Annotated in this window: 102 protein-coding genes, 2 tRNA genes and 2 pseudogenes (1 of these 106 only partly in view); 56 read left to right on the top strand and 50 right to left on the bottom strand. The window is 74.0% G+C overall.

Annotation, left to right across the window (positions count from 1 at the left end; all coding sequences use genetic code 11):
- The first annotated feature begins 13 nt into the window (after positions 1 to 13).
- Genes AQJ66_RS33005 through AQJ66_RS33015 form a run of 3 tightly spaced genes read left to right on the top strand, consistent with a single transcriptional unit; the run spans position 14 to position 3,498 of the window.
- Complete coding sequence (locus tag AQJ66_RS33005; RefSeq protein WP_061929582.1) at positions 14 to 1,381, top strand: cytochrome P450 family protein; 1,368 nt, start codon at positions 14 to 16, stop codon at positions 1,379 to 1,381.
- Positions 1,382 to 1,441: 60 nt separating this feature from the next.
- A complete protein-coding gene (locus AQJ66_RS33010) occupies positions 1,442 to 2,725 on the top strand; it encodes a cytochrome P450 (RefSeq protein WP_061929330.1) in 1,284 nt (427 codons plus the stop codon).
- Complete coding sequence (locus AQJ66_RS33015) at positions 2,722 to 3,498, top strand: enoyl-CoA hydratase/isomerase family protein (protein ID WP_061929332.1); 777 nt, start codon at positions 2,722 to 2,724, stop codon at positions 3,496 to 3,498. The genes AQJ66_RS33010 and AQJ66_RS33015 overlap by 4 nt, the downstream gene beginning before the upstream one ends.
- A 28-nt stretch (positions 3,499 to 3,526) precedes the next feature.
- On the opposite strand, the gene AQJ66_RS33020 is transcribed toward AQJ66_RS33015, so the two are convergent.
- Entirely contained in the window at positions 3,527 to 5,089 is a 1,563-nt protein-coding gene (locus AQJ66_RS33020; protein WP_061929334.1) for a hypothetical protein, read from the bottom strand.
- A 226-nt stretch (positions 5,090 to 5,315) separates the two neighbouring features.
- Here AQJ66_RS33020 and AQJ66_RS33025 point away from each other — a divergent pair, with 226 nt between their 5' ends.
- From AQJ66_RS33025 to hypA, 10 genes are all read left to right on the top strand, one after another.
- Entirely contained in the window at positions 5,316 to 5,969 is a 654-nt protein-coding gene (locus tag AQJ66_RS33025; RefSeq protein WP_061929337.1) for a DedA family protein, read from the top strand.
- Between the two features lie 585 nt (positions 5,970 to 6,554).
- Complete coding sequence (locus AQJ66_RS33030; RefSeq protein WP_425264324.1) at positions 6,555 to 8,105, top strand: hypothetical protein; 1,551 nt, start codon at positions 6,555 to 6,557, stop codon at positions 8,103 to 8,105.
- Positions 8,092 to 8,637 carry a hemerythrin domain-containing protein gene (locus tag AQJ66_RS33035; RefSeq protein WP_061929343.1) on the top strand — a complete coding sequence of 182 codons (546 nt, stop codon included), beginning with the start codon at positions 8,092 to 8,094 and terminating at the stop codon, positions 8,635 to 8,637. Before AQJ66_RS33030 ends, AQJ66_RS33035 begins: the two co-directional genes overlap by 14 nt.
- Positions 8,634 to 9,722 carry an NADH-quinone oxidoreductase subunit B family protein gene (locus AQJ66_RS33040; RefSeq protein ID WP_061929346.1) on the top strand — a complete coding sequence of 363 codons (1,089 nt, stop codon included), beginning with the start codon at positions 8,634 to 8,636 and terminating at the stop codon, positions 9,720 to 9,722. The genes AQJ66_RS33035 and AQJ66_RS33040 overlap by 4 nt, the downstream gene beginning before the upstream one ends.
- 63 nt (positions 9,723 to 9,785) lie before the next feature.
- Complete coding sequence (locus tag AQJ66_RS33045) at positions 9,786 to 11,579, top strand: nickel-dependent hydrogenase large subunit (RefSeq protein ID WP_061929349.1); 1,794 nt, start codon at positions 9,786 to 9,788, stop codon at positions 11,577 to 11,579.
- Positions 11,572 to 12,135 carry a NifU family protein gene (locus tag AQJ66_RS33050; RefSeq protein ID WP_061929352.1) on the top strand — a complete coding sequence of 188 codons (564 nt, stop codon included), beginning with the start codon at positions 11,572 to 11,574 and terminating at the stop codon, positions 12,133 to 12,135. The genes AQJ66_RS33045 and AQJ66_RS33050 overlap by 8 nt, the downstream gene beginning before the upstream one ends.
- Positions 12,132 to 12,728 (top strand): DUF5947 family protein, encoded by a 597-nt coding sequence (locus AQJ66_RS33055; protein WP_061929356.1) that lies wholly within the window; start codon positions 12,132 to 12,134, stop codon positions 12,726 to 12,728. Before AQJ66_RS33050 ends, AQJ66_RS33055 begins: the two co-directional genes overlap by 4 nt.
- 21 nt (positions 12,729 to 12,749) lie before the next feature.
- Positions 12,750 to 12,956, top strand: a complete 207-nt coding sequence (locus AQJ66_RS33060) for a hypothetical protein (RefSeq protein ID WP_061929359.1) — start codon at positions 12,750 to 12,752, stop codon at positions 12,954 to 12,956.
- A gap of 69 nt (positions 12,957 to 13,025) precedes the next feature.
- Entirely contained in the window at positions 13,026 to 13,175 is a 150-nt protein-coding gene (locus AQJ66_RS39575; RefSeq protein WP_167359207.1) for a hypothetical protein, read from the top strand.
- A gap of 5 nt (positions 13,176 to 13,180) precedes the next feature.
- Positions 13,181 to 13,528 (top strand): hydrogenase maturation nickel metallochaperone HypA, encoded by a 348-nt coding sequence (gene hypA / locus AQJ66_RS33065; protein ID WP_061929362.1) that lies wholly within the window; start codon positions 13,181 to 13,183, stop codon positions 13,526 to 13,528.
- A 55-nt stretch (positions 13,529 to 13,583) separates the two neighbouring features.
- Here the strand turns inward: hypA and hypE are convergent, their stop codons facing one another.
- The 9 genes from hypE to AQJ66_RS33110 form a co-directional block, all read right to left on the bottom strand.
- The gene (gene hypE, locus AQJ66_RS33070) at positions 13,584 to 14,672 is read right to left on the bottom strand and encodes a hydrogenase expression/formation protein HypE (RefSeq protein ID WP_061929365.1); all 1,089 of its coding nucleotides are present in this window, start codon (positions 14,670 to 14,672) and stop codon (positions 13,584 to 13,586) included.
- Positions 14,665 to 15,807, bottom strand: coding sequence for a hydrogenase formation protein HypD (gene hypD, locus AQJ66_RS33075; RefSeq protein WP_061929368.1), 1,143 nt, complete (start codon positions 15,805 to 15,807; stop codon positions 14,665 to 14,667). The genes hypE and hypD overlap by 8 nt, the downstream gene beginning before the upstream one ends.
- Positions 15,804 to 16,094: a HypC/HybG/HupF family hydrogenase formation chaperone gene (locus tag AQJ66_RS33080; protein WP_061929371.1), complete on the bottom strand. Its 291-nt coding sequence runs from the start codon at positions 16,092 to 16,094 to the stop codon at positions 15,804 to 15,806. The genes hypD and AQJ66_RS33080 overlap by 4 nt, the downstream gene beginning before the upstream one ends.
- 3 nt (positions 16,095 to 16,097) lie before the next feature.
- The gene (hypF, locus tag AQJ66_RS33085) at positions 16,098 to 18,452 is read right to left on the bottom strand and encodes a carbamoyltransferase HypF (protein WP_061929374.1); all 2,355 of its coding nucleotides are present in this window, start codon (positions 18,450 to 18,452) and stop codon (positions 16,098 to 16,100) included.
- Positions 18,449 to 19,174: a hydrogenase nickel incorporation protein HypB gene (gene hypB, locus AQJ66_RS33090; RefSeq protein WP_061929378.1), complete on the bottom strand. Its 726-nt coding sequence runs from the start codon at positions 19,172 to 19,174 to the stop codon at positions 18,449 to 18,451. The genes hypF and hypB overlap by 4 nt, the downstream gene beginning before the upstream one ends.
- 62 nt (positions 19,175 to 19,236) lie before the next feature.
- The gene (locus tag AQJ66_RS33095) at positions 19,237 to 19,827 is read right to left on the bottom strand and encodes a hydrogenase maturation protease (RefSeq protein WP_061929380.1); all 591 of its coding nucleotides are present in this window, start codon (positions 19,825 to 19,827) and stop codon (positions 19,237 to 19,239) included.
- Positions 19,824 to 21,527: a hydrogenase maturation protein gene (locus AQJ66_RS33100; protein WP_061929383.1), complete on the bottom strand. Its 1,704-nt coding sequence runs from the start codon at positions 21,525 to 21,527 to the stop codon at positions 19,824 to 19,826. The genes AQJ66_RS33095 and AQJ66_RS33100 overlap by 4 nt, the downstream gene beginning before the upstream one ends.
- A 66-nt stretch (positions 21,528 to 21,593) precedes the next feature.
- Positions 21,594 to 21,962, bottom strand: a complete 369-nt coding sequence (locus AQJ66_RS33105; protein WP_061929386.1) for a hypothetical protein — start codon at positions 21,960 to 21,962, stop codon at positions 21,594 to 21,596.
- A gap of 134 nt (positions 21,963 to 22,096) precedes the next feature.
- A complete protein-coding gene (locus tag AQJ66_RS33110; protein ID WP_061929388.1) occupies positions 22,097 to 22,621 on the bottom strand; it encodes a hypothetical protein in 525 nt (174 codons plus the stop codon).
- Between the two features lie 214 nt (positions 22,622 to 22,835).
- On the opposite strand from AQJ66_RS33110, the gene AQJ66_RS33115 reads away from it, so the two are divergent.
- The 3 genes from AQJ66_RS33115 (at position 22,836) to AQJ66_RS33125 (ending at position 24,327) form a co-directional block, all read left to right on the top strand.
- Positions 22,836 to 23,342, top strand: coding sequence for a DUF1360 domain-containing protein (locus tag AQJ66_RS33115; protein ID WP_061929391.1), 507 nt, complete (start codon positions 22,836 to 22,838; stop codon positions 23,340 to 23,342).
- An 89-nt stretch (positions 23,343 to 23,431) separates the two neighbouring features.
- Positions 23,432 to 23,863 carry a DUF2267 domain-containing protein gene (locus AQJ66_RS33120; RefSeq protein WP_061929394.1) on the top strand — a complete coding sequence of 144 codons (432 nt, stop codon included), beginning with the start codon at positions 23,432 to 23,434 and terminating at the stop codon, positions 23,861 to 23,863.
- 116 nt (positions 23,864 to 23,979) lie between these two features.
- Complete coding sequence (locus tag AQJ66_RS33125; protein ID WP_061929397.1) at positions 23,980 to 24,327, top strand: ANTAR domain-containing protein; 348 nt, start codon at positions 23,980 to 23,982, stop codon at positions 24,325 to 24,327.
- Here the strand turns inward: AQJ66_RS33125 and AQJ66_RS39145 are convergent.
- Positions 24,321 to 24,458, bottom strand: coding sequence for a hypothetical protein (locus tag AQJ66_RS39145; protein ID WP_159052678.1), 138 nt, complete (start codon positions 24,456 to 24,458; stop codon positions 24,321 to 24,323). The two genes, AQJ66_RS33125 and AQJ66_RS39145, sit on opposite strands and share 7 nt — an antisense overlap.
- A gap of 277 nt (positions 24,459 to 24,735) precedes the next feature.
- On the opposite strand from AQJ66_RS39145, the gene AQJ66_RS33130 reads away from it, so the two are divergent.
- Both AQJ66_RS33130 and AQJ66_RS33135 read left to right on the top strand, forming a co-directional pair.
- Positions 24,736 to 25,869, top strand: coding sequence for an AI-2E family transporter (locus tag AQJ66_RS33130; RefSeq protein WP_244163006.1), 1,134 nt, complete (start codon positions 24,736 to 24,738; stop codon positions 25,867 to 25,869).
- Between the two features lie 122 nt (positions 25,870 to 25,991).
- On the top strand, positions 25,992 to 27,128 hold the full coding sequence (locus tag AQJ66_RS33135; protein ID WP_244163007.1) for an FUSC family protein: 1,137 nt from the start codon (positions 25,992 to 25,994) through the stop codon (positions 27,126 to 27,128).
- Here AQJ66_RS33135 and AQJ66_RS33140 read toward each other — a convergent pair.
- The 5 genes from AQJ66_RS33140 to AQJ66_RS33160 all read right to left on the bottom strand — a co-directional run bounded on the left by AQJ66_RS33140 (position 27,112) and on the right by AQJ66_RS33160 (position 32,166).
- The gene (locus AQJ66_RS33140; protein WP_061929403.1) at positions 27,112 to 27,627 is read right to left on the bottom strand and encodes a hypothetical protein; all 516 of its coding nucleotides are present in this window, start codon (positions 27,625 to 27,627) and stop codon (positions 27,112 to 27,114) included. The genes AQJ66_RS33135 and AQJ66_RS33140 overlap by 17 nt on opposite strands.
- A 47-nt stretch (positions 27,628 to 27,674) precedes the next feature.
- Positions 27,675 to 28,520, bottom strand: coding sequence for a lysozyme (locus AQJ66_RS33145; protein WP_208611505.1), 846 nt, complete (start codon positions 28,518 to 28,520; stop codon positions 27,675 to 27,677).
- Positions 28,521 to 28,664: 144 nt separating this feature from the next.
- The gene (locus tag AQJ66_RS33150) at positions 28,665 to 30,527 is read right to left on the bottom strand and encodes a M1 family metallopeptidase (protein WP_061929406.1); all 1,863 of its coding nucleotides are present in this window, start codon (positions 30,525 to 30,527) and stop codon (positions 28,665 to 28,667) included.
- A 265-nt stretch (positions 30,528 to 30,792) separates the two neighbouring features.
- On the bottom strand, positions 30,793 to 31,437 hold the full coding sequence (locus AQJ66_RS33155) for a maltokinase N-terminal cap-like domain-containing protein (RefSeq protein WP_061929409.1): 645 nt from the start codon (positions 31,435 to 31,437) through the stop codon (positions 30,793 to 30,795).
- Between the two features lie 117 nt (positions 31,438 to 31,554).
- Positions 31,555 to 32,166 (bottom strand): DUF6417 family protein, encoded by a 612-nt coding sequence (locus AQJ66_RS33160; protein ID WP_244163008.1) that lies wholly within the window; start codon positions 32,164 to 32,166, stop codon positions 31,555 to 31,557.
- A gap of 227 nt (positions 32,167 to 32,393) precedes the next feature.
- On the opposite strand from AQJ66_RS33160, the gene AQJ66_RS39150 reads away from it, so the two are divergent.
- The 3 genes from AQJ66_RS39150 (at position 32,394) to AQJ66_RS33170 (ending at position 33,941) form a co-directional block, all read left to right on the top strand.
- Positions 32,394 to 32,490, top strand: a tRNA-Arg gene (locus AQJ66_RS39150).
- A gap of 128 nt (positions 32,491 to 32,618) precedes the next feature.
- Complete coding sequence (locus AQJ66_RS33165) at positions 32,619 to 32,849, top strand: DUF5133 domain-containing protein (RefSeq protein WP_061929412.1); 231 nt, start codon at positions 32,619 to 32,621, stop codon at positions 32,847 to 32,849.
- Positions 32,850 to 33,017: 168 nt separating this feature from the next.
- Positions 33,018 to 33,941, top strand: coding sequence for an SGNH/GDSL hydrolase family protein (locus tag AQJ66_RS33170; protein ID WP_061929414.1), 924 nt, complete (start codon positions 33,018 to 33,020; stop codon positions 33,939 to 33,941).
- Between the two features lie 58 nt (positions 33,942 to 33,999).
- Here AQJ66_RS33170 and pgm read toward each other — a convergent pair whose 3' ends face one another.
- A complete protein-coding gene (pgm, locus tag AQJ66_RS33175) occupies positions 34,000 to 35,640 on the bottom strand; it encodes a phosphoglucomutase (alpha-D-glucose-1,6-bisphosphate-dependent) (protein WP_061929417.1) in 1,641 nt (546 codons plus the stop codon).
- 342 nt (positions 35,641 to 35,982) lie between these two features.
- Here pgm and AQJ66_RS39155 point away from each other — a divergent pair, with 342 nt between their 5' ends.
- On the top strand, positions 35,983 to 36,120 hold the full coding sequence (locus tag AQJ66_RS39155) for a hypothetical protein (RefSeq protein WP_159052679.1): 138 nt from the start codon (positions 35,983 to 35,985) through the stop codon (positions 36,118 to 36,120).
- Positions 36,121 to 36,130: 10 nt separating this feature from the next.
- On the opposite strand, the gene AQJ66_RS33180 is transcribed toward AQJ66_RS39155, so the two are convergent.
- On the bottom strand, positions 36,131 to 36,970 hold the full coding sequence (locus AQJ66_RS33180) for a chitosanase (RefSeq protein ID WP_061929421.1): 840 nt from the start codon (positions 36,968 to 36,970) through the stop codon (positions 36,131 to 36,133).
- A 255-nt stretch (positions 36,971 to 37,225) separates the two neighbouring features.
- Here AQJ66_RS33180 and mgrA point away from each other — a divergent pair, with 255 nt between their 5' ends.
- The 3 genes from mgrA to AQJ66_RS33190 all read left to right on the top strand — a co-directional run bounded on the left by mgrA (position 37,226) and on the right by AQJ66_RS33190 (position 39,212).
- Positions 37,226 to 38,269 carry an L-glyceraldehyde 3-phosphate reductase gene (gene mgrA / locus AQJ66_RS33185; RefSeq protein WP_061929424.1) on the top strand — a complete coding sequence of 348 codons (1,044 nt, stop codon included), beginning with the start codon at positions 37,226 to 37,228 and terminating at the stop codon, positions 38,267 to 38,269.
- Between the two features lie 115 nt (positions 38,270 to 38,384).
- Positions 38,385 to 38,552, top strand: a complete 168-nt coding sequence (locus AQJ66_RS39580; RefSeq protein ID WP_167359208.1) for a hypothetical protein — start codon at positions 38,385 to 38,387, stop codon at positions 38,550 to 38,552.
- A 36-nt stretch (positions 38,553 to 38,588) separates the two neighbouring features.
- Positions 38,589 to 39,212 (top strand): DedA family protein, encoded by a 624-nt coding sequence (locus AQJ66_RS33190; protein ID WP_061929427.1) that lies wholly within the window; start codon positions 38,589 to 38,591, stop codon positions 39,210 to 39,212.
- A gap of 14 nt (positions 39,213 to 39,226) precedes the next feature.
- Here the strand turns inward: AQJ66_RS33190 and AQJ66_RS33195 are convergent, their stop codons facing one another.
- Positions 39,227 to 39,640, bottom strand: coding sequence for a MarR family winged helix-turn-helix transcriptional regulator (locus AQJ66_RS33195; RefSeq protein WP_061929430.1), 414 nt, complete (start codon positions 39,638 to 39,640; stop codon positions 39,227 to 39,229).
- 171 nt (positions 39,641 to 39,811) lie between these two features.
- Here AQJ66_RS33195 and AQJ66_RS37965 point away from each other — a divergent pair, with 171 nt between their 5' ends.
- The gene (locus tag AQJ66_RS37965) at positions 39,812 to 39,985 is read left to right on the top strand and encodes a CsbD family protein (RefSeq protein ID WP_079060563.1); all 174 of its coding nucleotides are present in this window, start codon (positions 39,812 to 39,814) and stop codon (positions 39,983 to 39,985) included.
- Positions 39,986 to 40,230: 245 nt separating this feature from the next.
- Positions 40,231 to 40,671, top strand: coding sequence for an ATP-binding protein (locus AQJ66_RS33200; protein WP_061929433.1), 441 nt, complete (start codon positions 40,231 to 40,233; stop codon positions 40,669 to 40,671).
- A gap of 107 nt (positions 40,672 to 40,778) precedes the next feature.
- Here the strand turns inward: AQJ66_RS33200 and AQJ66_RS33205 are convergent, their stop codons facing one another.
- Both AQJ66_RS33205 and AQJ66_RS33210 read right to left on the bottom strand, forming a co-directional pair.
- Positions 40,779 to 43,373, bottom strand: coding sequence for a SpoIIE family protein phosphatase (locus AQJ66_RS33205; RefSeq protein ID WP_244163012.1), 2,595 nt, complete (start codon positions 43,371 to 43,373; stop codon positions 40,779 to 40,781).
- A gap of 166 nt (positions 43,374 to 43,539) precedes the next feature.
- Positions 43,540 to 47,799, bottom strand: coding sequence for a HAMP domain-containing protein (locus AQJ66_RS33210; protein ID WP_061929436.1), 4,260 nt, complete (start codon positions 47,797 to 47,799; stop codon positions 43,540 to 43,542).
- Positions 47,800 to 48,191: 392 nt separating this feature from the next.
- Here AQJ66_RS33210 and AQJ66_RS40890 point away from each other — a divergent pair, with 392 nt between their 5' ends.
- From AQJ66_RS40890 to fdh, 4 genes are all read left to right on the top strand, one after another.
- Positions 48,192 to 48,770 (top strand): cytochrome b N-terminal domain-containing protein, encoded by a 579-nt coding sequence (locus tag AQJ66_RS40890; protein WP_341849434.1) that lies wholly within the window; start codon positions 48,192 to 48,194, stop codon positions 48,768 to 48,770.
- 89 nt (positions 48,771 to 48,859) lie between these two features.
- Positions 48,860 to 49,897 carry a 4Fe-4S dicluster domain-containing protein gene (locus tag AQJ66_RS33220; RefSeq protein ID WP_061929442.1) on the top strand — a complete coding sequence of 346 codons (1,038 nt, stop codon included), beginning with the start codon at positions 48,860 to 48,862 and terminating at the stop codon, positions 49,895 to 49,897.
- The gene (gene nrfD / locus AQJ66_RS33225; RefSeq protein ID WP_208611506.1) at positions 49,894 to 50,913 is read left to right on the top strand and encodes an NrfD/PsrC family molybdoenzyme membrane anchor subunit; all 1,020 of its coding nucleotides are present in this window, start codon (positions 49,894 to 49,896) and stop codon (positions 50,911 to 50,913) included. Before AQJ66_RS33220 ends, nrfD begins: the two co-directional genes overlap by 4 nt.
- A 152-nt stretch (positions 50,914 to 51,065) precedes the next feature.
- Positions 51,066 to 54,326 (top strand): formate dehydrogenase, encoded by a 3,261-nt coding sequence (fdh, locus tag AQJ66_RS33235; protein WP_244163009.1) that lies wholly within the window; start codon positions 51,066 to 51,068, stop codon positions 54,324 to 54,326.
- A gap of 69 nt (positions 54,327 to 54,395) precedes the next feature.
- Here fdh and selD read toward each other — a convergent pair whose 3' ends face one another.
- Positions 54,396 to 55,406 carry a selenide, water dikinase SelD gene (selD, locus tag AQJ66_RS33240; protein ID WP_061929448.1) on the bottom strand — a complete coding sequence of 337 codons (1,011 nt, stop codon included), beginning with the start codon at positions 55,404 to 55,406 and terminating at the stop codon, positions 54,396 to 54,398.
- Between the two features lie 35 nt (positions 55,407 to 55,441).
- On the opposite strand from selD, the gene AQJ66_RS39160 reads away from it, so the two are divergent.
- Positions 55,442 to 55,534 (top strand) — tRNA-Sec (locus AQJ66_RS39160).
- A 35-nt stretch (positions 55,535 to 55,569) separates the two neighbouring features.
- Here the strand turns inward: AQJ66_RS39160 and AQJ66_RS33245 are convergent.
- The 6 genes and pseudogenes from AQJ66_RS33245 to AQJ66_RS33270 form a co-directional block, all read right to left on the bottom strand.
- Positions 55,570 to 57,315: pseudogene (locus AQJ66_RS33245) on the bottom strand (SelB domain-containing protein); the annotation flags it as partial.
- Positions 57,316 to 57,318: 3 nt separating this feature from the next.
- A complete protein-coding gene (gene selA, locus AQJ66_RS33250) occupies positions 57,319 to 58,725 on the bottom strand; it encodes an L-seryl-tRNA(Sec) selenium transferase (protein WP_079060567.1) in 1,407 nt (468 codons plus the stop codon).
- 487 nt (positions 58,726 to 59,212) lie between these two features.
- Positions 59,213 to 60,229 carry an MASE1 domain-containing protein gene (locus AQJ66_RS33255; protein WP_107119115.1) on the bottom strand — a complete coding sequence of 339 codons (1,017 nt, stop codon included), beginning with the start codon at positions 60,227 to 60,229 and terminating at the stop codon, positions 59,213 to 59,215.
- A gap of 50 nt (positions 60,230 to 60,279) precedes the next feature.
- Positions 60,280 to 61,134: a PP2C family protein-serine/threonine phosphatase gene (locus AQJ66_RS33260; RefSeq protein ID WP_061929458.1), complete on the bottom strand. Its 855-nt coding sequence runs from the start codon at positions 61,132 to 61,134 to the stop codon at positions 60,280 to 60,282.
- A gap of 103 nt (positions 61,135 to 61,237) precedes the next feature.
- Positions 61,238 to 61,558 (bottom strand): hypothetical protein, encoded by a 321-nt coding sequence (locus AQJ66_RS33265; protein ID WP_061929461.1) that lies wholly within the window; start codon positions 61,556 to 61,558, stop codon positions 61,238 to 61,240.
- A 78-nt stretch (positions 61,559 to 61,636) separates the two neighbouring features.
- Complete coding sequence (locus tag AQJ66_RS33270) at positions 61,637 to 62,848, bottom strand: hypothetical protein (protein WP_061929464.1); 1,212 nt, start codon at positions 62,846 to 62,848, stop codon at positions 61,637 to 61,639.
- Between the two features lie 228 nt (positions 62,849 to 63,076).
- Here AQJ66_RS33270 and AQJ66_RS33275 point away from each other — a divergent pair, with 228 nt between their 5' ends.
- Positions 63,077 to 64,522 carry a glyceraldehyde-3-phosphate dehydrogenase gene (locus AQJ66_RS33275; protein ID WP_061929467.1) on the top strand — a complete coding sequence of 482 codons (1,446 nt, stop codon included), beginning with the start codon at positions 63,077 to 63,079 and terminating at the stop codon, positions 64,520 to 64,522.
- An 89-nt stretch (positions 64,523 to 64,611) separates the two neighbouring features.
- On the opposite strand, the gene AQJ66_RS33280 is transcribed toward AQJ66_RS33275, so the two are convergent.
- Positions 64,612 to 65,568, bottom strand: coding sequence for a LysR family transcriptional regulator (locus AQJ66_RS33280; RefSeq protein WP_061929470.1), 957 nt, complete (start codon positions 65,566 to 65,568; stop codon positions 64,612 to 64,614).
- A 185-nt stretch (positions 65,569 to 65,753) separates the two neighbouring features.
- Between AQJ66_RS33280 and AQJ66_RS33285 the strand changes: the two genes are divergently transcribed.
- The 4 genes from AQJ66_RS33285 (at position 65,754) to AQJ66_RS33300 (ending at position 70,287) form a co-directional block, all read left to right on the top strand.
- On the top strand, positions 65,754 to 67,280 hold the full coding sequence (locus AQJ66_RS33285; protein ID WP_061929473.1) for an alpha-N-arabinofuranosidase: 1,527 nt from the start codon (positions 65,754 to 65,756) through the stop codon (positions 67,278 to 67,280).
- Between the two features lie 90 nt (positions 67,281 to 67,370).
- Complete coding sequence (locus tag AQJ66_RS33290) at positions 67,371 to 68,375, top strand: LacI family DNA-binding transcriptional regulator (RefSeq protein ID WP_079060573.1); 1,005 nt, start codon at positions 67,371 to 67,373, stop codon at positions 68,373 to 68,375.
- Between the two features lie 110 nt (positions 68,376 to 68,485).
- Complete coding sequence (locus tag AQJ66_RS33295; protein WP_061929477.1) at positions 68,486 to 69,055, top strand: TetR/AcrR family transcriptional regulator; 570 nt, start codon at positions 68,486 to 68,488, stop codon at positions 69,053 to 69,055.
- A gap of 26 nt (positions 69,056 to 69,081) precedes the next feature.
- A complete protein-coding gene (locus AQJ66_RS33300) occupies positions 69,082 to 70,287 on the top strand; it encodes a GDSL-type esterase/lipase family protein (protein WP_061929482.1) in 1,206 nt (401 codons plus the stop codon).
- 40 nt (positions 70,288 to 70,327) lie between these two features.
- Here AQJ66_RS33300 and AQJ66_RS33305 read toward each other — a convergent pair whose 3' ends face one another.
- Both AQJ66_RS33305 and AQJ66_RS33310 read right to left on the bottom strand, forming a co-directional pair.
- Entirely contained in the window at positions 70,328 to 70,999 is a 672-nt protein-coding gene (locus AQJ66_RS33305) for a class F sortase (protein WP_061929485.1), read from the bottom strand.
- Between the two features lie 126 nt (positions 71,000 to 71,125).
- Positions 71,126 to 71,761: a hypothetical protein gene (locus AQJ66_RS33310; protein WP_061929487.1), complete on the bottom strand. Its 636-nt coding sequence runs from the start codon at positions 71,759 to 71,761 to the stop codon at positions 71,126 to 71,128.
- Between the two features lie 298 nt (positions 71,762 to 72,059).
- On the opposite strand from AQJ66_RS33310, the gene AQJ66_RS33315 reads away from it, so the two are divergent.
- The 6 genes from AQJ66_RS33315 (at position 72,060) to AQJ66_RS33340 (ending at position 77,386) form a co-directional block, all read left to right on the top strand.
- Entirely contained in the window at positions 72,060 to 72,935 is an 876-nt protein-coding gene (locus AQJ66_RS33315; protein ID WP_107119116.1) for an SCO6745 family protein, read from the top strand.
- Positions 72,936 to 73,082: 147 nt separating this feature from the next.
- Positions 73,083 to 73,919 carry a fructosamine kinase family protein gene (locus AQJ66_RS33320; protein WP_061929612.1) on the top strand — a complete coding sequence of 279 codons (837 nt, stop codon included), beginning with the start codon at positions 73,083 to 73,085 and terminating at the stop codon, positions 73,917 to 73,919.
- 180 nt (positions 73,920 to 74,099) lie between these two features.
- Complete coding sequence (gene tgmA, locus AQJ66_RS33325) at positions 74,100 to 74,291, top strand: putative ATP-grasp-modified RiPP (RefSeq protein ID WP_020938095.1); 192 nt, start codon at positions 74,100 to 74,102, stop codon at positions 74,289 to 74,291.
- Between the two features lie 17 nt (positions 74,292 to 74,308).
- The gene (tgmB, locus tag AQJ66_RS33330) at positions 74,309 to 75,289 is read left to right on the top strand and encodes an ATP-grasp ribosomal peptide maturase (RefSeq protein WP_061929494.1); all 981 of its coding nucleotides are present in this window, start codon (positions 74,309 to 74,311) and stop codon (positions 75,287 to 75,289) included.
- A gap of 35 nt (positions 75,290 to 75,324) precedes the next feature.
- Positions 75,325 to 76,215 (top strand): Gfo/Idh/MocA family protein, encoded by an 891-nt coding sequence (locus AQJ66_RS33335; protein ID WP_061929497.1) that lies wholly within the window; start codon positions 75,325 to 75,327, stop codon positions 76,213 to 76,215.
- Between the two features lie 64 nt (positions 76,216 to 76,279).
- Positions 76,280 to 77,386, top strand: coding sequence for a PP2C family protein-serine/threonine phosphatase (locus tag AQJ66_RS33340; RefSeq protein WP_061929498.1), 1,107 nt, complete (start codon positions 76,280 to 76,282; stop codon positions 77,384 to 77,386).
- Positions 77,387 to 77,389: 3 nt separating this feature from the next.
- On the opposite strand, the gene AQJ66_RS33345 is transcribed toward AQJ66_RS33340, so the two are convergent.
- Entirely contained in the window at positions 77,390 to 77,830 is a 441-nt protein-coding gene (locus AQJ66_RS33345; RefSeq protein ID WP_061929615.1) for an Lrp/AsnC family transcriptional regulator, read from the bottom strand.
- 16 nt (positions 77,831 to 77,846) lie between these two features.
- Positions 77,847 to 79,196 carry a transaminase gene (locus AQJ66_RS33350; protein ID WP_079060568.1) on the bottom strand — a complete coding sequence of 450 codons (1,350 nt, stop codon included), beginning with the start codon at positions 79,194 to 79,196 and terminating at the stop codon, positions 77,847 to 77,849.
- A 279-nt stretch (positions 79,197 to 79,475) separates the two neighbouring features.
- On the opposite strand from AQJ66_RS33350, the gene AQJ66_RS33355 reads away from it, so the two are divergent.
- Together AQJ66_RS33355 and AQJ66_RS33365 are read left to right on the top strand one after the other, a co-directional pair.
- Complete coding sequence (locus tag AQJ66_RS33355; RefSeq protein ID WP_061929501.1) at positions 79,476 to 79,943, top strand: hypothetical protein; 468 nt, start codon at positions 79,476 to 79,478, stop codon at positions 79,941 to 79,943.
- A 433-nt stretch (positions 79,944 to 80,376) separates the two neighbouring features.
- A complete protein-coding gene (locus AQJ66_RS33365) occupies positions 80,377 to 81,624 on the top strand; it encodes a serine hydrolase domain-containing protein (RefSeq protein ID WP_061929504.1) in 1,248 nt (415 codons plus the stop codon).
- Positions 81,625 to 81,754: 130 nt separating this feature from the next.
- On the opposite strand, the gene AQJ66_RS33370 is transcribed toward AQJ66_RS33365, so the two are convergent.
- Entirely contained in the window at positions 81,755 to 83,299 is a 1,545-nt protein-coding gene (locus tag AQJ66_RS33370) for a helix-turn-helix domain-containing protein (protein WP_061929507.1), read from the bottom strand.
- Positions 83,300 to 83,610: 311 nt separating this feature from the next.
- On the opposite strand from AQJ66_RS33370, the gene AQJ66_RS33375 reads away from it, so the two are divergent.
- The 3 genes from AQJ66_RS33375 (at position 83,611) to AQJ66_RS33385 (ending at position 86,456) form a co-directional block, all read left to right on the top strand.
- Positions 83,611 to 84,231, top strand: coding sequence for an L-threonylcarbamoyladenylate synthase (locus AQJ66_RS33375; RefSeq protein ID WP_061929510.1), 621 nt, complete (start codon positions 83,611 to 83,613; stop codon positions 84,229 to 84,231).
- A gap of 118 nt (positions 84,232 to 84,349) precedes the next feature.
- Complete coding sequence (locus AQJ66_RS33380) at positions 84,350 to 85,105, top strand: dienelactone hydrolase family protein (RefSeq protein ID WP_061929512.1); 756 nt, start codon at positions 84,350 to 84,352, stop codon at positions 85,103 to 85,105.
- Positions 85,106 to 85,256: 151 nt separating this feature from the next.
- Entirely contained in the window at positions 85,257 to 86,456 is a 1,200-nt protein-coding gene (locus tag AQJ66_RS33385; RefSeq protein ID WP_061929516.1) for a glycoside hydrolase family 64 protein, read from the top strand.
- Positions 86,457 to 86,532: 76 nt separating this feature from the next.
- Here the strand turns inward: AQJ66_RS33385 and AQJ66_RS33390 are convergent, their stop codons facing one another.
- On the bottom strand, positions 86,533 to 88,851 hold the full coding sequence (locus AQJ66_RS33390; protein ID WP_208611509.1) for a M4 family metallopeptidase: 2,319 nt from the start codon (positions 88,849 to 88,851) through the stop codon (positions 86,533 to 86,535).
- 361 nt (positions 88,852 to 89,212) lie between these two features.
- Between AQJ66_RS33390 and AQJ66_RS33395 the strand changes: the two genes are divergently transcribed.
- Positions 89,213 to 90,715 carry a metallophosphoesterase family protein gene (locus tag AQJ66_RS33395; RefSeq protein WP_107119117.1) on the top strand — a complete coding sequence of 501 codons (1,503 nt, stop codon included), beginning with the start codon at positions 89,213 to 89,215 and terminating at the stop codon, positions 90,713 to 90,715.
- A gap of 451 nt (positions 90,716 to 91,166) precedes the next feature.
- Here AQJ66_RS33395 and AQJ66_RS33400 read toward each other — a convergent pair whose 3' ends face one another.
- Positions 91,167 to 92,141 (bottom strand): TauD/TfdA dioxygenase family protein, encoded by a 975-nt coding sequence (locus tag AQJ66_RS33400; RefSeq protein ID WP_061929525.1) that lies wholly within the window; start codon positions 92,139 to 92,141, stop codon positions 91,167 to 91,169.
- A gap of 247 nt (positions 92,142 to 92,388) precedes the next feature.
- Here AQJ66_RS33400 and AQJ66_RS33405 point away from each other — a divergent pair.
- Positions 92,389 to 92,985, top strand: a pseudogene (locus AQJ66_RS33405) (DNA polymerase ligase N-terminal domain-containing protein); the annotation flags it as partial.
- A gap of 34 nt (positions 92,986 to 93,019) precedes the next feature.
- On the opposite strand, the gene AQJ66_RS33410 reads toward AQJ66_RS33405, so the two are convergent.
- From AQJ66_RS33410 to AQJ66_RS33420, 3 genes are read right to left on the bottom strand one after another with little or no spacing between them, the layout of a single operon-like run.
- A complete protein-coding gene (locus AQJ66_RS33410; protein ID WP_061929527.1) occupies positions 93,020 to 95,359 on the bottom strand; it encodes an ATP-binding SpoIIE family protein phosphatase in 2,340 nt (779 codons plus the stop codon).
- Positions 95,360 to 95,412: 53 nt separating this feature from the next.
- Positions 95,413 to 95,880 (bottom strand): peroxiredoxin, encoded by a 468-nt coding sequence (locus tag AQJ66_RS33415; protein WP_061929530.1) that lies wholly within the window; start codon positions 95,878 to 95,880, stop codon positions 95,413 to 95,415.
- Complete coding sequence (locus tag AQJ66_RS33420; protein ID WP_061929533.1) at positions 95,877 to 96,257, bottom strand: DoxX family protein; 381 nt, start codon at positions 96,255 to 96,257, stop codon at positions 95,877 to 95,879. The genes AQJ66_RS33415 and AQJ66_RS33420 overlap by 4 nt, the downstream gene beginning before the upstream one ends.
- A 268-nt stretch (positions 96,258 to 96,525) precedes the next feature.
- Between AQJ66_RS33420 and AQJ66_RS33425 the strand changes: the two genes are divergently transcribed.
- Together AQJ66_RS33425 and AQJ66_RS39165 are read left to right on the top strand one after the other, a co-directional pair.
- Complete coding sequence (locus AQJ66_RS33425) at positions 96,526 to 96,906, top strand: SH3 domain-containing protein (protein WP_061929536.1); 381 nt, start codon at positions 96,526 to 96,528, stop codon at positions 96,904 to 96,906.
- A gap of 188 nt (positions 96,907 to 97,094) precedes the next feature.
- The gene (locus AQJ66_RS39165) at positions 97,095 to 97,859 is read left to right on the top strand and encodes an XRE family transcriptional regulator (RefSeq protein WP_159052680.1); all 765 of its coding nucleotides are present in this window, start codon (positions 97,095 to 97,097) and stop codon (positions 97,857 to 97,859) included.
- Between the two features lie 67 nt (positions 97,860 to 97,926).
- On the opposite strand, the gene AQJ66_RS33435 is transcribed toward AQJ66_RS39165, so the two are convergent.
- The 6 genes from AQJ66_RS33435 to AQJ66_RS33460 all read right to left on the bottom strand — a co-directional run bounded on the left by AQJ66_RS33435 (position 97,927) and on the right by AQJ66_RS33460 (position 103,659).
- Positions 97,927 to 99,291: an MFS transporter gene (locus AQJ66_RS33435; protein WP_061929542.1), complete on the bottom strand. Its 1,365-nt coding sequence runs from the start codon at positions 99,289 to 99,291 to the stop codon at positions 97,927 to 97,929.
- A 117-nt stretch (positions 99,292 to 99,408) separates the two neighbouring features.
- Positions 99,409 to 100,359 (bottom strand): VOC family protein, encoded by a 951-nt coding sequence (locus tag AQJ66_RS33440; protein WP_061929545.1) that lies wholly within the window; start codon positions 100,357 to 100,359, stop codon positions 99,409 to 99,411.
- Positions 100,340 to 101,449 (bottom strand): 4-oxalomesaconate tautomerase, encoded by a 1,110-nt coding sequence (locus AQJ66_RS33445; protein ID WP_061929547.1) that lies wholly within the window; start codon positions 101,447 to 101,449, stop codon positions 100,340 to 100,342. The genes AQJ66_RS33440 and AQJ66_RS33445 overlap by 20 nt, the downstream gene beginning before the upstream one ends.
- Positions 101,446 to 102,156 (bottom strand): 4-carboxy-4-hydroxy-2-oxoadipate aldolase/oxaloacetate decarboxylase, encoded by a 711-nt coding sequence (locus AQJ66_RS33450; protein ID WP_061929550.1) that lies wholly within the window; start codon positions 102,154 to 102,156, stop codon positions 101,446 to 101,448. Before AQJ66_RS33450 ends, AQJ66_RS33445 begins: the two co-directional genes overlap by 4 nt.
- Positions 102,153 to 102,905, bottom strand: coding sequence for a PIG-L deacetylase family protein (locus tag AQJ66_RS33455; protein ID WP_061929553.1), 753 nt, complete (start codon positions 102,903 to 102,905; stop codon positions 102,153 to 102,155). The genes AQJ66_RS33450 and AQJ66_RS33455 overlap by 4 nt, the downstream gene beginning before the upstream one ends.
- A gap of 103 nt (positions 102,906 to 103,008) precedes the next feature.
- A complete protein-coding gene (locus tag AQJ66_RS33460) occupies positions 103,009 to 103,659 on the bottom strand; it encodes a GntR family transcriptional regulator (protein ID WP_061929555.1) in 651 nt (216 codons plus the stop codon).
- A 210-nt stretch (positions 103,660 to 103,869) separates the two neighbouring features.
- Here AQJ66_RS33460 and AQJ66_RS33465 point away from each other — a divergent pair, with 210 nt between their 5' ends.
- Positions 103,870 to 104,823 (top strand): ATP-dependent DNA ligase, encoded by a 954-nt coding sequence (locus tag AQJ66_RS33465; RefSeq protein ID WP_079060575.1) that lies wholly within the window; start codon positions 103,870 to 103,872, stop codon positions 104,821 to 104,823.
- Between the two features lie 87 nt (positions 104,824 to 104,910).
- The gene (gene hemC / locus AQJ66_RS33470; protein WP_061929561.1) at positions 104,911 to 105,846 is read left to right on the top strand and encodes a hydroxymethylbilane synthase; all 936 of its coding nucleotides are present in this window, start codon (positions 104,911 to 104,913) and stop codon (positions 105,844 to 105,846) included.
- Positions 105,847 to 105,865: 19 nt separating this feature from the next.
- Here hemC and AQJ66_RS33475 read toward each other — a convergent pair whose 3' ends face one another.
- From AQJ66_RS33475 to AQJ66_RS33480, 3 genes are all read right to left on the bottom strand, one after another.
- On the bottom strand, positions 105,866 to 106,390 hold the full coding sequence (locus AQJ66_RS33475; protein ID WP_061929563.1) for a hypothetical protein: 525 nt from the start codon (positions 106,388 to 106,390) through the stop codon (positions 105,866 to 105,868).
- A gap of 191 nt (positions 106,391 to 106,581) precedes the next feature.
- Positions 106,582 to 106,737 (bottom strand): hypothetical protein, encoded by a 156-nt coding sequence (locus AQJ66_RS39170; protein ID WP_159052681.1) that lies wholly within the window; start codon positions 106,735 to 106,737, stop codon positions 106,582 to 106,584.
- Positions 106,734 to 107,192, bottom strand: a complete 459-nt coding sequence (locus AQJ66_RS33480; protein WP_061929566.1) for a MarR family winged helix-turn-helix transcriptional regulator — start codon at positions 107,190 to 107,192, stop codon at positions 106,734 to 106,736. The genes AQJ66_RS39170 and AQJ66_RS33480 overlap by 4 nt, the downstream gene beginning before the upstream one ends.
- Positions 107,193 to 107,476: 284 nt before the next feature.
- On the opposite strand from AQJ66_RS33480, the gene AQJ66_RS33485 reads away from it, so the two are divergent.
- Positions 107,477 to 108,268, top strand: coding sequence for an RNA polymerase sigma factor SigF (locus tag AQJ66_RS33485; RefSeq protein ID WP_107119118.1), 792 nt, complete (start codon positions 107,477 to 107,479; stop codon positions 108,266 to 108,268).
- 4 nt (positions 108,269 to 108,272) lie between these two features.
- On the opposite strand, the gene AQJ66_RS33490 is transcribed toward AQJ66_RS33485, so the two are convergent.
- Positions 108,273 to 108,611, bottom strand: a complete 339-nt coding sequence (locus AQJ66_RS33490; protein WP_061929624.1) for an ANTAR domain-containing protein — start codon at positions 108,609 to 108,611, stop codon at positions 108,273 to 108,275.
- A gap of 128 nt (positions 108,612 to 108,739) precedes the next feature.
- On the opposite strand from AQJ66_RS33490, the gene AQJ66_RS33495 reads away from it, so the two are divergent.
- On the top strand, positions 108,740 to 109,549 hold the full coding sequence (locus tag AQJ66_RS33495; protein WP_061929572.1) for a VOC family protein: 810 nt from the start codon (positions 108,740 to 108,742) through the stop codon (positions 109,547 to 109,549).
- Positions 109,550 to 109,765: 216 nt separating this feature from the next.
- Here the strand turns inward: AQJ66_RS33495 and glgX are convergent, their stop codons facing one another.
- A protein-coding gene (gene glgX, locus AQJ66_RS33500; protein ID WP_107119119.1) for a glycogen debranching protein GlgX crosses the window boundary here: on the bottom strand, positions 109,766 to 111,336 show its 3' portion. Its footprint extends 574 nt past the window's final position; the window shows 1,571 of its 2,145 coding nt (coding positions 575-2,145); the start codon falls outside the window, past its right edge; it ends in the stop codon at positions 109,766 to 109,768.

A 111,336-nucleotide genomic window follows, 5' to 3' on the forward strand; every position in this document is an offset into this window, starting at 1 on the left:
AGTCCCGACCCGCATGCAGCAGCGTCCCGGCATAGCAGGGCCTCCGCCCGGCTGCCCCGCCCACGGCAACGTCCAGCTCTACGGCCAGCAGTTCGGCTCCGATCCCGACGCCCACTACGCGCACCTGCGCAGTCTCGGACCGAGCGCGCCGGTGGACATCGCCCCCGGGGTGGAGGTCGAGCTGGTCACCAGCTACGACGCCGCCCTGTACATCCTGCAGAACCCCGCCTCGTTCGTCCGGGACTCGCGGCGCTGGCGCGCGCTGAACGAGGGACGCGTCCCGGAGGACAGCCCCGCGCTGCCGATGATGGGCTACCGGCCCAACGCGCTGTTCAGCGACGGGGCGGCGCACGCCCGCCTGCGCCAGGCGGTCACCGACAGTCTGGCGACCGTCAACGAGCTGCAGCTCGTCCGGCAGACCCAGCAGTCCGCCGACTACCTGATCAGCCGGTTCAGTTCGGACCGGCTCGGGCAGGCCGAGCTGATGGCCGAGTACGCCCAGCCGCTGCCGCTGCTGGTCTTCAGCGACCTGTTCGGCTGCCCGCCGGAGATCGGTGACCGGGTCATCGTCGGCATCAGCGGCATCTTCGACGGCACGGCCGGCGCGGACCAGGTGCTGGGCGAGGCGCTCGGCGAGCTGATCGCGCTCAAGCGGCGCCGCCCCGGCGACGACCTGACGACCCGTCTGATGGAGCACTCGGCGCGGCTGTCCGACGAGGAGGTGCTGCACCAGCTCGTGACCCTGCTCTCGGGCGGCACCGCGCCGCTGTCGGCGACGATCGGCACCACCAGCGCACTGATCCTCGACGAGGACTGGCAGGCCGGACTGCCGGTCGAGGACGCGGTCACGCAGGCGCTGTGGAACTACGCGCCGATCGCGAACTACGCGGCCCACTACCCCACCCACGACGTGGACCTGGGCGGCCGGACGCTGCGGGCGAACGACCCGGTGGTGATCTCCTTCGCGGCCGCCAACACCGATCCCCGGCTGGCCGAACACCGCGAGCAGCTCAGCGCCAAGGCCCATCTGGCCTTCGGTGCCGGGCCGCACGCCTGCCCCGCCAAGGACCCGGCGTTCGTGATCGCCGTCACCGCGGTCGAGACCCTGCTCAACCGGCTGCCGGACGTCGAGGTGCGGCTGCCGTTCAAGGACCTGAGCTGGGTGCCGGCCCCGTGGAGCCGTTCCCTGGTGGCGCTGCCGGTCCGGTTCACGCCCCGCACGGTGACGCCGGCGCACGCACCGGCACCCGCACCGGAGCCGCAGCCCGCCGCGGCGGCCGCACAGCACCACCGCGCACCGGGTCACGCGGCGCAGCCGGGCGCGCACAAGGCCAAACCGGGACTGTTCAGCCGGTTCCTGGCGTGGACGAGGGGAGAGTGACGTAGGCAACTCCCGCGACGCATAGTCATCTTGTATGTGTCAGCCGTGGGTGGGGTATGCATGGCGGCTGACACGGAAGATCAAAAAGGAGACGTCGTGGAGACTGCGATAACCCCGCCCTCGGACAGGCGATTCGCCGTCTCGCTCTTCGCACGGCTGCGAACGGCGCAGGGCCAGGCCAATCCCTTTCCGATCTACGCGGAGCTCCGGGCGCGGGGCGCGGTCGTCGCAGCACCCTGGGGAGGGCATCTCGTCACCGGCTTCGACCTGTGCGACCGGGTGCTGCGCAGCCGCGACTGGCTGGAACCGGACGCCCGCTGGCGGGAGCGGCAGGGGGACGGCACCCGCTGGACGGCGCCCTCGTCGCGGGAGATGAGCAGGACGCTCCCGGCGCTCAACCCGCCGGACCACACGCTGGTGCGGCGGTCGGCGGGCATGTTCGACCGCGCGTCGCTGGAGGAGCTGCGCGGCACGCTGAGCCGCGTCACGAGCCGGCTCCTCGACACGCTCGCCGAGCGGCTGCACGACGGCGAGGCGGACTTCAACGCCCTGGTCGGCGAGGAGCTGCCGGTCGCCGCGATCGGCCACTGGCTCGGGCTGCCGGCCGCCGATTTCCCGCGCCTGCGCGATCTCACCCACGACCAGGTCTTCACCCAGGAACTGCTGCCGTCGGCGAGCCAGTTGGCGCTGTCGGACGCGGCCACCGCGGAACTGCGCGGCTACTTCACCGACCTCGTGCGCCACCGGCGGGCCCATCCCGGGGACGACCCCGTCTCGCGGTGGATCACCGTGTGGGACGGCCTGGAGAGCGACCGCGACAAGGCGGACGAGGCCGTCTACTTCCTGACGCTGTTCGTCCTGCTGGCGGCGCTGGAGACGACGTCCACCCTGCTGTCGACCATGACGCTGCTGCTGCTGGAGCACCCGCGGCAGTGGGAGTGGCTCAGCGTCCATCCCGACCTCGTGCCCGCGGCGGTCGAAGAAACGTTGCGCTACGACCCGCCCACCCACGTGATCAGCCGCGTCGCCTCCCGGGACTGCGTGCTGGGCGGTGCCGAGGTCCGCAAGGACGAGATGGTCCACCTCATGGTGGGCGCGGCCAACCGCGACCCGGCCCGGCACGAGGACCCCGAACTGTTCAACCTGCACCGCAGACCGGCCCACCTCGCCTTCAGCGGGGGCATCCACTACTGCCTCGGCGCGCCGCTGGCCCGCCTGGAGGCGCAGACCCTGCTCCACCAGCTGGTCCGGCGCTTCCCCCGCCTCACCCTCGTACGCCGGCCCACGTGGGCGCCCCGCGTGGCCTTCCGGCGCCTGCTGAACCTGGACGTCACCCTGTCATGACCGACCTCGTCACCACCTCCCCCCACTTCCCGTACAAGGCGCTGCACGTCGAGCACGACGGGCCGGTGCTCCGGGTACGGCTCAGCCCCCCGGCGCAGGACGCCACGCTGGGCGTCGCCGCCCTCGACGACCTCGCCGCCCTGCTGCACAGCCTCCACGACCGCCCCGACATCCGGGTCCTGCTGCTGTCGGCCGACGGCGAGGACTTCTGCCTGGGCGCCGACCGGGGCGAGTACCAGGCCGCGCTGGCCGAGGACCCGACCGGTGCCGCGATGCGCCGGATCGCCGACAAGGCGTACCGCGTGTGTGACGCGCTGGAGAACACGCACGCGGTCACCATCGCCCGGCTGCACGGCAGGGTCATCGGCGCCGGTCTCGCGCTGGCCTCCTTCTGCGACCTGCGCGCGGGAGCCGACACCTGCCGCTTCCGCATGCCCGAGATCGGCATCGGCCTGCCCCCCGCCTGGGGCGGTGCCATGGGCCGGCTGATCGTGGAGGGCGGCGCCGCCCGGATCCGCGAACTCATGCTGACGTGCGAGACGTTCGACGCGGCCACCGCCCACCGCATCGGGCTGCTGCACAAGGTCGCGCCCCTCGACCGGCTCGACGCGACCGTGGCCGCCTGGGTCCGGCCCCTGGTCCGCCGCTCCCCCGAGGCCCTGACCCTCACCAAGCGCATGTTCGCGGGCCATTCCCGGGCCGCCCGCACCGCCGACGTGGCCATGCTCGACGCCCACCTGCTGACCGCGCAGCTCGGCCGGTCCCGCCCGTAGCGGTGGCCGAGCGTCCGCGGGTGCGCGGTCAGTAGCTGGAACCCAGTGTCCGCGTCGTGTAGGCGCACTCGGTGTAGACGTAGCCCGGCCGGAGTTTCGCCGTGTCCGACGCGGGCGTGGCGGTGCTGTCCCCGTGCGGCTTGTGCAGGAAGTACGTGGTGCCGACCGGGAGGCTGAGCGTGCGGTGCGGGTAGTCCCTGCTGCCGGAGGAGCAGGGCTTGAAGCCGGGTCGGAGCGTGTCCACGAGCGCGTACGACCTGCAGCCGCCGCAGCCCTTGAGGGTGAAGCTGCCGGTGACCGGGCCGGTGTAGAGGACGGTCACGTCGTGCGGGCTGTCGTTCTTGACGGTGACCGTGATGCTGCCGCCGGAGGCGGTGGTGGGCAGCTTCTTCCCGGCGGCCGGCAGGGTCTGGGCGACCTCGGCGGCTATCGCGATCTTCTTGGCGCGGGCCCGGTCGCCGCCGTGCGCGCCGGAGGAGAGGTAGCCCTCCAGGGTCTTCTGGGCGGCCGCGAAGTCGCCGTCCCCGTACTGGGCGACGCCGCAGGCGTACTCCCCCGCGTCGCCGCTGCGGCCGGCCCGGTCGGCGGACACGGTCAGGTCGTCCGCCGCGTCGCCCGCCTTCCCGGACAGGTCGCGGATGCTGCCGCTCAGGTCGCGCAGCCGCGCGACGGCGCCGCACGGGTCGCCGCCGTGCACCGCCTTCTCGGCGTTCTTCACCCGGGCGTCGACGGCCGGTGCCACCTCGGCGGCGGGCGCGGACCGCGGGAAGGTGCCGAGCAGGTCGCCGAAGCGCGTGGGCCAGTCGTCGCCGCCCGCGTCCAGCGCGGCCGATCCGCACTCGTACAGCGAGGTGGCCAGGCGGTCGTCGGGCCACCGTGTCAGTGCGCCGAGGTCCTTCCCGGGCATGGTGCCCGGGACCGTGCGCAGGTACTTCAGCGGCTCTATGGCGTCGCAGTACCGCCGGTGCCCGTAGGCGACGCCGACCGTGGCGTAGTAGGTCCGCATGCGGTCGGGGACCCGGCCGGCCGCGCGGGAGCCGGCGTGGTGGACGGCGAGGTCCCGGTAGACCTCCAGGGCGTCGCGGTAGTCGGACCGCGCGGTGGCGAACGGCTGCCGGCCGGCCTCGGCGACCAGGCGGTCGGCGCGCTCGAGGCGGTCCAGGAGGGCCTGCTGCACGGCCTCCTCGTGCGCGTCGTCGTACCAGAGCGCCCCGCTCGCCGGGACGGCCAGCAGCAGGACGCCCAGCAGCAGGGCGAGGGGCGCCCGGCCCGGCCAGGTGAGCCGGGTGCGCAGGGCGACGGCCGCGCCGTGCACGGCCGCGAGCAGCAGCAGGACGGCGTAGCCGGCGAGCGCGGCTCCCGGGACGCCGTCGGCGTCGGCGGGCAGGGCGACCAGCAGCAGGACGGCGGTGGCCGCCCAGCAGACCGCCATCGGGAGCCATCTGCGGACGAGCGCGTACCCGAGCCCGAGACCGCTCAGGTTCAGCACCGCGACCGCGGCCGCGCGCACACCGTCCGGCGGTGCGGGCGGCGGGGCCGACGGCATCGGCGGCACGAAGGCCGGGCTCGGACCGTACGGAAAACCGGACATGACAGGCTCCCCCCGTTTCAACTGCGCCTGTACATCTGCGGATCGGACAGTGTAGGGCTCACCGGCAGGGGCCCGACAGGGGGTTTTGACGCCGGCCGCCGGCGGGTGCCGGTCACCGGCCGGGTCGGACGGGATGCTCCGGCTTGCGCCGGTGGCAGGGCGCCCGGGGCGGGGGCACGGGACACTTGAGGGACAGCGCCGGCGAGCGGGGCGGGAGGCGAGGGCGGTGATCGCTGTCGATCCGACGGACAGCGCCTCGCTGCTCGCTGCCTTCGGTGCGCTGGCCGTCCTGACGGTGATCTTCGCCGAGTCGGGTTTGCTGGTCGTCGGCTTCTTCCTGCCCGGGGACACGCTGCTGTTCCCGGCGGGCGTGCTGTGCGCCGCCGGCGCGGACCATCCCCCGCGGCTCCAGCTGTGGCAGGTGCTGCTGTGCGCGGCCGTGGGCGCGGTGGCCGGCGGGCAGGTGGGGTACGTGCTCGGTCGGCACGGCGGGCGGGCCCTGCTCGGGCGCACCTCCAGCCGGCGCGTGAAGGAGGGGGCGGCGCGGGCCGAGCGGCTCCTGGCCCGCTACGGCTACGGCAAGGCGCTGGTCCTCGGCCGCTTCATCCCGATGGTGCGGACGGTTCTGCATCCGGCGGCCGGTGCGCTGGGCGTGCCCGCGCGGCCCTTCACCGTCTGGCAGACCGTCGGCGGCCTGCTCTGGTCGCAGAGCCTCGTGCTCGCCGGGTACCTCCTCGGATCCTCGGTCTCCCACGTCGACGACTACCTGCTGCCGCTGGTCGCCGTGGTCGTCGCGCTCTCCCTGCTGCCCCTGCTGGCGGAGGCCCGCCGGACACGGCACGCCTCCCGCCGGGAGCGCTCCGGCCCCGACGGCGGCTGACAGGACGGCTGCCCGAGGCCGCCGCACCCGCAGGAAGGCCCGCCCGGCCGCCGAAGCCACGCAGTCGCCGCTGACGACGGCCGCCCTGCGGGTGGGGGCGCGTCGCCGCCGGGCACGGCCTGGGCGTACCGCCCGTGGACGGATGGCGACACGCTCCCCCCGGCTTCCCCCATCGGCGGAAGGCCCGCCGCCCACGGCACGCCTCCCTCCGGGACCGCACCGGCCCCGACGGCCACACCTGCCGGAAGGCCCCGAGCACTCCACCCGTACGGAACCGGGGCCTGCCCGGCTCGCACCGTCCCGGGACCACGCAGTCACCGCTGACGGCGACGGCCGACCTGCGGATGGACGCGCTCGTCGACGGCACGGCCTCGGCTGCTGCCCGGGGGCGGACGGCGACACGCTGTCCCTCCCGGCGGAGGCCCCCCGAGGCGGCGCGCCCCCGGCGGCCCCGTCATCCGGAGCCCATCGCCTCCTCGCGTCCCCTGACCGGCCCAATGCCGGTCCGCCGGAGGGGCGAGCGGGCGTGATGGGTGTGACCGTGGGGGAAGGGATGCCGCGGTGCACCGGTGGTGAGGAGGCGCAATGGCTCGGACGGGCGGCGAGAGCGGCACGGCATGCGTGGCCGAGGCGGGCGGCGCGTCGGCGGACGAGGAGTCCGGCGACGTCTTCGCGCAGATGAGCGGCGTGGCCGACGCGGTCCTGTACGAGGGGTACCTGCTGTACCCGTACCGCCGGTCCTCGGCCAAGAACCGCGTCCGCTGGCAGTTCGGGGTGCTGCTGCCCCGGGACTGGGTGGAGGCGGACGGGCCCGTCGTCCCGGGGGTGTCCGGCTCCGCCGACTCCTGGTACCAGCAGACCGAGTGCCTGGTGCGGGTGCGGCCGGGCGCGGTCGTCCGGGTGCGCGTGCGGTACCTGCAGCTCCAGCACAAGCAGGTGGAGGCGGCCGGTGCGGACGGCCGGTACGCGCCGGTGGAGTCGCTGCGGACGGACGACGGCACGACCCACCTGACCTTCGACGAGGCGGTGCCGCACGAGATCGGCATCGAGTGGCCCCTGGAGCAACTGCTGGGCGGTGCCTGCGGCGCCGCCTGCGGAGCGCCCGAGGGGATCCGGACGGAGCCGCTGCCCGGGGGCGCCGGGCGCGTCGTACGGCGGCGCGAGGAGGCCCGGGCGCGTACGACGGTCAGCGCCGAGCGGCTCACCGGCGACGTGTGCCGGCTGCGCGTGCGCACCGAGCACACCGGGCCCGCCCGGGACACCGGATGTACCCGCGCCGAGGCGCTGCGCCAGTCGCTGCTGGCCGCCCACACGCTGATCGGCGGCGACGGCGTGGAGTTCGTCTCGCTGATCGATCCGCCCACGGGCCTGCGCGAGCAGGTGCGCGGCTGCCGCAACGACTTCACGTTCCCGGTGCTCGGCGGCGGGCCGGAGGAGACCGGCGGGACCGGCCGGGTGGTGCTCTCCGCCCCGATCATCCTCCCGGACCGCCCCCAGGTGGCGCCGGAGAGCCCGGGCGATCTGCACGACGCGGCGGAGATCGACGAGATCCTGACGCTGCGCACGATGCTGCTGACGGACGAGGAGAAGGCCGAGGCCCGCTCCACCGACCCGCGGGCCGCACGGATCATCGACCGGGTCGACACCATGCCCCCGGAGGTCTTCGCCCGGCTGCACGGCGCCATCCGCTCGATCGGCCCCGCGTCCCGGCGGCCGGCGCCCTCGCCGGAGCGGCCCGCGTGGTGGCGGGAGGGCGGCGACGACGGGCTGTCCCCGGCGACCGACACGGTGCTCGTCGGCGAGGTGGCCGTCGGCCGCGGCAGCCGGGTCCGGCTGCGCCCGCGCGCCCGCGGCGCCGACGCCCAGGACATGTTCCTGGCCGGACGGCCGGCCGAGGTGGCCGGGGTCTTCCACGACGTGGACGGCAGCGTGCACCTCGCGGTGACCGTGGACGACGACCCGGCCGCCGAACTGCACGGCTGGTACGGCCGCTTCCACTACTTCCGGCCCGACGAGCTCGAACCGCTGCCCCACGCGGACGGGCCGGGCCCGGCGCACGAACCCCGGCCGCAGTCCCCGCGGCCCCGACGTCCGGCCGGCCGGCCGGAGGAGGGACGGCCCTATGGACGCCCTTGAGGTGCTGGCGCACGACCACCGGATGGTCGAGCAGCTGTTCCGCGACTACGACGCCGCCGCCTCCGACCGGCAGCGGCGCGGGGTGGTGGAGCTGCTGGTGCGCGAGCTGTCCCGGCACGCCGCCCTGGAGGAGATGCTCCTGTACCCGCTGGCCCGCAGGGTGCTCCCGGACGGTGAGCGGGAGATCGACGAGCACCTGAGCGAGCACATGGGCGTGAAGAGGACGCTCGCCGAACTCGACGGGCTGGGCGAGGGCGACCGGCGTGCCGACGACCTCGTGGCCGAGCTGCGGCGCGAACTGACGGAGCACATCCAGGAGGAGGAGGTCGTCCTCATGCCCCTGCTGCGGGAGGCCGTCTCCCCCGAGGACCTGGACGAGCTGGGCGGGCTGATCGGCCGGGCCAGGCGGACGGCGCCGACGCGCCCCCACCCGCACGCCCCGGACCAGCCGCCCGCGCTGACCCTCGCGGCCCCCGTGGCCGCGGCCTACGACCGACTCCGAGACCGAATGCAGCGGAGGCCGACGACATGACCACCCAGAGCGGTACCACCGAGGTGCGCGGCGAGACGAGCCGGGCCGACGAGCGCAAGGGCTTCGACGAGATCACCATCCTCTGGATCTCCGAGGGGATGAGCTGCGACGGCGACACCGTGTCGCTGACCGCCGCCGGCCAGCCCTCCATCGAGGACGTGGTGCTCGGTCTCATCCCGGGCCTGCCGAAGGTCAACCTGGTCAACAAGGTGCTCTCGCCGAGCCTGGGCGGCGAGGACTTCCTCGCCCCCTACCGGGCGGCCGCCCGCGGTGAACTGGCCCCGTTCATCCTCGTCATCGAGGGCTCGATCCCCAACCAGAACATCATCGAGGGCGACGGCTACTGGACGTCGTTCGGCAACGACCCGGACACCGGCGAACCGCAGACCCTGAACTGGTGGATCGACCAGCTGGCGCCGAAGGCGTGGGCGGTGGTGGCCGCCGGCACCTGCGCCACCTTCGGCGGCATCCACGCGATGGCCGGCAACCCGACCGGCTGCATGGGGCTCGCGGACTACCTGGGCTGGGACTTCAAGTCGCAGGCCGCGCTGCCGGTGGTGAACGTGCCCGGCTGTCCCATCCAGCCCGAGAACTTCATGGAGACCCTGGTCTGGCTGCTCCAGCACGCGGCGGGCGCCGCTCCCCCGCCGCCGCTGGACCACATGCTGCGTCCGCAGTGGCTGTTCGGCAAGACCGTGCACGAGGGCTGCGACCGGGCCGCGTACTACGAGCAGGCCGACTTCGCGAAGGACTACAACTCCCCCAAGTGCCAGGTGAAAGTGGGCTGCTGGGGCCCGGTCGTGAACTGCAACGTACCCAAGCGCGGCTGGATGAACGGCATCGGCGGCTGCCCCAACGTCGGCGGCATCTGCATCGGCTGCACGATGCCCAGCTTCCCCGACGCCTTCATGCCGTTCATGGACGAACCCCCGGGCGGCACGCTGTCGTCGATGGTGATCCGGCCGTACGGGGCGGTCATCCGCCGGCTGCGCGGGCTGACCAACGACATGGTGAACCACGAGCCCAAGTGGCGGCACAACAAGCAGAAGCTGACCAGCGGTTACGACCCGCACTGGCGCGCCTGACGCCGTCCGTCCCCGTCCCGCCACCGATCCGCCCGACCCGAACAGCGAGGGGCAGAACCGCAGATGACCACCACCCAATCCCGGCCCACCGAGCGCAAACCCGCGCAGATCGTCGACATGTCCTGGGATCCCATCACCCGGATCATCGGGAACCTGGGTATCTACACCAAGATCGACTTCGCCAACCAGGAAGTCGTGGAGTGCCACAGCACGTCGTCGCTGTTCCGCGGCTACTCGGTGTTCATGAAGGGCAAGGACCCGCGGGACGCCGGATTCATCACCTCGCGGATCTGCGGCATCTGCGGCGACAACCACACCACCTGCTCCAACTACGCGCAGCAGATGGCCTACGGCGTCAAGCCGCCGAAGCTCGCCGAGCACATCACCAACCTGGGCGAGGCGGCGGAGTACATCTTCGACCACACGATCTTCCAGGACAACCTGGTCTTCGTGGACTTCTGCGAGGCGATGGTCAAGGCCACCAACCCCGGTGTCCTGGCCCGTGCCGAACGCACCGACGCGCCCCGCGGGGACGTCCACGGCTACCGCACCATCGCCGACATCATGAAGGCCTTCAACCCCTTCGAGGGCGAGGTCTACAAGGAGGCGCTGAAGGTCAGCCGGATCACCCGGGAGATGTTCTGCCTGATGGAGGGGCGGCACGTGCACCCCTCCACGCTGTACCCGGGCGGGGTCGGCACGATGCCGCAGCCGAGCACCTTCACCGACTACCTCAGCCGCCTGATGCGCGTCATCGACTTCATCAAGAAGGCGGTGGCGATGAACGACGACGTCTTCGACTTCTTCTACGAGGCGCTGCCCGGCTACGAGGAGGTCGGCAAGCGCCGCATCCTGCTGGGCTGCTGGGGCGCCTTCCAGAACCCGGACGTCGTCGACTACCGCTACGCGACGATGAACGAGTGGGGCCGGGCGATGTACGTCACGCCGGGCGTCATCGTGGACGGCAAGCTGGTCACCAACAACCTGATCGACATCAACCTCGGGCTGCGCATCATGCTGGGCAGCTCCTTCTACGAGGACTGGGTGAACGAGGACCCGTTCGTCACCCACGACCCGCTCGGCAACCCCGTCGACATGCGCCACCCGTGGAACCAGACCACCGTGCCGGTGCCGCAGAAGCGGGACTTCGACGGCAACTACAGCTGGGTGATGAGCCCGCGCTGGTACCACCAGGACAGCGGCGAGCACCTCGCCCTCGACACGGGCGGCGGTCCGCTCGCCCGGCTGTGGTCGACCGCGCTCAGCGGCCTGGTCGACACGCCGTACGTCAAGGCGGCCGGCGGCGCCGTCCGCATCACCCTGCCCAAGGGCGAGAAGCTGCCGGAGACGACCCTGGAGTGGCGCATCCCGAAGTGGAGCAACACCCTGGAACGGGACCGCGCCCGGCCGTACTTCATCGCCTACGCCGCCGCCATGGCCCTGCAGTTCCTGGAGGAGGCCATGGGGATGCTCCGCAGCGGGGACACCAAGGTCTACGAGAACTTCGAGGTGCCGGACGAGTCGATCGGCTGCGGCTTCCACGAGGCGGTGCGCGGTGTCCTCTCCCATCACCTGGTGATCCGCGACAAGAAGATCGCCAACTACCACCCGTACCCGCCGACCCCGTGGAACGCCAGCCCCCGCGACATCTACGGCACCCCCGGGCCGTACGAGGACGCCGTGCAGGGCCAGCCGATCTTCGAGGAGAACGGGCCGGACGACTTCAAGGGCGTCGACATCATGCGGACCGTGCGCAGCTTCGACCCCTGCCTGCCGTGCGGCGTCCACATGTACATGGGCAAGGGCAGGACCCTGACCACGGTGCACTCGCCGACGTACGGCGCGAACCATGGCTGACGCCGGCGCGGCGCGGCTGGCGGACCCGGCGGTGGAGGCGCGGCTCGCCCGCCTCGACGAGGTGCTGGCCGGGCTGGAACCGGCTCCCGGCCCGGCCCTGGAGGCGGTGCGGCTGCTGACCGAGGTCTACGGCGAGGCCCTCGCGCGGGTCCTGGACCACGCGGACACCCGGCTCGGGGAGCTGCTCGCCGGCGACGAACTGGTGGGACACCTGATGGTGCTGCACGACATCCACCCGGAGTCCCCGGAGGACCGTGCCGCCCGTGCGGTCGAGCGGCTGCGGCCCGCGGTGCGCGAGCGCGGCGGCGACCTGGAGTGGGCGGGGACCGACGGCACGGTGGCGCGGGTGCGGCTGAGCACCGGCGGCGGGTGCGGTTCCGGGTGCGGCGGCGGCTCCTCGGACGTCGAGGAGGCGGTCCGGGCGGCGGTGCTGGCGGTCGCCCCGGAACTGACCTCGGTGGAGACGGTGCGGGAGGACGCCGCACGCACGGCGGCCCCGGCGTTCGTACCGCTGGCGACCGTCAAGCGCCGGGCCGCGCCGCAGGAGGCGCGGTGAGCGTGGACGGGGCACTCGCCCGGGTCATCCGGTCCGCCGCCGACCGCGCGGCGGCGGCCGGGGCGGAGACCTGCGAGCTGTGCGCCGCGCGCGTGGCCGGCGAGCACCCCCATCTGTACGACACCGGGGCCGACGAGGTGCGGTGCGTGTGCGGCCCCTGCTCGGTGCTGTTCGCCGACGACGGCAGCGGACAGGGCCGCTACCGGCTGGTGCCCCGGCGCCGGCTGCGGCTGCCGCCGGTCGACACGGCGGTGCTGGGCGTCCCGGTGGGGCTGGTGTTCTTCGTGCCGCGCTCCGACGGCACGGTCACCGCCCAGGGGCCGAGCCCGGCCGGGGCCATGCGGTGGGAGGTGGACGCGGCGGCCTGGCAGCGGCTGGCCGCCACCGTTCCGCGGCTCGCCGCCATGACCCCCGATGTCGAGGCGCTGCTGGTGAACACCGTGCGCGGCCTCGACGAGCACTGGATCGTGCCGGTCGACGACTGCTACCGGATGATCGCCCTGATCCGCCGCGAGTGGCGGGGCCTGTCCGGTGGCGGCCGGGTCTGGCCGGCCGTAGAACAGTTCTTCAGGGAGCTGACCGAGCGGTCGTAAGGACCCGGAAGGAGATCCGACATGGGCAGCATCCGAGTGGGCCGCCCCCAGGCGAAGCCCGACACCCCCACCCACGTGCGCGGGCTGCACCAGGGCAACAAGGGCCCCTATCAGCACCAGCCCGGACACCACGAGGACGGCAGCTCCGACGCGCGCCGTTCCACCGGGGTCCACTGGAAGCGGCATGACGCCCTGGTGAAGGCCATGCCGAACATCTCGCCCGGATGAGAGAGCAGATGAGAGAGCAGGAGTGACGCCATGAAGTTCGGCAGGAGAAGGCGAACCGCGCGAGCGGGGATGTCGGGACGTCAGCTGCTGGTGGCGCAGGCCGCGCTGGCCGGCGGCCTGGTCGCGGCCCTGTTCGTCAGGGAACTCCCCGGCGTGCTGCGCGAGTTGCGCATCTACCGGATGACGGGTGGCCTGCGCGCGGGCCGCCGGTACCCCTGAGCGCCGTGCACGAGCTGTCGATCGCGACCGCGATCGTGGAACAGGCCGGCGAGATCGCCCGTGCGGACGGCTCGGACCGGGTGTCGTCGGTGACGGTCCGCGTCGGCGAGCTGGCCGGTGTCGTCCCGGACGCGCTGCACTTCGCGTTCGAGGTCGCCCGGGAGGGCACGCCGCTCGCCGGGGCGCGGCTCGTCGTGGAACCGGTGACCGCGCGGGCCTGGTGCGGCGGGTGTGCCGAGGAGTTCACGCTCGGCATGCCGCCGTTCTTCTGGTGCCCGCACTGCGACCGGCCCTCGCAGGAGCTGCGCAGCGGCCGGGAGCTGGAGATCACGGGCGTCGAAGCGGTGCTCTGACCGCGGCCGGCCCCCGCCCTTCGAGGGCGGGGGCCGGCCGTCGTCCCGGGGCGGGTCAGCAGATGCGCGGCAGCTGCTCCCCGAGCGGCAGGTCCACCACCCGGGTGCCGCCGAGACCGGTGGCGACGGTGACCATGCCGGGGTGGTCCGCCACGCACTCGCCGATGACGGCGGCGCCGCTCCCCTGCGGGTGGGCGTGCATCGCCGCCAGCACGGCCTCGGCGTGCTCAGGGGGCACGAAGGCGACGAGCCGGCCCTCGTTGGCGACGTACAGCGGGTCCAGGCCGAGGAAGCCGCAGGCGTTGACCACCTCGTCCGGCACGGGGATGGCGCGTTCGCGCAGCCGGACGCCGGTGCCGGAGGCGCGGGCGATCTCGTTCAGGGAGGCGCCCAGGCCGCCCCGGGTCGGGTCGCGCAGGACGTGGATGTCGGGGGTGACCGCCAGCATGGCGGCCACCAGCCCGGCCAGCGGCGCGGTGTCGGAGGCGATCTCGACCCCGAACTCCAGGCCCTCCCGCACGCTCATGATCGCCACGCCGTGCAGGCCGATCGGGCCGCTGACGACGACGGTGTCGCCGGGCCGGGCCCGCTGCGGGCGGATGTCGACGCCGTCGGGGACGAGGCCGACGCCGGCGGTGGTGACGTAGACGCCGTCGCCGTGCCCGGACTCGACGACCTTGGTGTCGCCGGTGGCCACGGTGACCCCGGCCGCCTCGGCGGCCGTGCCGATGGCGCGGGCGATCCGCCCGACCACGGCGAGCTCCACGCCCTCCTCCAGGACGAAGGCGCAGGACAGGTACGCCGGCCGCGCCCCGCTCATCGCGAGGTCGTTGACGGTGCCGTTGACGGCGAGGTCGCCGAGGCTGCCGCCGGGAAAGAACAGCGGCCGGACGACGTAGGAGTCGGTGGAGAAGGCCAGCCGGGCCCCGCCCAGGTCCAGGACGGCCGAGTCGGTGAGGGCGGCCAGGGTGGGGTTGCCGTAGGCAGGGGCGAAGACCTGCTCGATCAGCTCGGCGGACAGGGCGCCGCCGCCGCCGTGGCCCATGACCACGACCGGCTGGTCGCGCAGGGGGGCGGGGCAGGTCCAGTTCGCGGGGTCGACTGCGGGGCCGGCGGCCGCTTCGGGGGTGGCGAGGTCAGCCAACGGGGTTCATCTCCTCCTGCGGGATGCGGGAGCCCGGCGCCGGGCTGCCGTTCATCCGGCGGTACAGGTAGTAGGCCGCGCAGGCGCCCTCGGTGGAGACCATGGTGGCGCCGAGCGGGGTGCGCGGGGTGCAGGCCGTGCCGAACGCCTCGCACTCGGTGGGCTTGATCAGGCCCTGCAGCACCTCGCCGGCGCGGCACACGGCGGGTTCCTCGGTGCGGATGCCGGTGACGTCGAAGCGGTACTCGGCGTCGTAGGCGCGGAAGGCGTCGGTCAGCCGCCAGCCGCTGGCGGGGATGCGGCCGATGCCGCGCCAGTTGCGGTCGGCGACCTCGAAGACCTCTTCGAGCATGCGCAGGGCCGCCGGGTTGCCCTGGTCGCGCACGGCCCGGGGGTAGGCGTTGTCCACCCGGTGCTCGCCGCGCTCCAGCTGGTGCACGGCGCGGCGGACGCCTTCGAGGATGTCCAGGGGTTCGAAGCCGGTCACCACGATCGGCACCCGGTGCCTCTCGGCGAGTGCCGGGTACTCGGCGGTACCCATGACGCTGCACACGTGCCCGGCGGCGAGGAAGCCCTGCACCCGGCAGGCGGGGGCCGACATGATGGCCTCGATCGCCGGGGGGACCCGGACGTGCGACACCAGCAGGCTGAAGTTGTCCAGGCCCAGGCGGCGGGCCTGGTGGACGGCCATGGCGTTGGCGGGGGCGGTGGTCTCGAAGCCGATGGCGAAGAACACGACCTGCCGGCCGGGGTTCTTGCGGGCGAGGTCGAGGGCGTCGAGCGGGGAGTACACGACGCGTACGTCGCCGCCCTCGCCCTTGACCCGGAACAGGTCGCGGTCGGTGCCGGGCACGCGCAGCATGTCGCCGAACGAGCAGAAGATCACCTCGGGGCGGGCGGCGATCGCCAGCGCCTTGTCGATGACCTCGAGCGGGGTGACGCACACCGGGCAGCCGGGGCCGTGGATCAACTCGACCTTTTCCGGCAGGAGCTGGTCGATGCCGTGCCGGATGATGGAGTGCGTCTGGCCGCCGCAGACCTCCATCAGGGCCCAGGGCCGGGTGACCGTGGCGTGGATCTCGTCCAGCAGCCGGCGGGCCAGATCAGGGTCGTTGAACTCGTCGATGTACTTCATCGGACCTCACTCCCGCTCTCCTGCCGGGCCGCCTGCTCCCAGGCGTCACCGAACTCCTCCTCCAGCAGTCCCAGTTGCTCGAACAGCTCCAGGGACGCCCGCGCCGACTCCTCGTCCAGGCGCTGCAGCGCGAACCCGACGTGGACGATCACGTACTCGCCCACCCGTACGTCGGGCAGGTACTCCAGGCAGGCCTGCTTGCGTACTCCGCCGAAGTCGATCAGCCCGGTGAGCGGGTCGGCGCCGTCGTCGATGGCGACGACCTTGCCGGGCACGGCCAGACACATGGGTCACTCCGTCTCGTGGTGGGTTGCTGTTCCCGCGACCATGAGCTGGCCGAGCGCCAGCCCGCCGTCGTTCGGGGGGACTTCGCCGTGCCGCAGGACGGTGAACCCGTCCCCGGCCAGCAGGGAGGCGCACTCCTCCTCCAGCAGGCCGTTGGCGAAGACGCCGCCGGTGAGGGCGACCGCGGTCAGGCCGGTCGCGGCGCGGGCCCGGCGGCAGATCTCCGCGACGGCCCGCGCGGCGCCCCGGTGGAAGCGGGCGGCCAGTTCGGGCGCGGGGACGCCGCGCCGCCGGTCCGCGAGCAGCGCCGCCAGGGCCGGGGCGGGATCGCAGACGACCGGGTCCGCGCCGGTCACGGCGAAGGGGTACGCCGCCGTGTCCGCGTGCCAGGCCCGGGCCGCGGCGGCCTCGAGCTCCAGCGCGGCCTGTGCCTCGTAGCCGGCGCGGTGGCACACCCCGGCCAGGGACGACACCGCGTCGAAGAGGCGGCCCATGCTGGACGTGGGCACGCAGGCCACCTGCCGCTCCAACTGCCTTCTCAGCACGGCCAGTTCGGCGTCCGGGCAGGCCAGGACACTCGGCAGGTCCGGCTCCCACGGCAGCCCGGCCGCCCACAGCCGGGCCAGCGCCAGCCGGCAGGGGTTGGCGACGCCCGCGTCCCCGCCGGGCAGGGGGGCGGGGGCCAGGTGGGCGAAGCGCCGGTAGCCGGTGTAGCCGGCGAGCAGGATCTCGCCGCCCCACACGGTGCCGTCGTCGCCGTAGCCGGTGCCGTCGAAGGCGACGCCGATGACCGGGGTGGTGCCGTCGAGGCCGTGTTCGGCCATGGCCGAGGCGACGTGGGCGTGGTGGTGCTGGACCAGGACCGGGGCCGCGGCGCCCAGCTGGCGCGCGCGGCGGCGGGCCCAGCCCGTGGAGTGGTAGCCGGGGTGCCGGTCGGCGGCGATCAGCCGCGGGGTGACGCCGGTGAGGCGGGCGAGGTGCCGTTCGGCCCGCCGGGCGGCCTCCAGGGTGGCCAGGTCGCCCATGTCGCCGATGTGCGGGCCGAGCCAGGCCTGGTCGCCCTCGCCGAGGCACAGGGCGTTCTTCAGGTCGCCGCCGACGGCGAGCGTGGGGCGCACCGGTACCGGCAGCCGCAGCGGGCGGGGCACGTGGCCGCGCGACCGGCGCAGCACCTGTGTGCTGCCGTCGGGGCGCACCCGCAGCAGGGAGTCGTCGCACGGGGAGGCGACGGGCCGGTCGTGGGCCAGCCAGGCGTCGGCCAGCCCGGCGAGGCGGGTCAGCGCCTCGGCGTCGTCGGTGACGATGGGTTCGCCGGAGCGGTTGCCGCTGGTCATCACCAGCACCCGGGGGCCGGGGGGATCGCCGGGCAGCCCCAGCAGCAGGGTGTGCACGGGGGTGTAGGGCAGCATCACGCCCACGTGCGGGCTGCCCGGGCAGACCTGGTCGGCGAGGCGGGGACCGCCCGCCTCGGTGCGCCTGCGCAGCAGGACGACGGGGCGCCGGGGGCCGGTGAGCGCGGCGCGCTCGGCGGCGGAGAGGTGCGCGACGCGCTCGGCGGTGGCGAGGTCGGCGCACATGACCGCGAACGCCTTGCCGCCCCGCTCCTTGCGGCGGCGCAGGGTGGCGACGGCGCGGGCGTCGGTGGCGTCGCAGGCCAGGTGGTAGCCGCCGACGCCCTTGACGGCGACGATCCGCCCGGCGGCGAGCAGGGCCCGTGCCGTGGCCAGGGCCTCGGCGTCCCGGGCCGGGCGCACATCGGTGCCGTCGGCCGGGACCAGGCGCAGCCGCGGGCCGCAGTCGGGGCAGGCGACGGGCTGGGCGTGGAAGCGCCGGTCGGCGGGGTCGCCGTACTCGCGGGCGCAGGCGGGGCACAGCGGGAAGCCGGCCATGGTGGTGGCCGCGCGGTCGTAGGGCATCGCGGTGGCGATGGTGAACCGGGGGCCGCAGTGGGTGCAGGTGATGAACGGGTGGCGGTGCCGGCGGTCGGCGGGGTCGGCCAGTTCGCGCAGGCAGTCGGCGCAGGTCGCGGTGTCGGGCGGAAGCTGGGTGCGGCCCGGGGACTGCTCCGTGGAGCGGATGGTGAAGGGGCCGGTGGCGCCGGTGGCGGGGAGGTCCTCGGAGCCGATCGCGGTGACGGTGGCGAGCGGGGGCGGCTGCTCGGTCAGCCGGCCGTGGAACCGGTCCACCTCACCGGCCGGGCCCTCCACCTCGATGAGCACGCCGTCGGCGGTGTTGCTCACGAACCCGGCGAGGGCGAGGTCGGCGGCCAGGCGGTGCACGTACGGCCGGAAGCCGACGCCCTGCACGGTGCCGCGCACGGTGATGCGGCGGCGGACCGGCCCGGTGACGGGCGCGGTCACGACAGGGCCGCGGACGCGGGGTGGTGGTGGCCGTGGGGGTGGGGGGCGAGCGGGGGCCGGTGCGCCGGGGCTCCGTCCCGGGCGGCGAGGGCACGCTCCAGGAGGGTGCCGACGCCGTCTCCGGTGCGCGCGCACGACCGTACGATCTCCACCCCGGGGTTGACCCGCTGGACGTTCGCCCGGAAGGCGGCCTCGTCGAAGCCGGCCGGTTCCGCGAGGTCGGTCTTGGTGATGACGACGAGGTGCGCGGAGCCGAACGCGGTGGGGTACTTCAGCGGCTTGTCCTCGCCCTCGGTCACCGCCATGAGCACGATCCGCAGGGTCTCGCCGAGGTCGTAGGACGCCGGGCACACGAGGTTGCCGACGTTCTCCACGAACAGCACGGCGGTGTCCGGCGGCAGCCAGCCCTCGAGGCGGCCGCGGACCTGGCGGGCCTCCAGGTGGCAGAGCCCGTCGGTGAGGAGCTGCTGGACCGGCGCGCCCGAGCGCGCCAGCCGCGCGGCGTCGTTCTCGGTGGCGAGGTCGGCGGTGAGCGCGGCGACCGGGGTGCCGCGCCGCACCGCCAGGGCCAGGACCCGGCCGAGGAGTTCCGTCTTGCCGCTGCCCGGGCTGGAGAGCAGGTTCACCAGGGTGACGCGCTGCCGGGCCAGGTCGTCGCGCAGGCTCGCGGCCAGGTCGTCGTTCTTCGCCAGGACGGCCTGCTTGACGTCGGACCGGCACATGGGCGCAGCTCCTCACCGATCGGTAGGCGGAGCCCCGGCCGCGTCCGGTGCGTCCCGGGGTCTCACCGATCTTCGGCCGCGCCGGGGACGACGCCGTGCAGCGCAGCCGCGCGCGGGGCCCCGGATTCCACCGGGCGGCCCAACGGCGGTGCCGGCGCGGCCGGGTCGGCGAGCAGGACGGGGACGAGCGTGTGCAGGGCGTCGACGGCCCGGCCGACCGCCTCGCGCACCTCCATGCCGAGTCCGGGCAGGATGTCCTCGTCGCCGCTCGGCAGCAGGCCCGGCTCGCAGGCCAGCACCAGGACCCGGGGCAGCGGTTCGTCGCCCAGGTGGGCGGCCAGGGCGAGGACCTTCTCCGGGTCCATCCCGTGGGCCTCGGGCACGGCCGTGCCGTCGGGGGGTTCCGCCTCGATCAGGCTGAGCGTGCCGGGGGCGTGCCCGCGGGCGGCCGCGTCGACCAGGACGGCGGTGTCGTAGCCGTCCAGCAGCGTGTAGGCGAGGTCCATCCCCCGGATGCCGAAGTCCCGCACGAGCACCCCGTCCGGCAGCGGCCGCTCCCCGAGGGCCCGGATGACCTCGGGCCCGAACGCGTCGTCGCCGAGGAAGATGTTCCCGACACCGGCGACGAGCAGCCGGGCGGCCGAGGGGGTCACGCGGTGTCTCCGGCCGGCATGGTCAGGGGGCGGGGTGAGCCGGTGGGCCGTTTGCGGACGAAGGCGGAGCGCAGGGCGTGGTACGGGGCGGTGGGGTCGAAGAAGATGGCGTGCATGCGGGCGAGTTCGTCGCGCCGGTAGTCCGCAAGGGGCCGCTCCTGCTCGTCGGCGCGGCGCGCCGCGGCCTTGGCGGCGATCCGTTGCCGCAGGTCGGGGGCGGCGGCGAGGCCGGCGGCGAGGAGTTCGGCCTCGGCGGCGAAGTCCCCGGCCCCGGCGGGCACCAGCCGGTCCACGAGCCCGAGCCACTCGGCCGACGCGGCGCTGACCGGCAGTGCCTGCGTGGTCAGCCGGCGCGCGGTGCCGTCGCCGACGCGGCGCGGCAGCGTGTACGTCCAGAACTCGGAGCCGTACAGCCCCATCCGCCGGTAGTGCGGGTTGAGGACGGCGCCGGTGCGGCACCACACCTGGTCGGCGGCGAGGGCGAGCATGACGCCGCCGGCCGCCGCGTTTCCGGCGAGCGCGGCCACCACCAGCCGGTCGGTGGTGCGCAGCACCGCCTCGACGAGGTCGTCCATGGCGTTGAGGTTCGCCCACGACTCCTCGGCGGGGTCGGCGGCCGCCTCGATGACGTTCAGGTGGATGCCGTTGGAGAAGAAGTCGCGGGCCCCGCCGAGCACGAGCACGGAGGTGGGCCGGGCGAGCGCGTACTCGTAGGCGGCGAGCAGCCTGCGGCACTGGTCGGTGCTCATGGCGCCGCCGGGGAAGGAGAAGTCGAGGAAGCCGACGTCGCCCTGCTGCCGGTAGCGGATGTCGGTCCAGGTCCGGCGGTCCGCGGGCAGGTCGAGCGGGACGGGGGCCTCCGGAAGCGTCACGGAGAAGGACGCGAGGACGGAGGCGGCGGGGCGCCGGAAGGGCGCCGGGTCACCGGAGCTCTTGCGGGGGCGCAGTTCCGGGATCCACACGGCGCCGTCACGGGTGGCCCGGCACACCGCGCCCGCCCGGGTGGCGAGCAGTTCGCCGGGCCGGCCGCGGAGCTGGTCCTCGGGGTGCCCCCCGTGCAGGAACACCTCGTGACCGAGGAGTTCGTCCAGGACGCCCGGCTGGGAGTCGGCGCCGCGGAGCTTGCGCAGCACGGTGTCGGTGCTGTCGTTCTCCCAGTCGATCCGGCGCCGCTCCTGCCGGAGGAAGTCGCGCCACACGACGGGTACGAAGTCGCCGGTCTGGGGCCGCGGCTTGTAGGAGGCGCCCGCGTACCGTTCGACGGCGAGCAGAACGGCGGCCGCGGCGGCGTCCGAGGCCTCGTTGCGGTACAGGTCGCTCTTGCCGACGGGCGGCACGGGGAACGACTGCGACGCCCAGATGTCCCCCGCGTCCATGGCCGCCTCCGCCTGCAGCACCGTCACGCCCCAGGACGGAGCCCGGTCGGCGATCGCCCAGTCCAGCGAGGAGGGCCCCCGGTCGCCGGGCGGCCCGGGGTGCACGATCAGGCAGGTGTGCTCCCGCCAGACGTCCTCGGGCAGGGCGGTCCTGAGCATAGGCGCGACGACCAGGTCGGGACGCAGCTCGTGGACGGCGGCCCGGACGGCGTCGGGCCCGTGCGTGTCGAGCACGACGTCCACCCGGTGTCCCCGGTCCGACAGCTCGGCGTACACCCGCTGGGAGAGACTGTTGAACGCGCTGGCGACGAGCAGAATGTCCATGACACGGCATGTTCGTCGCTCGCCGGGATCCCGGGAAGAACCCCTACGGCGTTTCGTCCGCCCCGCTCAGGTCTCTTCCTCCATTCGGATCGCATTCCTCAGGTCCTCGAAGGCCTTCCCCTTCCCGTCCTCGTGCGCTTCGAGCAGGGCGGCGGCGATCGCGTCGAGCTTGCGCTGGATGGCGTGCTCCGCCCGCATCTCGGCGTTCTTCAGCAGCGCCAGCAGCAGCAGGGTCACGGCGGTCATGGACTCGCCCGCGAGCAGCAGCAGTTCGATGTCGAGGTGAGCGGCGTGGGCGGTGAGGAAGAAGCCGACGAGGAGGAGGCAGAAGAGGAAGAAGGCCGGGGAGCTGGTGAAGTTGGAGGCGTACTCGGCGAGCTGCTCGAACCGGCCGCGGCGCGCGCCGCCGCGGTGGACGGGGTTCTGGAAGGTCATGCGCCACGCTTACCCCGCGGACGGGCGACGACGGCCGGGACATACCCCCGCAGACAGGTCCGACCCGGTGGGGGACGCGGACGCACGGGGCCCGGGCGGCGGCAGGGGGGGCGCCGGCAGCTGGCCCCCGGCCGTCAGGCGGCGAGGGCCGGGCCCGGGAGCAGACGGTCCAGGAGCTGGTCCTGGTGGAGTCCGGCCACCGGCGCGAGGAAGTCGGGGTGGCGCAGCAGTGCCGCGGCCCGCCGGTCGCTGTCGTCGGGTGCGAGCAGGCGCCGGAACTCGACCGGCAGGCCCGAGGTGTGCTCCCCGCCGGCGACGGCGCCGACGGCCAGCACGGCCAGCGCGGGGTCGGTCAGCAGGGCCGCGGCCCAGCTGGCGACGACCTCGTCCACCCAGGTGCGCCACGCCCACTCCTCGCCGGCGGCGTCGCCGGCGTCCGCACCGGTGATCCAGTCCAGGCGGGCGGCGCCGCCCGGGCCGGACAGGGTGACGAGACCGGCGTCGATCTCGGTCGGGTACCGCAGCCATGCCGCGACCGTCACGGCCTGCCGGGCCTGCGCCTCGCACAGGGCCGAGGCCAGCGCGCCGCCGCACGGCGGGTAGGCGCCGGTCAGCCAGCGGGCCGTCGCGGCGATGAGGGGAGAGAGATCGGTGAGCACTGCCGGGCCGTCCGTGGTGCGTATGGGAACAGGGGCTCGTCCCCACGGTAGTCCCGGGTCCGGCGCGGCAGGGCGCGGCTGGGACCTTCGTCATATGTGGCCTCGGCCACGCCGCGCCGACGGCGGCGTGTGGCCCCGGGGACCGGGGGAACTCGGGGCGCCCCGCCACCGGGTGGGCCGTGCCGGGCCGTACCCGGCCGTACCAGGAGGCCCCATGACGACGGACGCCGGACGAACGGACGCCGGACACTACGACGACGAGGGTGACGTCCCCCTCGCGGGCTACGCCGTGCTCGCCTCCGTCTTCGCGGCGAGCGTAGGCACCTACGCCCTGGTGGCCCGGTCCCGGGGCGTGCGGCTGCCGCCTGAGGTGCCGCCGTGGGACGTCGCCCTGCTGGGTGCCGCGGCCTACAAGACGTCCAGGCTGCTGACCCGGGACAAGATCACGAGTTTTCTGCGCGCCCCGTTCACGCACCGCTCCGGTGAGGGCGAGGCGAGCGAGGTGATGGACGAGCCGCGGGGCCGCGGGGTGCGGCGGGCGGTGGGCGATCTGCTGTCCTGCCCGTTCTGCACCTCGGCGTGGACGGCCACGGCGCTGGTCTGCTCGTACACCGCCTCGCCCCGGCTGACCCGCCTGGTCTGCGGCGGCTTCGCGGCGGTCACGGTGGCCGACTGGCTGCAGTACGCGTGGACCTGGACGCAGGCGGCGACCGAGGACTGAGCACCGCGGGCCGTAGGACGGCCCGATGGGTGGGTACTCGCCGGTTGCGGGGCGTCCGGGCGCCACCTCCGTGAGGAAGGAGCCGGCCCATGCATCACGACGAGATGATCGGAAAAGTGCAGGCACTCGCCGCGCTGCCCGACCGGCGGTCGGCCGAGCGGGCGGCGCACGCCGTGGTCAGCACGCTGTCGGAGCGGCTGCCGTCCGGTCTCGCCCGCCACGTGGCCGCCCAGCTGCCGCCGGACCTGGCGGCCGCCATGCGGGAGGCGGCTCAGGCGGGCGCCGGAGCCGACGCGGGAACGGCGGGCGAGCGGTTCGGGCTGACCGTCTTCGCCGGGCGGATCGCCGGCCGGGCCGGCACGGACGAGGACACGGCGCTGCGCGAGGCCGCCGCCGTCCTGGAGGTGCTGGACGCCGCCCTCGCTCCCGAGCTGACCGAGCGGATGGCCGGGGCGCTGCCCCCGGACATCCGGGACCTGCTGCCCGTGGGGCGCGCCGCGGACGGCGGCGAGACGGGCTGAGCGGCAGCGACGCGGGCCGGCCGGTGTGACGGTGGTCGCGGGGCTGTTTCCCCGCGTGTGCGGGGGGTCACCGGAGGGCAGCCGAGAGGTGATGTCCCCGTTCGCAAAGGTGCTCCATGGCCTTCTTCGCGCTCTCCCGCCACCAGCCACTGGTCCTGCTCTCCGCCACCGACCTCGCCCAGGCGTACGAGCGGCTGGGTGACGAGAACCGGCATCTGCAGCACGCGGTGCGGTCGCACGCGGTGATCGACCAGGCCATCGGGGCCGTGGTGGTCCTCGGGCAGCTCGCGCCGGAGGAGGCCTGGCGGGCGCTGCGGGACGTCTCCCAGCGCACCAACACCAAGCTGCGCACGGTCGCCGAGCACGTCCTCGCCTACGCCCAGGGCGGCCCGCTCCCCGAGGCGGAGCGCTCTGAGCTGGGCCGGGCGATCACCCGCTACCGCCCGGTCACGCCCGGTCAGTGACGTCCGGCCGGACGCCGGCGCCGGGCGTGGCGGGGCCCGGGGGGCCTGGTGACCCAGTGGTCCTCGACCCGGTCCAGACCGTAGAGCAGCAGGCTGAGGACGGGGAGCAGCAGAAGCGCGACGACGATCATGGCGGGACCCTCCCTGCCGAGGACCCGGCCCGGGTGCCCCCGCGCCCGAGCACCCAACGCCGGCACGTTGTGAAGTTCCTGTGACCGTCCGCGGGGCGCGAGGCGCCCGGCGCGCCACGTGCGGCCCTGGGCGCGTTGTCCGGCCGGTGTCCCGGGGTTGCCCTTACCGTTCTTGAGCGAGTGACGGGCCGTCAGGTCCGAGGCGGGATCGGAGGCGGGTGACCTGGTGGGCGGTGCGGGGCGGTGGACGGGGCGCGGTCGGCGTGCGCGGGCCGCGGTGCTGGGCAGCCGGGCGGCGTACTCCGTACGGCTGCCGCCGGTCCCTCGCGGCGTCCCCGTGGTCCCCGCCGCCCCGGGCGCGCCGCGGGCCGGTCGCACGGTGCCGTGGCTGCGGATCGCCGGGGCCTACGCCTGGCGGCTCATCCTCGTCGGCATCGTCGTCTACGGCGTCTTCATCGTCCTCGGCCGCTTCCAGCTCATCGCCGTGGCCCTGTTCCTCGCCCTGGTCGTCACCACCGTCCTGCGCCCGGTCACCGATCTGCTCAACCGCGTGCTGCCGCGGCCCCTGTGCGTCGCCGTCGCGCTGGTCGGCAGCCTGCTGCTCCTGATGGGTCTGCTCGCGCTGGTGGGCAACGCGGTGGCGGGCGAGTCGGCGAAGCTGGTGGGCGACTTCCGGGACGGGGTGCACCGGATCGAGCAGTGGCTGCAGCGGCCGCCGTTCCGGCTGGGCGCGGGCCGGCTGTCCTCGCTGCAGGACCAGGTGACGCACTACGTCTCGACCCACCGGGCGAGTCTGCTGAGCAACGCCGTGTCCGAGCTGGGCGTGATCGTCGAAGTGATCACGGGCGGCGCGCTCGCGCTCTTCGCCTCCGTCTTCTTCATCCACTCCGGGGAGCGGCTGTGGTGCTGGATCCGCGACCAGCTGCTGCCGAGCGGTGCGCGCCCGGCGTGGGACCGGGCGGGCAGCGCGGCGTGGCGGACCTTCGCCGGGTACACGCGCGGCATCATCATCGTCGCGGCCACCAACGCCGTCCTCGTCGGCGCCGCCCTGCTGGCCCTGCGCGTGCCGCTCGCGCTGCCGCTGGCACTGCTGGAGTTCTTCGCCGCCTTCGTCCCGCTGGTGGGCTCCCCGGTCGCGCTCGGCGTGGCCACGATCGTCGCCCTGGCCGGCCGCGGGCCGCTGACCGCGGTGGCCGTCCTCGCCCTCATCGTCGTCATCGGCCAGATCGAGGGCCACGTGCTCCACCCGCTGGTGATGAGCTGGGCGGTCCGCCTGCACCCGCTCGTCGTCGCCGTGTCCGTCCTCGCGGGCAGCATCGTCGCCGGAGTGATCGGGGCCGTCGTGGCCGTGCCGTTCGTCTCGGTCGCCTGGGCGGTGCACCGCGCGCTGCGCCCGTCACCGCCCCCGTAGCACATCGGCGCCCACCCCCGCCGCGCACCGCCCGGACGTCCCGCAGGCGTGATCCGCGGGCCCGTGGCTACCCGGGGGCCCATGCGAACGGTGAACACGAGGGGTGTGCCCCGGGGAGAGGCATGCGGGTGATGTGGCAGGCGATCGGACTCGGGAGGTCGGCGGCGGTGAACGCGGTGCGGCGGGCCTGTGCGGGGCCGTCGCGGGAGCGGGATGTCGCCGTGCAGGCGCTGAAGGCGGCGCTGGCCGCGTGGGTGGCCTGGGCGGTGTCGGGCTGGTGGCTGCGCGCGCCGGTCGCGTTCGTCGCGCCGTGGGTGGCGGTGGTCCTGGTGGAGTCGACCGTGTACCGGTCGATCCGGCACGGACTGCAGCAGCTCGCGGCGATCGCGGCCGGCACGGTGGTGGCCACCGTGGCCGGGCTGCTGCTGCCCGGTACCGTGGCCGCGATGGCGATCGTGCTGCCCGCCGCCCTCCTGCTCGGCCACTGGCGGCGGCTGGGCAGCCAGGGGATCTACGCGGCCACCGGCGCCCTCTTCGTCCTCACCGGCGGGGCCGTGTCCGTCGCCACCTCCACCGCGCGGCTCGCCGAGGCGCTCTTCGGCGCGCTGGTCGGCATCGCCGTCAACGCGCTGATCCGGCCGCCGGTGTACCTGCACGACACCCGGGCCGTCCTCCAGGACGCGACCGAGGAGGCACACGACATCCTGCGGGCGGTCGCCGACGGGCTGGCGGAGGGCCGCTGGGACCCCGAGGAGGCCGCGGACCGGCACGAGCGGGCCCTGCGCCTGCACCGCCTGGTGGACCGGGCCCACGCCGCGGTGGAGTGGAGCCGGGAGAGCCTGCGGGTCAACCTGCGCCACCGCAGGGCCGCCGCGTCGCTGCCCGGCAAGGGGTACGAGGACGCGGTGGTGGTGCTCGACTACGCGGCCGTCCACACCGCGGGCGTCACCCGCACGGTGCTCGAGGCGGCGGCCGAGGACCGCCCGGCGCCCCGCCCCCACCCGGAACTCGCCCGCCACTACGCCAGGTTCCTGTGCCGGACCGCCCACGCGCTGCGGCTCTACAGCCGCAGCCGGTTCGGCCAGGCGAGCGACGACGGGCTGCGCGAGGCGGTGGAGGAGCTGCGTGACACGCTCCAGGAGCTGCGCCGGGACCTGGTGCGTTCCACGACGGACGACCCCGACGAGGTCGCCACCTACGGCGCCCTGCTCGCCCAGGCCCACCGGCTGGCCGACCAGCTGGTCACCTCGGCGCCCTGAGCCCCGCCCCGCCGCGGACCCCGAAGACCGCGGGCCCCACGGTCAGGATGCCGTCCGTCAGGGGACGGCAGCGCACTCCCCCGCCGCCGCGCAGCGCCCGCTGCGCCCCGGGGCCGAGCGTGGTGTCCATCCACGAGCAGGGCCGGGCCGCGCTGCGGACCTCCAGGTCCACGGGTCCGGCGCCGCAGTCGAGGTAGACCGTCGCGCCGACGTAGGCGTCGATGTCCACGCCGCGCAGCAGGACGTTGCGCCGCGTCCGCAGCAGGTCCGCCCCGGCCGGGTCCGGCCGGGGCAGGCGCTCCAGGGCCATGAGGGTGACCGACGCGTCGCGGTGGGCGGGCCGGTTGAAGTAGCGGTCCCCGACGATGCCCAGTCCCGCGCGGACCCGGGTCGTGGCCACCAGTTCGCCGGGCGGCAGCTCGGGAAGGCCGTCGCCCGGCCGGCCCGCGAGCCGGTGCACCGGCGAGACCAGCAGCTGAACGATGTCCACGTGCGGCACGGCACGAGCCTATCCGGCGCCGGCCGGCCGGCTTCGGCGGGTTCACCTCAGCCGGTGGCCAGGTTCTTGACCTTGTCCAGGGAGCCGTTGAACCGGTCGTGGTCGCCGACCGTCGGTCCGGTGGAGGTGTACTGCCACATCGTGTAGAACGACCAGCCCGCCGGAAGGGTCCCGGCGGTCGAGGCGTACCGGGCGATCCACAGCGGGTTGGCCCCGGCGAAGCCGCCGTAGTCACCCGTGCAGTCGGACCACCAGCTCGTCGCGGTGTAGATGACGGCCGCGCGGCCGGTGCGGGACTTGTAGCGGTTCAGGAAGTCGCGGATCCAGGTGACCATCGCGCTCTGCGACTTGCCGTAGCAGGCGTCGCCGTACGGGTTCCACTCGATGTCGAGCACGCCGGGCAGCGTCTTGCCGTCCTTGGTCCAGCCGCCGCCGTGATCGACGAAGTAGTCGGCCTGGGCGGCGCCGCCGGTGGTGTCGGGGGTCGCGAAGTGGTAGGCGCCGCGGATCAGTCCGGCGTCGTAGGAGCCGTTGTACTGCTGGGGGAAGGAGGGGTTGGTGTAGTACGTGCCCTCCGTCGCCTTGGTGTAGGCCCACTTGACGCCGGCCTTCCACAGCGTGGACCAGGCGACGTCGCCCTGGTGGCTGGAGACGTCGACGCCCTCGGTCTGGGTGACCCGCGGGACCGTCTCGGTGGTGTCGGCGGAGGTGCTCGCGCCGTCGTGGGCGAGGACCCCCATCCCCATGTAGGCGCTGCCGCGCGCGGGTGGGGAACCGGAGTCGGCCGACGAGGGCACGGCCTGGGGCAGGGACAGGGTCAGCAGCAAGCCGGTCAGAGCGCCGGTGACGGACCAGCGTGAGCGGCGGCCGGGGTGGTGTATATCGCTTCGCACAGCTCCATCTGACCCTCGGCCGGACCGCGCCGCACTCCGGGTACCGCCCAACGATGCACCGGAGGGCGGGAATTACGCCATGTGAGTGGCACGGCGGTCGCGGGCGGCCCCCTCGGGGCGCCGCCCGCGACCGGTGCGGGCGGGTCAGCCGTCGATGCGGTGCTGGGTCCAGAAGGAGGTGAGGTCGGTGCTCGTGGCGGCCTGGGCGGCGGCCTTGAACTCGGCCGTCGTCGACACGCCGTACCAGTGCGCGGTCGCGTAGTCCTTCAGCAGCTTGGCCATGGCGGTGTCACCGAGGACGCGCCGGAGGTCGTGCAGGGCGCACTTGCCGTAGCCGTAGACCACGGTGGAGTAGCGGGAGGAGTGCGCGTCCCAGTAGGCCATCGAGTTGGTGATCTTCTCGGTGCTGGAGGCCCAGGACACCGAGCTCCAGCAGTTGCTGCCCGTCTTGCCGAGGGCCAGGTCGGTGGCGTAGTCGGTGAACGCCTCGTCCAGCCAGGGGCTGTTGTACTCGTCGTCGCCGACGATGCCGTACCACCACTGGTGGCCGATCTCGTGGGTGAGAGCGGTGGTGCTGACCAGGTCGAGGACGAAGCCGGGGTACTCCATCCCGCCGAACCAGTAGTTGTTGTCGAGGACCGCGTCCAGTTCGCCGTAGGGGTAGGCGCCGAACCGGGCCGCGTGGGCGTCCACGGCGGACTCGGCGGTGCTGAGCATCGACTGGGCGCTGGAGGAGCTGATGCCCGAGACGGAGTACACGTTCACCGGGACGCCGGCGGCGGAGGTGCCGGAGACCTTGCCGAACGGGCCGGCGGCCCAGGCGAAGTCGCGGACCTTGGCGGCGGTGGCGGTGGTCACCGTGCGGCCGGAGGTGCCGGGGGTGTCGGTGGAGGTGCCGGTGGCCGGGACCAGCAGGGAGCTGGGGTGGTCGAGGGTCACCCGGAAGTCGGCGGCCAGGGAGTAGAACGCCTCGCCGTTGTTCGTGTACGGGTCCAGGTGCCAGCCGGCGCCGTCGCGGACGGCGAGCACGGGCAGGGCGTTGCCGATGAAGCTGAACGCGCCGTCGTGCCCGAACCGGTCGGCGCCGCTGGGCACGGTGATGCCGAGGTCGAAGCCGACGGTGGCGCTCTGGCCCTGGTTCAGCGGGGCCGGCAGGGTGACCTTGAGGGCGGTGCAGTTCACCGAGAGGCCGCCCGCGGTGCCGCCGGTGACGTTGGTGACCTGGATGGGCATCGCCGAGCAGGTGCCGTGGTAGTTGTCCCACAGCCGCAGGTACACCTCGCCGAGCGCGGTGGCGGAGGTGTTGGTGAAGGTGACGCTCTCGTGCCCGTTCCAGGTGGTGCCGCTCGTGTCGCTGCTGAGGCTGACGGTGTAGGACGGCGCGGCGGGGGTGCGGGTCTGGTCCGCCGGGGGCGGGGTGGTGCCGCCGGAGGTGTCGAGGGAGACGTCGTCCAGGACGAAGCTGGTCTGGAGGCTGTAGTCCTCGGTGCCGGTGAAGGTGAGGTTCACGGTCTGGCCCGCGAACGACGACACGTCGAACGACTTCTGCACGTAGCCGGTGTTCTCGTCGAGGTTGGAGTAGGTCGCCAGGGTCGTACCGCCGATCTTGGCGGTCAGCTTGTCGTAGGCGGTGGACGAGGTGGTCTCGTCGGTGTCGACGTGCAGCCAGAAGGTGAGGGTGGCGCCGGCGCAGCCGCTGGGGACGGTGACGCTCTGGGAGAGGGTGTCGGTGCGGCTGCCGCCGGTGCCGTCCAGCCAGGCGTACGAGGAGCCGGCGTGCGGGCTCTCGCCGGTGCGGCTGGTGATCAGGCCGGACGAGGACTGCGTCCAGGGCGATGTCCCGCTCTCGAAGCCGCCGTTGGTGACGGCCTGCGCCGGGGTGCAGTCGGCGGCCACCGGGGTGTGGGCCGGCGCGGCGGCGGCGGGGGTGACGGGCAGGCAGAGGGCGGCCAGTGCGGCGAGGGTGACTGCGCCGGCGCCGAGTGCCTGGTGGGGGGTCGGTCTCACACGCTGCTCCTTTTACGGCGGCCGGGGTACCGGCCTGCTCGATGACCGCCCGGCCGGCTGGGGTGCGCCGGGGCGGCCGTGGGGTGGGGTGGCGCGGGCCGTGCGGTGAGAGCTGCACCGCGCCTCGTGGGTCGCGGCGGCGGTTGCCGAAAGCGTGACAGATTTGACCGGGTCATGCCATACGGCGGCGGTAAGTGGGGGGCCGCGTTCCCCGGGGCGGCCGCCGGCCGCGGACCGCCCCGGGGGCGACGGGCCCGAGGCCGGATCAGTCCGTGCCGAGGGTCATGAACACGCCGCCGGTGCGGGTTCCGTCCGGGGTGTTCCAGACGCCCGCGACGTGGCCGACGGCTCCTTCGGCGGGGCCGGCGCCCCGCTGCAGGACACGGTGGATCCGCAGGAACGTCCCGTGCGGAGCGGCGAGGCGGGTGCCCCGCGCGTCGTCGGCGGGCTCGGGGGTGAGACCCGTGGCGGCGAAGGGCTCACCGGTGAAGGAGCGGGTGACCTCGTGGTCCGGGGTGTCCGTGACGCTCTGCGCCACGGCCTGGGCCCGGCCCTGGATCAGGGCGAGCAACTCGCCGACCAGCACCGGGTCGTGGCAGCCGTCGTAGACCCAGCGCCGGCCCAGCACCCCGTGCTCCGCGGTGCCGACGAGCGCGCGCTCCGCGCCCGGCAGGGGCGCGCCGCGGTAGGTCAGCGGAAACAGGTAGGCGGTCGGCTCGGGGTTGGAGGTGTCGGTGGCGACCATGAACTCGACGCCCACCTCGCCCTCCGGGTCGTCCAGCCGGAAGCCGCCGGACTTCTCCAGCACGGGGGCGTCCGCGCCGCCCCGGTACCACGGGCGGGCGGGCAGCCAGGCGGTGAGGAGTTCCAGCTTGGTCGGTGTGAGCGTGGTGCGGTGGATGACGGCCATGAGCGTTCCTCCTCCATGGGGCCGGCACGGGCCCTCGCAGCCTTCCACACCCTCTCCCCCGGCCCTCGCCCCGCCCCGGCCGGAGACGGCACGAACTCCCGAGGGAAGCGGATCAGTTCACCGGCCGGCGGCCGCGGGCAGCGGGGCGGTGGGCGCCCGTCCGCCGTGGGCGGGCCGGTAGGTGACGTCGTACTCGCGGCCGAAGTCGTTCGCCTCGGTCGCCGAGGCGGCGACGCGGTGCAGCCAGAAACCGTAGGCCGCCGACTCCATCTGCCGCTGGGTCAGCAGCAGCCGCCACCGGTTGCCGGCGCGGTGGAACACCGCGGCGTCCACCTGCTCCGCCAGGCCCTCGGCCGGCCGCCGGTGCAGCCCGCCGGTCAGCCGCAGGTACGTGCGCAGCGCGCTCATCTGCGACGGCCTCAGCTCCACCAGCCGCTGTCCCGGCCCGGGCTCCGGCGTCCCGGACCCCGGCCGCCGCCGGCCGGCGTAGGCGAGCACGTCGCGCCCGTGCGCGGACAGGCGCACCGCCTGCCGCACGGGACGGCCCCGCAGCGCGGACAGTTCCGCCCGGGTCTCCCGGTCGGCCCACTCCACCAGCGCCAGCCGTGTCGGCTCGGCCAGGGCGGAGCGCAGCCGGACGGCGTGCGCGTCGAGCATCCACCCGTGCGTGGCGGCTCCCGCGGTGCGGTGGACGGCCTCCAGTGTGGCGAGCAGCGTCTCGTGGCTCACCCCACGCACCCCCTCGTGTTCGTCGGTTGCAGATCCCGTGACCGTAGCCCCCGGACGGTGCGCCAGTGGCATATTCACGGCGCCGTACACCGATCGGGGGAAACGGGGCCCAGGATGGAACCGGAGCGCGAGGCGGCCCACCGGGCGGACGTGTCAGCCCGGCGTCAGCGGGCCCTGGCACGGTGGTTCCCGTGAGCGGCACGGGAAACCGGACGAGCCGGTCACGGGGAGAGGTGCCCGGAGTGGCTGATCGGGGACCAGCGAGTACGGCTCATGGTCGGGCCCCGCGAGGAGCCCGCGCAGGTTCGAATCCTGCCCTCTCCGCCTGTCGCCGCGCGGCCCGGCACCGTCCGGGCCGCGCGGCCCCGCTCCCGGGAGCATGCCGGGTGGCAACGCGGGTATCCGCGCAGCCAAGTGATCATTGCCGGCCGCGCACGAAAGAGGCGGAACTCATGCTGATGGCACACCCCGCGGTACTGCAGGACCTGATCGACCAGTACGAGGCCCTCACGCTGCTGGGAGCCGAGGAGAGCACGCCGCAGGCCCGGCAGCGGCTGGCGGACGTCTCCTACTCGCTGTGCGTGGCGACGGGCACCAAGGACCCCGACATGGCTCTGATAGCCGCCCGGCACCGCCTGTCCGGGGCCCGCCCGGAGGACGACTCCCTCCTGACCGCTTCCTGAGCGCGGGACCCGCCCGGAACGGCGGGACCCCGCGGAACTCCTCCCCCGGCTGACGCGAATGTTCGCTCCCGCTTCTGGTCCAGGTGACCGACCGGACGGTATACAGGGCCAGTCCAGCGCACGGGACCACTGTCCCGTGCGGTGCAACGGCCTCTGGGGGCGGATTTCATGACGAACGACACGCGTGGGGCGGACGGCGCGAGAGGCCGGCGGCGGGCCGCCGTACTGGGGGCGGCGCTCGGGGGCTGCGCCCTCGTCGCCGCCTCCACGTCACCCGCCGCCGCGGGGCCCGCCGGACACGGCCACGGCCTCTCCTACGTCTCCCTCGGGGACTCCTACACCTCGGGCCCGGTGATCCCCACGCAGGTGGACGCCAACTGCGCCCGCTCCGACCAGAACTACCCCTCGCTGCTGGCGGCACGGCTGGGAGCCACCGCGTTCAAGGACGTCAGCTGCTCCGGGGCGACGACGGACGAGATGTGGAAGGAGCAGGGCACCAACGGGCCCCAACTCGACGCGCTGGGACGGAACACCGACCTGGTGACGGTGCAGATCGGCGGCAACGACGTGGGCTTCGGCCCGATCATCTCCACCTGCGCCCGGCTCGCCGCCCAGGACCCGGCCGGCAACCCCTGCGAGCGCTCCTACGTGGCCTCCGGGTACGACGAGCTGGCGCTCACCGTTCTGCGGACCGCGCCGAAGATCGACCGGGTGCTGCGCGCCGTGCACGCCCGTGCGCCCCACGCGCGCGTGCTCCTCGTCGGCTACCCGGACCTGCTGCCGGACGACGGCAGCGGCTGCGCCCCCTCGGTGCCGTTCGCCGCCAAGGACTTCCCCTACCTCCGGGACACCGAGAAGCGGCTCAACCTGATGCTGCGTCTGGTCGCCGCCTGGAACCGGGCCGAGTACGTCGACACCTACGGCCCGACGGTCGGCCACGACATGTGCCAGGCGCCGGCGGACCGCTGGATCGAACCGCTGCGGCCGGCAGCCCCCGCCGCACCCGCCCACCCCAACGCCAAGGGTGAGGCCGCCATGGCGCAGGCCGTGCAGGACCGGCTGGAGGACGGGCGCGGGCACGACCGCGACTGAGCCGCGCCCGGCGCGGGCGGCCTCCGCACGGACGTCACGGAGGCCGCCGCACGCTCCGTCAGCCGCCGAGCGCGGCCTGCACCACGCCCTTGGCCTCCTCCTGCACCCGGGTGAGGTGGTCCGGGCCGAGGAAGGACTCGGCGTAGATCTTGTAGACGTCCTCGGTGCCCGAGGGGCGGGCCGCGAACCAGGCGCTCTCGGTGCTGACCTTGATGCCGCCGATGGCGGCGCCGTTGCCGGGCGCCTCGGTGAGCACGCCGGTGACCGCCTCGCCGGCCAGGGTGTCGGCGGTGACCTGGGCCGGTGACAGCTTGGCCAGCAGCGCCTTCTGCTCGCGGGTGGCGGGGGCGTCGATGCGGGCGTAGGCGGGTTCGCCGAAGCGGGCGGTCAGGTCGGCGTAGTGCTCGGACGGCGTCCGGTCCGTGACCGCGGTGATCTCGGAGGCGAGCAGGGCCAGCAGGATGCCGTCCTTGTCGGTGGTCCACACCGAGCCGTCCCGGCGCAGGAAGGACGCGCCGGCCGACTCCTCGCCGCCGAAGCCGAGGGTGCCGCCTGCCAGTCCGTCGACGAACCACTTGAACCCGACGGGCACCTCGACCAGCCGGCGGCCCAGGTCGGCGGCGACCCGGTCGATCATCGAGGAGGACACGAGCGTCTTGCCGACGCCCGCGTCGGCGGGCCACTGCTCGCGGTGCCGGTAGAGGTAGGAGATGGCGACGGCGAGGTAGTGGTTGGGGTTCATCAGGCCCGCGTCGGGGGTGACGATGCCGTGCCGGTCGGCGTCGGCGTCGTTGCCGGTGGCGATGCGGAAGCGGTCGCGCTGCTCGATGAGGGACGCCATCGCGTAGGGCGAGGAGCAGTCCATGCGGATCTGGCCGTCCCAGTCCAGCGTCATGAACCGCCAGGTGGGGTCGGTGTGCGGGTTGACCACGGTCAGGTCGAGGCGGTGCTCCTCGGCGATCCGGCCCCAGTAGGCGACGGACGCCCCGCCGAGCGGGTCGGCGCCGATGCGCACCCCGGCCGCGCGGATCGCGTCGAGGTCGAGGACGCCGGGCAGGTCGGCGGTGTAGGTGCCCAGGAAGTCGTAGCGCCCGGTGGTGTCGGCGGCGAGCGCGCGGGCGTACGGCAGCCGGCGCACGTCCTTCAGGCCGCCCGTGATGATCTGGTTGGCGCGGTCCTGGATCCAGCCGGTCGCGTCGGAGGCGGCCGGTCCGCCGCTGGGCGGGTTGTACTTGAAGCCGCCGTCGGCGGGCGGGTTGTGCGACGGGGTGACGACCACGCCGTCGGCGAGCGCGGCGGTGCGGCCCCGGTTGTGGGTCAGGATGGCGTGCGAGACGGCCGGGGTGGGCGTGTAGCCGTCGGCGCTGTCGATGAGCACGGTGACGCCGTTGGCGGCGAACACCTCCAGCGCGGTGACCTTCGCGGGCTCGGACAGGGCGTGGGTGTCGGCGCCGAGGAAGAGGGGGCCGTCGGTGCCCCGCTCCGCGCGGTACTCGCAGATGGCCTGGCTGGTGGCGGCGATGTGGTCCTCGTTGAAGGCGGTCGCCAGGGACGAACCCCGGTGCCCCGACGTGCCGAACGCCACCCGCTGCGCCGGGTCGGCCGGGTCCGGGTGCAGTGCGTGGTACGCCGTGACCAGCCGTGCCACGTCGACAAGGTCCTCGGGCCCGGCCGGCCGGCCGGCTCGCTCGTGCGGCATGAGTCCGCTCCTCCGCTTCGTCGGATCGCTCACCGCCCATCCTTCCCGGTCAAAGCCCTGGCACGCGAGTGGGCCCCGCCCTGTGATCCAGTGCTCGCGATCTCGGTGCCGTCCCGCCGTCCGTGCGGGACGCCTTCACGGACAGGCCCTCACCGTGCCCGGATCCACCGTCAGGGCCCCTTGGCCCCTCGCGCGTTCCGCCCGGACCGCAGTCGTCGCGGCGGCCGTCGCCGACGTGGCGCGGGTGTGGGACCTCCGCGCTCGCGGCGGCTCCCTCCGCCTGTCGCAGATCTACGTCCACGTGGTCGCGGGACCGGGGGCACGACCCCGCCGCCGCTGATCGTGGCGGGAGAGGTCCTCGTACTTCTGGCCGCCGCCCCGGCCGTGATGGTGATCCAGCGCATCACCGCACGGCAGGCCGCCGCGCCGGGCCCCGGTGTCCCGGGGCCCGCGCCCGCCGCCCTGCCGCACGGCTCCTGACCTCCGCGGGTCAGCCGATGTGGTAGGGGTCGCCGTACACCTTCCAGTCCAGCGGGGTGTTCAGGTCGAGGTTGCCCTTGCGCAGGAAGACCCGCTGCTCGGTGTCGACCCGGCTGGTGTCGCTGTGGGCCTCCTCCTGCTTCATGGCCCACACCCGGGCGTCGAGGAAGGCGTTCAGGTACGCCGTCTCGTCGCCGCCCTGCGCCGGCGGCCTGGCGCTGCGCAGGGCGCGCTTGCGGATGCTGGAGAAGCTGGTGGGGTCACCGCCGTCGCCGTGCATGACGATCGCGTCGTAGTAGCAGAACTGGCCGAGGGCGTGCAGGCCGTCCGACCTGCCGCGGGAGACGGCGGGGTCGAAGTAGACGCGGTCGCGTTCGTCGTTCTGGCACTGCTGGAAGACGGTGTCCTGCGCGGCCTTGCGCCAGTCCTTGGGGAAGTTCGGGTCGAGGCCCTGGTGCGAGTCGGTGCCGTCGACGTCGCGCAGGGCGGGCAGGTACCTGGCGAGGACGTTGCCGGGCTTGCGGTCGGCGTAGAGCTGGACGAGGTCCAGCATGTCGCCGGTGCCGGAGCAGAAGCCGATGATGCCGGCGGTGTAGCCGCGCCCGTCGCCGATGTCCTCGATGTACTTGTACTGGGCCTTCCAGTCGAGGGAGGAGTTCTCCGCACTGGAGACCAGTCGCATGGCGATCTCCTTCTTCGCCGGGTCGTCGAGGCCCGGTGCGGCCGCCGACGCGGCGGCGGGGCGCTGAACGCCGAGCAGGGCGCCGGAGGCGACGGCGCCGAGCACGGCGACGACGGTCCGGCGGGAGGGGCGGGCGGAGGCTGTCGTCTCACTGTCCGGGTGCACCACAGGGACTCCAAAGAGGGGTGGGGGGTGGTGAGTTGAGCCGTACTGCACTGGTAGTAAAGTTTCCTATCAGAGCCACGGGAGGGCGGGCACCCGCCCCGCGCGAAGTTCGTAGGATCCGACAGTGCCCGATTCAGAAACCGGGCAGCTCAATCCCATAGGAGGCATCGGTTGGACTTACGGATCATGCGGGCGCAGGGTGGACGAGCCGCCGCACACCGGCGGTTCCCCCCTACGGCACCACCCGGAGACGACCCGATGACCCATGTCGCGGACCCCGCCCGCTACGACGGCACCATGCGCTACCGGCGCACCGGCCGGTCCGGACTGGACCTCCCGGTCCTGTCCCTCGGCTACTGGCACAACTTCGGCGACGACCGCCCCTTCGAGACCCAGCGCGAGATCGCGCTGCGCGCCTTCGACCTCGGGATCACCCACCACGACCTGGCCAACAACTACGGCCCGCCGTACGGCGCCGCGGAGCAGAACTTCGGGCGGCTGCTGCGGCGGGACCTGGCGCCGTACCGGGACGAGCTGATCGTCTCCACCAAGGCGGGGTGGGACATGTGGCCGGGGCCGTACGGGCAGGGCGGCGGCTCCCGCAAGTACCTGCTGGCCTCGCTGGACCAGTCGCTGCGCCGCACGGGCCTGGACTACGTGGACATCTTCTACTCGCACCGGCTGGACGCGAGCACGCCCCTGGAGGAGACGATGGGCGCCCTCGACACCGCCGTCCGCCAGGGCAAGGCCCTCTACGTGGGCATCTCCTCGTACGACGCCGAGCGCACCCGGCAGGCGGCCGCGATCCTGCGCGAGCTGGGCACCCCGCTGCTGATCCACCAGCCGTCGTACAGCATGCTCAACCGCTGGATCGAGACCGACGGCCTGCTGGACACGGCCGAGGAGGAGGGCTTCGGCGTCATCGGGTTCACGGCGCTCGCGCAGGGGCTGCTCACCGGCCGCTACCTCCAGGGCGTGCCGGAGGACTCCCGGGCCGCGCGGGGCACGTCGTTCGACCCGGCCTGGCTGACCGAGGAGATGCGCGGGCGGCTGCGCTCGCTGAACGACATCGCGGCCCGGCGCGGGCAGACCCTGGCCCAGATGGCACTGGCCTGGGCCCTGCGCGACGAGCGGGTCACCTCCCTGGTGATCGGCGCCTCCCGCACCGAGCAGCTGGAGCAGAACGTGGCCGCGCTGGAGAACCTCGACTTCAGCGCCGGGGAGCTGGCCGAGATCGACAGCCACGCCACCGAGGGCGGCGTGGACCTGTGGCGGGAGGCCAGGCTGGGGAACCTGGAGTGATTCCTGGCACTCGGTGACATACGCCATGGACATCTGGCATAAGTCGGACATAATGGAAGCAGTTCGGACCGCGACCCCTGATCTCGCACCCTGGTCTCAAGGAGCCGCTCCCCGTATGGTGTACGGAGCCCCCCGCACACCCTGCCCGCCCCCTCACCCCGATCTCGGCCTGGCCCGCGGCTGCGAGCACTGTCTCGGCTGGGGCACCGTCGTCACCCGCGACGGGGGACACGAACTCTGCTACACCTGCCAGCGCGACCCGGGCGAGGGCGACGGCGCATAGACCGCCCGCCGGGCACCGCGGCGTACGGTGGGGGGTATGGCAGCTCCTCCGCTTCCGGGCCCGCTGGCCCATCTGGCACCGCTGCTCGGTGACTACGGCTACTGGGCCGTGGGAGCCGTGGTGCTGGTGGAGGACTTCGGGGTACCGGCGCCCGGCGAGACCATCCTGATCGCCGCCGGCGTCTACGCCGGGGCGGGGCGGCTGAACATCGCCGCCGTGGCGGGCATCGCCTTCCTCGCGGCAGTGCTCGGGGACAACATCGGCTACCTCATCGGCCGCAGCGGCGGGCGGGCGTCCGTGCACCGCTGGGGCCGGTACGTCCTCCTCACGCCGAAGCGGCTCCACGCGGCCGAGGAGTTCTTCCGGCGGCACGGCGGCAAGGTGGTCACGGCGGCCCGCTTCGTCGAGGGGCTGCGCCAGGCCAACGGGATCATCGCGGGCACCGCCGAGATGCCCTGGCGCCGCTTCCTGGTCTTCAACGCGCTCGGCGCGGCCCTGTGGGTCGGCCTGTGGGCGTCCCTCGCCTACCTCGCGGGGAGTCACATCACCGCGGTCTACGACGAGATCAGACGCTACCAGCTCGCCGCCCTCGTCGGCTTCGGTGTGATCGTCGCCGCCCTGGTGACACGCCACCTCGTCCGGCGGCGGCGCGAACGCTGAGCTCGGGGGCCCGGTCAGGCGCCCGGGGTGAAGTCGTCGAGCGCGTGGGCGAGCCGTCCGACGGACTCGGAGCGGCGCTCCGCCAGGACCGTCCGGCCCGCCTCGGTGATCGACACGATGGAGCGCCGGCCGTCGGTCGCGTCGGGGGCGCGGCCGACCAGTCCGCGCTGTACGAGTCCGGCCAGCGTGGTGGCCATCGCCTGGGGCCTGACCCGCTCCAGCTCGGCCAGCGCGCCGGGCGAGTCCGGTCCCGCCGCGGCCAGCCGGGCCAGGACCGAGACGCCGGAGAGCGTCAGATCTCCGACAGCGTGCGCCTGGCGCAGGCGGCGGACGATCCGGCCCATGGCCAGCCGCAGCGCGGCGGCGAGGGCCGCCGTGTCCTGGTGCTCCGCGTTCTGCCCCGCGCTCTCCGCGCTCTCCCCGTCCATGGTTACTGACCACAGGTTTATCAGTCTGGACTGTTCAATCAAGGGGCGGTGATTTGCCGGGCCCGCTCCGAACGGAATCGGGCCCCGGCCTCGGGACGGGTTTGGGTCGCGGCAGAGGGGCAAACCGACAAGGGACCGCACACCGAACAGACGTGGGGATGTGACGACCCGATGGCTGGCAAGGAAAAGGCGAAGGCCAAGGCAGAGCAGGCCAAGGGCAAGGCCAAGGAGGCCGCCGGCCGCGCGGTGGGCAACGAGCGCATGGAGGCCGAAGGCCGCATGGAGGGCGCGCGCGGCGACGCCCGGCAGGCCAAGGAGAAGGCCAAGGACACCTTCAAGCACTGAGTCGGACACCGCTCGGGGCAGGCCCGGGAGATCCGCCGGAGCGGATCTCCCGGGCCTGCCCGCAGTACGTCCGGGCGGCGTGCCCGTGCCGGGCCGGGGCACTCACCTGGGGCGGGTGCGCAACCGGAGGACTACCCGCGATCGTCCCCTTGACCGGCGGTCCAGTGGGTAGCCGGGAGAGGGACGGCACCGGTTCCCTGGTCACAGGAAGGGCCCCAGATCCCGGAGGAAAAGGGCAACGAGGTATGGACATCCCCCTCAGGACGCACACGATGATGCGGACCCGGCCCACGCCCCAGCGCTACAGCCGCACCTGGGACGCCGGCTCGTCCTGCATCGCCGATGCGAGAGACGCCGTCCAGGCCCTGCTGTCGCGGGCCCGGCCCGCCCCGCACCGGCGGGCGGTCCAGGATGCCCAGCTCGTCGTCAGTGAACTCGTCACCAACGCCGTCCGGCACGCTCCCGGCCCCTGCGGGCTCCGGCTGGAGCTGTCGCCCGACTCCACGGCGCTGCACGTCTCCGTCACGGACACCTCTCCCGAGCGGCCCCGGCAGCGCCCACCCGACCCGTGCCGGGTGGGCGGCCACGGGCTGCATCTGGTGAGCCTGCTCACCGGCGGGTTCGAGGTCACCCCGCTGGCGCACGGCAAGCGCGTCACCGCCACCGTCGCCCTCACCGGCGCGTGACAGGTGTGAACCTGCGGGGGTGGCCGCTCAGCCGAGAGTCACCTCGGAGCGGCGGCGACGCCCGCCCCGTCCGACCCGCCCCGCCCGGCCCCGTCCGCCCGCCCGGCTCAGGTGAGCCGGATGCCCACGATGCAGGTGTCGTCGTCGGTGTCCGACCTGCTGTAGGTGAGCAGCCGGTCCAGGTGCTGGTGCAGACTGCCGGGCGCCGAGCGGGCCGTGGACAGCAGGTGGGAGAGGGACTCCTCCACGGAGCGGTCACGGCGCTCGATCAGGCCGTCGGTGTACATCAGCAGGGTGTCCCCGGCCGCCAGCTGCACCTCGGTCTCCTCGTACACCGCCTCCGGCACGGCGCCCAGCAGCAGCCCCTTGAGCCTCGGCAGCGCGCTGGCCTCGGAGTCCCGGACGAGGACCGGCGGGAGATGCCCCGCCCGGGCCCAGCGCAGGGTGCGCCGCTCCCCGTCGTACAGCCCGCACACGGCGGTCGCGGTGACGGCGCCGGTCAGGTGGTGGGCGACGATGTTCAGCCAGGACAGCAGCTGCGCCGGACCGGCGCCGGTCACCGCGAGGCCGCGCAGCGCGTTGCGCAGGACGACCATGCTGGTCGCCGCCTCGATGCCGTGTCCGGCGACGTCCCCGACGCACAGCAGCACCAGTCCGGAGGGCAGCACGACGGCGTCGTACCAGTCGCCGCCCACCAGGTGCTCGGTCTCGGCGGGCCGGTAGCGCACCGCCACCTGGAGGTCCGGGATCTGCAGCGGCGTCTGCTCGGGGGGCATGATGGCGTGCTGGAGCTGCAGGGCCAGGCGGTTGCGCTCGTCGGCCTGCTGCTCGGTGTGGGCGAGCTGGTCGCGGGTGGCGGCGAGGGCGACCTCGGTCCAGTGCTGGGCGGAGATGTCCTGGTAGGCCCCGCGTACGACGAACGTCTGGCCGTCGGTGTCGAGGACGGGTTCGGCCACCACCCGCATGTGCCGGGTCACCCCGTCCGGCCGCATCAGCCGGAAGGCGGCGGACGCCGGGCGCCGGCGGTGCAGCAGCGTGCGCAGGAACCGGCCGATGGCGACGGCGTCGTCCGGATGGGCGTGGGCGGCCAGGTTCTCCAGCGGGACCGGGGTGCTGGTGGGCGGACGGCCGTAGAGGCCGAACAACTGGCTGTTCCAGGTGATCTCGCCGGTCAGCAGGTTCTCCTCGAAGCCGCCGATGCGGCCGAGGCGCTGGGCGTTCTGGAGCAGGCTGGCCAGGCGCGCGGTCTCGTCCTCGATGCGCCAGATCAGCAGCACGCTGGAGCCGTGCCGGCTGATGCTGATGTCGGCGACGGTCGTCAGCGGCACCTCGTCGACCAGGGCGGTGAGCCGCATGCGGTGGGCGCGGAACGGCTCGCCGGTGGCGTAGACGCGCTCGACCCGCTGGAACAGCTCGCTGGTTCCGGCGGCCATGGGGTAGGCCTCCAGCAGCAGGGCGCCGCTGACGACGGCCCGCGAGCGGCCCGCCGGGTCGAGGAAGCGGCTGTTGACGTGCTGGATGCGGAAGTCGGCCAGCCGGCCGGTGTCGTCGAGGTGCGGCACCAGCACCAGGGCCGGGTCGTGCAGCCCGTCGGCGAGGTCCATCAGCTCCACGGCGTCGGGCAGCACCCGGGGTTCGTGCCCGGTGCCGGCCGGCGGGGTGTGGGCCTCCAGGGTGTGGGCGCACAGCTCGGCGAGCGCCTCCACCTGGCGGACCACCTGCGGTGGCTGCGGGCCCTCGGGCTTGGGCCAGGCGATCTCCAGGACGCCGTGGATCCGGCCGCCGACACCGGCGGGTAGGGCGACCCGGGCGCCGTCGGCGAACTCCCGGCGGCCGATGGTGGGCAGCCCGGACTCGGCCAGGGAGGGCAGCCACTGCCCGTCGGGGTCGGTGAGGCCGCGCCGGGCCACCGTGGCCACGTCCGGCGGGACGTAGCGCCAGCGGGCGGACTCGGCCGGCGTGAACCCTGCGCTGCCCGCGAGGGTCAGCGAGCCGTCGGAGCCCGCGGCCCAGATGGCCACGGCGCACGCCCCGAGGGGGCTCAGGGCGTGCTGGAGGAGGGAGTCGGCCACCGCCTGGGTGTCGTCGGCGGCGAGCACACCGCTCTCGGCGGCGCGCAGCCGCACGGCGGCGGACTCCTCGACCGGCTCCTGGCTCCGTGCGGTGGCGGCCAGGAAGGCGCCGGCCACCTCCGAGACGCGGTCCCGGGCGGCCTGGTTGATGACCTCGACCGCGAACTCCAGCGGGGTCACCCGGGCCTGCTCGGCCAGCTCGCCGAGCTGCCGTGCGGCCTGCGCGGGGCCGCAGCCCAGGCGCTCCACCAGGATGCCCTTGGCCAGCTCGACCAGGGCCCGTCCCTCGGCCTCCGCCTGCGCCTCCCGTACCTCCTTGCGCAGCCGCTCGACGGTGGCGGCGAGCCGCCCCACGGGCGAGGTGGCCGGCACCTTGGGCAGGTCCACCCCACCCAGTTCCAGCTCCGCCAGCTCCAGCTCCAGCTCCCCCGGCTCCAGCTCTCCCCCAGGGGCCCCGGAGTACTCGGCGGGCAGGCCCGGCCCGGCCTCGGAGGGGCTCGGCCCGGACGCCGGTTCGGCGCCGGCCGGATCGGTGCCGGGGACGTCCGGACCGGCGGGAACGCCGGTCCCGGGCCGCTCGGCGGTCGCGGTGGCCCCGGCGGGCTCCACGACCCCGGCGGGCCCGGGCATGGCGGGCTCGTCGGGCGCCGCGGCGCCGGACGGCCCGGGCGGCCGGTTCGCGCCGGCCTGGTCAGGGTCCGGGACGGCGGGGTCTGAAGGCGGATCGTAGGCGTTCACCGGGTACCTGTTCCTCGGCTGCGTCGGCCTGGGCTCGTTCCGGACTGCGGGCTCGTCCTCATGCGGGCAGCCAGCGCCGGACGCACGCGATGAGGTCGTGCGTGTCCACCGGCTTCGTCACGTAGTCGCTGGCTCCCGAGGCGAGGCTCTTCTCCCGGTCGCCCTGCATCGCCTTGGCGGTCACGGCGATGACCGGCAGGTCGGCGTACTGCGGCATGCTGCGGATCTCCGCGGTGGCCGCGTAGCCGTCCATCTCGGGCATCATCACGTCCATCAGGACGAGTTGCACGTCCGGATTGTTCACCAGCGTCTCGATGCCCTTGCGGCCGTTCTCCGCGTGCAGCACCCGGAAGCCGTGCAGTTCGAGGATGCCGCTGAGCGCGAACAGGTTGCGCGCGTCGTCGTCGACGACGAGGACGGTACGGCCGCGGTTGCGGTCGTCGACCTGGTGCACCGCCGTCACCTGCGGTTCGTCGCCGCGGACCAGCGTGAGCACCTCGCCGGGCTCCTCCGCGGAGACGTGCAGGGCGATCCGCTCGCGCAGCTCGTCCAGGCTGTACAGGTACTCCAGCGAACCCGCGCCGGTGTCCTCGGTGATCGGCTCGGTGCGGTGCGAGCTGTGCACGAGGACGGGCACGCTGGCGAGGGCGGAGTCGCCGCGCAGCGCCTCCAGGAAGCGCGCGGACTCCCCGTCCGGCGCGCCGAGTTCGACGACCACGCAGTGGCACGGCTCGGCGGCCAGCGCACCGGCCGCCTCCTGGGCGCCGACCGCCGTGATGACGTCGACGGGCGTGCCGCCCGTCCCGTCGGGCCGGACCTGCGCGAGGTCCCCGACGACGCTCTCGGCGACGAGCGTGAGCAGTCCGCGCGGCCGCTCCTCGACGACGAGCAGGCGGCGCGGGCGCTGCCGTCTGGCGGTGGCCGGCGGCGCGCTCTCGGTCAGTTCCCGACCGTTCGCGGTGCCCGCCCGGGACAGCTCGGGCGGCTTCGGCGCGGCCTGCAGCAGCTGCTCGAAGTCGGCCCGGGCGGCGGGCAGGAAGAGCGTGAACGTGCTGCCCTTGCCGGGCGTGCTCTCCACGGTGACGGCGCCGCCGAGCAGGTGGGCGATCTCCCGGGTGATGGACAGGCCGAGACCGGTGCCGCCGTACTTGCGGCTGGTGGTGCCGTCGGCCTGCTGGAAGGCGCCGAAGACGGTCTCCCGCTGCTGTTCGGGGATGCCGATGCCGGTGTCCACCACGCGGAACGCGACCACGGCACCGCCGCGCACGACGCCCTCGGGCACCTCCTCGTCCGGCGCGGGCTCGATGCGCAGTTCCACCCGGCCCTGCTCGGTGAACTTCACCGCGTTGGACAGCAGGTTGCGCAGGATCTGGCGGAGCCGGGTGTCGTCGGTGAGCAGGTCGGCGGGCGCGCCGGGGGCGGTGGTGATGGCGAAGTCCAGGCTCTTCTGCGACGTCATCGGCCGGAAGGTGGCCTCGACGTACTCGATGAGCTGCCGGAGCGGGACGCGCTCGGGGCTGACGTCCATCTTCCCCGCCTCGACCTTGGACAGGTCGAGGATGTCGTTGATCAGCTGCAGCAGGTCCGAGCCGGCGGAGTGGATGATGCCGGCGTACTCGACCTGCTTCGGCGTGAGGTTGCGCGAGGGGTTCTGCGCCAGCAGCTGGGCGAGGATGAGCAGGCTGTTGAGCGGGGTGCGCAGCTCGTGGCTCATGTTCGCGAGGAACTCGGACTTGTACCGGGAGGCCAGCGACAACTGCTGGGCGCGGGCCTCGAGCTCCTGGCGGGCCTGCTCGATCTGCAGGTTCTTCGCCTCGATGTCCCGGTTCTGATCGGCCAGCAGGGAGGCCTTGTCCTCCAGTTCGGCGTTGGACTGCTGCAGTTCCTCCTGGCGGGCCTGCAACTCGGCCGAACGGGAGCGCAGTTCGCTGGTGAGGCGCTGGGACTCCTCCAGCAGCTCGTCGGTGCGGGCGTTGGCGACGATCGTGTTGACGTTGACGCCGATGGTGTCCACCAGCTGCTGGAGGAAGTCGCGCTGGATCTGGGTGAAGGAGGTGACGGCGGCGAGCTCGATGACGCCGAGGACCTGCTCCTCGAAGACGATGGGCAGGAGCAGCAGGGCGGTGGGCTCGACCTGCCCCAGCCCGGAGGAGATGGTGACGTAGCCGGGCGGCAGCTCGTCCACGGCGATCGTACGGCGGCTGCGCGCGGCCTGGCCGACCAGGGACCGGCCGAACGGGATCCGGGCGGGCCGGTTGTCCTCCTCCGGCCTGCCGTAGGAGCCGACGAGCCGCAGCTCGGGGCCGTCCTCGCCCTCCTCGGCGAGGTAGAAGGCGCCGTACTGGGCGGAGACCTGGGGCACCAGCTCGTCCATGATCAGCTCCGCGACGACGGGCAGGTCGCGGTGGCCCTGCATGAGGGCGGAGATGCGGGCGAGGTTGGTCTTGAGCCAGTCCTGCTCCTGGTTGGCCAGGGTGGTCTCGCGCAGGGACTCCACCATGGAGTTGATGTTGTCCTTGAGGTCGGCGACCTCGCCGGAGGCGTCGACGGTGATCGACCGGGTCAGGTCGCCCTCGGCGACGGCGCTGGCGACGTCGGCGATGGCACGCACCTGCCGGGTTAGGTTGCCGGCGAGTTCGTTGACGTTCTCGGTGAGGCGCTTCCAGGTGCCGGAGACGCCCTCGACCTCGGCCTGTCCGCCGAGCCGGCCCTCGGTGCCGACCTCGCGGGCGACGCGGGTCACCTCGTCGGCGAACGCCGAGAGCTGGTCCACCATCGTGTTGATGGTCGTCTTCAGTTCGAGGATCTCACCGCGGGCGTCGACGTCGATCTTCTTCGACAGGTCGCCCTTGGCCACCGCGGTGGTCACCAGCGCGATGTTGCGCACCTGGCCGGTGAGGTTGTTGGCCATGGAGTTGACGTTGTCGGTGAGGTCCTTCCAGGTCCCGGCCACGTTGGGCACGTGGGCCTGTCCGCCGAGCCGGCCCTCGGTGCCGACCTCGCGGGCGACGCGGGTCACCTCGTCGGCGAACGCGGAAAGCGTGTCGACCATGGTGTTGATGACGTCGGCCAGCGCGGCGACCTCGCCCTTGGCCTCGACGGTGATCTTCTGCGACAGGTCACCCTTGGCGACGGCCGTGGCCACCTGGGCGATGGAGCGGACCTGCCCGGTGAGGTTGGAGGCCATCACGTTGACGTTGTCGGTGAGGTCCTTCCAGGTGCCGGAGACACCGCGGACGGTGGCCTGGCCGCCGAGGTTGCCGGCGGTGCCGACCTCGCGGGCCACGCGGGTCACCTCGTCGGCGAACGCGGAGAGCTGGTCGACCATCGTGTTGATGGTGTTCTTCAGCTCCAGGATCTCGCCGCGCGCGTCGACCGTGATCTTCTGCGACAGGTCGCCCTGCGCGACCGCCGTGGCCACCTGGGCGACGTTGCGGACCTGGGCGGTCAGGTTCCCGGCCATGAAGTTGACCGAGTCCGTCAGGTCCCGCCAGGTGCCCTTGACCCCCTTGACGTCCGCCTGGCCGCCGAGGCGTCCCTCGGTGCCGACCTCGCGGGCCACGCGCGTGACCTCGTCGGCGAACGCGGACAGCTGGTCGACCATCGTGTTGATGGTGCTCTTCAGCTCCAGGATCTCGCCGCGCGCGTCGACCGTGATCTTCTGCGACAGGTCGCCCTGCGCGACCGCGGTCGTCACCTGGGCGACGTTGCGGACCTGGGCGGTCAGGTTCCCGGCCATGAAGTTGACCGAGTCCGTCAGGTCCCGCCAGACGCCGGCGACCCCGGGCACCTGCGCCTGGCCGCCGAGCCGCCCCTCCGTGCCGACCTCGCGGGCCACGCGCGTGACCTCGTCGGCGAACGCGGACAGCTGGTCGACCATCGTGTTGACGGTCTCCTTCAGCTGGAGGATCTCGCCGCGCGCAGGCACGTCGATCTTCTGGGACAGGTCGCCCTTGGCCACGGCGGTGGCCACCTGCGCGATGTCGCGGACCTGGGTGGTGAGGTTGCCCGCCATGGCGTTCACGGAGTCGGTGAGGTCCGCCCACGTGCCGGAGACGCCGGGCACCTCGGCCTGGCCGCCGAGGGTCCCCTCGGTGCCCACCTCGCGGGCGACGCGGGTGACCTCGGAGGTGAACACGGACAGCTGGTCGAGCATGCCGTTGAAGACGGTGGCGATGTCGCCCATCAGGCCGGTGGAGTCGTCGGGCAGACGCCTGCCGAAGTCCCCGTCCCGGACGGCGGTGAGCCCCGCCAGGAGTCGCCTCAGTTCCTGTTCGCCCGGGACCGCGTCGGTCGTCCCGGTCGCCTTGCCGGCCATGCGCACCCTCGTTCCGCTCCCCAAGAGCCTTCCGCGCAGAAGACTCGGAACCACTGCCGGGAGCAGGGCTGCGGCCCGGCGACTGGTGGTGCATTTCCGCAGATCACGGATTTGCTCGATGAGAAAAATACGCCGCAGGCTAACCCACTTTCCCAGACCTTCACAAAGCAGCCCGTCCTCCCGAAGGATCGGGAAAACCACAGGTGTGAGCCGTGCGCAGCGGGGTACTCGGATCGTTTTGCCCAGCTCAGGAGGCGCGCAGCGCGGGAGGTCCGCCCCGTCGGCCCAGGCGGAGGCGACGCGCCGGGGGCGCTCGCCGCGGACGGTCACGGCGACGCCCGGGCGACCGCGGCCCCGGCGGGCCGTTTCGGACGAGCGGGTCGAGGGCACTCGTGCCAGGCTCGGGACAGAGCACCGAGCGTGAGGAACCCGGTACGGGGCGGAGGGCTGGCACGCAGTGGCGGTGTCCGACGAGCAGGAGTCGCCCCGGGGCGACGGACGCGGCGAACGGCCGGCGACCGCGCTGGACCGGCGCCTGCCGCGGCCACTCACTCCCCGACGACCTGCGGTCCGGCACCGGTCCGCGCACCTCGCAGGGCATCGTGCTGCCGATCCCGGTCACCGGCACGTACCTGTCGTTCCTCGTCTTCGGCGGCCGGTACCCGGGGCACGAGATCATCCCGCGGCTGTACGTGACGCACGTCCCGCTGGTGCCGGGGCTGCTGCTGACGCTCGTCACCGTGCACCCGTTCTTCGTGACCTACCACGAGCACACCCAGTGGGCGAAGCAGCCCGGCCGCACCACCCGCGACGTCGTCGGCAGGCCGCTGGTCCCGCGGTACATCGACACCGGGAGGTGCGTCGCAGGCGGCCGGCGGGTACGAGGAGGCACGCTGCCGTCGCGTGCGGAGGCACACCGGATCATGGTGCGCGACACGCCGCGGCCGCGCGCCGGCGGCACCGAGGCGTGAACGGGAGAGGCGGCGGGTGGAGTTCGTGAGGGCCGGCCCGGGCGAGGTACCCGGGGCGGCGGACGAGTCGTGAGCGAGGAGGGTGCGGCATGAACCCGGACGACAGGACGGGGGCGGACGGCGCAGCCGTGGGCGGCAACCTGCTCTTCGGTCCGCAACCGGACGTGGCCGGCGCGGCCGGCTATCCGCAGGCGCCGCCGCGGATGGGTTTCTTCACGGACACCTCCGTGTGCATCGGCTGCAAGGCCTGCGAGGTGGCGTGCAAGGAGTGGAACGCCGTCCCGGAGGACGGCCTGGAACTGACCGGCATGTCGTACGACAACACGCAGGGGCTCGGCGCCGACACCTGGCGGCACGTCGCCTTCATCGAGCAGCGCAAGCCGTTGGGTGGGCAGGAGCCCGGGGTGGCGCACGAGGACGTCGACGTGTTCGCCGCCGCGACCCGGCTCGGCACCGACGCCGGCTCGCCCGGCCCGGGCGCCACCGCTCCCCCGCCCGACCGGGCATCCGAGGCGGCCCCGGCCGGGCGGATCTCCCCGCTCGCCCCCGAGGGCCGCACGGAGCTGCGCTGGCTGATGGCCTCCGACGTGTGCAAGCACTGCACCCACGCGGCGTGCCTGGACGTGTGCCCGACGGGGGCGCTGTTCCGTACCGAGTTCGGCACCGTGGTCGTGCAGGAGGACGTCTGCAACGGCTGCGGCTACTGCGTGCCCGCCTGCCCCTACGGCGTCATCGACCAGCGCAAGGACGACGGCCGGGTGTGGAAGTGCACGCTGTGCTACGACCGGCTCGGGGTCGGCATGGAGCCTGCCTGCGCCAAGTCCTGCCCGACCGAGTCGATCCAGTTCGGGCCGCTGGAGGAGCTGCGCGAGCGGGCGCAGGGCAGGGTCGCCCAGCTGCACGCGGCCGGCGTGACCGACGCCCGCCTCTACGGCGAGAGCCCGGACGACGGGGTCGGCGGCGACGGGGCGTTCTTCCTGCTGCTGGACGAGCCCGAGGTCTACGGCCTGCCGCCGGACCCGGTGGTCACCACCCGGGACCTGCCGGACATGTGGCGGCACGCGGCGCTGGCCGCCGTGTCGCTGGCCGCGCTGGCCCTCGGCAGCTTCGTGAGGAGGCCGCGATGAGCGGATCGGACGTCACCCGGGGCGGTGTGCGGGGCGCCCGGCCCGACCGGGAGGCGCTGACGGGCGCCGCGGCGGGGCGCCGCCGGCGCCGGCGCGGCCGGGGCGAGCAGCCGATGGTGCCGGAGGCGGAGTTCTCGTCGTACTACGGCAAGCCGGTCCTGAACAGGCCGACCTGGAAGCCCCTGGACATCGCCGGTTACCTGTACCTCGGCGGGCTGGCCGGGGGGTCCTCGCTGCTGGCGGCCGGGGCCGACCTCACCGGGCGGCCGGTGCTGGCCCGAGCTGCGAAGCTCGGCGCGGCGGGGGCGATCTCGCTGTCGCTGGCCGCGCTCGTGCACGACCTGGGCCGCCCGGCCCGGTTCCTGAACATGCTCCGGGTCTTCAAGCCCACCTCGCCGATGAGCGTCGGTTCGTGGCTGCTCACGGCGTACGCACCGCTGACGATGGCCGCCGCGGCCACCGACGTGGCGCGCCGGTACCGGCTGGTGGGCTCCGCCGCCACGGCGGGCGCGGCCGTCCTGGGGACCGGGGTGGCGACCTACACGGCGGTGCTCGTCGCCGACACCGCGGTGCCGTCGTGGCACGAGGGCTACCGGGAACTGCCGTTCGTGTTCGCGGGATCCGGCGCGTCGGCGGCGGCCGGGCTCGGGCTGCTGGCCGCGCCGGCCGGCCAGGCGGGGCCCGCCCGCCGGATGGCCGTGCTCGGGGCCGCGCTGGAGCTGGGCTCCTTCCAGCTGATGAAGCAGCGCATGGGCCTGTCCGCAGAGCCCTACGAGCAGGGCCGCCCGCACCTGCTGCTGCGGATGTCGGAGGTCCTGACGGCGGGCGGTGCGGCGCTGGCCGTGGTGTCGGGACGGCGGCGCGACCGGTGGCTCGCCGCGGCGGCCGGGACCGCGCTGCTCACCGGGTCGGCCGCGCTGCGGTTCGCGGTGTTCCACGCCGGGGTGGCGTCGGCGGAGGACCCGAAGTACACGGTGGTGCCGCAGCGGGAGCGGCTGACGGAGCGCGGCCGCTGAGCCCGCCGGTGAGGAACTGCGGGACGAGGGCGAGCCGGTCCGTCCGCGTTTGGCCCTGACCGGCAGGGGTACCGGTCCGCACGCCACGGTCACCAGATGCCGTGGCCGAGCCGCCGCGCGAGAATCGGGACACCGAGCGGGAGGAGCACGTCGTGGGCGTACGCACCTGGATCGGCTCGTGGCCGGTCTACCGCCAGCTCACCGGGACCGACCCGCTGGGCCGGGGAGCCGCCGCCAAGAGCGGGCCCACCGCACGGCTCGAACCCCGGGTGGCCCGCGCCGACCGGGTGGTGAAGTCGGTGTGCCCGTACTGCGCGGTGGGCTGCGGACAGAACGTGTACGTGCAGGACGGCAAGGTCACCCAGATCGAGGGCGACCCGGACTCGCCGATCTCCCGCGGCCGGCTGTGCCCCAAGGGCGCGGCGAGCCTGCAGCTGACCACCGGCGGCGCCCGTGAGCACCAGGTGCTCTACCGGCGGCCGCACGGCACCGAGTGGGAGCGGCTGGACCTGGACACGGCGATGGACATGATCGCCGACCGGGTGATCGCGGCCCGCCGGGACGGCTGGGAGTGGGAGGCCGACCAGGTCCGCACCCGGCGCACCCTCGGCATCGCGAGCCTCGGCGGGGCCACGCTCGACAACGAAGAGAACTACCTGATCAAGAAGTTGTTCACCGCCATGGGAGCGATCCAGATCGAGAACCAGGCGCGTGTTTGACACTCCTCCACCGTTCCCAGTCTGGGAACCTCGTTCGGACGCGGCGGCGCGACCACCTTCCAGCAGGACCTGCAGAACGCCGACTGCATCGTCATCCAGGGCTCGAACATGGCCGAGTGCCATCCGGTCGGGTTCCAGTGGGTGATGGAGGCCAAGGCGCGCGGGGCCAAGGTGGTCCACGTCGATCCGCGGTTCACCCGCACCAGCGCGCTCGCGGACGTGCACGTGCCGCTGCGCGCGGGCTCGGACATCGCGTTCCTCGGCGGGATCATCAACTACGTGCTGCGGGAGGAGAAGTACTTCCGCGACTACGTGCTGGCGTACAGCAACGCGCCGGTGATCCTGCGGGAGGACTTCCGGGACACCGAGGACCTGGACGGCGTCTTCTCCGGCCTGGACACCGACAGCCGCTCCTACGACAACAGCACCTGGCAGTACGAGGGCACCGAGGTGCAGGCCGCCTCGGGCCAGCGTGACGCGGAGTACGACCAGCGCACCGGCGGCGGCAGATCGGTGACCGAGGCGGCCCGCGGTGAGGCGCACGGCTCCGGCGGTGCGGTGATCGGGGAGGGCGAGCCGGAACGGGACGAGACGCTCACCCATCCGCGCTGTGTGCTGCAGGTCCTCAAGCGGCACTACGCCCGGTACACGCCGGAGCTGGTCGAGCAGATCTGCGGGGTGCCGCAGGACCTGTTCCGGCAGGTGTGCGAGCTGGTCACGGAGAACTCCGGCCGCGACCGGACGACGGCCTTCGCCTACGCGGTCGGCTGGACCCAGCACACGGTCGGCGTGCAGTACATCCGCGCGGCCGCCGTCCTGCAGACGCTGCTCGGCAACATCGGCCGGCCCGGCGGCGGCATCCTGGCGCTGCGCGGGCACGCCTCCATCCAGGGCTCGACGGACATCCCGACCCTGTTCAACCTGCTGCCGGGCTACATCCCGATGCCGCACGCGCACCAGAAGCAGGACCTGGACGCGTTCGTGGAGGCCGAGGCGGCCCACAAGGGCTACTGGGGCAACATGCGCGCGTACCTGGTGAGCCTGCTCAAGGCCTACTGGGGTGACGCGGCGACCGCCGAGAACGACTACTGCTTCGACTACCTGCCGCGGCTCACCGGCTCGCACTCGACGTACGAGACGACGATGGCCCAGCTGGAGGGCACCTGCAAGGGCTACTTCCTGGTCGGGGAGAACCCGGCCGTGGGCAACGCCAACTCCAAGCTGATGCGCCTGGGCATGGCCAACCTGGACTGGCTGGTCGTGCGGGACTTCTCCCTCATCGAGTCGGCGACCTGGTGGAAGGACGGCCCGGAGATCGAGACCGGCGAGCTGCGCACCGAGGACATCGGCACCGAGGTGTTCTTCCTGCCGGCCGCCGCGCACACCGAGAAGGACGGCAGCTTCACCAACACCCAGCGGCTGCTGCAGTGGCACCACCAGGCCGTGGAGCCGCCCGGCGAGGCGCGCAGCGACCTGTGGTTCGCCTACCACCTCGGGCGGCTGATCCGGCGGAAGCTCGCCGGGTCCACCGACGAGATGGACCGTCCGCTGCTCGACCTCACCTGGGACTACCCGGTGAAGGGCACGATCGCGGAGCCGGACGCGGAGGCGGTGCTGGCGGAGATCAACGGCCACGACGCGGAGGGCCGGCCGCTGTCCTCGTACGAACAGCTCAAGGACGACGGCTCCACGGCCTGCGGCTGCTGGATCTACTGCGGGGTCCACGCCGACGGCGTCAACCAGGCGGCCCGCCGCAAGCCCGGCGGGGAGCAGGACTGGGTGGCGGCCGAGTGGGCGTGGGCCTGGCCGGCCAACCGGCGCATCCTGTACAACCGCGCCTCGGCGGACCCCGACGGCAGACCGTGGAGCGAGCGCAAGGCGCTGGTGTGGTGGGACGCGGAGCGGGGGCAGTGGACCGGGCACGACGTGCCGGACTTCAAGAAGGACAAGGCCCCCGACCACCGGCCGCCGCAGGACGCGACGGGGCCGGAGGCCCTGTCGGGCACGGACGCGTTCGTCATGCAGGCCGACGGCAAGGCCTGGCTGTACGTCCCGTCCGGGCTGACCGACGGTCCCCTGCCGACGCACTACGAGCCGCAGGACTCGCCGTTCCCGAACCTGCTGTACCGGCAACAGCGCAATCCGGTACGGCAGTTGATGCCCACGGTCCCGAACAACCGGTACCAGCCGAGCGCCGGTGAGCCCGGTTCGGAGGTGTTCCCGTTCGTGGCCACCACCTACCGGCTCACCGAGCACCACACGGCGGGCGGCATGTCCCGCTGGCAGCCGTACCTGGCGGAGCTGCAGCCGGAGTTCTTCTGCGAGGTGTCCCCGGAGCTGGCCGCCGAGCGGGGCCTGGAGCACACCGGCTGGGCGACGATCGTCAGCGCCCGGGGCGTGGTGGAGGCGCGGGTGCTGGTGACGGACCGGATGGCGCCGCTGACCGTGCAGGGGCGCAGGCTGCACCAGGTGGGGCTGCCCTACCACTGGGGTCCCAACGGCTACAGCACCGGGGACGCGGCCAACGAGCTGCTGCACCTGTCCCTGGATCCCAACACGCACATCCAGGAGTCGAAGGCGTTCGCCGTCGACATCCGCCCGGGGCGGCGGCCGCGGGGCCCGGCGTCGGTGGAGCTGGTGCGTGCCTACCGGATCCGGGCGGGCATCGACGACAAGACCGGTACGGAGCAGTGACGGGAGCCGGGGAGGGGCCCGCGTGGGCCCCTCCCCGGCTCCCGTGCCGCGCGAGCGGCCGGGTGTCGTCTACCTGAGCACGATCGAGTGGGCTCCGCGGGGCACCAGTTCCCCCACCACCGGCGCTCCGGGGACCTCTCCGGCCACCAGCAGCCCGCCGGACGTCTGCGCGTCGGCCAGCAGCAGCCGGGTGTCCGCGTCCGTGCCGCCGAAGTCGGTGAACGGCGCGACCCACTCCAGGTTGCGCCGGGTGCCGCCGCTGACGTAGCCGTCCCGCACGGCCTCCCGGGCGCCGTCCAGGCAGGGCACCGCGGCGGTGTCGAGCACGGCCGTGACGCCGGAGGCGCGGGCGAGCTTGTGCAGATGGCCGAGGAGGCCGAAGCCGGTGACGTCGGTCGCGCAGGTGGCGCCGGCGGCGAGCGCGGCGGCGGACGCGTCCCGGTTCAGGGCGGTCATGGTGGCGACGGCCTGCTCGAACCGCTCCCCCGTCGCCTTGTGACGGTTGTTCAGCACGCCCAGACCGAGTGGCTTGGTCAGCGACAGCGGCAGCCCGGCCCGGCCCGTGTCGTTGCGCAGCAGCCGTGCGGGGTCGGCGACCCCGGTGACGGCCATGCCGTACTTGGGTTCCGGGTCGTCGACGCTGTGGCCGCCGCCGACGTGGCAGCCCGCCTCGGTGGCGATGTCGAGGCCGCCACGCAGCACCTCGCGGGCCAGTTCGAAGGGCAGCCGGTCGCGGGGCCAGGCGAGCAGGTTGACGGCGAGCACGGGCCGGCCGCCCATCGCGTACACGTCGGAGAGCGCGTTGGCGGCGGCGATGCGCCCCCAGTCGTACGGGTCGTCGACGACGGGGGTGAAGAAGTCGGCGGTGGCGACGAGGGCCAGGTCCTGCCCGGACAGGGTGACGACGGCCGCGTCGTCGCCGGTCGCGAGGCCCACCAGCAGCGAGGTGTCGCCCCCGGTCAGCGGCGCGCCGAGGCCGCTGACCACCTCCTCCAGCTCACCGGGCGGGATCTTGCAGGCGCAGCCGCCGCCGTGGGCGAACTGCGTGAGGCGGACGGACGCTTGGCGGGTCGGTGTCATACGTGTCTCCCGGGGCACTAGCCTGAGCGAGCGGTGGAGGCGTGTGGGTGCCTGGTGGCCCTCCCGGTCTTCAAAACCGAGGTGTCCGAGGATCTCGGGCAGGCGGGTTCGATTCCCGTCCGCCTCCGCTCCGGGACCGGGTCCGGCAACGCCGGTGCTGGTCGTCGACGCGTTCCGTGTACCCGTGCGCGTCCAGGTACTCCAGCAGCGGCACGGCCACCCTCCGGGTGGTGTCCAGGGCCCGCCGGGCCTCGCTGAGCGTGAACGGCTGCGGCAGCCCGCGCAGGACGGCGGCCGCCTCCGTGTCCGCGCCGGGCAGCAGGACGATCCCTTCGGCGACGCGCAGCAGGGCTCCCGCGGACACCGCGGCGGCCAGCGTCTTGCGGGTGAGCCCGAGCCCGGCCAGCCGGTCGGCCTCGGGCGCGCGGAACGGCGTACGGGCCAGGTCCCGGCGTACGGCGTCCACGGCGGCCCGCACCGGCGGGGGCAGGGCGGGCCGCAGCGCGCCGGCGGGGTACAGCCGGCCCTCGCGGCCGGTGATGCCCGGCGTGTTCCGGGCGAGGGCGTCCACGAGGGCCCGGTCGGGCAGGTCCAGCAGGCGGCGGGCGGCCTCGGCGGGCAGGCCGGGTTCCAGCGGGTGCGCGCGGGCGTGCCGGGCGGTCTCGGCTGCCAGCCGGTCGCGCAGCGCCGTCCAGTGCGCCGGATCGGCCAGCCAGTCCCCGGCGACCGGCTCGGCCGGGGGCGCGACGCCCATCGCGATCAGGTCGGCGCGGCGGACGAGGGCGCGGCGGCGCAGCTCGGCGGCGCCGTCGGGCAGGCCGGTCATCCCGGCGAGCTCGGCGGCGCGGGCCCGGCCGGCGCCGCGCCGGGTGAGCCGGGGCGGCCGCACGTCGAGGACGGTGACCGCGCAGGGCGTCCGGGTGCCGCCCGGTTCGCGCAGCACGGCGCGGTCGCCGACGCGCAGCGGCAGCGGCCGGACCAGGGTGAGCCGGGCGGTGTCCTCGCCCAGCGGGCGGACGGTGACGGGGACGGCGGCGGTGCCGATGTGCAGGGTGACCGAGCGGGGCAGGTCGGCGACCGGTTCGCCGGTGACGCGGGCGTCGACGACGCTCGTGTGCAGCCAGCGGTCCGGGGTCAGCAGCACCTGCCCGCGGCCGAGGCCGCCGTCGCCCGGTCCGTGCACGTTGACGGCCACCCGGGCCACCGCTCCGGCCTCTCTCCTGTCCTCGTGCAGGCTCTGCAGCCCGCGCACCCGGAGCACGGCCGTCCCGTCCCCGGTGGCCAGCCGGTCGCCGACGCGCAGGGTGCCCGCGCCGAGGGTGCCGGTCACCACGGTGCCGTGGCCGCGCACGGTGAAGGCGCGGTCGAGCCACAGCCGTACGTCGGCACCGGGGTCGGGCACGGGCAGCTGTGCGGCGGTCCGGGCGAGTTCGGTGCGCAGTTCGTCGAGGCCGGCGCCGGTGACCGCGCTCACCGCGACGGCGGGCACCTTGCCGAGGGAGGTGGCGGCGATCCGCTCGACGGCGTCGGCGCGTACGGGTTCGGGGTCGGCGAGGTCGCTGCGGGTGACGGCGAGGACGGCGTGCCGGACGCCGAGCGCGTCGAGGATCGCCAGGTGCTCCTGCGACTGGGGCTGCCAACCCTGGTCGGCGGCGACCACGAACAGCACGGCGGGCACCGGCCCGACGCCGGCCAGCATGGTCGCGACGAACCGCTCGTGGCCGGGTACGTCCACGAAGGCCGTCGGCTCCCCGTCCGGGCCGCCGATCCGGGTCCACACGAAGCCCAGGTCGAGGGTCAGGCCCCGGCGGCGCTCCTCCTCGTACCGGTCGGGTTCCATGCCGGTGAGCGCCCGGACGAGGGTCGACTTGCCGTGGTCCACGTGGCCGGCGGTGGCGAGTACCCGCATGTCTCACCTCCCCGCGGCCGGGCGGGCCGCTCGCACGGCGTCGGCCAGCCAGGTGTCGTCCTCGGGCGGCACGGCCCGCAGGTCCAGCAGGCAGCGCCCCGCCTCGAGGCGGCCGACCACGGGGACCGGGCCGGTGCGCAGGGCGGCGGCGTACGGCTCGGGCAGGGAGACCGCCGCGCTGTCGAGGGTGACGCCGGGCGCCCCTCCCCCGCCGACCGTGGCGGCGCTCTCGACCGCCCGCGCGTCGATGCCGTCGCCGCTCAGGGCGGTGGCGAGCCGATCGGCCCGGTGCCGCAGGGCCGCCGGATCGGCGGTGAGGGCGGTGGCGGTCGGGGCGGGCGGCCCGGTGAGCGTGGCCTCCAGGGCGGCCAGGGTCAGCTTGTCGACGCGCAGGGCGCGGGCGAGCGGGTGCCGGGCCAGCTCGCGGACCAGGTCCTCGCGGCCCAGCAGGAGCCCGCACTGGGGTCCGCCGAGCAGCTTGTCGCCGCTCGCGGTGACCAGGGCGGCACCGGCGCGCAGCGCGGTGTCGGCGTCGGGTTCCTCGGGCAGCCCCGGGTGCGGGGCGAGCAGTCCGGAGCCGATGTCGACGACGACCGGGACGCCCAGGGCGGCGAGTTCACCGGTCCCGGCGGCGCGGGTGAAGCCGGTGACGCGGAAGTTGGACGGGTGCACCTTCAGCACGAAGCCGGTGTCGGGGCCGATCGCCGCGGCGTAGTCGGCGGCGCTGGTGCGGTTGGTGGTGCCGACCTCGCGGAGCCGGGCGCCGGTGGAGACGAGGAGGTCGGGCAGGCGGAAGCCGTCGCCGATCTCCACCATCTCACCGCGGCTGATGACGATCTCCTTGCCGGCCGCGAGCGCGGTGGCGGCCAGGATCAGCGCGGCGGCCCCGTTGTTGACGACGTGCACACCGCCGGCCGCGGGCACCCGGTCGGCCAGGGCGGCCAGGGCGGACCGGCCGCGGCGGGCGCGTACGCCGCTGGCCAGGTCGAGTTCCACGTCCGTGGGCCCGGCGGCCGCCGCCACGGCCTGCCGGGCCGCCTCCGACAGCGGGGCCCGGCCGAGGTTGGTGTGCAGCAGGACGCCGGTGGCGTTGATCACCGGGCGCAGTCCGCCGGGCGTGGCGGGCAGCAGGGCCACGGCCGTGTCCGGCACCCGCTCGGGCGGGATGCCGCCCGAGCGGGCCCGGTCCTGCGCCTGCCGGATCGCCGCCTTGACCACGCGCTCCCCCAGCCGGCCGGCCGCCGCCGCCAGCCGCGGGTCGCGCAGCAGCGCGTCGGTACGGGGGATGCGGCGCCGCGCGTCCTGAGCCGGTGGGCCGGGGTTCTCCGGGGGCCGGGCCGCAGGCCGGGTGGCCGGGTTCGTCGTCTCGGCGTCCCGGTCGTCCCGTCCCGGTGCCACCCGCTGTTCCATGCCGCCCCTGTCCCTCCGGACCGACCCAGTGCCCGTGCGGGCATCGCCCATCGTCTCCCAGTGCCCCGGTGCGGCCGTTCGACACGCCGTGACCGGGGAGCCCGGCACGGGCGGTACGTGACGTGGCGCCGTACGAACGCAGGCGGCCGCAGGCTTCGGAATGGCGAGGCGAAGGAGCGGGAACCCGCCGCCCCGCAGCCGGCCGATCACCCCTGCCCCGACCGCCGGGGGCGGGCACCTGGGCCCGACGGCACATCACCGAGGAGCAGGCGACGCCGGGACAGCGGCAATCGTTCCCGGCGGGTGCGGCACGAGGACCGACGAAAGCGCACGCGGCGGCGACCAGCGTGGCGCCGGGCCGCCGCCTGATCGCCCGGCGGGCGGAGCCGGGCCCGGCCCGGCGGGGCCGGCGCGGGCCTGCGGGCGGCACGGGGACGACCCCCTTCGGAGCCGGCCGGGCGGCGACGAGGAATCCGCCGACACCCCGTCACCGGCCGTCGCCGGGCCGGGCACGTTCGTCGGTGTCCGGTGGCGGGCGGGGCGGCGGGGTGTCGCCGGCGGTGAGGTGCTCGAGGACCTCCGCCAGCTCCTTGCACGCCTGTTCGACGGAGCGCCGGGTGTTGCGCTGCTCGGTGATCACGGCGGACAGCAGCAGCGCGGTCAGCGCCATCGCGCCGTTGAACGCCTGGAGCTTGGCCATGATCTCGACCCGGCTCAGCCCGGAGAAGGAGCCGACGCCGTCGGTCGCGGCGACGGTGGCCAGCACGGAGGTCAGCAGCGCGCACAGCGTGCTGCCCGCGAGCTCGAACCGCAGCGCGGCCCAGATGATCAGCGGATAGACGAGGAAGAGCAGGCTGATCGAGCTGTAGGCGGCCAGCGGCACCACTGCGCAGGCCACGAGCGCCAGCGCGGTGGCCTCCTTCCAGCGGGCCGGTGACGGCGGCCACCGCATCCGGTGCAGCAACAGCAGCAGGGGCGTGACGAGCAGGACGCCCATCGCGTCCCCCACCCACCAGGCCAGCCAGACCGGCCAGAACCGGCCGACGGCCAGCTTGTTCATCAGGATCGACAGGCCGACGCCCACCGTGGCGCTGATCAGCATGGCGGTGAACGCGCCGAGGAACACCAGGGCGAGTCCGTCGCGCAGCCGGGTCAGCTCGATGCGGAAGCGGGCCCGGCGCAGCAGCAGCACGGCGCACACGGGCGCCGCCGTCTGGCCCAGGACGGTGATGACCACGTCGGGGCCGGGATCGGGGGTCACGGCCAGCACGATGAAGAAGGCCCCGAGCGCGATGCCGGGCCAGCAGCCCATCCCGAGGAGCAGCAGAGCGGCGACGGCGACCCCGGTCGGCGGCCAGATGGGGCTGACCACGGCGTCCTCGACGATCAGCCGGCGCAGGAGTCCCAGCCGTCCCGCCGCGTAGTAGCAGGCGGCGACGGCGACCACCTGGGCGGCGTAGCCGCCCGGACGGCGCAGATCCTTCAAACCCACCACAGCAGCCATCTCACACCGGCGGGCCGCCGTCGGCCAGGCGAGGGGAGCCCCGTCCGGCCCTAAGGCTGAACACCGGCCTGGTCGAGTCCGGGGACGCACGGCGCGTCCAGCCCCACGACGAGGACCGCGGCGTCGTCCTCGTGCCCGACGCTCTCGGCCCCCTTGATCACGGCCCCGGCCAGTGCCTGCGCCTTCAGGCCGGCGACGGCGGCGATGGCCGCGAGCCGCACCACCTGGTCGAGGCCCTCCTCGATGTCCAGCGACGGACCCTCGACGACGCCGTCGGTGAGCAGGACGAAGACGCCGCCCGTGCCCAGCCGGTGCCGGGTCACCGGGTACCGCGTGCCGCTGTCGATGCCGAGCGGCGGGCCTCCCTCGTCGTCCGCGACGCCGGCCCTGCCGTCCGCCGTGGCCCACACGAAGGGGATGTGCCCGGCCCGGGCGCTCTCCAGCACGCCCGTGACCGGGTCCAGCCGCATGAAGGTGCAGGTGGCGAAGAGCTCGCTGTTCAGGGAGAGCAGCAGCTCGTTGGTCCGGGCGAGGAGCTCGCCCGGGTCGCCGGTGACCGAGGCCAGGGCGCGCAGCCCGGCGCGGACCTGCCCCATGTAGGCCGCGGCCTCGATGTTGTGGCCCTGGACGTCGCCGATGGACAGCCCGATGCGCCCGTCGGGGAGGGTGAAGGCGTCGTACCAGTCGCCGCCCACGTTGAGTCCGTAGGTGGCGGGTGTGTACTGCACCGCCAGGCGCAGGCCGGGGGCGGCGGGCAGGTCCCGCGGGAGCATGCCCCGCTGCAGCGCGATGGCCAGCTCGACCCGGGTGCGCTGCTGTTCGGCGCGCTCGCGTGCCTGGGCGGTGAGCGATCCGAGTCTGGCCAGCAGCTCGTCGCCTTCGTCCGTGGAGCGCTTGCGGGGCATCGGTCACTTCCGACTGGACGGCAGTCCTGTGCGGCAAACGTCTAGATTTTATCCTCATATGAGGATTCGCCCCCGGCGAGCAGCCGTCCGCGATGGCAGGAGGTCAGCGGACGTCCGAGTCGATGCCGGTGATCACCGCGGGTCCCAGAGGTGCCGTCCGCTCGTCCAGCCCGGCGTCGTGCAGGGCGGAGTCCGCGAGGCGGCGGGCCTCCTCCTCGGCGTGCGGGCCGGTGTCCGCCTCGACGGTCAGGCGGAGGGTGAACGTGTTGTCCTCGTTGACGTTGAGCACGTCCAGGTCCTCGGTGCTGCCCATCCGGGTGGTGTGCGGGTCGGCGGGCCGCAGTGCCCGGCTCAGTCGCGCTCGGGTGTCGGGCCCGGCCCCCGCGGTGAAGGTACCGGGGACGGTGATGACGTAGGTCGTCATGACGTTCCTTTCCTCGGACTTCCGCCTCGCCTACCCCGATAACCGGCTTTCGCACGGGCCCGTGCGGACCGGGCCGGCTCACAGCGGGGAGTGGGCCACCACCGTCACGTAGGCGCCGTAGAGCAGCGACACGGCGGCGAGGGCGCCGCCCAGCAGCAGGACGTGGGCCGGGCGGGTGCGCCAGGTGCGGGCGAGGGCCCGGGCCGGCGGGATGAGCAGCGGGAAGACGGGCAGCAGGAAGCGCGGCTTGGACGAGAACGAGCCGGAGCCGCCGACCACGAGCAGCAGCAGCACGCCCGCGAAGACCACCAGGGCGAGCGGCGCCCGGTCCAGGCACAGCAGCCCGAACAGCACGACGGCGGTCAGGACGATCACCAGGGCCACCGGGTAGACGACGTGCCCGCCGTGCAGGGCGAGCACCTTGACGAAGCGCAGGGCGCCGACGCCGAGGTCGAAGCGCGAGTTCCAGGCGCTCTGCACCGTGAAGTAGCCGTGCAGCAGGTCGCCCGTGCGGTGGCCCACCCACAGGATGTAGCCGAGCCAGCCGAGCGGGGCGAGGAGGGTGCCGGCCCACAGGGCGGCCGGGACGCGGCCGCGCCGGCGCACCGCCTCGTGCACGGCGGCGACGGCGACGGCCGCGGCCACCGCGCACCCGGTGGGCCGGCACAGCCCGGCCAGGGCGGCGAGCGAGCCGGCCCACAGCCAGCGGCCCCTGAGCACGCAGTACAGGGACCACACGGCGAGCGCGGAGAAGAGGGACTCGGTGTAGGCGATGGTCAGTTCGACGGCATGCGGCAGCACGGCCCACAGGCCGACCAGGACGGTGGCGACGGCCCGGCCGTACAGGTGGTGGCCGAGAACGTAGAGGCCGTACGCGGCAGCGCCGGCGGCGGCCCAGGCGACGAGCACGGCCGCCTCGCCGGGGGTGAACGGAAGAGCCGTGTCCAGGGCCCGGATCAGCCCCGGGTAGAGCGGGAAGAACGCCCAGTCGATCTGCACGCCGCCGGTCGGGGTGATCCGGATGAGGTGTTCGTAGCCGTGGGTGGCGATGTGCAGGTACCAGCGGGAGTCCCAGGAGTGGGCCAGGTTCCTGACCAGCGGGCGGCCGGTGAGGTGGTTGACGGCGATCACGACGGCGACTCCCGCGAGCCGGACCGCGGCGAACAGCGCGAGGGCCGTCCGGGCGCCCTCGGGGATCCGGTGCCGGGCGGCGCGGGACGGCGCGGGACGGCGGAGGGCGGCGCCGGACGGAGCGGCAGGATCGGGCCGGGGTACGGAAGACGTGCTCACGCACCGACCATGGTCACGCCGGTGGGGGCGCGCAAAGCGCGACTCGGGTTTCTCGCGGTCTTCCACCCTGATTCAGGAACCGCGGGGCGCCTGCCGGGAACGCGAGGACCGCTTCACCTCGAAATCAGGACAAACCCCTCGTCACCCGCTCCCCGGCGCAGACCACCCGAATGATCGAAGTAGGGTGTGGTTACCATATGAGCGCTGCCTAGCTCGAAAGATAGATCTGTGACTGTCAACGACGACTCGTTCACCAACTGGATGCACCGCGAGGAGATCGCGGAGTCGATGATCCCGCTCATCGGGAAGCTGCACCGCGAGCGGGACGTGACCGTCCTGCTGCACAGCCGCTCCCTGGTGAACAAGTCGGTGGTCAGCATCCTCAAGACGCACCGCTTCGCCCGGCAGATCGCCGGGGCGGAGCTCTCGGTCACCGAGACGATGCCGTTCCTGCGGGCCCTGACCACCCTCGACCTCGGGCCCTCGCAGATCGACCTCGGCATGCTCGCCGCCACCTACAAGGCCGACGACCGCGGGCTGAGCGTGGCGGAGTTCACCGCGGAGGCCGTCGCCGGCGCGACCGGCGCCAACAAGATCGAGCGCCGTGAGCCGCGCGACGTCGTCCTGTACGGCTTCGGCCGCATCGGCCGGCTCGTCGCCCGCCTGCTGATCGAGAAGGCCGGTTCGGGCAACGGCCTGCGCCTGCGCGCCATCGTGGTCCGCGGCGGCGGCGCCCAGGACATCGTCAAGCGCGCCTCGCTGCTGCGCCGGGACTCCATCCACGGCCAGTTCCAGGGCACCATCACGGTGGACGAGGACAGCAGCACGATCGTGGCCAACGGCAACGCGATCAAGGTCATCTACGCCGACGACCCGTCGCACGTCGACTACACCGAGTACGGCATCCGGGACGCCATCCTCATCGACAACACCGGCAAGTGGCGCGACCGCGAGGGCCTGTCCAAGCACCTGCGCCCCGGTATCGAGAAGGTCGTGCTGACCGCGCCGGGCAAGGGCGACGTCCCGAACATCGTGCACGGGGTCAACCACGACACGGTCAAGCCGGACGAGCAGATCCTGTCCTGCGCCTCCTGCACCACCAACGCCATCGTCCCGCCGCTGAAGGCCATGGACGACGAGTACGGCGTGCTGCGCGGCCACGTGGAGACCGTCCACTCGTTCACCAACGACCAGAACCTGCTGGACAACTACCACAAGTCCGAGCGCCGTGGCCGTTCCGCGCCGCTCAACATGGTGATCACCGAGACCGGTGCCGCCTCCGCCGTCGCCAAGGCGCTGCCCGACCTGAAGGCGAGGATCACCGGCAGCTCGATCCGCGTGCCGGTGCCGGACGTCTCGATCGCGATCCTCAACCTCCAGCTGGCCCGCGAGGCCACCCGCGCGGAGGTGCACGACTACCTGCGCGAGGTGTCGCTGACCTCGCCGCTCAAGCGCCAGATCGACTTCACGACGGCGCCCGACGCGGTCTCCAGCGACTTCATCGGCTCGCGCCACGCCTCGATCGTCGACGCCGGCGCGCTCAAGGTCGAGGGCGACAACGCGATCCTCTACCTCTGGTACGACAACGAGTTCGGCTACTCCTGCCAGGTCGTCCGGGTCGTCCAGCACGTCTCGGGCGTGGAGTACCCGACGTACCCGGCGACGGCGGTCTGACGCCTCGCACCGCACCGTCCGCGGCCGCCGACCGGATCCCGGTCGGCGGCCGTCGTACGCAAGGCGTCGTCGGCGTTCGTCCGGGGCCCCTACGATCCGGCCGTGCTCCACAGGCGCGAGGCCCAGGTCCTCAGGTGCGGGGCCTGGGCGGCCAGGTCGCGGTACGCCGCGGTGGCCGACTGGACCAGGGTCTCCGCGACGTCGTCGGTGACCGTGCCGGGCCGCCAGGCCAGCACGTAGCGGCACCACAGGGGTGAGCCCGCCAGCGGCTTGACGGTGACGTGCGGGATCGGGCGCAGCGTCGGCTGCACGAGGGACACCCCGAGCCCGTCGGCGATCATGCTCTGCAGCTGCGTCTGGTCGCCGAGGAACTCGTGGACGGCGACCGGGGTGAACCCGGCCGCGGCGCAGGCGTCGTAGAACACGCCGGGCCAGCCCGCGCCGTCGTCGGGCGTCACGAACCACGGGTCCTCGGCGAGGTCGGCCAGCTGCACCTGGGCACATTGGCGCAGCCGGTGGCGGGCCGGCAGGGCGACGAACGTCGGCTCGGTGACGATGCCGCGGTGTCTCACGGCCGCCGAGTGGCGCAGCTCCCGGCCCGGGTAGTCGGCGGCGATGGCCGCGTCCGCCGCGCCCTCCTCCAGCAGCTCCACGATCCGCGAGGAGGCGTAGACGCTGGTGACGGCCAGGGACAGCTCCGGCAGCCGGGTGCGGACGCGGGACACCGTGCCGGAGAGCATGGGCGAGTTGGTCGCGGCCACGCGCAGGGGCCGGCGCGGCCGGCTCCCGGCCGGGCGGCGCCGGCCGAGGGCGTCGGCGCGGGTCAGCACGTCACGGGCCTGGGCGACGACCTCGGCACCGTAGGGGGTGGGCCGCACCCCGCTCGCGCCCCGCTCGAAGAGCGGCTCGCCCAGGTGGCGCTCGATGCGCCGGAGCTGGGTGCTGACGGCGGGCTGCGAGTAGCCGAGCTGGGCGGCGGCGCGGCCCACGCTGCCCGCGTCGGCGATCGCGCACAGCACCCGCAGGTGCCGCAGCTCCAGCTCCATCGTTTTGCTCCCGGTCGTCGAGGAGTCCCATTGTGCCCTCGCCGGCGGGGCCCCGGGCACGGCCGGACCCTTGACGCGCGCCGACCACCGATGGGAGCTTTTTATCGATACAAACGATCTCCGCTCCACGATGCCCACTCCACGATCCCCACGCCACGATCTCCGCCCTGCGACGGGAGTCCGCCGTGCCCACCGCCTCCGCGATCATCAACCTGGACATCGAGGGACCCACGATCAGCCGCCATCTCTACGGGCACTTCGCCGAGCATCTGGGCCGGTGCGTGTACGGCGGCTTCTGGGTCGGCGAGGACTCCCCCGTGCCGAACGAGGGCGGCATCCGGCTCGACGTCGTCGAGGCCCTGCGCGCGCTGGACATCCCCAACCTCCGCTGGCCGGGCGGCTGTTTCGCCGACGAGTACCACTGGAAGGACGGCATCGGGCCGCGCGGGCAGCGCCCCCGGATGGTGAACACGCACTGGGGCGACGTCGAGGAGAACAACCACTTCGGCACCCACGAGTTCATGGCCCTGTGCGAACTGCTGGGCGCGGAGCCGTACATCAGCGGGAACGTCGGCAGCGGCACCGTCCGGGAGATGAGCGAGTGGGTCGAGTACCTGACCCGGGACGGCGACAGCCCCATGGTGCGGCTGCGGAAGGCCAATGGGCGCGAGGAGCCGTGGCGGGTCAGGTTCTGGGGCATCGGCAACGAGACCTGGGGGTGCGGCGGCAACATGCGCGCCGAGTACTCCGCCGACCTGGCCCGCCAGTACGCCACGTACTGCCGCGACCACGGCGGCAACGAGCTGTACCGCATCGCCTCGGGCGCCTCCGACGACGACTACCGGTGGACGGAGACGCTGATGCGGCAGATCAGCTGCTTCGGCTGCGAGGCCACCCCGAAGACGTTCTTCCAGGGCGTCTCCGTCCACTGCTACACCCTGGCCGGCCCCTGGGAGGCGAAGGGCAGCGCCACGGACTTCACCACCGACGACCACTACCGGACGATGCTGTCCGCGCGGCGCGTGGACCGGATCCTGACCGGCCACTCCACCGTCATGGACGTCTACGACCCCCGGCGCACGGTCGGTCTGGTGCTGGACGAGTGGGGCACCTGGTGGGACGTGGAGCCGGGCACCGACCCGGGTTTCCTGTTCCAGCAGAACACGATGCGCGACGCGCTGGTGGCGAGCACCCACTTCGACGTCTTCCACCGGCACGCCGCCCGCCTGCACATGGCCAACATCGCCCAGACGGTCAACGTGCTGCAGGCGATGCTCCTCACCGACGGGGACGCGCTGGTCCTGACCCCGACGTATCACGTGTTCGAGATGAACAAGGGCCACCAGGACGCCACCTCGCTCCCCGTCCACCCGCGCACCGGCTCGGCCCGGCGCCGGGTGGGCGACGCCGAGCTGGAGACGGTGTCCGTCTCCGCCAGCGTCAAGGACGGCCACCTGCTCGTCTCGGTCAGCAACCTGGACGCCGAGGAGCCCGCCGAGGTGGCCCTGGACCTGCGCGGCGGGACGATCGGTGAGCCGTACGCCCGCCTGCTCACGGCCGACCGGCTCCAGGCCCACAACACCCCGCGGGCGCCCGCGGCCGTGGCGCCCCGGCCGTTCGAGGGCCTGGCCGTCACCGGCCGCGGGCTCGCCCTCACGCTGCCGCCGCACTCGTTCGTCACGGTGCGCGCTCCCATGGCCCTCACGGACTGAGGGACCCCTCGCGCCACGCCTGACGGCCGGCCCGCCCGTCCACGACGGCGCCCTCTATCGTCTTGCGGAGGACACCGGGCGGGAGTGAGCGTGACGACGATCCAGGACGTGGCGAAGGCGGCCGGGGTGTCGGCGATGACCGTCTCCAACGTGATCAACGACCGTCCCCACGTCCGCCCCGCCACCCGCGAGCGCGTCCTGGAGGCGATGGCCCGGCTGGACTACCGGGTCAACGTGGCGGCCCGCAACCTGCGCAAGGGCCGTACCGGAACCATCGGCCTGGCGGTGCCGGAGGTGAACAGCGCGTACTACGGCCGGCTGGCCGCCGCCCTCGTCGCGGCGGCGGCCCGGCACGGCCTGCGCGTGAGCATCGAGCAGACCGGTGCCCGCCGGGAGGACGAACTGGCGGCCCTGACCCTGTCCCGCAACCGGCTCTACGACGGGCTGATCCTCGCCACCGTCGGCATGGGCCCCGCCGACGCCGGGCTGCTCCGGGTCGACCACCCCGTGGTCATCCTGGGCGAGCGGATCTTCGGCGGGCCCGTGGACCACGTCGCCATGCCCAACGTGGAGGCCTCGGCGGCCGCCACCCGGCACCTGGTCGAGCGGGGCTGCCGGCGCGTGGCGATCCTGTGCGGGGAACTGCGCGACGAGGTCGACGTGTCGGGCCTGCGCCACAGCGGCTACCGGCAGGCGCTCCAGGCAGCGGGACTGGCGGCCGGTCCGGAACTGGTGCAGTGCCTGCCGTCGCTCACCATGGACGCCGGCGCCCGGCGGGTGCGCGCGATGGTCGCGGACGGGCTCGACTTCGACGGCCTGTTCTGCGTGACGGACACCGTGGCGACGGGGGCGCTGCGCGGCCTGGCCGACGCCGGGGTGCGCGTGCCCGGGCAGGTGCGGGTGATCGGCTTCGACAACGTCGACACGAGCGCGTTCCTCGTCCCCTCGCTGTCCACCGTGGATCCGGACCACGACCTGATGGCCGAGCGGGCCGTCGCCCTGCTGGCCGCGCGGATCGGGCGGACGGGGCCGCCGGCGGAGCAGGTCGAGTTCGTCAGCGGCTACTCCCTGGTGATCCGCGAGTCGACCGCCTGAGACCCGCCCGCCCCCACCTCCGCCGCGCCCGCGCCCACTACACCCGTACGCCATTTGCCTATAGGCTTTAGGAAAATGCATAATCACTACAGGAAGGCGGGAGGTGCCCGATGGTGCGCGCGGGTCTGACGACCGGGCGTCTGGTCCGGGCCGGAGCCGAACTGGCCGACGAGGCCGGCTTCGACCAGGTGACGCTGTCCGCGCTGGCCCGGCGGTTCGACGTCAAGGTGGCCAGCCTCTACTCGCACCTGAGGAACTCCCACGACCTCAGGAGCAGGATCGCCCTGCTGGCGCTGGAGGAACTCGCCGACCGGGCCGCCGACGCGCTGGCGGGCCGGGCCGGCAAGGACGCCCTCGGCGCGTTCGCGGACGTCTACCGCGACTACGCCCGCGAGCATCCCGGCCGCTACACGGCGGCGCGGTACCGGCTCGACCCCGAGACGGCCGCGGCGAGCGCCGGCGTCCGCATCGCGCAGATGACCCGGGCGGTCCTGCGCGGCTACGACCTGTCCGAACCCGACCAGACCCACGCGGTCCGGCTGCTCGGCAGCGTGTTCCACGGCTACGTCGACCTGGAGTCGGCCGGCGGGTTCAGCCACAGCGCGCCCGACTCGCAAGCGTCGTGGACCTGGATCGTGGACGCCCTCGACACCCTGCTGCGCACCCGGCCGACCCCCTGACCCACCCCGACCGACAGGCACGCATCATGTCCTCCACCCCGCACGACTGGATCACCACGCCGCTCACCGCCGCGCTGATACGCGGCGCCCTGGACCTCGAGCGCACCGCACACGGGCTGCTCCCGCACCGGCTGCCCGCCCGGGCCCGCGCCCAGTGCGCCGACCCGCAGCTGCACATGGCCGAGGCCCAGCCCTCCGGCGTCCGGGTGGTCTTCCGCACCCGGGCCACCGCCGTCGAACTCGACACCCTGCCGACCAAGCGGGTGTACGCCGGCGCGCCACCGCGTCCCGACGGGGTGTACGAGCTGCTCGTGGACAGGCTCCCGGCCGGCAGGGCCCACGTGGCCGGCGGCAACACCCTGACCATCGACATGGCCACCGGCGGCGCCGAGCACCGGCCCGGTCCGGTCGGCACCGTGCGCTTCACCGGGCTGCCCGACCGGGACAAGGACGTCGAGATCTGGCTGCCGCACAACGAGACCACCGAACTGGTCGCGCTGCGCACCGACGCACCCGTCGAGGCCGTACCCGACCGGGGCCGCAGAGTGTGGCTGCACCACGGCAGCTCCATCAGCCACGGTTCCGACGCGGCCGGCCCCACGACCACCTGGCCGGCGCTCGCCGCCTCGCTCGGCGGGGTGGAGCTGATCAACCTGGGTTTCGGCGGCAGCGCCCTGCTCGACCCGTTCACCGCCCGCGCGCTGCGCGACACGCCCGCCGACCTGATCAGCGTCAAGATCGGCATCAACCTGGTCAACACGGACCTGATGCGGCTGCGCGCCTTCGGGCCCGCCGTCCACGGCTTCCTCGACACCGTCCGCGAGGGCCACCCCGACACGCCGCTGCTCGTCGTCTCGCCGATCCTGTGCCCCGTCCACGAGGACACACCGGGTCCCACCGCCCCTGACCTCGGCGCCCTCGCCGAGGGCCGGCTGCGGTTCCGGGCCGCCGGGGACCCGGCGGAACGGGCCGCAGGGAAGCTCACGCTGCGGGTCGTACGGGAGGGGCTGGCCCGGATCGTCGGGCAACGGGCCGCCGAGGACCCGCGGTTGCACCATCTCGACGGTCTCGCGCTCTACGGGGAGCCCGACTTCGCCGAGCTGCCGCTGCCCGACGGCCTCCACCCGGACGCCGCCGCCCACCGCCGGATCGGTGAGCGCTTCGCCGCGCTGGCCTTCGCGCCGGGCGGCGCCTTCGCGGACCCGGCGGCGGCCCCCGCCGCGGCCGGCTGACCGGCGGGGGCGAGCCGGCGGGGGCGAGCCGGCGGGCGCGTCACACGAGGTGGGCGAAGACGACCAGGTTGTCGGTGTAGTCCTTGACCGCGTGGTCGTAGTCCCCCGCGCAGGTGATGAGCCGGACCTCGGGGCGTGCCGCGTCGGCGTACACACGCTCGCTGGGGAAGTCGTCCTTCGGGTAGGTCTCGGTGTCGTCCACGACGAAGGTGGCCGTCCGCCCGTCGGCCCGGTCGACGGAGAAGCGGTCGCCGGGTTCCAGCTCGTAGAGGTTGGCGAAGACGGCCGCGGAGGTCGTCGTGTCGACGTGTCCGGCGATGATCGCGGTGCCCGTCTCGCCCGGCGAGACACCCTCGGTGTACCAGCCGACGAGGTTGGTGTTGGCCGCCGGTGGTGGCTCGAGCTGGCCCGACGGGAGGATCGAGAGGCCGGTGAACGGGGCGTCCACGGAGATCTTCGGGATGAGCAGCCGGGTCGGTCTGGCGTGCGGCAGCTCCTTGCCGTCGCGGTGGGTGTCGGCGCGCGCGGCCTCGGTCGCGACCGGGGCGCGGGGGGCGCCCGGGGTGTCGTCGGCGCGCTGGTGGCCGCCGAACACGGTGACGGCGAGGAAGGCGAACGCCACGCCCCACAGGGTCAGCCGCCCTCCGCGGCCGGAGGTCTGCCCGTCCGGCGCCGGTGCGGCGGGGGGCGGGGAGGAGGGGTCTGCTGCCATCGGGTACCACCTCACTCGGGGTCGGCAGCACGGGGTTTCGGGGGGGGGGAGGCCGGGGCCCGGGGGCGCCGCCGCCGGCACGGTGCGCGCCGGCGGCGGCCGCGTCCCCGAGAGCGGCGGACCGGGTCAGGACGCCGGCGCGACCGCCTTCTTGCGGCGCAGCGCGTACAGGCCGGTGGCGCCTACGGCGAGCACGGCCAGACCGCCGGTGGTGACACCGGGCGTGGCGAGCGCGCCGCCCCCGGTGTGCATGCCGCCGTGCGGCTTCTCGTGGTCGCCACCGCCGCCCCAGTCGCCCTTGCCGCCGCCGTCCTCCCTGCCACCGCCGTCCTCCCTGCCACCGCCGTTCTCCTTGCCGCCGTTCTCCTTGCCGCCGTCCTCCTTGCCGCCCTCGCTGTCGCGGCCACCGTCCCGGCCGCCCTTGTCCTTGTAGGTCTCGGGATCGAACCTGGAGTCGTCGCGGTCCGAGGAGCCCCAGTCGCCGCCGCGCACGGCGGCCAGCGCGCCACCACCCGTGTGCATTCCGCCGCGCGGCCCGCCGTGGCTGCGGCCCCCCTCGTCCCCCTTGCTGTAGTCGTTGTCGTGTTCCTTGCCGGACCCCTTGTCGTGGTCGCCGGAGTCACTGTCGTGGCCCCTGCTGTACGAGGAGTCTCCGTGGCCTCCGTCGTCCCCCGCGGGGACGGCGAACGCGGCGGCGGGTGTGCCGAAGGCCAGGGCGGCACCGGCGGCCGCCGTGGCGAGAAGGATGCGGGCAGAACGCATGTCGGTGTCCTTCCGCCGTGACCGGGCAGCGGATACGGCATCAGCTGAATGGACCCGGCCTCGACATGAACCACCGTCAGTCAGCGCGTCCCGGCGCACCATCCGGGCCGCCCAGCCGGGTCAACGCGCCACCCGTCTGCCCCAGCGACACGCCGAGGCGCGCCCGTCCGGGCCGGTCCGGCGTCACCCGGGTGCCCGCAGCCCGGCCGGCACTCGGCCACGACACCCCTTGTTATGACGGCCGTCATAGCGCAGGCTGGTGCCGACGGCACGACAGGCGAGACAGCGGGAGGACGCGGTGACGGGTGGGACGGCGCGGGGGATGTGGGAACGGCTGGAGCCGGTGCACGACCTCGTCTACTTCGCACCGGAGGCGCACCACGCGGCGGACGCCCTGGGGATGCGCGGGTTCTGGATGGGGTACTTCGCGCTGCGGGCCGCACCGCTCGGACCGGTCTCCCCGTCCGTGGTGACGAGCTGCTTCTACGTCTTCCACCCCGCCCGGGTGCACCGCGCCCTTCCCGACGCCTGGCACCGCGCCGCCCCGGGCGACGTGCTGACGGCCCGCACGGAGGCCATGGACGCCGCCATGACCCGGCTGTTCGGGCCGGAGGCCGTCCGGTCGGCCGAGTTCGCCGAGGCGGCCGACCTCGCCTGGGAGGCGGCGGCCGCAGCCGACACCACGGGACGGGTGCTGGCCGCGGCCAACCAGGCGCTGGAACGGCCGGAGCGGCCCGCCGGGCGGCTGTGGCAGGCACTGACGACCCTGCGGGAGCACCGGGGCGACGGGCACGTCGCGGTCCTGGTGAGCATGGGGCTCGGGCCGGTGGAGGCCATGGTGCTCAAGGCGGCCGCCGGTGAGTCCGACGCCACCTTCCTGCGCGAGACCCGCAAGTGGGCCGCGCAGGACTGGGCTGCGGCCGAGGCACGCCTGCGCGAGCGGGGCCTGCTCGCCGGGGACGGAACGCTGACCCCGGCGGGCGTGGCCGGGCGCGCGGCGGCCGAGGCGCGGACCGACGAGGCGGCCGAGCGCCCGTGGACCGCTCTGGGCGCGGAGCGCACCGCGCGTCTCGCCGGGCTCCTGGAACCGCTGGCCCGCACCGTCGAGGAGTCGGGGATGCTGCCGGCGGGCAACCCCGTCGGACTGACCGGACGGCAGGCCGCGGGCCGCTGAGGGCCCCGTACCTCGCGCCGGGCGGCACGGCGACCGCCCGGGTTCGGCCGGAAACCGTCGCGGCAGCGGGGCAAGTGCCCTCAGGAAAGCCTCATTTGCGGGCCGTACGCTGGTGCGGTGGACAGACGGGACGAGGATCCGGCGCAGGTGGCGGCCCGGCTCACCGGGCGCCGGGCGACCGGCGCGCGGAGCGGGCCCGGGTCGCCCGCCGAGGTGACGCTCGAGGACGGTACGGCGGTGATGGTCAAGCGCGGCGACGCCCCCGGCGCCGTCCGGGCGGAGGTGTCCGGGCTGCGCTGGCTGGGCGCGGCGGGCGCCGTCCGGGTGCCGGCGGTGCTGGGCCACGACGCGCGGTGGCTGGTGACCGAGCGGGTGCCGACCGGGCGTCCCGACGCCGCGGCGGCGCTGCGTTTCGGGCGCGCCCTGGCGGCCCTGCACGCCGCGGGCGCCCCGGCGTTCGGCGCGCCGCCGCCCGGCGGGGCCGAGGAGGCCTTCATCGGCCGCGCTCCCCTGCGCAACACGCCGGGGGACGACTGGCCGCGCTGGTACGCCGAGCACCGGGTGCTGCCGTACCTGCGGGACGCGGTCGACGCCGGCACGCTGCGGTCCGGGGAGGCCGCGGTCGTCGAGGAGGTCTGCGCGCGGCTGCCGGACCTCGCGGGGCCGGCCGAGCCGCCCGCCCGGCTGCACGGCGACCTGTGGAACGGCAACGTGCTGTGGGGCGCCGACGGCGAGGTGCGGCTCATCGACCCGGCCGCGCACGGCGGGCACCGGGAGACCGACCTGGCCATGCTGCGGCTGTTCGGCTGCCCCCACCTGGACCGGGTGCTGGCCGGCTACCAGGAGGCCGCGCCACCGGCCGACGGCTGGCGCGACCGGGTCGGGCTGCACCAGCTCTTCCCGCTGCTGGTGCACGCGGTCCTCTTCGGCCGCGGCTACGCCGAACAGGCTGTCACGGCGGCCCGCGGCGCACTCGCCGGGTGAGTGTCCGTCAGCCCCGCGGCGAAAGCAAACGGGGCCGTGGCGCGACCGGTTCGGGTGTTCCCGCGTCCTACTACCCGACCGCCTCGCGCTCCCCCTCCGGACCCCGGTCACGGAGCGTAAGGAAACCAACCACCCGTTCGATTCGTATAAGGACGTGAAAGCCGAATCAGGGAGAGACCCATGCAACCGTTCACGCTCAACTACGCGCGCCCCGCAGTGCAGTTGGACGTCACCACTCCGTACGCGTACGACTCCGGACTGCAGTTGAACGTCCTCCCGGACGGGCGGATCGCCGCCACGGACCACGCGACCCTGAGAGCACTGGGGACGACGACCTCGACGGCCGGGTCCAAGACGCACTTCGACGACTGACCGCGGGCCCACGGAAGATGACCGTGCTCATCCTGACCAGTGAAGAGGACGTGACGGCGGACATGGTGGTCCTCCGGCTCGGCGAGGCCGGCGTGCCCGTCGTCCGGCTGGACCCGGCCGACCTCACCAACGGGGTCGCTCTGTCGGGCGAGTACGTGCAGGGCGCCTGCCGCGGGCACCTGTCCGTCGGCGGGCGCCTGGTGAGCATGAACGGCCTGCGCTCGATCTGGGTGCGCAGGCCGGGCCAGGCCGCCGCGCGCGCCGCCCAGCCGTCCGCCTGGCTGACCGAGGAGTCCGACCAGGCGCTGTACGGCATGCTGCGCAGCACCGACGCGCGCTGGATGAACCATCCGGACGCCGCCCGCCGGGCCCGGCACAAGCCCTGGCAGCTGCGGCTGGCGCAGCGCGCCGGTCTCGCCGTGCCGGCCACGCTGATCACCACGTTCCCGCAGGCGGCCCGGGAGTTCGCCGAGCGCTTCCCGGACCTGGTGGTCAAGCCCGTCTCGGGCGCGCACCCGCAGGAGCCGCCGCGGGCCGTACCCACCAGCCGGGTCGCGCCGGACGCCGACTTCTCGGCCGTCGCGTTCGGCCCGACGCTGCTGCAGCGGCGGGTCCCCAAGCGGGCCGACGTCCGGCTCACGGTCGTCGGCGAGCGGCTGCTGGCCGCGCGCAAGCCGGTCGATCCCGGGGCCCACCCGGACGACGTGGACGTCCGCTTCGCCCCGTCGGTCTCCCCCTGGCTCCCGGCGCAGGTGCCGCCCCGCGTCGCCGAGGCCGTCCACCGCTACATGAAGTGCGCCGAGCTCGCCTACGGCGCGTTCGACTTCGCGGAGGACGCGGACGGCATCTGGTGGTTCCTGGAGTGCAACCAGTCGGGCCAGTTCGGCTTCGTCGAGATGGACACCGGTCAGCCGATCGCCGCGGCCATCGCGGGCTGGCTGGCGGGCGACGGGGACGCGGTGCCGTCTGCCGGGGGCGACGGGGACCAGGCAGGATGAGGCCGCGGGGAGCGGGCGGGAGGAAGCAACGAGGAATGCGCACAGGACTGCTGGGCACGGGGCCGTGGGCCCGGGCGGCGCACGCCCCGGCCCTGGCCGGGCACACCGGGCTCGACTTCGCCGGGGTGTGGGGGCGGCGACCGGAGGCGGCCGCCGCGCTGGCGGCGGAGCACGGCGTCCGGGCGTACGGGGACGTGGACGCGCTGCTGGCCGACGTGGACGCGGTGGCGCTCGCGCTGCCGCCGGCCGTGCAGGCCCCGCTGGCGGTGCGGGCCGCACGGGCGGGGCGCCACCTGCTGCTGGACAAGCCCCTGGCGGTGACGGCCGCCGACGGGCGGGCCGTGGCCGAGGCGGCGGAGCGGGCCGGGGTGGCGTCGGTGGTGTTCTTCACCACCCGGTTCCAGAAGGAGCCCGAGGCCTGGATCGAGGAGCAGGCCGCCGAGGCGGGCTGGTTCACGGCGCGGGGGCAGTGGCTGGGGGCGGTGTTCACCGGCGACAGCCCGTTCGCGGCCTCCCCCTGGCGGCGGGAGAAGGGCGCGCTGTGGGACGTGGGGCCGCACGCGCTCTCCGTGCTCCTGCCGGTGCTCGGCGACGTACGGCAGGTGCTCGCGGCCGCGAACGGCCCCGCCGACACCGTGCACCTGGTCCTCGACCACGCCACGGGCGCGTCGAGCACCCTCACGCTGAGCCTGACGGCGCCGCCCGCGGCGGCCGGGGCGGACCTGGAGCTGCGCGGCGAGGCCGGGGTGTCGCTCCTGCCGCGCGGTTCCGAGGACGCGGTCGCCGCCCTGACCCGGGCCGCCGACGCCCTGCTGACCGCGGCCCGCACGGGCCGCCCCCACCCCTGCGACGCCGGCTTCGCCCTGCGGATCACCGAGATACTCGCCGCGGCGGAAGCCCGGCTGGCGGGGCAGCCGGGCGACTAGCGGGGTCCGTGCCTGCTTTCGGGCGGAGCGGGCCGCCCTCGTGGGGGCGGCGTAGCGTGGGAATGTGGGATCGGTCCGCGGCCGGGGGTCGCGTGGGAACGAGGAGGAGCGCGGCTGGCTGCGGGGCGCACCACCGCCGCGCTGGATCCGTGTGCTGCCGGTGCTGCTGCTGGTGGCGGTGGCCACGATCACGCTGAGCACCCCGGACGCCCGTGATCTCGGTTTCCTGCTGGGCGCGATCCCGCCGCTCGCCGTGCTGTCGTACGGGCCGCTGGCGACCGCCGGGCTCGGCGCGCTGGTCATCGGCGTCCTCGTCGTGCACGCCACCCACCTGGACCGTCCCGGCAACACCGATCTGCTCACCGTCGCCTTCGTCGCGGCGCTGAGCGTCTTCGTGTCGTACGTGCGCAGCCGCCGGGACGCCCAGCTGGTCATGGCGCGGGGGGTCGGGGAGGCGGTGCAGCGGGCCGTGATGCCGCCGCTGCCCGAACGGGTCGGGCCGGTCGGCTGCACGGGCTTCTACCGGGCCGCGCAGGACGGGACGCTGGTGGGCGGCGACTTCTACGACGTGCGGGACGGGCCCTGCGGCGTGCGGGCGGTGATGGGGGACGTGCAGGGGCACGGGCTGGCGGCCATGGCGACGGTGGTGTCGCTGCTGGGCGCGTTCCGGGAGGCGGCACTGGACCAGCCGGACCTGGCGTCCGTCGCCGCCCGCATGGACCGCAGGCTCGCCAAGGACTCGGCCGGCGTCCGGCACGCGGAGCTGTTCGCCACCGCGGTGCTGCTGGAGTTCTCCGCGGACGGCCGGGCGGTACGGGTGCTGGCGTGCGGGCATCCGGCACCGGTGCTGCTGCGGGAGGGGCGGGCCCGGGAGGTCGCCGTCGCGCCCGGGCCCCCGCTGGGCATCGGGCTGATCGGCGTCGATCCGCCCAAGGAGGTGACGGTGCCCCTCGGCCCCCGGGACCGGCTGCTGCTGGCCTCCGACGGGGTCTGGGAGGCCCGGGACGCCTCCGGGTCGTTCTACCCGCTGCCCGAGCGGCTGGCCGCGCTCGCCGCCACCGCCTCCGCCGACCTGCCCGCGGCGGTCTGGGCGGACCTCGGCCGGCTGCGGTACGAGGTCCGCGACGACGCCACCATGCTGGTCCTCACCCCGGGGCCGCGGGCCGGCTGACGGTCAGCCCACGTCCCAGAGGAAGCGGTGGGTGTGGATCCCGAAGTACGGGAAGGACCGGATCTCGCGCACGCCCTCCAGGGGCCGCACCACGTCGTTGACGAAGTCCAGCAGGTCCTTGGGGCCCGGCGTCACCACCTCGGCGAACAGGTCGAACCCGCCCGAGGTCAGCACCGCGTACACGACCTCGGGGCGCTCGGCGAGGGCGTCGGCGACCAGGCGGGGGTCGCCGTCGACGCCGATGCCGAGCAGGGCCATGGCCTGCCCGCCCATGGCCATCGGGTCGGTGACGCCGACGACCTGGACGGCCTTGGACTCCAGCAGGCGCGTCAGGCGCTGCCGGGCGGCCGACGGGGACAGGCCCACCCTGGGGCCGAGGTCGGCGTAGGCGATCCGGCCGTCGGTCTGCAGCTCCCGCAGGATGGCCCGATCGGTGTCGTCCATGTGCACCACGGTCCGCTCACCCCGCCAGTTCGGCCAGGGCGGCGGCGAACACCTCGGTGTGGGTGTCGACGTCCTGCTCGGTGGTGTCGGGGCACATGAGCGCCATGTTGTGGAACGGGGTCAGCAGGATGCCGCGGTTGGCGAGGTAGAGGTGCAGGAAGTCCTCCAGCTCGGGGTCGGCGGCCGCCGCGGAGTCGGTGCCGGTGCGCGGGGCCGGGGAGGTGAAGCGGTACTCGGTGCGGGCGCCGAGGCGGCTGACGGACCAGGGCAGCCGGTGGGCCTCGATGCCGGCCAGGACGCCCGCCTCGAAGCGTTCGGAGAGCTTGTTCATCCGGGCGAACGCCTCGTCGGTCAGCACGTGCTCCAGGGTGGCCCGCATCGCGGCCACCGACAGCGCGTTGCCCGCCAGGGTGCCACCGACGCCGCCCATGTCGACGAGGTCCAGGTCGGCGCGGGACAGCAGCCGGTCGGCGAGGCCGGCGGACAGCCCGTAGGCGCCGGCCGGGATGCCGCCGCCGATCGCCTTGCCGATGGTGAGCAGGTCGGGCTCCAGGTCCCAGGCCGCCGTGCAGCCACCGGGGCCCGCCGAGAAGGTGTGCGTCTCGTCGTTGATCAGCAGGGTGCCGTACCGGCTGGTCAGCTCGCGGACGCCGGCGAGGTAGCCGGGGTCGGGCAGGACGATGCCGATGTTGGTGAGCGCGGGCTCCATGAGGACGGCGGCGACGTCGCCGTGGGCGAGTTCGCGCTCCAGTCCCGCGAGATCGTTGAACTCGGCGACCCGGCTGGTCAGCGTCACGTCGCAGGGGGCGCCGACGTTGCCGGGGCGGGCGGTGCCGTGGCCGTCCGGGCCGACGACGATCAGCGACTCGTCGACGCTGCCGTGGTAGCAGTAGCTGTTGACGAGGATCTTCGGGCGCCCGGTGACGGCCCGGGCGAGCCGGATCGCCCACCGGTTGGCGTCGGTCGCGGTCAGCGAGAAGCTCCAGCGGGCCAGGCCGAAGCGGCGGGTCAGCTCGGCGCCGACCCACTCGGCGTCCTCCGTCGGCAGCATGGCGGTGGCGCCGCCGAGGCCGGCGTACCGGTGGTGGACCGCGTCGGTGACGGCGGCGGGCGAGTGACCGGCCATGGCGCCCGTGTCGCCGAGGCAGAAGTCGATGTACTCGTGCCCGTCGATGTCGCTGATCCGGGCTCCGCGCGCGCCCGCCAGGTACCGCGGGAAGGCTCCGGCGGTCTTGTTCATCCAGGTCATCGGTACCCGGCCGAAGAGGTGGTCGGCCCGGGCGTAGGCCTCCCTGGAGCGCGGGTTGCGGCGTTCGGCCTCGGCGCTCTCCCGGGCCAGGAGGGTGTGCAGGCGCGTGCGGTCCATGGCGTACCTCGGTGGGTGGGGTGACGGAACGACGTGAGCGTACGACCGGAAACGCGGCCACATCAAGAGCCTACGCTCGAATCGATTGCCAGCACGCTCGAATCGTGCGCATCGTGGAGTGAGGCTCCCCCGTCGGCACCGTCGACCGCCGAACCGGCGCTCGGCGTTCGAACGCGGCACCTCAAACGCCAGCCCGCGCCACCCCTTCCGCCGGATAGAAATATCTATCAGCATGCATATGCGCCGATGGCGGACGAGCGAACTCACCCGGAGCAGTGCATGGCGAACACGATGTGGAGGCGGGGCGTGGAGTGGCTCGCCGCGGCCGCGGCCGACCCCCGCGCGTGCAAGTGGGAGTGGGACCACGGCGAGGGCATCGCGCTGCTGGAGGCGGGCCGCTTCTGGGACGTGCTCACCGTGCCCGACCGCCTCGGCCTGCTCGCCCTGGACCTGCTGTGGCGCCCCGGGCTGCCCGTGCCGGGGCCGACCCTGGTGGACACAGCGGCGGGACGGGTCGGGTTCTTCCTGCCGCCGGACCCGTCCGGGGGGTGGGTCGGTTCCGGCCTGCGGTACGCGGCCAAGGGGTCCTGGGTCGCCGTACCGCCCCCGTACCGGTCCGCCCGGTTCCTGGAGTGGCTGATCCCGCCGGACGGCAACGGCGTGCTGCATCCGCCCGGCCCCCTGGAGAAGGCCCTGCGGGAGGCGCACGGCGCGCTGGCGGTCCTCGCGCCGATGTGCGGGCGTTAGCCGCGTTCGGGCCCGTCCCCCGTGCGCGCCGGTGAGGCGGCCCACCGCGCCTCCGGTTCCGCGGGCACGGTGCGTCCCTGGGCACTCCACTGCGCGACGAGCTCAGCGTAGATCGGCTCGCGGTCCCGGTCCGCCGGGGCCCTGCGCCGCGTCCGGTCCCCGCGATCCGTCCGGTCCACCCGGTCCACCCGGTCGATGACGTCCATACCGGGGGCAACGCCCGGGGCGGGCCGGCGCTACGCCCTGGCGTCGCCGGCTCACCGGGTCGGGTGAGCCCGGCCCCCGAACGGGGCGTTCCGCCTGTCCGACAAGCATTACGCGGCGGGCGCCGAGGCCGGCGGGCGCCCGGGCACGGGCGCTCCTATGCTGGGACGACAGGGCTCCGGCGTCCCGCCCCACCGCACGTTCGCCTTCCCGTGCCTGGAGTCAGCCCATGCCGCTTCGGTCCGCACGCCTGCGCAGGGGGGCCGCGACCGCCGCCGTGGTGGCGGCGCTGACGGCACCGCTCGCCGCTCCCCCCGCCGGGGCGGCGCCCCCCGTGGCGCCCGCCGCCGGCTCGCCGAGCCCCTCCCCCAGCGACTCCACACCAGGCGTCCGCGCCCTGACTCCCGGCGTCGCCCGCCGGCTGGACGCCGCCGTGCGCGAGGTGATGCGGGAGGCGCACGTGCCCGGCGTCACCGTCGGCGCCTGGACGCCGGACCGGGGTGCTTACGTCCGCTCCTTCGGTGTCGCCGACCGGCGCACCGGACGGCCCATGACCCCGGATCTGTACATGCGGATCGGCAGCGAGACCAAGACGTTCACCGTGACGGCTCTGCTTCAGCTGGTGGACCGGGGCAGGGTGCGCCTGGACGATCCGATCGGCCGGTACGTCGACGGCGTGCCGAACGGCGACCGGATCACGCTGCGGCAGCTGGCCGGCATGCGCAGCGGGCTGTTCAACTACTCGGAGGACGACGCCTTCTTCAGGGCGCTGACCGCCGACCCGCGACGCCCCTTCACGCCGCGGCAGCTGCTCGGCTACGCCTTCAGGCACCCGGTTCTGTTCCCGCCCGGCAGGAAGTTCTCCTACTCCAACACGAACCTGATCCTGCTCGGCCTGGTGGTCGAGAAGGAGAGCGGGCAGTCGCTCGGGGGCTACATCGAGCGGCACGTCCTCCAGCCGGCCGGCATGGGGGACACGCTGTTCCCGGGCGGCGCCGGGTTCCCCCGTCCGCACGCACAGGGCTACACGAACCAGACGGCCGACGGCAGGGTCGCGGAGACGGCCGGCTGGAATCCGTCCTGGGCATGGGCGGCCGGCGCGATGGTCTCCACCCTGCGGGACCTGCGGGTGTGGGCGCCCACGGTGGCGACCGGCCGGTTCCCGGACGGCCGGCCCATGGTCTCCCCGGCCACCCAGCGGCAGCGGCTCGTCACGCCCCCGGGGGCGTTCCCGGGCGCGGGGTACGGGCTGGGCGTCTTCGACGTGCGGGGCTGGATCGGGCACAACGGGTCGCTGCCGGGCTACGAGTCCCTGACGGTGTACCTGCCCTCGGCGCGCACGACGCTCGTGGTCCTGCTCAACACCGACATCGGCCACGCCGGGCAGGAGCCGAGCACGCTGTTCGGGGAGGCGATCACGAGGATCATCTCCCCCGGGCACGTCTTCGCCCTGCCCGCGCAGCCGGCGGCCCGCTGAGCCGGGGCCATTCGTCCGGGGCGGGGCACCGACCGGTCCCCCGTTCCGGTCGTGCCCCGCGGATGCCGAACTTAGCCCCGGGGAACGGCCGTGGGTACCGCGCCGGTGCCCTTTCCGGAATGCCGAGGACTCACTTGTGCACAACCGCGCCCGCTTGGCCCCGGTTCGCCCCCTGGTCGTGGAGCACGGGTGCGGGAAGGGCGCCGGTGGCCAGGTGGGCGAGGACGATCTCCCCCAGGTCGCTGCCGCCGGCCAGCAGCTGGCGTTCCAGCACCGGTTCGGCGGCCCGTACGTGCTCGCGAACGGTCTGGGCGTGCACCCCCAGTTCGCGGGCCGCGCGCTCGGCGTTGGCGTCGGCGGCGATCCAGGCGCGCAGGGTGCCGCGCAGGTCGCGGCCGTCGCCGTCCAGCCGGCCCAGGAGGTCCTCGGCCCAGGCGCACAGCGCGGGCGAGGCGAGCAGGTCGGCCAGCCGGACGGGGGCCGGGGGGTGCGGGGCCGCGGGGTCGGGGGCGAGGCCGTACGACTCCCGCGCGGCCTCGGTGTTGAGCGCGAGGTGGGCGGCGGCGCGGGTGGTGAGGGTGGAGAAGTCGGCGCCGAGCAGCGCCTCGACGCGGTCCATGCGGGCGCGGACGGTGTTGCGGCTGACGCCGAGGACCTTGGCCGCGCTCACGGCGGTGAACTCCAGGCCGAGCCGGGTGGTGGCGAGCAGCTCGGCGCGGATGTGGTGGGGCAGCGCGTCGAGGGGGCGCAGCACGCCCGCCGACCAGGTGCCCAGCAGGGCCGGGTCCATGAGCCGTTCCGGGTGGGTGCGCTCGGCGTAGACGGCCGCCTGGTCGGGGCGGAAGCGGGCGACGGCGAGGGCGCTGACGGCCTGCCCGTAGGCGGCGGCGGTCCGGGCCAGGCGCTGGCGGAGGCTGCCGCCGAGATAGGTGCCCGGCCGGCCGCCGACGAGGGCGCGCAGCCGTTGCCCGGCGCCCTGGCCGGGGCTGACGACGATGACGTGCCCGTCCATCGCGGGGCAGCGCACGACCAGGGCCCGGCCCTCGGTGGCGTCGGCGCAGGCGTCGGCGAGCGCGTCCCGTTCGGCGGGGGACCCCTCGACGACGTATACCCGGGCGGTGTCCTCCTCCAGGAGCCCCGGCCACAGCCCGGCGGCGACCCGGCGGGCGGAGACGGTCTCCTCCACCATCAGCAGCTGAAGGATGGCCAGCCGCAGGTCGGCGGTGGCCCGGCGCAGCCGGCGTCCCGCGTCGGACAGCTCCTGCTCGCGCAGCAGCAGTTCGAGGACGCCGGCGGTGCGGGCGACGATCTCGGCGGCGCGCCGGTCGAAGGGGCCGGGGCGGGCCACGGCCAGTACGGCTCCGGCCGCCGGGGCCTGTTCGGGGTGGCGTATCCCGGCCATGCGGACATGGCGTGCGCCGTCCTGCAGGGCGGCGGCGGCGATGCGGCCGGTGACGACGTCGGCCAGCACGCCGGCGTCGAGCGGCAGCCGCTCGCCGGCGAGCAGCCGGCCGTGCGCGTCCTGGAGGCAGACCGCCGCTCCGACCGTGTGCCCGAGCCAGGTGACGACCCGGCGCGGGTCGCGGACGGCGGGGCGCAGATGGTCCAGCAGCTCCTGCGACCACCGGTCCGGCGGCTGCCCGGGGCGGGGGCCCTCGTCTGCTCGGCCGGCCACCTCATCCCCTCCTCGTCGTCGCGTTGACCTCGGCTTTCGAACGGGGACGTTACCCGACGCGCGACTCGGTCCGGTCGCCGGTGCCGTGACATGGCTCCGCCGGCGGCCCGGGGGGGATGGGACGCCGGCGGAGGACACCGCAACCCGGAGCGGGGGGGATGGCCCCGGGTGCTTCACAGGTCGGTTGCCCCGCGATCCGCGCCGTACACCTGGCGCCGGCGAAACTTCCTCCGGTCTTTTTCACCGGGCGCGCGGCGGCGCCGGGGAGCACCGCGCGTTGCCGCGTCCCGGGTACCGCATAAGCTCGGTGAATGGCGAAGTACTTCGACGTGCACCCCGAGAACCCGCAGCCCCGCAGCATCGGACAGATCGCCGACGCGGTGCGGTCGGGTGCGCTCATCGCGTATCCGACCGACTCCTGCTACGCGCTGGGCTGCCAGATCGGCAGCCGGGACGGCATGGAGCGGATCCGTTCCATCCGCCGTCTGGACGACCGGCACCACTTCACGCTGATGTGCCGGGACTTCGCGCAGCTCGGCCAGTTCGTGCGCGTCGACAACGACGTGTTCCGGGCCGTGAAGGCGTCCACCCCGGGCAGCTACACGTTCATCCTCCCGGCCACCCGCGAGGTGCCGCGCAAGCTGCTGCATCCCAAGAAGAAGACGGTGGGCGTGCGGATCCCCGACCACGTGGTCACCCAGGCGCTGCTGGCGGAGCTGGGCGAGCCGCTGCTGTCGAGCACGCTGCTGCTGCCGGACGAGGAGGAGCCGATGACCCAGGGCTGGGAGATCAAGGACCGGCTCGACCACGTGGTGGACGCGGTGGTCGACTCCGGGGACTGCGGCACGGAGCCGACCACGGTCGTGGACTTCTCCGGCGGCGAGGCGGAGATCGTGCGGCGGGGCGCGGGGGACACCAGCCGCTTCGAGTGAGCGGGCGCCGGCACCGGCCGCGGCGGAATGGATCTTGCGTGGCAGCATGGCCCGTACCCGCGGCGTTCGCCGGTCCCCCGCCGGCGGCGCCCATTCCTCCAGGGAGGGCCTTCTCACCATGACCGATGTTCAGGGAACCGCCGTCGACGTCCCCGCCGCGGACGGTGTCGCCGACGCCTACCTCGCCCATCCGGCCGACGGGCGCCCCCGGCCGGCCGTGCTGTTCTACCAGGACGCCTACGGGCTGCGCCCGCACCTGCGGGCGATGGCCGACCGGCTGGCCGGCGCGGGCTACACCGTCCTGGTGCCGAACGTGTTCTACCGGCTGGGCCGGACCCCGGTCGTCGAGCTGCCCGAGTTCATCGACCCGGGCGCCGACCCGACCATCTGGAAGCGGCTCGGCCCGGTCGTCGCCTCGCTGACGCCGGACCTGGTCGAGCGGGACGCGGACGCGTACCTCGGCTGGCTGGCGGACAGCCCGCTGACGACGGACGGCCCGGTGGCGGTCACCGGGTACTGCATGGGCGCCCGGCTCGCGCTGCGGACGGCGGCCGCCCGCCCGGACCGGGTCGCCGCGGCGGCCGGGTTCCACGGCGGGCAGCTCGCCACCGACGCCCCGGACAGTCCGCACCGGGTGGTGGGACCCATCACCGCCGAGCTGTACTTCGGTCACGCCGGCGACGACCCGTCGCTGCCCGCGGAGCAGGTCACCCGCTTCGAGGAGGCGCTGACGGCCGCCGGGGTGCGGCACACCTGCGAGGTGTACGGCAAGGCGCGCCACGGCTTCACGCAGGCGGACACCCCGGCCTACGACCGGGAGGCCGACGAGCGGCACTGGGCGGCCCTGCTCGACCTGCTCGCCCGCACCTTCTGACGGGGCCCGGGCGCCCGCCACGAACGGCGGGCGCCGGCCCGATCATGTCCGAAACATTGACATGTACTCGTCTCAGCAGCACCCTGAGAGCGCTCTCACAACAGGTACGGACCAATATCCGTACGACCCCGACCCCACACGGAGGTGGAGAGTGCTCCCCAGCACGACACGGCCGGCGCTGCCCCTCGCGGCCGCCGCCGCCCTGGTCGGCGGCCTGCTCGCCCTCGGCGCACCGGACCGCGCCGGCGCCGCGGTACCGGACACCGTGCCCCTGAAGATCACCAACAACTCGGGCCGCTCCGAGCCGGTGTACGTCTACGACCTCGGCACGCAGTTGTCGTCCGGCCGGCAGGGCTGGGCCGACGCGGGCGGCGCCTTCCACGCCTGGCCGGCGGGCGGTACCCCGCCGACCCCCGCTCCGGACGCGGCGATCCCCGGCCCGGCGGCGGGCCAGTCCCTGACCGTCCGGATACCGAAGTTCTCCGGCCGGATCTACTTCTCCTACGGCCAGAAGCTGGACTTCCGGCTCACCACCGGCGGGCTGGTGCAGCCGGCCGTGCAGAACCCGTCCGACCCCAACCGGAACATCCTGTTCAACTGGTCGGAGTACACGCTCAACGACTCCGGGCTGTGGCTCAACAGCACCCAGGTGGACATGTTCTCGGCGCCGTACGCGGTCGGCGTGCAGCGCGCGGACGGCAGCGTGAGCACCACCGGGCACCTGAAGTCCGGTGGGTACGAAGCGGTGTTCGACGCGCTGCGCGGTCAGTCGGGCGGCTGGTCCGGTCTGGTGCAGACGCGCTCCGACGGCACCGTGCTGCGTGCGCTCTCCCCGCTGTACGGGGTGGAGACCGGGGCGCTGCCGGCGAACGTGACGGACGACTACGTCAACCGGGTGTGGCAGAAGTACACGACGTCGACGCTGACGGTCACGCCGTTCACCGACCGGCCGGGCACCAAGTACTACGGCCGGGTGTCGGGGAACGTCATGAACTTCACCGACTCCTCGGGCGCGGTGGTCACCAGCTTCCAGAAGCCGGACGCCTCCAGCGTCTTCGGCTGCCACAAGCTGCTGGACGCGCCCAACGACAACGTGCGCGGGCCCATCTCCCGCACGCTGTGCGCCGGTTTCAACCGCTCGACGCTGCTGTCCAACCCGAACCAGCCGGACACCTCGGCGGCCGGCTTCTACCAGGACGCGGTGACGAACCAGTACGCCCGCGCGGTCCACGCGCAGATGGCCGACGGCAAGGCGTACGCGTTCGCCTTCGACGACGTCGGCCACCAGGAGTCGCTCGTCAACGACGGCAGCCCGCAGCAGGCGTACCTGACGCTGGATCCGCTGAGCTGACCCGAGGCGGTGACGTGCCGCGGTCCCGCACCCCTGGCCGGGGTGCGGGACCGTGGCGTGTGTGCCGGTGTGTGCGTCAGCCGGTCGTCAGGGCGGTGTCGTCCACGACGAAGCTGGTCTGCAGCGAGGAGTCCTCCACGCCGTTGAACTTCAGCGTGACCGTCTGACCCGCCAGCGAGGACAGGTCGAAGGACTTCTGGCTGTAGCCGGAGGCCGCGTTGGCGTTCGAGTACGTGGCCAGCGTCTTCGAGCCGGCGGTGACCGTCAGCTTGTCGTACGCGGTGCTGCCGGACTCCGCGGTGTCGATGTGCAGGTAGAAGGTGAGCGTGGCCTTGCAGCCGGACGGGATGGTCACCGACTGGGACACGGAGTCGGTGTGCGAGGAGCCGTAGCCGTCCATCCAGGCCTTGTACGAGCCGCTGTGGGCCGCCTCACCGGTGTCGGTGGTGATGACACCGCTGGTCGCCGTCCAGCCGGTGCTGCCGGACTCGAAGCCCGGGTTCGCCAGCAGCTGGCTGGAGGTGCAGCCGCCGCCACCGCTGGAGCTGACCGTCCAGGTGAAGGAAGCGGTGCCGGTCTTGCCGGCGGAGTCGGTCACCGTGACGGTGGTGCTGTAGGTGCCCGCGGTGGTGGGCGTGCCGGTGATCAGGCCGGTCGAGCCGTTGATCGACAGGCCGGCCGGCAGGCCGGAGGCGCTGTAGCTGAGCGCGCCGCTGTTGCTGCTGCTGGCCTGGATCTGCAGGCTCACGGCGGTGCCGACGACCGAGGACTGGCTGCCCGGGTTGGTGACCGTCACTCCGCTGCTGGGCGGGGTGATGTGGCTGCCGACGTTGATGCCCGCGAAGGCGTTGCCCACGGCGGCGTACTCGGCGGAGTTCGTGCCGTACAGCGCGCCGGCCGCGTTGAGGGCGGCGGTGCGGGCACCGGCGTAGTTGGTGCTGGACGTCATGTACGACGTCAGCGCCTTGTACCAGATCTGCAGCGCCTTGGCGCGGCCGATGCCGGTGACGGCGACGCCGTCGGAGGTCGGGCTGTTGTAGGTCACGCCGTTGATGACCTTGCTGCCGCTGCCCTCGGACAGCAGGTAGAACATGTGGTTCGCGGGGCCCGAGGAGTAGTGCACGTCCAGGTTGCCGACCCCGGAGTACCAGCTGTCGGCGGAGCCGCCGTCCTTGCTGGGCTTGTCCATGTACCGCAGCGGCGAGCCGTCGCCGTTGATGTCGATCTTCTCGCCGATGAGGTAGTCGCCGACGTCGGTGGAGTTGTTCGCGTAGAACTCCACGCCGGTGCCGAAGATGTCGGAGGTCGCCTCGTTCAGGCCGCCCGACTCACCGGAGTAGTCGAGGCCGGCGGTGTTGGAGGTGACACCGTGGCTCATCTCGTGGCCGGCGACGTCCAGCGAGGTCAGGGCGTGGGTGTTGCTCGTGCCGTCGCCGTAGGTCATGCAGAAGCAGGTGTCGTCCCAGAAGGCGTTGACGTAGGCGTTGCCGTAGTGGACGCGGGAGTAGGCGGCCTGGCCGTCGTTCTTGATGCCGCTGCGCCCGAAGGTGTTCTTGTAGAAGTCCCAGGTCTCCTGCGCGCCGTAGGCGGCGTCGGCGCCGGCGGTCTGGGTGTTGGAGCCCGACCCGTTGCCCCAGACGTCGTCGGAGTCCGTCATCAGGGTGCCGGTGCCGGACGTTCCCCCGTTGAGGGTGTACGTCTTGTGGCCGCCGCGCGTGGTGTCGTACAGCTGGTACGTCGAGCCCGACAGCGTGGTGCTGAGGCTGACCGAGCCGCTGTACTGGGTGTTGCCGGTGCCGGTCTCGATCGCCTGGTAGCGGTACAGCTCCTTGCCGGTGGTGGCGTCGGTGATGACGTGCAGCCGGCTCGGGGTGCCGTCGTCCTGGAAGCCGCCGATGACGGTCTCCCAGGCGAGCTTCGGGGTGCCGTTGCCGGCCCAGATCACCTTGCGGGCGCTGTCGGCCTTGGCCTTCGTGGCGTCCAGGGCCTTCGCGGTCTTCAGGGCCTTGGTCTCGGCGGCGGCCTTGGCGAAGGTCGCGGTGGTCGAGGAGACCTTGATGCGGTGCTTGTTGTTGTACGTCGTGCTCACGGTGCCCTTGGCCAGCGAGGCGGGCGGGGTGTGCACGACGAGGTCGCCGCCGAGGACGGGCAGGCCCGCGTAGGTGCGCTCGTAACGGGTGTGCAGGGTGCCGTCGTTGTCCTTGACGACGTCCTTGACGACCAGCTTCTCCTTGGCGCCGAGGCCGAGGGTGCGGGCGGTGGTGGCCGTCTGCTGCCGGGCGCTCGTCAGCAGCGCCGCGTGCTGGGCCGGGCTGAGCTTGGCCTCGAGGCCTCCGGTACGCACCGGGCCGGGGTGGGGGCCCGCCGGTGTGGCGACCGCCGGCACGGACTGCATGCCGACGGCCAGGAAGGCCGCGGTGGAGACCAGGGCGGCTCCGACCGTGGCCCCCTTGCGGGAAAGGCGTCTGTGGGGAAGGCGTCTCACTCGTACTCCTCCTGCTGCGGCCGCCGGATCGCGGCCGGTTAACAGACCGGGCAGACGGGTGTGCTGCCCGGACGAGCTGAGCTGTGCGGGAACCGGGAAACCGTGGTCCGGTCCGTGAACAGATGGGGATGCTCTGCGAGCGGAGAATGACAGGATTGAACGGTCCATGTCACTGGCCTGCCGGTCAATCGAGGGTTATCCCTATGGCCGCCACCACCCCTCACCTGCCCCAAATCCGCCCCGCGGGCGGCGCGTTGTTACCGTGCACCGCGTGTCTGAATCCTCACGCGATACCGCCCGGGGAGCCGGCTGGGGCTCGGCCCGGCGCGGCACCTACCAGCAGCTGATGCCCGGCCACGTCCAGAAGCTGTCGTGGCTGGACCCGAGGATCCTGTGGGCCGCCCGCAACGGGGTGCTCGCCTCGTGGTTCGGCGACCCGACGGGCCGTACCCGCGGCCGCTGGGTGGCGCGGCGGGCCGCGGCGGGCGCGCCCGCCGACAAGGTGATCCGCCGGGAGGTACCGGAACGCTTCTCCTTCATGGTCATCGGCGACACCGGCGAGGGCGACGCCTCCCAGTACGCCGTGATACCAGGCTTCCTGCGGGTGAGCGGGGGAACGGAGTTCGCGGTGATCGCCAGTGACGTGATCTATCCGGTGGGCGGTGCGGACGACTACGGGCCCAAGTTCTTCCGGCCGTACCAGGACTACCCGGCGCCGATCTACGCGGTGCCCGGCAACCACGACTGGTACGAGGATCTCGGTGCGTTCATGCGCGTCTTCTGCGCCGACCCGGCGCCGCTCGACGCGGAGCCCGCGCCCCGCCCGTTCACCCGGGCCTGGTGGCGCACCCGGCTGTGGCACCGGCCGCGCGCGGCGGACGAGCAACGCCTCGCCGAGGCACAGGAGTTGCGTGGGGCGCCCGGACAACAGGCGGTGCAGCCGGGGCCGTACTGGGCGATCGACGCCGGGCCGGTGCGGCTCGTCGGCATCGACACCGGGCTGCTGGGCACGCTCGACGCCGAACAGGGCGCGTGGCTGCGGGAGGTGTCCCGGGGCCCGCGGCCGAAGATCCTGATCACCGGCTCACCGCTGTATGTCGACGGGGAGCACCATCCGTGCGCGATCGAGGGCGGCGGCACGGTGGACGACATCGTCCGCGACCCGGACCACCACTACGTGGCCGCGATCGGCGGCGACATCCACAACTACCAGCGCTATCCGGTCGACGTGGACGGGCGCACCGTCCAGTACGTCGTCTCGGGCGGCGGCGGCGCGTTCATGCACGCCACGCACACCATCCCCCGGGTGTCCGTGGCGGGCGTCACCGAGCGGGACTTCCGCTGCTATCCGCTGCGCGGCGACTCGCTGGCCTTCTACAGCCGGCTGTACGGCCGGCGGCTGCGCCTGCGCCGCTTCTTCACCCTCACCGAGGCCGAGGCCACCGCCGTGATCGCCGAGCGGCTCGGCATCGAGCCGGCCCGCGCGCCCGGCCCGGACGTCCGGATCACCAGGCGTGCCCGGCTGGTCGCGAGCCTGCTGGGCGCGGGCGGGCGTCCCGACCGCACCTCCCGGGTCCGGCTGCCCGTCCGCAAGATCTACACCCAGCTGTTCTCGCCGTCCTCCGCCACCTACAGCCCGCCCTTCTTCAAGTCCTTCCTGCGCCTGGACGTGACCCCCGAGGCGGTACGGCTGCGCTGCTTCGCCGCGACCGGGAACCTCGCGCAGGAACTCGACCCGCCGGTCGAGGACGAGGTGACGATTCCGCTGCGCTGACCCCGCGGCGGGCGGGGACGGGCCGGTTTCCGGGGGCGGTGTTCACGGACCCTGGTCCCGCCCCACTCCCCCGGCCTCCGGCGGTGGACGCGGTCAGCGCGGCGGCGGCTTCTGGCCGGGGCACCGGGCAGCCGGACGAGCACGGCACCGGCTTCGCCCGTCCGGCCCCTCCGGGCCGAGACGAGCCGGGTTCCCCGCCGCGCGGCGGGGAACCGCGGCCCTCTCCGCGGGCCCGGATCAGCGCGCTGGGCATGCACCGCGCGGCGCGTGTCCGGCCGGCGCCGTTCGCCGGGCGGCCTCGTCCGGCGACCAGTGCCTGCCGCCGCCCTCGTCCAGGCCGGGCCACGCGCAGCGCACACGGGCAGGCCTGTCTCGCACGGACCGGCGTCCGGACATCGGACGGCTCTCGAACGGCTGTCGGAGCCCGGCCCTCGGCGATCGGCCGCGCGGCTCACCAGCGGCCCGCCTCCGTCCCCGTGACCGGCTCCGACGGGCGGCCGTCCACGCCCACCGGCACCTCCCCGGCGAGCATCACCCGGTGCATGATCCGCGGGGCGGCCAGGTGGGCGTGGTCGGCGGGGGCCAGGTGGATGGTGGCCCGGTTGTCCCAGAAGGCGACGCTGCCGGGCTCCCAGCGGAAGCGGACCGTGTACTCGGGGCGCACCGCCTGCTCCAGCAGCATCTGCAGCAGGGCCGCGCTCTCCGGACGGGAGACGCCGGTGATCTGCTCCAGGTAGTAGCCGTTGACGAACAGGATCCGCTCGCCCGTCTCCGGGTGGACGCGCACCAGGGGGTGCACGGAGGCGACCTGGTGGTCCAGGAGGTGGCGGAGGTAGGCGTCGTCACCGGGCCGCGACTGGTAGCCGACGCCGAGCCGGTGCTCGGCGCGCAGTCCGTCGACGAAGGCGCGGACCGGTGCGGACAGCCCCGCGTAGGCCGCGGCCAGGTCGGCCCAGGTGGTGTCACCGCCGTAGGGCGGTACCGTCTCGGCGCGCAGGACGGTCGCGGCGGGCGGGTCGACGCGAGCGCCGTGGTCGCAGTGCCAGCCGCGCAGCAGGGTGTGCCGGCGGCGCTGCAGCCACTCCTCGTGCTCCATGCCGAAGCGTCCGCCCAGCTCCAGCCGGTCGGCGGTGGTCTCCACCTCGGGGAAGTCCGGCGGCGACGCGCTGCCGCGCCGCCCGGGCACGACCGGTGTGCCGAAGCGGCGGGCGAAGGCCACCTGGCCGGCATGGTCCAGGCGCTGCCCGCGGAAGAACACCACCTTCCAGCGCAGCAGGGCCCGGCGGACGAGGGCGACCACCTCGTCGGCCGGTGGCCGGGCGAGGTCGACGCCGGTGATCTCGGCGCCGATGTGCCCGGACATCGGCAGCACCCGCACGCCCTCGGCCTGCTCCTGGTGTCCGGCGGTGGCCCTGTGCGTAGTCATGCGCGCTCCGATGCTCGTCGGTACCGGCTCCAGGGCGATCGTGACAGTGTCGCGGCGGCCCGGCGACAGGGCCTGGGGCCTGTCCGAACGATTGGCGTCGTCCGCCCGGATCGCGGGCCAGACGGGAACCGGCGGACCGGCCCGGTGCTGCCCGGGACGCGGCCGCCGGGCTCGACGGCGCGGCGAGCCGACCGGCCCGGCACGGGGTACCCGGGCCGTGAGGCGGACGCGGCGGAAGGAGCGGCTCGTGACGACGGAGGAACGGCTGGGGACCTACCGCGGCAGGCGCGGCTTCGACCGGACCGGGGAGCCGTCGGGACGGGCGGCGGCCGCGGCGGGCGAGCGGCCCCGGTTCGTGGTGCAGATCCACGACGCGCGCCGGATGCACTTCGACTTCCGGCTCCAGGTGGACGACGTGCTCAAGTCGTGGTCCGTGCCCCGGGGCCCGTCGGCGGGCCCCGGGGACAGGCGGCTGGCCGTGCCCACCGAGGACCACCCGCTGGAGTACGAGGACTTCGAGGGGGTCGTCCCCAGGGGCGAGTACGGCGGCGGCACCGTGATCGTCTGGGACCGGGGGACGTACGAACCCCTCACCCACGACCGCCGGGGCCGTCCGGTGGACTTCGCCGCGGCCCTGGAGCGCGGGCACGCCACGTTCCGGCTGCACGGCACCAAGCTGCACGGCGAGTACACGCTCACCCGCTTCCGCGGCGGCACGGACGAGGCGGAGGCCTGGCTCCTCGTCCGCAAGGGCTCCGCCCGCGCCGCGGGACGCGGCACCCCGGACCCGCGGCGGGCGCGCTCGGTGCGCACCGGACGCACCCTCGCGCAGGTCGCCGCCGACGGCGCCGGGGGGGTGACCCGCGGGCGCCCGCGGGTCAGGGGCCCGGCAGGGGCTGTTCCGCCCAGATCGTCTTTCCGCCGGCCGTCTGCCGGCTGCCCCAGCGCTGGGTGAGCTGGGCGACCAGCAGCAGGCCGCGGCCGCCCTCGTCGTAGGCGTGCGCCCGGCGCAGGTGCGGTGAGGTGGAGCTGGCGTCGGAGACCTCGCAGATCAGGGCCCGGTCGCGGATGAGCCGCAGCTGGATGGGCGGCGCGCCGTAACGGATGGCGTTGGTGACGAGTTCGCTGACCACCAGTTCGGTGACGAACGCCGCCTCCTCCAGGCCCCAGGCCGCCAGGCACTCGGTGGCCGCCTGCCGGCAGGTGGCCACCTCGGCGGGGTCCGGGCGGACGTCCCAGGTGGCGACGCGGTCGGCGCCGAGGGCGCGGGTGCGGACCAGGAGCAGGGCGACGTCGTCGGTGGGCTGTCCGGGCAGGACGGCCTTGAGGACGTCGTCGCTGAGCGCCTCCAGCAAGTCGGCCGGGGCGCCGAGGGCGCGGCGCAGCTCCTCGGTGGCGTGGTCGACGTCCCGGCCGCGGTCCTCGACCAGCCCGTCGGTGTACAGGGCGACGACCGAGCCCTCGGGCAGCTCGAGTTCCGCCGCCTCGAACGGCAGCCCGCCGACGCCGAGCGGCGGTCCGGCGGTCATGGTGACGAACTCGGGTTCGCGGCCGGGCAGGACGAGGGCCGGGGCCGGGTGGCCGGCGGCGGCCAGGGACAGGCGGCGGGAGACGGGGTCGTAGACGGCGTAGAGGCAGGTGGCGCCGAGTTCGGCGACCTCCTCGCCGCTGTCGTCGGAGGCCAGGTGGGTGACCAGGTCGTCGAGGTGGGTGAGCAGCTCGTCCGGGTGCAGGTCGACGTCGGCGAGGGTGCGTACGGCGGTGCGCAGCCGGCCCATGGTGGCCGAGGACCTGATCCCGTGGCCGACCACGTCGCCGACGACCAGGGCGACCCGGCTGCCGGAGAGCGGGATGACGTCGAACCAGTCGCCGCCGATACCGGCCAGCGATCCGCACGGCAGGTAGCGGTGGGCGACCTCGACGGCGGCCTGGCCGGGCAGGCCCCGGGGCAGCAGGCTGTGCTGGAGCGCGAGGGCGGTGGAGCGTTCCCGGGCGAAGCGGCGGGCGTTGTCGATGCAGACGGCGGCGCGGCTGGCGAGTTCCTCGGCGAAGACGGCGTCGTCGCCGCCGTAGTCGTCCGGGTGGGCAGCGCGCACGCAGACCGCGACGCCCAGCGGGGTGCCGCGGGCGCGCAGCGGCACCGCGATCATGGAGTGGACGCCGAGGCGGTGGCGCCGCCCCTCGGGCGAGCGCGCGTCGCGCTCGGCGAGCCATTCGACGAACGCCGGTTCGCCGGCCTGGGCCAGGACGGCGCGGCCCTCGCGCAGGGCGCGGGCCGGCGGGGAGGACGGCTGGTAGACGTCCGTCTCGCCCAGCTTCAGCGCGGCGCCCGGGTTGCCCTCCCGGGTGGAGCCGTGGGCGACCCGGCACAGCTGGACCGCGCCGTCCGGGATCATCGGGGGCTCCTCGGCGCCGAGGACCCAGTCCAGCAGGTCGACACTGGCGAAGTCGGCGTACTGCGGGACCAGGAGCCCGACGAGTTCCTCGGCGGTGCGCACCACGTCCAGGCTGGTGCCGATGCCGGTGGCGGCCTCGTTCAGCAGGGCGAGGCGGCGCCGGGCCCAGTACTGGTCGCTGCTGTCGAAGGCGGCCAGGGCGACGCCGGCCGGTTCGCCGGAGTCGTGGGCCAGGGGCCACATCTCGATGCTCCAGGCGTGCTCCCGGTTCAGGGCGGGGGCGCCGGTGTAGCTCTCGTAGCGGACGGGGCGGCCGGTCCGGGCGACCTGGCGCAGGTGCTGCAGAAAGCCCCGGCTGTGCTCGGTGTCCTCGACGGTCTCGGGGAAGAACCGGCCGAGCAGCGCCTCCTCGGACACGCCCATCAGCCGGCCGACGGCGTCGTTGACGCGCAGGTAGCGCTGGTCGAGGTCGAAGACCGCCATGGACATGGACGCCTGCTGGAAGGCGCGGGCGGCCAGGGCGGCGGGGGGCGGGCAGGGCGGGCCGGCGGTCACCACGTAGCCGGTCGGTGTGCCGCCGGGGCCGAGGACCGGGCAGACGGTGACGGGCAGCTCGACGCGGTGTCCGTCGCGGTGGCGCACGGCGACGTTCCCGCCGCGGGCGGCCAGGAGGCGGGCGGGCAGGGCCCCGGCGAGCAGCTCGGTGGCGGGCCGGCCGACGACCTCGTCCGCCGCCCGGCCGGTGAGCAGCCGCGCACCGTCGCTCCATCCGGTTACCCGGCCCTGGGCATCGATGACCGCCGCGGCCGCGACATGCTCCATAAGCCCCAGGATGATCCGATTGTCCCCGTGCCTCAAGCGCGGAGGGGCCGGGCTCAGCCCCGGTGGGCGCGCAGGGCGGACAGGGCCCGGTCGGCGTGCGTGTTCATCCGCAGTTCGCTGCGGACGATCTCCAGTACGGTGCGGTCCTGGGCGATGACGAAGGTGACCCGTTTGGTCGGGGCGAGGGTGAAGCCCCGCTTGACGCCGAAGCGCTCGCGGACGGTGCCGTCGGCGTCGGAGAGCAGGGGCATGCCGAGGGTGTGGCGTCCGGCGAACTCCTGCTGCCGGTCGACGCTGTCGCCGCTGATCCCGACCGGGCGGGCGCCGACGGCGGCGAACTCCGCGGCGAGGTCGCGGAAGTGGCAGGCCTCGGCGGTGCAGCCGGGAGTCAGGGCGGCGGGGTAGAAGAACAGCACGACCGGTCCGTCCGCCAGCAGTTCGGTGAGGTGGCGGACGGTGCCGGTCTCGTCCGGCAGGGCGAAGTCCTCGGCCTTGTCGCCGACCTCCAGGCGCCCGGTCATGACCGCCCCTCCCCGCCCCGGGCGACACCGCGGGCCCACAGCACGAGCGGCACCTGCAGGGGCAGCCGGGCGAGGGCCGCGGTCCGCTGGGGCGCGGGCCGGTGGCGCCAGTCGACGGCCATCTTCACGTTGGCCGGGAACACCCCGACGAAGAAGGCCGCCGCCGCCTTCGCGGCCACGGGGCGCGTCCGGCGCGAGGCGATGCCGGCCGCCAGCGCCAGTTCCGCGATCCCGCTGCCGTAGGTCCACATCCTGCGCGAGCCCGGCAGGGCCTTCGGCACGATGGCGTCGAACTGCCGGGGCACGGCGAAGTGGGCGGCCCCGGCCGCGGCCAGCAGCCCGGCGAGCAGCAGGGGTGAACGTTCGGACCGTGGCACGGTTCCTCCTCCGGTGGACCTGCCGATGGATATTACTGGACGGTAGGCACCTGCGGGGGCCGTTCCCGGGAGCCGAGGGGGGCGGGGACGGCGGTGGGACACCCGCGGCGGAGGACGAGGTGAGCCCGGGTGCGGGGCGGGGGCCCGTCCCCGGGACCGTCCCCGGCGTCCCACGGGACGCGGGGACGGCTTCGCGGCGGCCGGTCACGGCAACGCTGGCTGTCGTGGTCACGGTTCGTGGTCACGAGAACGACAGCCGGAGGTTTCCATGATCCGACGGACTCTCAGAAGCGCTCTGCTGACCACGGTCGCGGTGCTCGCCTTCCTCCCCGGGGCAGCCGCCGCCACGCCGGCGAGCGCCGCCCCGTACCCGGTACCGGCCCAGCACCGCGTGCACCCCTCGCACCCCCACGCCGTGCCCACCGCCGGCCGCGTCGTCACGCACGGCGCCCGGCTGAACGTCCGCTCCGGCCCGGGCACCGGCTACCGCGTGATCGGCCACCGGCACGTGCACCGGGTGCTGGCGCTGCGCTGCCGGACGTTCGGCTCCGGTGTGTACGGCAACCACCTGTGGTACCGGCTGCGCCACCACCGCGGCTACGTCTCGGCCCGCTACGTGCACGTCGACCGCGCGCTGCCCTGGTGCTGACGGCACCGCGCCGCAGCACCCGCTGATCCCCGAAGGCCTGTTCGCCGCCCCCCGAACAGGCCTTCGGCGTGTCCCCACCTCGACCGTCCCGCCGCCCCGCAGGGGTTCCGGAGGCCGCTTCCCCGGGAAGCCATTGCGGCAACAGGGGCGAAAGCGCCCATAGCGGAACGGGAGTCGAGGGACGTACGATGCCGCATCCCCGAGGATCGGCCACGCAGGGCGAGTCACTGGTGGCGACTCTGCGTGAACTGAAGGACCGCACCGGACTGAGCCTGGCGGCGCTGGCCGCGCGCACTCCGTACAGCAAGTCGGCCTGGCACCGCTATCTGACCGGCACCAAGCGGCCCCCGCGGTCCGCGGTGGAGGCGCTCAGCCGGCTGGCCGGTGCCGATCCCGTCGCCGTACTGGCCCTGTGGGCGGCGGCCGAGAACCCTCCGGCGCCGGTCCCGCCGCCGCGGCGGGAGAAGGGCCGGCCGCGCCGGCGGCTTCCGCTGTGGGTGCTGGCGCTGCTCGGTACGGCCGCAGCGGTGGCCGCCGCCGTCACGGTGGCCGGGCGGCAGGGCGCCCCGGCACCGGCGGGGCAGGGGCTGGTGGCCGTGCCGCACTGTCATGCGCGCTCCTGCCAGGGCGAGTTGCCCGACGCCTCGGTGTGCGCCCGGGACGCGCAGACCAGGAGCACGGTCACGGGCGCCGGTTACGACGTCCGCCTGCGCTGGTCGCCGACGTGCGGTACGGCGTGGTCGGAGGTGCGGGTGCGGTCGGCGCAGGCCCGGGAGGTGTCGGTGCGGGCCGGTCAGGACGTGCTGTCGGCGCGCTACCCGGCGGACGACGCCACCGGGATCGCCAGCCCGATGCTCGCCGTGCCGTCGGCCCTGGGCGTGGAGGCGTGCGCCGCGGTGGGCGGGCGGCTGGCCTGCACGGGCCTCGACGTGGAGCCGGCCGCCCCGGAGTGAGGCGGCCGGCTCCCCGCCGCCCGCTCGGCGCTCGCGGCGGCCGGTGCCGGGCCCGCCGCCGCGGGGGTCAGCCCGCGGCGATCAGCTCCTGCGGGGCGTCGCTGGGCTCCGGCCGGCGACCCGAACGCAGGGCGGCCACGCCGATGAGGACCATCGACGACAGGCCGGCCAGCGCGAAGGCGGTGAAGCCCCAGTCCCCGTGCCCGGCGGCGAGCAGCTGGCCGCCGAGCCAGGGGCCGAAGACGGCGCCGAAGCGGCCCATGCCGGAGGTCCAGCCGACGGCGGTGGCGCGGTTGCCCGGGCTGGAGCGGATGGAGACGGTCGCGTAGATCATCGTCTGGGCGCTGTTGAGGAACACGCCGGTGAGGAAAACCACCAGGAAGGTCACGCCCAGCGGCATGCGGACGCTGAGCAGGAAGACGCCGGCCGCGGTGAGCGCGAACCAGATGGCGGAGATGCGCGGGGCACCGGTGGGGGTCCCCCCGCGCGAGCGGAGCCGAGCGTGGGGGAGGTCGGAGGCACGGCCCGCGACCAGCATGCCCACGATGCCGCCGAGGTTGAACAGCACCACGAAGGTGAGGGCGGAGCCGAGGTTGTAGCCCTCGCCGCGCATCAGGGTGGGCAGCCAGGTGGCGACGCCGTAGACGAGGAGGAGTCCGCCGAAGGACGCCAGCCAGTGGAGCAGGGTCTGCAGCCACTCTCCGCCGCGGAAGAGGCCGAGCAGCGCGTCCCAGCGGTCGGCCGGGGCCTTCGGGGCGGTGGCGGTGGGGAGTTCGGTCCCGTACCGGGCGGCAAGGGAGCGGGCCTCGTCGGTGCGGCCCTTGGCGACCAGGAAGCTCAGCGACTCGGGCAGGGCCTTGGCGAGGACCGGGACGAAGAGCAGGGGGAGGACGCAGACCCAGAACGCGGAGCGCCAGCCGTGGGGCTCGACGAGCCACTTGGCCACGTAGGCGGAGAGGATGCCGCCCGCGTGGTGGGCGGTCATCAGGGCGCCGATGGTGAGGGCGGCGCGGCCGCCGCGCGCGTAGTCGCTCACCATGCTGATCGCGGTGGGCAGCAGGCCGCCGAGGCCGACGCCGGCCAGAGTCCGGCCGAGGCCGAAGACGGCGACCGAGCCGGAGAGGGCGCATATCCCGGAGGCCAGCGAGAACAGGGTGGCGCAGGCGACCATCAGCTTCTTGCGGCCGATCCGGTCGGCGACCGTGCCCGCCGTGAGCGCGCCCACCAGCATGCCGAAGGTGGCGTAGCTGCCGAGGTCACCGGCCTGGGCCGGGGTGATGCCGAGCGCCTTGCTCTCGAGCATGTGCGGCAGCACGGAGCCGTAGACGAACATGTCGAGGCCGTCGAAGAGGACGGCGAGCCAGCACAGGACGACGACCAGCAGGGCCAGTCTGCTGCCGCGGGCGGCGGAGGGGGAGGGTGAGGGGGACATCGTTGTTACCTCTCATGCGTGGTGCGCCAGACGCTAGAAAGCCACCCGAAAAGAGTCAACAGTTTTGTCAACAATCTTTCCGGCGAGCTGGTCTCAGGGCTGCGCGGGCGGGTGGTCTCACTCCACCGGCGGCGTGCCGTGGGTGTGGAAGGACCGGATGGTCTGCAGACCCCAGGCCTGCCCCTTCCTGCGCTCGGCCTCGGTCCAGGTGACGAGCGGCCAGTCGGGGGCGAGCACCAGGCGGGTGAGCGGGTTGCACAACTCGACGCGGTTGCCGCCGGGTTCGTACACGTACAGGAAGAACGTCTGCTGGATGGCGTGCTTGTGCGGGCCGGTCTCGATGAACACGCCGGTGTCGATGGCGAGATCGGCGGCGCGCAGGATGTCCTCGCGGGTGTCGGTGGCGAAGGCCAGGTGGTGCAGCCGGCCGGTGGAGCCCGTCCAGTCCTCCGTGTAGACGACGTCGTACGACTTGTTCGTGAAGGTCAGCCAGCGGGCCGCGATCCGCCCGGTGTCGAGCCGGATCTGCTCGGTGGGCCGGGCGCCCAGCACCCGCTGCTGGAACTCGGCGTTGGCGAGCACGTCGGCCGCGAGGAAGTTGACGTGGTCGAGGCGGCGTACGCCCACGCCCCGGTTGGGCTTGGCCTGCGGCTGGTTCTTCAGCGCCGGCTTCAGCTCGTCGGGGGCCCGGTAGTGCTCGCTCTCCCAGTACAGGGCGTGTTCGTGGCCGTCCGGGTCGTGCGTGACGTACAGCTTGCCGAGGCCCGGTTCGTCCTCCGTCCAGTGGCCGGTGCCGCCCGCCGCCTCGATCGCCGCGACCCGGCGGCGCAGGGCCTCCTCGCTCGAGGTGCGCAGCGCGAGCCGGCCGAGGCCGGGCTGCGCGCGGGCGGTGAGGACCAGGCTGTGGTGCTCGTAGTCGTCGAAGGTGCGCAGGTGGACGGTGTCGCCGTCCTGGCCGCTGACGGTGAGTCCCAGGTAGTCGGTGAAGAAGGCGACACTGGCGTCCAGGTCCGGGGTGAACAGCTGGGCGTGGCCGACATGGGCGATGTCACCGAGGGGCGGAGCCATCGTTGCCTCCAAGGGGTTGCGCGGGTGCGGGTCCGGCGGCGCGGGGGAAGACCGTGCCGTCGAAGATCTTGCGGGCCGTGCGGACCACGGCGGTCCGGCGCGCCGCCGGCGCGTCCGGGTCGATGTCGGTGTCGATGTCCAGGTAGCCCGTGGGGTGTTCGAGGCGGACGCGGTCGCCGCGCTCCGCCAGGTGTGCGATGCCCTCCCCCACCGAGCCGGGCAGCCTGATCCCGGCCGCCACGCTCGCCGCGCCGAGGACGCCGATGGCGGTGTGGCAGCGGACGGGGATGAAGGTACGGGTGGTGACCGCGCCGCCGTGGCGCGGCGGCGCGAGCAGGGTGACCTTGGGCACGGTCGCGGTCTCGACGTCGCCGAGTCCCATCAGCCGCCCGGCCGCCAGGCGGATCCCGCGGAGCCGGTCGGCGAGCGCGAGGTCCTCCTCGAGGTCCTTGGGGGCTTCGTGCCCGGTGACCTTCAGCGCGGCCGCGGGGACGAGCACGGTCGGCATCCCGTTGTCCACGCAGGTGACTTCCGTCCCCGCGACCGTGTCCCGGACCCTGCCGGTGGGCAGCAGCGGGGTGCCGCCGGCCGGGAACTCGATCACGACGGGAGCGGCGGTGCCGGGGACGCCGGAGATCTCCGTGCCCCCGGTGTACGCGACCCGGCCGCCCGGGGTGGGGAAGGTGGCGACGGCCCGCTCCCCCGTGTTGAGCATGCGGATGCGGACGGAGGTCTCGCCGTCACCGGGGGCCACGAGCCCCCGCTCGACGGCGAACGGGCCGACTCCGGCGAGGATGTTCCCGCAGGTCTGACGGTCGCTCACCTCCGCCCGGTCGACCGCGACCTGGAGGAACAGGTAGTCGACGTCGGCCGCCGGGTCGTCGGAGCGGGAGACCACGGCCACCTTGCTGGTGAGCGGGTGGCCGCCGCCGAGGCCGTCGATCTGGCGCGGGTCGGGGCTGCCCATGACGCGCAGCAGCAGGCCGTCGCGGGCGGCGGGGTCGGCGGGCAGGTCCCCGGCCAGGAAGTAGGCGCCCTTGGAGGTGCCGCCGCGCATCAGCATGCAGCGCACCCCGGTGGACCCGGTCACGCCCCGGCTCCGTCCCGGACGTGGTCCTCGTACGACGTGTAGGTGACGCCCAGCTCGGCGAGCCTCTCCCGCAGCCCGTAGCGGTCCAGGCCGAGTTGGCCCTCGAGGAACGCGGCCCGGGAGGCGGCCTCCTTGGTCTCGCGCGCCTCGGAGGCCTCGGCGGCCGCGCGGGCCCGCTCCCGGGGGACGACCACGACACCGTCGTCGTCGGCGAGGATCACGTCACCGGGCCGGATCACCCGGCCGCCGACGGCGACGGGCACGTTCACCGAGCCGCCGGTGGCCTTCACCGTGCCCTGCGCCGAGACGGCCGCCGACCAGGCGGGGAAGCCGAGGTCGCGCAGTTCCTGGGTGTCGCGGATGCCCGCGTCGATGACCAGCCCGCGCACCCCGCGCCGCTTCAGGGCCGTGGCGAACAGTTCGCCGAACATGCCGTCGGTGGACGGGGAGGTGGTGGCGACGACCAGGAAGTCGCCCTCGCGGCACTGCTCGACGGCCGCGTGGATCATGAGGTTGTCGCCGGGCCACGACAGCACGGTGACCGCGGTGCCGGCGACCCGGGTGCCCTGCTGGATCGGGCGCAGCCGCGCCGGCAGCAGCCCGGTGCGGCCCATGGCCTCGTGCACGGTGGCGACGCCGTACCGGGCGAGGGCGTCGACGTCCTGCGCCGCGGCCCGCGGGGGGCCGGTGACGATCACGCCGCTCATGCCAGCTCCTTGGTGACCTGCGGGTAGGGGCGCATGTAGGCCTCGGCCATGGTCTTGTGGGGCAGGCCCAGGTTGGGACCGGCGTTCCTCGTGAGCTGGACGCCGCGGCGGACGGCGAGGTCGGTGTAGTAGTCCCACAGGTGCTGCTGGGCGCCCAGGCACTCCATCGCCTTGCGCTTGGTCGCCCACACCTCGGTGATGTCGAGCAGCACTTGCGGCCTGAAGCCGCTCATCTCGGGCTGGTGCGGCTCGAAGTAGAAGACGGGCGGGGCGCCGATGATCTCCCCCGGGCCCGGGTAGCCGATGGCCTGGGCGAGGACGCGGGCCTCCAGGGCCATCCGGTTGGCGGCCGGGTGGTCGCCGTTGTACGGGTCCTCGACGGGATGGGTGAGGACGACGTCGGGCTGGGTCTCGCGGTAGACCGCGACGAGCCGGTCGGTCAGCTCGGCCGTGGCGACGAGCGGGTAGTCCCCGGCGTCGAAGAAGCGGACCTCGGCGCCGAGGGTGGCGGCCGCCTGCTCCGCCTCCTCCCGGCGTATCGCCTTGATCTCCTCGAGCGCCCTGCCCTCGCGCCACGCCTTGGCGGACTCGCCGCGCTCACCGAAGGTCAGGCAGGCGATGGTGACCTTCTCGCCCCGGGCGGCGGCCAGGGCGACGGCTCCGCCCGCGCGCCACACGAAGTCCCCCGCGTGCGCGGTGACGACCAGGGTGGAGCGTGGTGGGGTGGAGGGCACGTCGGCGTGCGTCATTGCGGGAATCTCCTTGTCGGGCCCGGTTCCGCCGGGGTGCGCCCGGCGGCTTCCGGCCTCGGTGGACAGGTGTGCGCCCGCCCCGCGTTCCGCGCGCGGCGCGTCAGTCGCCGAGCGCGTCGATCACGCTGGTGAGGTGGGCGCGGACGGCCGCTTCGGCCGCCTGCGGATCCCTGGCCCTGATCGCCTCGATCATCGCCAGGTGCTCGTTCAGGGACTGCTGCGGACGTCCGGGCCTGAGCGCCAGCTGGAAGCGGTGGCGCACCAGTTGTGCGTTGAGCCGCTCCAGCAGCTCGACGGCGGTCTGCTGCCCGGAGATCTCCCGGATCCGGTCGTGGAGCCGGTGGTTGAGCTCGGAGTACGTCACCGGCTCGCCGTCGGCGACGGCCTTCTGCATCGCCGCGCCGAGGTCGGCCAGTTCGGTCAGCTGCTCGTCGCTCGCGGCGACGGCGGCCTTCGCCGCACAGAGTCCTTCCAGGACCATGCGGCACTCCGTGATCGCGACCGCTTCCTCCACGGTCACCACCCGCACCCGCGAGCCGCGGTTGCGGATCCGCTCGACCAGCCCCTGGGCCTCCAGATCGATCAGTGCGGCCCGGATGCTGGCCCGCGTCACACCGAACTGCTCGGCGAGTTCGTTCTCCACCAGCCGCTGGGCCGGTGCCATCTCGCCGTTCAGGATCGCCTGCCGCAGCAGCGCGAGCGCGTGCTGTTTGGCCTGCTCTCCGGTGGTCGGACCGGCTTCCTTCGGCATGTGCCCTCCCTGAGTGAGTGCCTGTCGAACGTAAATCTAGCCAGACAAGATTGTCAACAATTTTGTTCGCCACTTTTGCGGCGCCTGCGGCGGGTCCGCCGCCGGGGGCGGGCCCGTTCAGGGGAACCGCGGGCGGAACGGGCGTGCGGGCAGCGGGCGTGGTCGACACCTTCAGCCGTGACCGCCGAGACCCTGCCGTTCGTCCCGCCGATGCTGGCCACCCCCGGCACGCTGCCGCCCGCCGCCCAGGACGCGCGCTGGGCGTACGAGACCAAGCAGGACGGCCAGCGGGTGATGGTCTACGCGCCCGGCGACGGCAGTGTGCTGCTGCGCGCCCGCTCCGGGGAGGACATCACCGGCGCCTACCCCGAACTCCGGCCCCTCGGCGGCGTCCTGGGCGGGACACCCGCCGTACTGGACGGCGAGGTGCTGGCCCTGGACGAACAGGGCCGGGCGAGCTTCCAGTTGCTGCAGAGCCGGATGGGGCTCGCGCACGCCCCCGCGCGGGCGGCGCGCCGGGCCGCGCAGGTGCCGGTCCACCTGGTGCTCTTCGACGTGCCGTACCTGGCCGGGCCGCTGCTCCGGCTCCCCTACGCGCGGCGGCGGGCGCGGCTGGAGGAGCTGGGGCTCGCCGGGCCGCACTGGTCGACGCCGGCCGCGGTGACCGGGCACGGCGCCGAGGCGCTGCGGATGACCCGGGAACACGGGCTGGAGGGCCTGGTGTGCAAGCGGCTGGACTCGGTGTACGAGCCCGGGGTGCGCTCCCGCGCCTGGATCAAGATCAGGAACATGCGCAGCGAGGACGTGATCGTCGGCGGCTGGCTGCCCGGCAAGGGACGGCTGACGGGGCTGCCGGGCGCGGTGCTGGTCGGCCAGCGGGCGGGCGGCCGGCTGCGGTACGTCGGCGGGGTGGGCACCGGCTGGAGCGAGGCGGAGCGGGCGGAACTGGCGGCACTGCTGGGGGCCGCCGCGGCGGACACCTGCCCGTTCGATCCGGTGCCGCGGGTCGCGGGCGCCCGCTGGGTGGTGCCCCGGCTGGTCGGCGAGGTCTCCTACAGCACCCGGACGCGGCACGGGATGCTGCGCCAGCCGTCCTGGCTGCGGCTGCGCCCGGACCTCGCGCCCGAGGAGTCGGCCGCGGACCTTCCCGAGGGCCTCGGCTGATCCTCCCTCACCGGCGCCCGCCGGGCGGTTCCGGAAGCGGTTCCCGCCGTGCGCGGGCACCGCCGTCGAGGGTCTATCGTGTCCCCCATGTCCGTGCCCGAGCTGATCCGTATCGTCTCCCGTGACTCACCGATGGCTCTCGCGCAGGTCGAGCGCGTGCGCGCCGAGTTGGGCGCGCTGCACCCGGGGATGCGCACCGAGGTCGTACCCGTGAAGACCACCGGGGACAAGTGGCTCGGCGACCTGGCGCAGGTCGAGGGCAAGGGGGCGTTCACCAAGGAGGTGGACGCGGCGCTGCTGGCCGGCGAGGCGGACCTCGCGGTGCACTGCGTCAAGGACGTGCCCGCCGACCGGCCGCTGCCCGCGGGGACGGTCTTCGCCGCGTTCCTCGCGCGGGACGACATCCGTGACGCGCTGGTGCACCCGGACGGGCTCACCCTCGACGAACTGCCGCCGGGCACCCGGATCGGCACCTCCTCGGTGCGCCGGGTGGCCCAACTGGCCGCCACCCACCCGCACCTGGACTGCGTGCCGTTCCGCGGCAACGCCAACCGCCGGCTGGCCAAGCTGGCCGCGGGAGAGGCGGACGCGCTGCTGCTCGCGGTGGCCGGCCTGGAGCGGATCGGCCGCCGGGACGTGATCAGCGAGGTGCTGTCCCCCGAGACGATGATGCCGCCGATCGGCGCGGGCATCCTCGCCCTGCAGTGCCGGGAGGGCGACACGGAGCTGATCGACGCGGTCAGCGGGCTCGGCGACCCCGGCACGCACCGGGAGGCGACGGCCGAGCGGATGTTCCTGCACGTGCTCCAGGGGCACTGCAACAGCCCCATCGCCGGCTACGCGCGCGTGGACCGCGGCGGGGAACTGTCCCTGCGGGCCTGTGTGTTCACCCCGGACGGCAAGACCCGGCTGAACGCCCACGAGTGGGCGGGCCGGCTGGACGCGGCGACGCTCGGGACCTCGGTCGCGGTGTCGCTGCTGCGCCAGGGCGCGCGGGAGATCATCGACGGCATCCCGCACTGACCCGGGAGCCGGGCCCCGGTCAGGCGGTGCCCGGCTCGCTCTGGTCCTTGAGGAAGGTGCTCAGCTGGTGGGCCAGGCTGCCCGGTCCGGTGCCCGCCGCGGCGGCCGCCGGGCCGCCCTCCAGGACGCCGGTGCCGCCCGCCCACAGCCGGCGGTCGGTCCACTCCTCCTCGACCCGCAGCTGGACCTGTACGTCCACGTGGGTCAGGGCGGCCTCGGGGGCCGCCGCGAAGAGCACGGCGGTGGCCCGGCGCAGCGGGTAGACGTCGAAGCCCTCGATGAACTGGGAGTTGCGCCAGTCGATGAAGGCGCCCTCGCCGTCCGGGCCGACCCGGACGTCGATCTGGCCGTCCTCCAGCTGGATGCCGTAGGAGCGCGGCCCGCGGTTCTCGACCGTCACCCGGACGCTGAAGTACGTCAGACCGGCCGCGGCGTCGTCACGTCCACGCGGCGGCTCGGCCGCCTCCAGACGGTGGACGCGGACCCGCAGACCGGCATGCTCGTCGTACTCCTGCCAGTCCCCGACCACGTTCGGCTCGTACACAGTGCCCCTCTCGACCTTCGAGAGCTGCTGTCTATCTGTGCCCTGAGCGCACTGTCAAATGAGCGGAATGCGCTGTGGCCAGGGGGTTCGCCCGCTTTGATCGGTGATCAAGCGCTGCGCAGCAAGAATCCCCTTCGCACGCTCGCGGGCGGGTCCGGGCCGCGTGCCGCACATCACGTTCGAGGGCAAGATCAGCGGGCCAGCCGGCCGAGCAGCGACGAGGCCGCGGCGATGCCGAGGACGGCGGCCACCCCGAGGACGGCGACGGCCCTGGTGTCCCCGAAGGCGTAGGTCAGGCCGGCGCAGGTGACGGCGTCGGCGGGCGGGGCGGGGATGTCGCTCGTCATGGCTCTCCGGCCTCCTCGTGCAGGGTGACGGCCAGCTTCCGCAGCGCGGGGAGCGCCGCGCCCAGGGCCGCCCGGTCGTCCTCGCCCAGCTGGGCCACGTGCCGGGCGACCAGTTCGGCCCGCCGGCGCCGCCAGTCGGCGAGCCGCTTCTCGGCGTCCGCGGTGAGCAGCAGACGGGCGGCCCGCCGGTCGGCGGGGTCGGTCTCGCGGAGCAGATGGCCGTCCCGGACGAGGCGGTTGACCAGGGTCGACACGGAGTTGCCCGCCAGGTAGAGCTCCCTGGCGGCGTCCGAGACGCCGATGCCGGGCCGGGCCTCGACGAGCCGCAGCAGCTCCACCTCGGCCCCGCCCAGCCGTGGTCCGGCGAGCCCGCCGCGCAGCCGGCGCCGGATCAGCCGCTGGATGCCCACGAGAGCGCCGGCGAGTTCTTCGGCCTCGGAGAAGTCCGCTTCCACACCTGGAAGATTACCTCTGTTACAGAGCTATCACCGTTCAAGGACGCGCCAGGAAACAGGGGCGGGAATCAGGAGGGCCGGGCGCGCGCGTACGACCTGCCATCCGCCCCTAAAGTCCGTATTGTTTAGATATGACCGCAAGCGGGCAACCGCATGTATGTGCTTCGGACAGGAGGCACATCCGTGGGACCGGCTGCCGCCGGAGGCCCCGATGTCCTCTCCCTGGTCCGCCCGCACCTCCCACGGTGTCTGCAGTTCCAGCACGTGCTGAGATGAGGTGCGCGATGCCTGTCGCCAGCAGCACGAAGCCCCACTCCCACGACGACGCCCCCGACACCGGCAAGGCGTTCGAACGGCTCGCGGGGCTGTCCGAGGGACCCGAGCGCCGGGCGCTGCGGGACGAACTGGTCCGGCTCTGGCTGCCCATGGCGGAGCGGATCGCCGTACGCTTCCGCGGCCGCGGGGAGTCGCTGGAGGACCTGTACCAAGTGGCCGCCCTCGGGCTGGTGAAGGCCGTCGACCACTACGAGCCGGACCGGGGCCGCGCCTTCGAGGCGTACGCGGTGCCCACCATCACCGGTGAGATCAAGCGCCACTTCCGCGACCACATGTGGACCCTGCACGTGCCGCGCCGGGTGCAGGACCTGCGCAACCGGGTCCGCGGCGCCATCAAGGAACTGGCGCAGACCACGCCCGGGCGGGCGCCGACCGTCGCCGAGATCGCCGCGCACACCCGGCTCAGCGAGGCGGAGGTGCGCACCGGCATGGAGGCGCTGGAGTGCTTCTCGGCGCTGTCGCTGGACGCCGAGGTCGCCGGAACGGACGGGTACGCCCTCGGGGACTCCCTCGGCGGGCCCGACCCCGGCTTCGACCTCGTCATCGACCGGGCCGCGGTCAAGCCCTGTCTGGAGGCGCTGCCCGAACGCGAACGCACCATCCTCTACCTGCGGTTCTTCGGCGGGATGACGCAGAGCCGGATCGCCCAGCAGCTCGGCATCTCGCAGATGCACGTCTCCCGGCTGCTCAGCGGCTGCTTCGACCGGCTGCGCGAGGAGCTGCTCTCGGAGACCGGCTGAACCCTCAGTCCGCCTCCGAAGGCGCGGGAGCCGGCCTCGGGGCGCCGGGCACCTGCACCGGTCCGTGGCGGTCGAGGGAGTTCTCGAGCGCCGCGCGGACGTCGGGCGGGATGTCGCCGCGGCGCCCCCAGACGAGGATCAGGTCCGCGATGTTGCGCAGTTTGATGTTGGTGTGCTGGGAGACCTCCTTGAGGATCTCCCACCCCTCGTCCGGGGACACCCGTCCGAGGGCCACCACCATCCCGATGGCCTGGTCGACGACCGCGTGCGAGGCCATGGCCTCCTTCAACTGGTCCACCTCGGCCTGCAGCTCGGCGATCCGGTGGAGCTCGGTCTCTCGCATGCGTCCATCGTGCTCACCCGCCTGGATCACCGCCACCGGGGTACCCGGCAGGCGCACCGCCCGCTCCGGCCGGACACTGGTCCAAGACCGGTGGCGCGCCGGTCCCCGAGACCAGGACAGCGACTGCCATGAACGTTGACACGCCTCCCGGCGGTGGACCGAGGACGAGGGACGTCGTCTCGACGCACTCCGTCTTCGGCGCCCCGTGCTGGGTCAGCCTGACCAGCCGCGATCTCGAGGCCACCCAGGAGTTCTACTCGGCCCTGCTGGGCTGGCGGTGGCGCGGCGCCAAGCTCGGCGAGCACTTCCGGATCGCGCTGGCGAACGGGGTGCCGGTGGCCGGGATCGCCGCGGTCGCCGCGATGTGGCAGATGGCGGTGGCCTGGACGCCGTACTTCGCGGTCCCGGACGCCGACGAGGCGGTGGCCCGGGCCAGGGAGCGCGGCGGTACGGCGGCGGTCGGGCCGCTGTCCTTCCCGCCGGGGCGGGCCGCCCTGCTCGCCGACCGGGACGGGGCCACCTTCGGGATCTGGCAGGGCGAACTGGTCTCCAACTGGGAGGCCTGGCGGCGGGCCGCCCCGACGTTCATCCGGCTGCACACCCGCAACGCGTTCGACTCCGCGATCTTCTACGGCGAGATCCTGGGGTGGGCCTCCGAGACCCCGGGGTGCTGCGAGGTGCAGTACGAGGGCGGCGAGGTGGTGCTGCGCAGCCGGGGCGACGTGGTGGCCCGGATCGACTCGGGTGCGGTGGAGGCCGCCCCGGACCCCTCCGTACGGCCGCACTGGCAGATCCACTTCGCCGTCTCCGACGTGGCGGGCTGCGCCCGCACCGCCGAGAAGCACGGCGGCAGCGTCCTGAGCGAGAACGCCGAGGAAGCGATCCTGCGCGACCCGGACGGCGCCCAGTTCACGGTGACGTCGGTCTCCCGCCGCTGAGCCGTCGGAGCGCGACGGGAGCCGAGGAGCGGGGCGCACCGTCCCAGGCCGCCGTCAGGCGGCGCACGGCACCGGCGACGTCCGTGCGGCGACCACGGCCGGCCCGCCACCGGGCACGCCCCCGTCCCTGCGCGTGACGACGACCGCCGGCGGCCCTCCCCCGACCGTCCGGCACGCCCGCGCGCACCGCCGAGGACCGCCTCCGTGCCGACGCGGCTACTTGCGGCCGCGGGACGGGCGCGACAGCAGGATCAGGCTACGGGGTTCCGTGCGGAGCCTGGTGCCGGGCTTGCGTTCGCGTTCGTCGGGGATGCCCTCCGGGTCGGCGGTGTCGATGAGGGTCGTCCAGCGCTCGCCGAAGGACTGGTCGGGAAGGCGGAAGACGACCGGTTCCCAGTAGCCGTTGAGCAGCAGCAGGAACGAGTCGTCGACGACGCGCCGCCCGTAGGAATCCCGTTCGGCGATGGCGTCGCCGTTGAGGAACACGGCCACCGAGTGCGCGTCACCACGCTGCCAGTCCCGGTCGGTCATCTCGCGGGCGTCGGGCCTGAGCCACATCAGGTCGGGCAGCGGCTGCTTGGCGTTGGTCGCGGTCTCACCGCGGAAGAAGCGGCGCCGGCGCAGCACCGGATGCTCCGCGCGCAGCCCGATGACGTACCGGGTGAAGGCGGCGAGCGCGCGCTGCTCGTCGGTCAGCTCCCAGTCGACCCAGGAGACCTCGTTGTCCTGGCAGTAGGCGTTGTTGTTGCCCCGCTGGGTGCGGCCGAGTTCGTCGCCGTGGCAGAGCATCGGGATGCCCTGGGACAGCAGCAGCGTGGCCAGCAGGTTGCGCTGCTGGCGGGCGCGCAGTTCCAGCACGGCCGGGTCGTCCGTGTCGCCCTCCGCCCCGCAGTTCCAGGACCGGTTGTGGTTCTCCCCGTCCCGGTTGTCCTCCCCGTTGGCCTCGTTGTGCTTGTCGTTGTACGAGACGAGGTCGCGCAGGGTGAAACCGTCGTGCGCGGTCACGAAGTTGACGCCGGCGCGCGGCAGGCGCCGGCTGTGCTGGTACAGGTCCGAGGAGCCGGTCAGCCGGGAGGCGAACTCGCCGAGCGAGCCGGGCTCCCCGCGCCAGAAGTCCCGTACGGCGTCGCGGTAGGGGCCGTTCCACTCCGACCACAGGGGCGGGAAGTTGCCGACCTGGTAGCCGCCCTCCCCCACGTCCCACGGCTCGGCGATGAGCTTGACGCGGCTGATCACCGGATCCTGCTGGATGAGGTCGAAGAACGCCGACAGCCGGTCCACCTCGTGGAACTGCCGGGCCAGGGTGGCCGCGAGGTCGAAGCGGAAGCCGTCGACGTGCATCTCGGTGACCCAGTACCGCAGCGAGTCCATGATGAGCTGCAGCACGTAGGGGTGCCGCATCAGCAGGCTGTTGCCGGTGCCGGTGGTGTCGTAGTAGTGCCCCCAGTCGCCGTCGACGAGACGGTAGTACGAGGCGTTGTCGATGCCCCGGAAGGACAGCGTGGGGCCCCGCTCGTTGCCCTCGGCGGTGTGGTTGTAGACCACGTCGAGGATCACCTCGAGCCCGGCCGCGTGCAGCGCCCTCACCATGGCCTTGAACTCGTTGACCTGCTGCCCCAGGGAGCCGAAGGCGGCGTAGGCGTTGTGCGGGGCGAAGAAGCCGATGGTGTTGTAGCCCCAGTAGTTGGCGAGGCCGCGGTCCTGCAGCACGCCGTCCTGGACGAACTGGTGCACCGGCATCAGCTCCACCGCGGTGACGCCGAGCGTGGTCAGGTGCTCCAGCACCG

The sequence above is a fragment of the Streptomyces bungoensis genome (assembly GCF_001514215.1).
Taxonomy (GTDB): Bacteria; Actinomycetota; Actinomycetes; order Streptomycetales; family Streptomycetaceae; genus Streptomyces; species Streptomyces bungoensis.

Coding starts and splice junctions, on each gene's coding strand:
- AQJ66_RS33005 (WP_061929582.1), top strand. CDS start 14: ATGCAGCAGCGTCCCGGCATAGCAGGGCCTCCGCCCGGCTGCCCCGCC.
- AQJ66_RS33010 (WP_061929330.1), top strand. CDS start 1,442: ATGGCGGCTGACACGGAAGATCAAAAAGGAGACGTCGTGGAGACTGCG.
- AQJ66_RS33015 (WP_061929332.1), top strand. CDS start 2,722: ATGACCGACCTCGTCACCACCTCCCCCCACTTCCCGTACAAGGCGCTG.
- AQJ66_RS33020 (WP_061929334.1), bottom strand. CDS start 5,089: ATGTCCGGTTTTCCGTACGGTCCGAGCCCGGCCTTCGTGCCGCCGATG.
- AQJ66_RS33030 (WP_425264324.1), top strand. CDS start 6,555: ATGGCTCGGACGGGCGGCGAGAGCGGCACGGCATGCGTGGCCGAGGCG.
- AQJ66_RS33035 (WP_061929343.1), top strand. CDS start 8,092: ATGGACGCCCTTGAGGTGCTGGCGCACGACCACCGGATGGTCGAGCAG.
- AQJ66_RS33040 (WP_061929346.1), top strand. CDS start 8,634: ATGACCACCCAGAGCGGTACCACCGAGGTGCGCGGCGAGACGAGCCGG.
- AQJ66_RS33045 (WP_061929349.1), top strand. CDS start 9,786: ATGACCACCACCCAATCCCGGCCCACCGAGCGCAAACCCGCGCAGATC.
- AQJ66_RS33050 (WP_061929352.1), top strand. CDS start 11,572: ATGGCTGACGCCGGCGCGGCGCGGCTGGCGGACCCGGCGGTGGAGGCG.
- AQJ66_RS33060 (WP_061929359.1), top strand. CDS start 12,750: ATGGGCAGCATCCGAGTGGGCCGCCCCCAGGCGAAGCCCGACACCCCC.
- AQJ66_RS39575 (WP_167359207.1), top strand. CDS start 13,026: ATGTCGGGACGTCAGCTGCTGGTGGCGCAGGCCGCGCTGGCCGGCGGC.
- hypD (WP_061929368.1), bottom strand. CDS start 15,807: ATGAAGTACATCGACGAGTTCAACGACCCTGATCTGGCCCGCCGGCTG.
- AQJ66_RS33080 (WP_061929371.1), bottom strand. CDS start 16,094: ATGTGTCTGGCCGTGCCCGGCAAGGTCGTCGCCATCGACGACGGCGCC.
- hypB (WP_061929378.1), bottom strand. CDS start 19,174: ATGTGCCGGTCCGACGTCAAGCAGGCCGTCCTGGCGAAGAACGACGAC.
- AQJ66_RS33100 (WP_061929383.1), bottom strand. CDS start 21,527: ATGGACATTCTGCTCGTCGCCAGCGCGTTCAACAGTCTCTCCCAGCGG.
- AQJ66_RS33105 (WP_061929386.1), bottom strand. CDS start 21,962: ATGACCTTCCAGAACCCCGTCCACCGCGGCGGCGCGCGCCGCGGCCGG.
- AQJ66_RS33115 (WP_061929391.1), top strand. CDS start 22,836: ATGACGACGGACGCCGGACGAACGGACGCCGGACACTACGACGACGAG.
- AQJ66_RS33120 (WP_061929394.1), top strand. CDS start 23,432: ATGCATCACGACGAGATGATCGGAAAAGTGCAGGCACTCGCCGCGCTG.
- AQJ66_RS33125 (WP_061929397.1), top strand. CDS start 23,980: ATGGCCTTCTTCGCGCTCTCCCGCCACCAGCCACTGGTCCTGCTCTCC.
- AQJ66_RS39145 (WP_159052678.1), bottom strand. CDS start 24,458: ATGATCGTCGTCGCGCTTCTGCTGCTCCCCGTCCTCAGCCTGCTGCTC.
- AQJ66_RS33135 (WP_244163007.1), top strand. CDS start 25,992: ATGCGGGTGATGTGGCAGGCGATCGGACTCGGGAGGTCGGCGGCGGTG.
- AQJ66_RS33155 (WP_061929409.1), bottom strand. CDS start 31,437: ATGGCCGTCATCCACCGCACCACGCTCACACCGACCAAGCTGGAACTC.
- AQJ66_RS33165 (WP_061929412.1), top strand. CDS start 32,619: ATGCTGATGGCACACCCCGCGGTACTGCAGGACCTGATCGACCAGTAC.
- AQJ66_RS33170 (WP_061929414.1), top strand. CDS start 33,018: ATGACGAACGACACGCGTGGGGCGGACGGCGCGAGAGGCCGGCGGCGG.
- pgm (WP_061929417.1), bottom strand. CDS start 35,640: ATGCCGCACGAGCGAGCCGGCCGGCCGGCCGGGCCCGAGGACCTTGTC.
- mgrA (WP_061929424.1), top strand. CDS start 37,226: ATGACCCATGTCGCGGACCCCGCCCGCTACGACGGCACCATGCGCTAC.
- AQJ66_RS39580 (WP_167359208.1), top strand. CDS start 38,385: ATGGTGTACGGAGCCCCCCGCACACCCTGCCCGCCCCCTCACCCCGAT.
- AQJ66_RS33190 (WP_061929427.1), top strand. CDS start 38,589: ATGGCAGCTCCTCCGCTTCCGGGCCCGCTGGCCCATCTGGCACCGCTG.
- AQJ66_RS33195 (WP_061929430.1), bottom strand. CDS start 39,640: ATGGACGGGGAGAGCGCGGAGAGCGCGGGGCAGAACGCGGAGCACCAG.
- AQJ66_RS37965 (WP_079060563.1), top strand. CDS start 39,812: ATGGCTGGCAAGGAAAAGGCGAAGGCCAAGGCAGAGCAGGCCAAGGGC.
- AQJ66_RS33200 (WP_061929433.1), top strand. CDS start 40,231: ATGGACATCCCCCTCAGGACGCACACGATGATGCGGACCCGGCCCACG.
- AQJ66_RS33205 (WP_244163012.1), bottom strand. CDS start 43,373: ATGCCCGGGCCCGCCGGGGTCGTGGAGCCCGCCGGGGCCACCGCGACC.
- AQJ66_RS33210 (WP_061929436.1), bottom strand. CDS start 47,799: ATGGCCGGCAAGGCGACCGGGACGACCGACGCGGTCCCGGGCGAACAG.
- AQJ66_RS33220 (WP_061929442.1), top strand. CDS start 48,860: ATGAACCCGGACGACAGGACGGGGGCGGACGGCGCAGCCGTGGGCGGC.
- nrfD (WP_208611506.1), top strand. CDS start 49,894: ATGAGCGGATCGGACGTCACCCGGGGCGGTGTGCGGGGCGCCCGGCCC.
- selD (WP_061929448.1), bottom strand. CDS start 55,406: ATGACACCGACCCGCCAAGCGTCCGTCCGCCTCACGCAGTTCGCCCAC.
- selA (WP_079060567.1), bottom strand. CDS start 58,725: ATGGAACAGCGGGTGGCACCGGGACGGGACGACCGGGACGCCGAGACG.
- AQJ66_RS33255 (WP_107119115.1), bottom strand. CDS start 60,229: ATGGCTGCTGTGGTGGGTTTGAAGGATCTGCGCCGTCCGGGCGGCTAC.
- AQJ66_RS33260 (WP_061929458.1), bottom strand. CDS start 61,134: ATGCCCCGCAAGCGCTCCACGGACGAAGGCGACGAGCTGCTGGCCAGA.
- AQJ66_RS33265 (WP_061929461.1), bottom strand. CDS start 61,558: ATGACGACCTACGTCATCACCGTCCCCGGTACCTTCACCGCGGGGGCC.
- AQJ66_RS33280 (WP_061929470.1), bottom strand. CDS start 65,568: ATGGAGCTGGAGCTGCGGCACCTGCGGGTGCTGTGCGCGATCGCCGAC.
- AQJ66_RS33295 (WP_061929477.1), top strand. CDS start 68,486: ATGGTGCGCGCGGGTCTGACGACCGGGCGTCTGGTCCGGGCCGGAGCC.
- AQJ66_RS33300 (WP_061929482.1), top strand. CDS start 69,082: ATGTCCTCCACCCCGCACGACTGGATCACCACGCCGCTCACCGCCGCG.
- AQJ66_RS33305 (WP_061929485.1), bottom strand. CDS start 70,999: ATGGCAGCAGACCCCTCCTCCCCGCCCCCCGCCGCACCGGCGCCGGAC.
- AQJ66_RS33310 (WP_061929487.1), bottom strand. CDS start 71,761: ATGCGTTCTGCCCGCATCCTTCTCGCCACGGCGGCCGCCGGTGCCGCC.
- tgmA (WP_020938095.1), top strand. CDS start 74,100: ATGCAACCGTTCACGCTCAACTACGCGCGCCCCGCAGTGCAGTTGGAC.
- tgmB (WP_061929494.1), top strand. CDS start 74,309: ATGACCGTGCTCATCCTGACCAGTGAAGAGGACGTGACGGCGGACATG.
- AQJ66_RS33335 (WP_061929497.1), top strand. CDS start 75,325: ATGCGCACAGGACTGCTGGGCACGGGGCCGTGGGCCCGGGCGGCGCAC.
- AQJ66_RS33345 (WP_061929615.1), bottom strand. CDS start 77,830: ATGGACGACACCGATCGGGCCATCCTGCGGGAGCTGCAGACCGACGGC.
- AQJ66_RS33350 (WP_079060568.1), bottom strand. CDS start 79,196: ATGGACCGCACGCGCCTGCACACCCTCCTGGCCCGGGAGAGCGCCGAG.
- AQJ66_RS33355 (WP_061929501.1), top strand. CDS start 79,476: ATGGCGAACACGATGTGGAGGCGGGGCGTGGAGTGGCTCGCCGCGGCC.
- AQJ66_RS33365 (WP_061929504.1), top strand. CDS start 80,377: ATGCCGCTTCGGTCCGCACGCCTGCGCAGGGGGGCCGCGACCGCCGCC.
- AQJ66_RS33375 (WP_061929510.1), top strand. CDS start 83,611: ATGGCGAAGTACTTCGACGTGCACCCCGAGAACCCGCAGCCCCGCAGC.
- AQJ66_RS33380 (WP_061929512.1), top strand. CDS start 84,350: ATGACCGATGTTCAGGGAACCGCCGTCGACGTCCCCGCCGCGGACGGT.
- AQJ66_RS33390 (WP_208611509.1), bottom strand. CDS start 88,851: ATGCAGTCCGTGCCGGCGGTCGCCACACCGGCGGGCCCCCACCCCGGC.
- AQJ66_RS33400 (WP_061929525.1), bottom strand. CDS start 92,141: ATGACTACGCACAGGGCCACCGCCGGACACCAGGAGCAGGCCGAGGGC.
- AQJ66_RS33410 (WP_061929527.1), bottom strand. CDS start 95,359: ATGGAGCATGTCGCGGCCGCGGCGGTCATCGATGCCCAGGGCCGGGTA.
- AQJ66_RS33415 (WP_061929530.1), bottom strand. CDS start 95,880: ATGACCGGGCGCCTGGAGGTCGGCGACAAGGCCGAGGACTTCGCCCTG.
- AQJ66_RS33425 (WP_061929536.1), top strand. CDS start 96,526: ATGATCCGACGGACTCTCAGAAGCGCTCTGCTGACCACGGTCGCGGTG.
- AQJ66_RS39165 (WP_159052680.1), top strand. CDS start 97,095: ATGCCGCATCCCCGAGGATCGGCCACGCAGGGCGAGTCACTGGTGGCG.
- AQJ66_RS33435 (WP_061929542.1), bottom strand. CDS start 99,291: ATGTCCCCCTCACCCTCCCCCTCCGCCGCCCGCGGCAGCAGACTGGCC.
- AQJ66_RS33440 (WP_061929545.1), bottom strand. CDS start 100,359: ATGGCTCCGCCCCTCGGTGACATCGCCCATGTCGGCCACGCCCAGCTG.
- AQJ66_RS33450 (WP_061929550.1), bottom strand. CDS start 102,156: ATGAGCGGCGTGATCGTCACCGGCCCCCCGCGGGCCGCGGCGCAGGAC.
- AQJ66_RS33455 (WP_061929553.1), bottom strand. CDS start 102,905: ATGACGCACGCCGACGTGCCCTCCACCCCACCACGCTCCACCCTGGTC.
- AQJ66_RS33460 (WP_061929555.1), bottom strand. CDS start 103,659: ATGCCGAAGGAAGCCGGTCCGACCACCGGAGAGCAGGCCAAACAGCAC.
- AQJ66_RS33465 (WP_079060575.1), top strand. CDS start 103,870: ATGCTGGCCACCCCCGGCACGCTGCCGCCCGCCGCCCAGGACGCGCGC.
- hemC (WP_061929561.1), top strand. CDS start 104,911: ATGTCCGTGCCCGAGCTGATCCGTATCGTCTCCCGTGACTCACCGATG.
- AQJ66_RS39170 (WP_159052681.1), bottom strand. CDS start 106,737: ATGACGAGCGACATCCCCGCCCCGCCCGCCGACGCCGTCACCTGCGCC.
- AQJ66_RS33485 (WP_107119118.1), top strand. CDS start 107,477: ATGCCTGTCGCCAGCAGCACGAAGCCCCACTCCCACGACGACGCCCCC.
- AQJ66_RS33490 (WP_061929624.1), bottom strand. CDS start 108,611: ATGCGAGAGACCGAGCTCCACCGGATCGCCGAGCTGCAGGCCGAGGTG.
- AQJ66_RS33495 (WP_061929572.1), top strand. CDS start 108,740: ATGAACGTTGACACGCCTCCCGGCGGTGGACCGAGGACGAGGGACGTC.